Below are 112,368 nucleotides of genomic sequence, written 5' to 3' on the forward strand. Positions count from 1 at the left end.
CCATCAGCGGGTTGCCGCGCGAGATCACATTGCCGATCACGTATAGATCGGCACCGATGGAGAGCTGTTGGGGGTCGAAGCCTTCAATCAGCTCGATGCCTTGGGCTTCGAGCTGCGTGCTCATGGGGGGGTAGACGTTGGCGTCGCAGCCGGTGACGCGGTGACCGGCCTGGCGGGCGATCAGGGCAATGCCGCCCATGAAGGTGCCGCAGATTCCAAGGATGTGGATATGCATGGGAGCCATCTCAACTTCGTTGCGGCGCATTGTACCTGCTGCCTTCGGGCGGTCCGCGCGCTTCAGTAAAATAGAGCCATGTCCAAACGCCCCATCCTTGACCCCGCTCGCGTGCGGGAGGAAATCGCCGCCGTCGCCGCCCGCATGATCGCGGAGGACGGGGCCGACTACGCCACCGCCAAGCGCAAGGCCGCGCGCCAGGTGCTCGGCACGGAGTCGCGCGCCGCCGGCGAATGGCTGCCCGATAACGAGCTGGTCGAAACGGAAGTCCGCGAGTACCAGGCGCTGTTCCAGGCCGATTCCCAACCACGGGTGCTGGCACTGCTGCGCCGCATCGCGCTGGTGTTGATGGAAGGGCTGGCCGCGCACAACCCGTATCTGGCTGGCGCGGTTTTCAACGGCACTGCCAGCGAGCATTCCGACATCCACCTGCAGGTCTTTTGCGACAGCCCGAAGGACGTGGCGATCTTCCTGCTCAATGCCGGCATCGACTTCGACACCACCGAGACCGCCCATTTCGGCGGCCGCGACGAAGTGGAAACGCTCAGCTTTCTGTGGCGCGGCCAATGGCCTGCTGGGCCCGAATCACGCGACCTCGCCCGCGAGTTGCGCGCCGAAACCGGCACGCCCGTCGGTGTCCACATCGCCCTGTACGACCTGAACGATGTGCGTGGTGCGCGACGCGCCGACGCCAGCGGCCGGGCCCAGCGCGGCGATGCTGCCGCGGTGCGCGCCCTCCTCTCGCAGGGGTGACCCGCCCGACAGGAGTACAATCCGGCACGCCTCGCCGCTGTCTATATATAGAGCCCCCCCTGGAACCATGACCCGCCGTACCACCTTGATCGCCCTGCTGATCGCCGGCCTGATTGCCGCAGCGCTGGGCGTCTACGCCGGGCATCGCGCCACGGAGCCCAAGACGCCGGCCGACAATGCGGTCACCGCGTTCTACGGCAGCAAGCTGCCCGATGCCCAGGGCGCGCCACTGGATCTGGCGGCATACCGGGGCCAGACGGTGGTGATCAATTTCTGGGCACCATGGTGCGGCCCTTGCGTCGAAGAAATGCCCGAACTGTCCACGCTGGCGCAAGAGCAGCGGGGCAAGGCAAAGTTCGTCGGCATTGGCATCGATTCGGCAGCCAATATCCAGACATTTCTGAGTAAGGTCCACGTCACCTACCCGATCGCGGTGGCAGGTTTCGGCGGCACGGAGTTGGGGCGTCAGTTCGGCAACGAGGTCGGCGGCCTTCCGTTTACTGTGATCCTTAATGCACACGGCGAGATCACATTCCGAAAAATGGGCCGGGTGCATGCGGAAGAATTACGCGAAGCCCTGCAGAAGGCGTGAACATTCAAAAACGTCATATGACGTTCATGTGCACGCAACTTCCCTTCTTCTTCACCAAAAATGTGGGCTGCGCAGTCAACATCGGTGAAAACACCGATTTCTCGACAGTTTTTCAGCAAAAACTAGACAAAGCATTCTAATTTGCTGTAAATTCCGCCCAACTTCGCTCAACCGGTCAAATCGTGACTGACAAACCGATCGCCAAAGCGCTTCCCAACGTGCTCGTATTGCACGGTCCGAACCTCAATTTGCTGGGGACACGGGAACCGGAGGTCTATGGTGCGACCACGCTGGCCGACATCAATGCGGCTCTGGTCAAACGTGCCCAGTCGCGCGGCGTGACGCTGTCGCATTTCCAGTCGAACCACGAAGGTGCGCTGGTCGATCGCATTCACGCCGCCAAGAGCGAAGGCGTCGAATTCATCATCATCAACCCGGCGGCCTATACGCATACGAGTGTGGCGCTGCGCGATGCGCTGGCCGGGGTGGTGATTCCGTACATCGAAGTCCATCTGTCCAACGTGCATCGTCGTGAGCCGTTCCGCCACCATTCGTACCTGGCGGACCAGGCGGTGGGCGTGATCTGTGGGCTGGGCTGGCGTGGCTACCTGGCCGCACTGGACTATGTCGTCGACGAACATAGCGATCAACACGGCGGCTGATCTGCCGCTTTCTTCCCCTTTTATTTCAACCACTTAACCAACGCAACGACGCCAGCGCCTGGAGCGCCTGACTTTACCGATGCGCGGCTGAAGAGCCATTCGCGCGTGCATCCCCGCCCCAGATCGCCGACGCTGCAGGAGAACGTTCATGGATTTGCGCAAGCTGAAAACGCTGATCGACCTCGTGGCCGAATCGGGCATTTCGGAACTCGAAGTGACCGAAGGCGAAGGCAAGGTCCGCATCGTCAAGTCGGCACCGCAGCAAGTGATGGCCGCGCCGATGCAGTACGCACCGATGCCCGCCATGCCTGCTGCACCGGCCGTCGCCGCGACGGCTGCACCGGCTGTCGGCGCTGAGGCCGCCGCCCCGGCGCTGCCCGCCGGCCATATCGTGACCTCGCCGATGGTCGGTACGTTCTACCGCTCGCCGTCGCCGGGCGCCGCCGAGTTCGTCAAGGTGGGCGACACCGTCAAGGAAGGCCAGACGCTGTGCATCATCGAAGCGATGAAGCTGCTCAACGAGATCGAAGCGGACAAGGCCGGCGTGATCAAGGAAGTCCTGATCGACAACGGCCAGGCTGTGGAATACGGCCAGCCGCTGTTCGTGATCGGCTGATCTTCCGGCATCCGACCCTCATCGTGCGGCGCCAAGAGCGCCGCATCCGAGCGCGAGTTGACGCAACCGAGTGCCCAGGTCCGCTAAGTGCGGCCCAGCCATAGCGCCCTCGCCTCCCCTTTTTGTAGCGAGAACACGATGTTCGACAAGATCCTGATCGCGAATCGCGGCGAGATCGCTCTTCGCATCCAGCGCGCCTGCCGCGAGCTCGGCATCAAGACCGTGGTGGTCTATTCCGAGGCAGACAAGGAAGCCAAATACGTCAAGCTGGCCGACGAAGCCGTGTGTATCGGCCCGGCACCGTCGCCGCTGTCGTACCTGAACATGCCGGCGATCATCTCGGCCGCCGAGGTGACCGACGCCCAGGCCATCCACCCCGGCTACGGCTTCCTCTCGGAAAACGCCGACTTTGCCGAGCGCGTGGAGCAATCCGGCTTCACCTTCATCGGCCCGACACCCGAATCGATCCGCCTGATGGGCGACAAGGTCTCGGCCAAGCAGGCCATGATCAGGTCCGGCGTGCCGTGCGTGCCCGGCTCGGACGGCGCCCTGCCCGATGATCCGAAGGAAATCCTGGCAACGGCCAAGAAGGTCGGCTATCCGGTGATCATCAAGGCCGCCGGCGGCGGCGGTGGCCGCGGCATGCGCGTGGTGCACACCGAGGCTGCACTGATCAACGCCGTCAACATGACCCGCGAAGAAGCCGGCCGTGCCTTCGGCAACCCGGAAGTCTATATGGAGAAGTTCCTGGAGCATCCGCGCCACGTGGAGATCCAGATCCTGGCCGACCAGCACCGCAACGCCATTTGGCTGGGCGAGCGTGACTGCTCGATGCAGCGCCGCCACCAGAAGGTGATCGAAGAAGCGCCGGCACCGCACATCCCGCGCCGCCTGATCGAGCGCATCGGCGACCGCTGCGCCGAGGCCTGCAAGAAGATCGGCTACCGTGGCGCCGGCACGTTCGAGTTCCTGTACGAAAACGGCGAGTTCTACTTCATCGAGATGAACACGCGCGTGCAGGTCGAGCACCCGGTCACGGAAATGATCACCGGCGTCGATATCGTGCAAGAGCAGATCCGCGTGGCGGCCGGCGAAAAGCTGCGCTTCCGCCAGAAGGACATCACGCTCAAGGGCCACGCCATCGAGTGCCGCATCAACGCGGAAGATCCGTTCAAGTTCACGCCGTCGCCGGGGCGCATCACGTCGTGGCACGTGCCGGGTGGCCCGGGTGTTCGCGTCGATTCGCACGCCTACAACGGCTACTTCGTGCCGCCCAACTACGACTCGATGATCGGCAAGGTCATCACGTACGGCGCCACGCGTGAGCAGGCCATTGCCCGCATGCGCATCGCCCTGTCGGAAATGGTGGTGGAAGGCATCTCGACCAACGTGCCGCTGCACCGCGACCTGATGCTCGACGCCAACTTCGTCGAAGGCGGCACCGACATCCACTACCTGGAGCACCGTCTGGCGCAGCAGGAAGTGGCCAAGGGTGGCGGCAAGTGACGTACCGCGAATGCGTACTTGAGGTGTCTCGCGACGACGCTGAGGCGTTGTCCGAGGCGCTGTTCGATCTGGGCGCCCTGTCGGTGTCGGTAGAAGACGCCGATGCCGACACGCCGGAAGAACAACCGCTCTTCGGCGAGCCCGGCCACGAGCCGACCCGCCTGGCGTGGAACCGTTCGCGCGTGGTCGCGCTGCTGGCTGACGATGCCGATCCGGCACTGCTGGTGGCAGCCGCGGCCAACGAGATCAAGCTCTCGCCCATCCCTGCGTACACCGTGCGCGAAGTCGAAGAGCAGGACTGGGTGCGCGTGACGCAATCGCAGTTCGAGCCTATTCACATCGGCGAGCACATCTGGGTCGTGCCCTCGTGGCATGACGCACCGGAGCCCGATGCCGTGGTGCTGGAGCTGGACCCCGGCCTCGCTTTCGGTACCGGCAGCCACCCGACCACGCGTTTGTGCATGGAATGGCTGGAACAGCACGTGCAGCCCGGCGAGCGCACGCTCGATTACGGTTGCGGCTCGGGCATCCTGGCCATCGTCGCCAAGAAGCTCGGCGCGAGTGAAACCGTCGGCGTCGACATCGACCCGAACGCCGTGGAAGCCTCGCGCTACAACGCCGAGCGCAACCACGTCGAAGCCACCTTCGCGCTGCCCGACGATGCTCCGGAAGGCACCTTCGACCTGGTCGTGGCGAACATTCTGTCGAACCCGCTCAAGCTGATGGCGGCCATGCTGTGCGCACGCGCGCGCCCGGGCGGCCGGCTGATCCTGTCAGGGGTGCTGGAGCGCCAAGCGGAGGAAGTGGCCGCCGCCTATGCGTCGGCCATTCCGCTGACGGTGTGGCGCGCACGTGACGGCTGGGTCTGCCTGCACGGTGTGAAACCGGCTTAACAGCGCAGAAGTCGCACCAGCGTCGGCACAAAGGTCGACGCTGGCGCTGCTGTCTGCAATACTCGCGCGGTCGGCTTTTCTCTCTTCGTCTCGCATGGCAACTGCGCCACAAGCTGCGCCACGTCTGGCCGCCCGCTGCCCCAACTGCCAAACCGCGTTCCGCGTTGTCGCCGACCAACTCCGGCTGCGCGGCGGGCTTGTCCGTTGCGGGCGCTGCAACCACGTCTTTGATGGCCGCGATCATCTGATCGAACTCGGCGCCGCACCCGCACCCGCACCCGCACAGACAGCGCCAGTGGCCGAAGTGCCGCAGCCGCCGAAGCCGCAAGAACCTGCCCCCCGTACAACGCAAGCCCCGGTCGCCCCAGAACCGCCAGCGCCCTCCACGCCGCCGGCTGACGGAAACGAAAGCGAAGACGAACGCGAAGACGACCACGGCTTCGGCATGACGTTGATCTGGGAAGAAGACCTTTCCGAAGAGGGCGTCGCCGAAGTCCATTTGGGTGAAGTCGAAGGCGCGACCCCGGCACCCGACGCACAACCGACCGCGCCCGACACGCGGCCACTGCCCGGCGCGCCACCAGCTGCTCCGTCCGATGAACCGCAGCAGCCCACCCATGCCTTCCATGGTCTGCCGCCGCTGCGCGATCTCGAAGACGAGGAAGACACGTTCGCGGCAGCCCTGCCCAAGCAGCCGTCGGCTGACTTGCCAGTCGAACCCGCGCTCACACCGGCAGCCGCGTCGGCAGGACCGGTTGCATCCCCGACGCCCGTTGCCCAAGCCCACGATTCGGTCTGGATGCGCCACGATGCCGATCCGCACACGCTATTCGCGCCGGTGCCACGGCGCCATGGTCACGCTCGTCGTGCGCAAACCGAACCCGCGAGCCCGGCACCGCAACGCACACTGACCGGGGCACCGCGTCCACGCCAGGTGCGCGGGCCGAATCACGGCGTCTCCGCCGCAACGCTGGATTTCCTGCGCGCCGCGCAGGCACGCGAACAGGCACGCAAGTCGACAGGACGCCGTGCACTGGCGCGCATTGCGGTTGGTTTCCTGACCGTGCTGGCGGTGGTGCAGTTGCTGTTCCTCGCCCGCGCCGAGATCGCCCGCCGTGCACCCTCCACGCGCCCGCTGTGGGAAGCGCTGTGCCAGCCGCTGCATTGCACGGTCGCGCCGCCGCGGGATCTGGATGCCCTGCTGATCGAGTCGTCCCAACTGCAGCGCCAGGAAGGCGAGGCGTCCGACGAATACGTGCTGACCGCCACGCTGCGCAACCGTGCCGGCGGCCCCATCGCGCTGCCCGCCATCGAGCTGATCACGACCGATCTGCAGGACCAGTTGCTCTCCCGCCGCGCCCTACTGCCCAACGACTATCTGAACCCGAGCGACAGTGCATACGGCAAGTCAGGGCTGCCCGCCCGCGCCGAGTTGCCGATTCGGGTACGATTCCAGTCCCAGCGCCCGACGGCCAACTACCGGGTGCTGATTTTTTACCCCTGAATTTTCCCCAGACTCACCCCCAACACGCATCAAAGGAAGGAGCAACACCATGGCAAACGTGACCCTTGGCGGCAACCCGATCGAAGTCGGCGGCCAATTCCCGGCGGCCGGCGCGAAAGCCCCGGCATTCACGCTGGTTGGCGCAGACCTGAAAGACGTGTCGCTGGCCGACTTTGCCGGCAAGCGTAAGGTCCTGAACATCGTGCCGAGCCTGGACACCCCGGTGTGTGCCACCTCCACGCGCAAGTTCAACGAAGCCGCTGCCAAGCTCGACAACACGGTCGTGCTCTCGATCTCTGCCGACCTGCCGTTCGCCGCAGGCCGCTTCTGCACCACCGAAGGCATCAAGAACGTCGTGCCGCTGTCGACCTTCCGTGACAAGGGCTTCAAGCAAGCCTACGGCGTCGACATCACGTCGGGCCCGCTGGCCGGCGTGACCGCCCGCGCCGTGGTCGTGCTCGATGGCAACGACAACGTCCTGTATTCGCAGCTCGTGCCGGAAATCAAGGAAGAGCCGAACTACGACGCCGCACTGGCTGCACTGAAGTAAGCTGTTTCGAGACCGGTCGCCGGTCTCTCGTTCATCACACGGCCGTCCGCTTGGACGGCCGCGTTCACATTTGGAGCCCTCCCGATATGGCCAGCGTGATCTGCGGCTCGGTCGCCTACGACACCATCATGACGTTCGACGGACACTTCCGCGAACACATCCTGCCCGACAAGATCCACATCCTGAACGTCTCCTTCCTGGTGCCAAGCATGCGTCGGGAGTTCGGTGGCTGCGCAGGCAACATCGCCTACACGCTCAAGCTGCTCGGCGGCGAGCCCATCATCATGGGCACCGTTGGCCAGGATGCCGGCCCGTATCTGGACTACCTGAAGGCGCTCGGTATCTCGACCGCGCACATCACCGAGATTCCGGACACGTTCACGGCGCAGGCCATGATCACCACCGACCGCGACAACAACCAGATCACCGCGTTCCACCCGGGCGCGATGAGCCAGTCGAGCGTGAATTCGGTCAAGGATGCGCTGCCCGCCAGACTGGGCCTGGTCGGCCCCGACAGCCGCGAAGGCATGCTGCACCACGCCACCCAATTTGCCGAATCGGGCGTGCCGTTCATCTTCGACCTGGGCCAGGCGATGCCGCTGTTTGACGGCGCCGACCTGCGCCGCTTCGTTGAACTCGCCAGCTACGTGGTGGTCAATGACTACGAAGCGCAGGTCATGCTGTCACGCACGGGCTACAGTGCGACAGAACTTGCGCAGCGCGTCGAGGCGTTCATCGTCACGCGCGGGGAAGAAGGGGCGGAGATTCACACCGGCGGCAAGCAGTACACTATTCCTGTTGTGCCGGCCGAGCGTGTGGTCGACCCGACCGGTTGCGGCGACGCTTTCCGCGGCGGCCTGCTCTACGGTATCGAGAACGGGCTGGACTGGGAAACCACCGGCCGGCTCGCCAGCCTGATGGGCTCACTCAAGATCGCCTGCCAGGGGCCGCAAAATCACGGTCTGCCCGTCGACGAGATTGCCCGGCGCTTCGAATCCGCTTTCGGGTATCGGTATCAATAAGGAACAAACATGAAACCCATCTATCGCATCGGCGCTGCAGCCCTGATGGTTGCCGCTCTCGGCCTGCAAGGTTGCGCCATGGGCACCAACTCCAACAGCGCGTACACCTCGGGGCAGGCGCAGCGCGAACAGACCGTGCGCTTCGGCACCGTGGATTCCGTGCGCAACGTCGTGATCGACCGTGAGGCGACCGGCGTCGGTACCATCGCGGGCGGCGCAATCGGCGGCATCGGGTCGGCGGCAGCCATCGGGCGCGGCAACGGCTCGGTGGCGGCGGGCGTGCTCGGCGCCATCCTCGGCGGCGTGGCTGGCAGCGCGATCGAAGGTCAGGCGAACAAGCGTCCGGGTCTCGAGATCACCGTCAAGCTGGACAACGGCGAATACCGCGCCATCACGCAGGACGCCGACGAGGCATTCCGCCCGGGCGAGCGCGTGCGCCTGTTGTCGTCTGGCGGCGTGACCCGCGTGACGCACTGATCGATCTGGCCCATCGGGCCGGGCGCATCGGAAAAAACCGCAGCGGCACGATGCCGATGCGGTTTTTTTTTCGCGCATGCAACGAATGCACGAGCAAGAAAAAGCCCGCCGGGGCGTAAGCCGATCGGCGGGCGGTGCAAGACACCAGGTCTTGCGGACCGGATACGCGGTATCCGATCAGGTGGGCGCGACATGCGCGCCGCTGTGGTCCCGGAGGATCACCGTCGCAAGAATGACTTACGGACGGTTGCCAGTCGGGAACGGCCATGCCGCAGCCGGGTTCAGCGCGGTCTTGGCAGCGGGTGCAGCCGGTGCAGCGGCCGGAGCAGCAGCGGGCTTGGCAACAGCCTTCTTCGCCGGCGCCTTCTTCGCAGCAGGCTTGGCAGCAGCCTTCTTGGCAGCCGGAGCCTTCTTCGCAGCAGGCTTGGCAGCGGCCTTCTTGGCAGCCGGGGCCTTCTTGGCGGCAACCTTCTTCACTGCAGCTTTCTTGGCCGGGGCCTTCTTGGCAGCAACCTTCTTCACTGCAGCTTTCTTGGCCGGGGCCTTCTTCGCTGCAACCTTCTTCACTGCGGCTTTCTTGGCCGGGGCCTTCTTCGCTGCAACCTTCTTGGCAGCAACCTTCTTCACTGCGGCCTTCTTGGCGGCCGGTGCCTTCTTGGCGGCGACCTTCTTAACTGCAACCTTCTTTGCAGCAGCCTTCTTGGCCGGTGCCTTCTTGGCGGCCGGAGCAGCCTTCTTCACAGCAGCCTTCTTGGCGGCCGGAGCCTTCTTTGCAGCGGCCTTCTTGGCCGGGGCCTTGGCGGCCGGTTTCTTCTTAGCAGCAGTTGCCATGGGAAACTCCTTCAAGATTGGGTATCGAACTATCGAGATTGAGCAACCCGACCGGCCCGATCCCACGATGCAACGGCATCGCCAGACCAACCGAGCGAGCGATTCATCGGCGCACCACCAGACGGCAGTCGCACGCTAATGAATTCGGTAGGAAGACCTGCATCCCGCGCGGTAGACACACGCAGCAAGTTGCACGCCTCGGTCGCGCATACGCGCGTAACCGCAGCTGGCCGGACACACTGCGTCCGGCGGGTCTTCGTCAACTGAGAGGACCGGGGCATCGTGGCCACACCGGTCGAAATCTGATCTTGCGCGAATCGCTGTGTAGGTTGCAAAGCCGCTTGCAGCGTAGCTTTGCGGACAGCGGAAATCTGGAGAGCGCGCGTTTTCTTTTGGGGGTAGTACGCCCATCCCGACGGGGGGATCGCAGAGACGGCACCGAGTTCGAACAGCCCTGTCGGCGTGGCGTGCATCAAAGTGGTTACGCTCCTCGACTACCTTTCACTTGCTGCTTGCTTGGAAGTTCATCGTCGTTGATCGCGCGAAGCTTCCTTGCATCGAAGTCAACGTCTTGTCAAGGCGAATCATAATTCGTTTGCGCGGTGATGTTAAGAGATTTATGCAAAAAGCGCGGTGAGTTTTGGTGAAGGATTGCGCTGCGTCTGTGCGTCGCTGCGATTCAGATCGCGCATGCATCGCAGGCGACCTCTCGGAAGCGCATTTTCTTGCGTGGTGACATCGCGTTACGACGTTGCTCCACGGTGACACACTCTTCCCGCAAACCCAATGTTCATGCCGGTTTACAGCAGCGCGTGATTGAACTCGTGTGTGCATCGCGCAGGCGCGCGCGCGCCTCGCACACGTTCAGCATCGTCGTGTGCGATGACGCGCGAGCGGCGCGATGCGTGTCGAAAAAAAACGATGCGTGAATGCGACAACGCACGCGAATTTTTGGCACGCGCGCATTCGATCGATGCGATCGACGTGTGCGTGTCGACGTGTTGAGCGTGTCGATCGACGTCGCGAACGCGTCTCTCGCGCAGTGTTCGCACACCATCGACACACGAGGTGCCAAAGCGATGCGATCGCGATGGTCAACGACATGCACGCACGTGCCGCAAGTCGCGTGCCGCGCATCGGATGCGCGAGGCGGTCGAGATGTCGATGCGTGCACGCGTGCGAATCGCATCGATGCGTGCCGCGGATGCCGGTAGGTGACGATGTCGAACGGCCAACGCATCGCACCTCCTCATCGCGGCGCGCATCGCTGCAAGCCGATCGCCAATCGCGGGAAAACCCTGCTCAGCAACCGCTGAAAACTGCGCGCAATCGCGTTTGAAACGAGGCGGTTTTACGACGATAGAAGGATTGTTCTACGGCAATCCAAGGGGCATTTTTGCTGCGGCATACATGCACCAAGAACGGCTTGCTGAGGCGTTTTATACCGAATCCGCATCGAGAATTGCTGCAGTCGCATATCGGGGTGTCAGGTTGACGCTGATTGTCATGCCATTCGGTTTCACTCCACGATCCGCTCACCACATCAGCACGGCATCGATCGCGCGGTGTGGCACGGGCCCTGCGCGTGGCACGTGACAAGACAGGGCGGTCGTCGCCACCCCGCAACGCGGCGACGGCAAACCCGACGAGCAAAGAGCGCAAGACAGAAGGGGTCCAACAGCGTTCTGAGTAGTGGAGGCACAAGATGCGCGATCGAGCGTTCTTGTCGACATCGAATCCGCCGAGGCGCGGAAGGTTCTCGCGGTGCACGCAGTGCATGTTGGCGACGGCATCGCTCGCCGTACTGGTGGGCTGCGCGAATTCCGGCAGCGGCGACATGGGTACGTCGCTCGGCGGCGGCGGTGATTCGCAATCGAAGCCGGCGATCACGGCATCGACGTCGCCGACGTGGTCGAGCGATAGCGGCAGCAGTGCAACGGGTGGCACCAGCGCAACAGGCAGCACACCCATCGCCACACCGACCGGCCCCGTCGAGCAGGTGACGACCACCGTCGTCACGGCCATCGTGCCGCTCACCGCCACGCTGACTTCGACCACGCAAACGCTGGGCGCAGCCACCGGCCTGGGCGCGCCAGTGGGCAACGTGCTGACGACGCTGGGCGGTGCACTCGGCAGCGAGGGCCGCACGATCACGACGGCAGCCAAGGGGGATGCGCTGGTGTCGACGCTGGGCAATACGGTGAGCGCGCTCGGCACGCTCACCGACGGGTTGGCAACGGTTGTCTCGCCCGCAGCGCCATCCTCGGCAGGCAGCGCACCCGGTAGTGCATTGACCGGTGCGCTTGGCGGCGCGCTCGCACCGGTCACGTCGGCCGTCGGTTCATTGACTGCCGCCTTGCCGGGCGTGGGGGCGATCAGCAATGGCGGTACTGCGGCGACCAGTCCGCTCGGCGGGCTGGGCAGCATCGGTACAACGGTGGGCGGGTTGGTCAGCGGCGTGCTGGCGGGTGTGACATCCGGCGCGCATCGCTAGCCCTGCTCTTGAGAACTTTATTTGCATTCGACTGAAAGGGCAGACGGATGCTAACCGCCAGGCACCAGATGCGCGTTCTTCTGACCCGGCGGTGATTCAGCGGTACGGGCCGCGCTTACAAGGAGACTCATCATGAAGATTCAAAACCCGCTGCAAGCTTCTTCCGCTGTTCTGCAATCGCGCACGCTGCTGGCGGCGGCCGCATTCGCCGTGCTGACGCTGGCCGGCTGCGCTTCGGGCGGCAACCCGAACGGCGACACTCCGGCATCGACGGCGAACAACAACCCCGGCGCGGTGCCGGTGGGCAACGTGGCCAGCAACAGCGGCAACGTCGTGACGCAGACGGGCAAGACGGTCAGCGACCTTGGCACGACGATCGGCACGGCCCCGGTACCGGTGGTGGGCGGCACGGCAGCGCAGAAGGATTTGGGCGCGACGGTCACCTCCGCCGGTAATACCGTCCAGACGCTGGGCAACGGCATCAGCAACGGGCTCGGCAAGATCGGCTCGACGCCTGACCCGGTCGGCACCACGGTGCAGAGCTCGGGTGATGTGGTGCGCTCCGCCGGCGTGACCGTCGGCAATGCAGGCCAGACCGTCTCCGACCTGGGCGCGGCAGGCAGCCCGCTGGCACCGCTGAATCCGGTGACGGCGCCGGTGGGCAGCGGGGTGTCTGCGCTGGGGCAGGTGCTGCAGGGCGCGGGCGGGCTCGTCACCATCGGCACGTCGAGCGGCCCGGTGCAACAGATCACGCAGCAGACCAGCAACGCGATCGTGCCGCTGTCGGCACAGGTTGCGCAGGGCACGCAAGCGGTCGGCAGCACGACGATGCTCGGCGGCCCGCTGGCGGGTGCGCTCAACACGGTGGGCGGCGGCTTGCAGAGCGCAGGCGCGCAAGTCGGTGCGGCTGGCGGCAACCCGCTCACGCGTGACGTGGGTGGCGTGATCGGTGCCGTGGGCAGCACGGTGGCCAGCGCCGGCGGCCTCGTCAACGGTGGCAGCGGCGGCTCGACGAACCCGTTGGCGCCGATCACGAACGCACTGGGTGGCGGACTCGGCGGCGGCAGCAACCCGCTCGCTCCTGTGACCGGTGCGTTGTCGGGTGGCGGCAGCAGTCCGCTGGCGCCGGTGACGAGCGCGCTGAGCGGCGCCACCGGCAGCGGCAACCCGCTTGCCCCAATCACCAATGCGCTGGGTGGCGTCACGAACGCCACCGGCGGCTCCGGCAGCAATCCGCTGTCCCCCCTGACCGGTGCGTTGAGCGCCCATTGACCCCGCGCCAATACAACCGATCTGCCCTCACCGATTCTTTTTACGCTGACAAGGAGACTCCACAATGCAACGCACCCCCCACTCTTTCGCGCGCCTGGCCGGCGCACTGGCCTTCGCACTCGCAGCAGGCAGCGCTTTCGCGCAAGCCACGCCCGCTGGCACCTGGAAGACCATCGACGACAACACGGGTAAACAAAAAGGCGAAGTGAAGATCGTCGACAACGGCGGCACGTTCACGGGCAAGGTCAGCAAGATCCTCGTGCCGGGCGACGAGAACAAGACCTGCACCAAGTGCACGGACGACCGCAAAGACCAGCCGATCCAGGGCTTGACCATCCTGACGGGCCTCAAGGCAAACGGGAACAACAACTGGGATGGCGGCCAGATCCTGGACCCGGAAAACGGCAAGGTTTACAGCGCCAAGATGTCGCTGTCGGAAGACGGTCAGAAACTCAATGTGCGCGGCTTCATCGGCATCAGTCTGATCGGCCGCACGCAAACCTGGATCCGCGAGCAGTGATCCCCGCCTGATAACGAAACCTCCCAACGCGCGGCGGCGTTTCCTCCTCGTGAGGAAACGCCGTCTCTTCGGGCGCCGGTGCAAGCCGGCGCCTTCTTTTTGCGCTCCGCCCACACCCCGCACGCAAAGCCCTCTCCTAAAGAAGACCCACCCCTCGCCGTTACTTCGTTGGGGAGACGTCAACGATAAGTGGAGAAAACGCGACATGCGGCAGTGGACACTCAAAGCAAAACTGCGCCTGGCGCTGGCCCTGATGTGGCTGGGGCTGATTGGCGTGGGCATCTGGAGCGCGATGGAGACCCGCGCGACGATGCTCGATGAACGCAAGGTCGGCCTGCAGAACCTGGTGGACGCCGCCGAGGGCATCGCCAAGCTGTATCACGCCCGCGCGCAATCCGGCGCCATGAGCGAAGCCGACGCCAGGAAGGCTGCGCTATCGACGCTCGCCTCGATGCGCTACGGCACCACGGGTTACCTGTTCGTGGTCGACTCGCAACTCATCTTGCTGATGCATCCGACGCTGGCCGACATGGTCGGCAAGAGCACCGCCCAGTTCAAGGACCCGACCGGCAAGCTGGTCTACCCGACCATCGTCGACGCCGCCAAGGACAAGGGCTTCGGTTTTGCCGAGTACCAGGGCCGCCTGCCCGGCAGCGAAACCGCGCTGCCCAAGATCGGCTACGTAAAACGTTTTGCGCCATGGGACTGGAATATCTCGAGCGCCGTGTTCCTGCAGGAAGTGGATGCGGCGTATCGCCATTCGCTGATCGCCAATTTGATCGTGATTCTGCTGGTAGGTGGCGCGGTATCGCTAGCCATGTCGCTCATCATCCGCAACGTGCAGCGGGGGCTGGGCGGCGAGCCAAGCTACGCCACCGACGTGGCCCGCCGCATTGCCGGCGGCGACCTGGCCGTGCAGGTGCAGACGCGCTCCGGCGACCGCGACAGCATGCTGGTCGCCATGGCCCAGATGCAACAGCAGCTGACCGGCACCATCGGCCACATCAAGACGTCGGCCGATTCCATTGCCAGCGCCACCAAGCAGATCGCCGCCGGCAATGCCGACTTGTCGCAGCGCACGGAAGCGCAGGCGTCATCGCTGGAAGAAACCGCATCGAGCATGGAAGAGCTCACCAGCATCGTGCGCCAGAACGCCGATAACGCACGTCAGGCGAGCACCCTGGCCGTCAACGCGTCGGACATCGCCGTCAAGGGTGGCGAAGTGGTCGGACGCGTGATCGACACCATGGCGGGCATCAACGAGAGCAGCAAGAAGATCGCCGACATCATCGGCGTGATCGAGGGCATCTCGTTCCAGACCAACATCCTCGCGCTGAATGCCGCGGTGGAAGCCGCCCGCGCGGGTGAACAGGGCCGCGGCTTCGCGGTGGTGGCCGGCGAGGTGCGCAACCTGGCGCAGCGCTCCGCGGGTGCAGCCAAAGAGATCAAGGAACTGATCAGCGACTCGGTGGGCCGTGTGGAAAACGGCACCACCCTGGTGGCCGAGGCGGGCAGCGTGATCGACGAGGTGGTGGTCGCGGTCAAGCGCGTGACCGACATCATGGGCGAGATCAGTTCGGCGTCGGAGGAGCAAAGCTCGGGCATCGAGCAGGTCAACCAGGCCGTGAACCAGATGGACGAGGTGACGCAGCAGAACGCGGCGCTGGTCGAGCAGGCGGCCGCCGCGGCCTTGTCGCTGGAAGAACAGGCCCAGGTGCTGCGCGATGCGGTGGCGTCGTTCCGCACGGTCTGATCGGCCCGGGCCTTGCCTGGCCAATCCCCCCAACGCACGAAGGGCCGCCGCGCCGTTCTCTGGTGTGCTGCATGGTGCTATGCTGCGCGCCAGAGAAATTGACAAAACAACGTTGGAATAGCCATGCCCGAGCGCAACCGGCCGCCATTCCGGGGCCTTTTTAGCGCGATTGCCGGGTCGACCACCAGCGCCCAGGCCGCAACCGGAGACCTCCCCGGAGACATGCCCGGCGGCGCGCATGAGCCGATGTCCGGCGGCCGCTCCGATGCCGCACCTGCCCACATGCAGGCCGCCGCCCAGGATCTGGCCAGCGACACCGCACTGTGGCGCTATGCACTGGCCGCAGAGCACGGCGGCCGCGCCCCCCACCCTGACGCCGCCCTGCGCGACGATCTTTCCATCCTGCGCATCCTGCGCCGCCCCGACGGCCTGCGCCTGCTCCGGCAGGGATTGCGCAGTGCGTTCCCCGGCGCGGCCTTGCGCCTGACCACGTTCTGGCCCGACGAGCAACCGCACGCCTACGCGGCCCGCACCGAAGCCCGGCCGGCCGAATTCGGCGACATCCTCGTGCTGCTGCGCCTGCGCGGCGCTGTGCCGACGCTGGATTGCCGCGCGCTGTTCCTCACCGCCCGCCGCATCGACCTGCCCGACGACGCGCTCGACAAGCACCACGCGTTACCGCAGATCAACCTCTACGAGGGGTGGCCCGATTTCAACGTCTATGCGCGCTCGCCGATCAAGTCGCGCAACGCGACCTTCCTGGGCAAGTTCGACCTGTCGGCCGAGTTGGAACCGCTGCGCCGCATCGGCCGCGACCAGCGCCAGTGGCGCTACCTGACGCCGTGCACGGGCCTGCAGCAACACGCGCAATGGCCGGGCGTCCGGCCGGCGTCGCCGCTGCAATGGCGCTGGCCTTCGGGCCCGCAGGCCGGCGGTGCGCGCCCGGATTCCGGCTCGTTTACCGGCATGCTGCGTCAGCTCGTGCGGCCCGAGGGCCCGGGCGAGGACTGCTCCGCCGGCACCGATGTGCCGACCTGGGGCCGCCTCATCAACAAACTGCTCGACCACAGCTGGGAAGTCGCCCCGAGCCATGCACTCAAGAGCGGCAACATCAGTGCGATGGCGTTCTGGACGCGGCTGCGAGGCTTCCTGACAGCGGAATACCTGCTGGGTTCGCATTCGCTGCAGAAGGGCTTCAGCGCCTCGCTGCAGTTCGAGATGGCCAACGGCCTGCAGGACATCGCCCGCGACGACTGGACGGCCACCACCGGCTTCGACCCCGAAGACCTCGACGTGCCCGGCGTGCGCAGCACGCTGCAGCGCATCGCGGCCACCAAGCTGGCGGTCTTCGGCATGAGCGCCGAGGATCCGGGCCCGCTCGCCGCGCCGCGTCCCCAGCGCGGCGTCACCCCGCGCCCCGACGGCGAACGCGAAGGCCAGCGCGTGCTGCTGATCGACGTGATCCGCCCCAGCGCGGCAGCGCTGTAAGGTCGTCCGCAGGCGCTCCAATTCGATAAAAAGCGACGCCCGCGCCGCCGAGAACGCAACGATTTCTCGGCGGCGCGCGGCTATGCTGTGGCGTTGCTTCTTGCGCGCCGTCCATGTCTTCCGCTGCTCACGCCTCTTCCGCTTCCACGACGACGTCCCCCTGGATGCCCGTCCTTGCACTGATGGGCTCGATGGCCTCGGTGTGCCTCGGCAACTCGTTTGCCAAGACCTTGTTCCCGGCGCTGGGCGCGGCGGGCACGGTCACGTACCGCGTCACCATCGGCGCTGTGATCCTGCTGGCCGTGTGGCGGCCGTGGCGCCTGCATCTGAGCCGCGCCGATGCCGGCCGCATCGCGCTGTACGGCGTCACGCTGGCGAGCATGAACCTGCTGTTCTACCTGTCGCTGCAGCGGTTGCCGATCGGCATTGCAATCGCCATCGAATTCACCGGGCCGTTGGTGCTGGCGGTGGTGCTGTCGCGCCGGGCTCTCGATTTCGTGTGGATTGGGCTGGCGGTGGTGGGGCTGCTGATGCTGACGGTGGCCGACAAGGCGGTCGGCCAGGTCGATCACGTGGGCGCGGCGTATGCGCTGGCTGCGGGTGTGTGCTGGGCGCTCTATATCCTGACCGGCAAGAACCTCGGTGGGCTGCACGCGGGCCAGGCCACGTCGCTCGGCATGGTGGTGGGGGCGTTGTTTGCGATTCCGTTCGGGGTGGCGCAGGCCGGGTCTGCGCTGCTGTCGCCGTCGCTGATCCTGGCCGGACTCGGCATCGGGGTGCTGTCGAGCGCAATTCCGTATTCGCTGGAAATGGTGGCGCTCAAGCACCTGCCAGGGAAAACGTTCTCTGTGCTGCTGAGCCTGGAGCCGGCCATCGGCGCGCTAGCCGGGGCGATCGTGCTGCACGAGCAGCTGACGGGGCGGCAGTGGGTGGCGATCCTGGCCATCATCGCCGCGTCGGCTGGGTGCGCGCTGACGGTGCGGGCACCGAAGCCGTCGCCCGATCCGGCGGGCGTTGCTTAACGTCGCCTAGCCGGAAAACCGCGCCACGGCTTGCAATACGGCCATGCGCGTCTGCGCGTGGACCATGCCCTTCCACTCCGGCACGTCGCAATAGAACGCATCGCGCAGCGCGCGTCGGATGCTGCCCTGCTGCGTGGCACCCTGCTCCGGATGGCGATGCAGCCAATGATCGGCGCGCAGCGCCTGCAGCACCGCCAGCGGCGCGAGCGTGCCGAATTCCAGCGTCACGCAGGTCTTCTCGATGTCGGGCAGCAGTTCGTACGCCATGCCCACCAGGTCGCCCTTGACCACTGAAGACACCGAACCCGCCGCCGCAATCGGCCGCACATCCGCGCCCCAGGTGCGCATGGCGCGCTCGAGTTCGGCCGGGTCGGGGCTGTTGAAGATCTTCTCGCCGTGGCCGTAGTGGCCGAGCCCGGTGTGCAGATCGATCCACACGAGGCGGGACATGCCGGCCGCATGGCGCGGCACGATCCCGCGCATCTGTAGGGTGCTCCAGCACGGCGCGCTGCCGCCGTAGAACATGCCGTCGGGCACGCGGTATTGGCCGCTCGTTGCGGCGTCCTGCAGCGCTTTCTCGCCGCGCGTGACCATGTAGTGCTGCAACGCGGCCTGATCGGCTTGGCTGGGCGGCCACGTGCGCGGCAACAGGAGCGAATCGACCTCCAGATACGCCGGGTTGGCTCCAGCCGCCTCGGCAAAGTCGACGCTGTTGCGGTTCAAGTCAACGTTGTCTTCGTTCACGCGCCGCAGATGCGCAAACCCGTACGGGTTGACCGCATGCACCAGCAGCAGCGCAACCTTGGCCGCTGCCAGCCGCGCGAAGAGTTCGTCGTCGCCCAGCAGGCCGACCTGGCAGCCGGAGCCGCAGAACCCCTCCACGCCGTGCACGCCGGACGTGACGATCAGCAGCGTTTCCGCCGCCTCTGGCGAGAACAGCGCACTGTCGATGGAGAGCTGCTCGCCCGACGGCCCCACCACCTCCGGATGCAGATGCCGCTCGATGTTGAGGCCCCGCGCCTGCGCGGCCGCCAGAAACTTGCCGCGCGCTTCATCGTAGGTTTGGGAGAAGGAGGATTCGACGCTCATGTGGGGCCCGCAGCGGTGGGAAGACAACGGTGTGGTGCCTTCGATTATCGGGGGCCGGCCGGGCACCTACAACTCAGGCAGACCATGACTGCATCGCAATAAAAACAGGGGCCTCAGCCCCTGTCAGTTCGGTTGCAGTGCCTGCCGGCAGCATCACCCCTTGAGCGCGGCCACGTCTGCCTGTGCGCTGCGCAGGTCTTCTGTCTTTTCGTGCAGCTTGGCTTGCTTGTCGGCCAGCCGCTTCTGCGCCTTGGCGATCTTCTTGGCGTCGCCCTTCGCGCGGGCGTCATGCAGCTTGTCTTCGGCCTCGCGCACTTCCGATTGGGCCTTCTGCACGTCTTGCTCGGCGTCGCGCGCCTTGCGCTCAGCGTGCTGGAGCTGGCCGGCGTCGGTGCAGTGCGCCTTCGTGTTGGCCAGCGCGTCTTGCAGGCCGGCGACCTGATACGTGTTGCCGTGCTGCTTGGCGAAGCCGATCTGCTTCTCGATCGCGCGGATCTTGGTGGCGCAGTCCACCGTGTCAGCAAATACCGAAGAGGCGCCCAGCAAAGCGAATGGCGTAAGGGCGACGAGGAGGGTCTTTTTCATACGGGTGTCCTTCTATTCAGTCCATCGATACGACACGATAGGACGATCGTTGGCCACACCCCATCAGATTCAACTGATTCTCAACAGGCCGTGACCAATAAAAAAGGCCCGAATGGGCCTTTTCTTCAAGCTTGGGAGCGGGAATCGATCATTCCCACGACAGCGCGCCACCGGTCTGGTACTCGATCACGCGCGTCTCGAAGAAGTTGCGCTCCTTCTTCAGGTCGATCATCTCGCTCATCCACGGGAACGGGTTTTCTTCGTTCGGGAACAGCGGGTCCAGGCCGATCTGCTGGCAGCGGCGGTTGCAGATGAAGCGCAGGTAGCCCTTGAACATCGGTGCGTTCAGGCCCAGCACGCCGCGCGGCATGGTGTCTTCTGCGTAGCGGTATTCCAGGTCGACGGCCTTCTTGAACAGCTCCGTGATCTCGGCCTTGAACTCGGCCGTCCACAGGTGCGGGTTCTCGAGCTTGATCTGGTTGATCAGGTCGATACCGAAATTGCAGTGCAGCGACTCGTCGCGCAGGATGTACTGGTACTGCTCGGCAGCGCCGGTCATCTTGTTCTGACGGCCCATCGCCAGGATCTGCGTGAAGCCGACGTAGAAGAACAGGCCTTCCATGATGCAGGCGAAGACGATCAGCGACTTCAGCAGCTTCTGGTCGTTCTCGGGCGTGCCGGTCTTGAAGGACGGATCGGTCAGCGTGTCGATGAACGGGATCAGGAACTCGTCCTTGTCACGGATCGACTGCACCTCGTGGTACGCGTTGAAGATTTCGGCCTCGTTCAGGCCCAGCGATTCCACGATGTACTGGTACGCGTGCGTGTGGATCGCCTCTTCAAACGCCTGGCGCAGCAGGTACTGGCGGCATTCCGGCGCGGTGATCTGGCGGTACGTGCCCAGCACGATGTTGTTGGCGGCCAGCGAATCGGCCGTCACGAAGAAGCCGAGGTTGCGCTTGATGATGCGGCGCTCGTCTTCGGTCAGACCGTTCGGGTCCTTCCACAGGGCGATGTCGCGCGACATGTTGATTTCTTGCGGCATCCAGTGGTTCGCGCAGCCGGCGAGGTACTTTTCCCAGGCCCACTTGTACTTGAACGGCACCAGCTGGTTGACGTCGGTCGCGCCGTTGATGACGCGCTTGTCGGCGGCGTTCACGCGGCGGTTGCTCTGTGCGGCGGCAGCGTTCGGGTTGTTGCCGAGGATGCCCGTGCCCGAATTGGCAACAGCGGCAGCGGTGGCCGACGGGGGCAGCACGCCACCTTGGTCAGCGGTCGCCGTTTGCAGTTGCGGCTGCGGTTGATACACGGGCTGCGGTGCAGCGGCGGGTTGTGCGGCAGGCTTGACGTCGTCGTCCCAGCTCAGCATGTGTGTTTCTCCTGAATTCTTTGCGTGCTGCCCCCGCACATGCGGAGGCAACACCTAGGTACTGCTTAGACTTATTGGCAGGCTTCGCATTCCTCGAAACCGGGGTCGCCGGGGCGCATCGTGCACACGGCGCCTTCAGCTTCCGGCATGGCCTGCGCGGTGGCGGCAGCGGCATCCAGCGCGCTGGTGGGCGCAGCTTGCGACGCACCCGCAGCCGACACACCACCCACATCGCTACCCGACGACACCGCATTCAGCGTGCCGCGCGACACGGTCGACTTCTCGACGTGCGTGGCGCCGATCGTGCGCAGGTAGTACGTGGTCTTGAGGCCACGCAGCCAGGCCAGCTTGTAGGTGTCGTCCAGCTTCTTGCCCGACGCGCCGGCCATGTAGATGTTCAGCGACTGCGCCTGGTCGATCCACTTCTGGCGACGCGAGGCGGCTTCCACCAGCCATTGCGGTTCCACCTCGAAGGCCGTGGCGTACAGGTCGCGCAGGTCTTGCGGGATGCGGTCGATGCGGGCCAGCGAGCCGTCGAAGTACTTCAGGTCGGCGACCATCACTTCGTCCCACAGGCCGCGTGCCTTCAGGTCGCGCACCAGGTAGTCGTTGACCACCGTGAACTCGCCCGACAGGTTCGACTTGACGTACAGGTTCTGGTACGTCGGCTCAATGCAGGCCGACACGCCGATGATGTTGGAGATCGTTGCCGTCGGCGCGATCGCCACGCAGTTCGAGTTGCGCATGCCGTACTGCTTGATGCGGCCACGCAGGCTGTCCCAGTCCATCGTCGACGACATGTCGGCTTCCAGGTAGCCACCGCGCTCTTCGGCCAGCAGCTTGAGCGAGTCTTGCGGCAGGATGCCACGGTCCCACAGCGAGCCCTTGTAGCTGCTGTAGCGGCCACGCTCTTCGGCCAGCTCCGTCGACGCCCAGTAGGCGTAGTAGCACACGGCTTCCATCGAGGTGTCGGCAAACTGCACCGCTGCGTCGCTGGCGTACGGCACACGCAGCACGTGCAGCGCGTCCTGGAAGCCCATGATGCCCATGCCGACCGGACGGTGGCGCAGGTTGGAGTCACGCGCCTTCTTGACGGCGTAGTAGTTGATGTCGATCACGTTGTCGAGCATGCGCATGGCGGTGCGCACCGTCTTCTTCAGCTTTTCGTGATCGAGCACCACGCTGCCGTCAGCCTGCTTGACCAGGTGAGCGACCAGGTTGACCGAACCCAGGTTGCACACGGCGATTTCGCTGTCGTTGGTGTTCAACGTGATTTCCGTGCACAGGTTGGAGCTGTGCACCACGCCCACGTGCTGCTGCGGGCTGCGGATGTTGCACGGATCCTTGAACGTGATCCACGGGTGGCCGGTTTCGAACAGCATGCCCAGCATCTTGCGCCACAGTTGCAGCGCCGGCATCTTCTTGAAGAGCTTGATCTCGCCACGCGCGACCTTGTCTTCGTAGGCCAGATAGGCCTGCTCAAACGCCTTGCCGACCTTGTCATGCAGGTCCGGGCAGGTGGACGGCGAGAACAGCGTCCACTCGCCACCTTCCATCACGCGCTTCATGAACAGGTCCGGAATCCAGTTGGCCGTGTTCATGTCGTGCGTGCGGCGGCGGTCGTCGCCGGTGTTCTTGCGCAGCTCCAGGAATTCTTCGATATCCAGGTGCCATGTTTCCAGGTACGCGCACACCGCGCCCTTGCGCTTGCCGCCCTGGTTCACGGCCACGGCCGTGTCGTTGACCACCTTCAGGAACGGCACCACGCCTTGCGATTTGCCGTTCGTGCCTTTGATGTGCGAGCCGAGTGCGCGCACGTTGGTCCAGTCGTTGCCCAGGCCGCCTGCGAACTTGGAGAGCAGCGCGTTTTCCTTCAGCGCTTCGTAGATGCCGTCCAGATCATCCGACACGGTGGTCAGGTAGCACGACGACAGCTGCGAGCGGCGCGTGCCCGAGTTGAACAGCGTCGGCGTGCTCGACATGAAGTCGAACGACGACAGCAACTGGTAGAACTCGATGGCGCGGGCTTCGCGGTCGATTTCGTTCAGCGCCAGGCCCATCGCCACGCGCATGAAGAACGCCTGCGGCATTTCGATGCGCGTCTCGTTGACGTGCAGGAAGTAGCGGTCGTACAGCGTCTGCAGGCCGAGGTAGTTGAACTGGAAATCGCGCGAGGCGTCCAGCGCGGCGCCCAGCTTGGCCAGGTCGAACTGGGCCAGCTTGTCGTCGAGCAGCTCGGCGTTGATGCCGCGCTTGATGAACTGCGGGAAGTAGTCGACATAACGGGTCGACATCTCGGCCTGCGTGACTTCTTCGCCGAGGATTTCGCGGCGGATCGTGTGCAGCAGGATGCGCGCGGTGACCTGGCTGTACGCCGGGTCCTTTTCGATCAGGGTACGGGCGGCCAGGATGGCCGAGTCGTACACCTGCGTCATCGGCACGCCTTCATACAGGTTCTTGACCGTCTCCTTGAGGATCGGCTCCGGGTCCACCGCGTCGCCCAGGCCTTCGCAGGCCGAGACGATCACGTTGCGCAGCGCAGCCATGTCCAGCGGGCGGGTGATGCCGCCGTCGGTCACGTTCAGGCCGATGAAGGCCGGTTGCTGCTGCGTCTCGCCAGCTTGCGCGCGCTCCTGGGCGCGGCGCTCGCGGTACAGCACGTAGGCGCGGGCCACATCGTGCTCGCCCGAGCGCATCAGGGCCAGTTCGACCTGGTCCTGCACGTCTTCGATATGGAACGTGCCGCCGTTCGGACGGCTGCGCAGCAGGGCGCGCACGACGTTCTGCGTCTGTTGGTCGACCAGCTCGCGCACACGCGCGGAAGCGGCGCCCTGCCCGCCATTCACGGCGAGGAAGGCCTTGGTCATCGCCACGGCGATCTTGGAGGGCTCGAAGCTGACCACGGCGCCGTTGCGGCGGATGATCTTGTAGTCCGCGTAGCCAGTGCTGGGGGCAGCGGCCGTGCCGCCAGCGCTTTGCGCAAATTGGGAAGGATTGGCGGTGCCGGAGTGGATTTCTGGTTGGGCCGTCTGCATGTGGACTCCTGTTGAACCGTTCGTTTTATCGGCTCGCCGGCGGGTGAAACCCTTGGGCGAACCCTTGCGCCATGCGGAGAAATGAGACGGAAAAGACCCTTGCCTTTCCTCAGCCCCCAAGCGCCGGCTCGACCTGCCGTACGCCCGCCCCCGCGTGGCGCTGAAATAAGAATCCCGGAAAGCTACCACTACATCTAGTGTCTCATCCCGGGATTGGCCCTAAGTATAGTGGATCGATTCCGTTTGCCTAGTCTTGACAGATGCGGGCGACCGGGCTTTTTTGCAATCGGAATGCAGCGCCGCAAGCCCGCGATCCCAGTCTGCACAACGGGTCGCCACGGCTCGCTTGCGGCGCCGCACTGGCCCTCTCTTCAGAATAATTCTTTCTATCAAGGCCACAAGATCGATAGACGTCACCTCGTCTGTAGTAGGGACATGGGTGGCGCGCACTGCACTGGTGCGCGTGTGCGATGTCCTCTCCCCTGATCGGCCTTCCACTCGCTCAAGAAATCCGAATAGCGGCATCAGCATTCTTGCCGCGGCTGTCACTTGAGCGACAGGCCCCTTCCCTACGCTTCGGTCCCATTGCAGGAGCGCAGTCACGGCGTCCGGACGCCGGGCGCCGCACACAACGACCGAGGAAATCGACATGGCTTGGAATCAACCTGCCTGCCGCCGGCTGACGGCTGCGCTGGGCACAACCGTGGTTGCCACGCTGGCGGCCACGTTGACCGCATGTGGTGGTAGCAGCGACAGCCCCCACGTCGCTAGCCCGGGCGACACGACCGCACCGGCCGCCAGTGCCAGCCGGAAAGTGCTGGTGGTGGGCCTGGACGGCACCACCTACGCGCAGGTGCAGAGCGCGCTCCTGCAGCGCGGCCTGCCGAACCTGGGCGCGCTGGCGGTCATGCCCGCCTCGACCGGCGGCACGCTCGGCACCACCACCGCCCAGCCGCCGCTGGACACCCCCAGCTGGGCGACCGTGCTGACCGGCACCTGGCAGAACCGCCACGGCGTGACGGACGACACGGTCACCACCCTGGCCGCGCCGAGCGTCTTCAGCTACGCGCGCAGCGCCGCCAAGGCAGCCGGCACCACGCAGCGCCTGGGCGCGGCCGTCAGCTCGGCCGTGCTGCCCGCGCTGCTCAAGGCCGACCAGCAGGCCGGCAACCTCGACACGCTGGTGGACTGCGCTCAGGTCGACACCTGCGTCACGCAGAACAGCGTGAAGCTCGTGCAATCCGGCTACGACGTGGTCTTTGCTCAGTACACCGCGCCGGCCGCCGCCGCACTGGCGTCGGGTCTGCAGAGCGATGCGTACGCCGCAGCGCTGAACAGCGTCGACCAGGCCATCGGCACGCTGCAGGCCGCCATCGCCCAGCGCCGCACCGCCAACCCCAACGAAGACTGGCTCGTGGTCGTCACCACCAGCCACGGCCTGGACGCCACCGGCGCCACCACCTCGGCCCCGACACTGGAGAATCGCACTGCCTTCATCGCCCTGAACAAGGCCGTGAACCCGGTGCTGGCCAAGAATGGCGCGCCCGCCCCCACCTCGGAAGCCACGCTGGCCGCACTGCCCAGCGAGGCCGACATCGTGCCGACCGTGCTGGCGCAACTGAACGCCGCCGTGCCGGCAGCCATGCACAAGCTCGACGGTGCACCGCTCACCGCCAGTGCCGTGGGTGTGCGCAATGTCCAGAGCACGGTCGGCCAGTACAGCGCGTCACTCGTGCTGAACTGGCAGAACCCGACCATCGCCACCAGCCCGATCACCGTGCTGCGTGATGGCAAGCCAGTCGCCACGCTGCCCGCCACGGCCACGCAGTACACCGACAACAGCTTCGCCACCACCAGCGACCTCTACCGCATCAACTACACGCTGGTGCGCAACGACGTGCCGGTGTCGATGCTCGCGCAGATCAGCTACGTCGCACCGACGCCGCTAGCGACCTCGCTCACCAACAGCCTGGCGGCGTACTACAGCTTCGATCCGCTGCCGCCCACCGATCGCAAGGCCGGCTCGACAATCGGCCCGTGGGTGATCGGCACCGACGGCGGCTCGGCAGTCGCCGACCCGTTCGGCGGCACGGCGCTGGCGGTCGATTCGCGCATCGACGCCTACAAGCTCACGCAGAACGGTGCCGACATCGCCCAGAGCCCGCAGTTCACCATCGGCTTCTGGTTCAAGTCGGACTGCACGCAGGGCAATGGCACGGGCGAGCCGATCCTCTCCAACAAGAACTACACCTCGGGTGCCAACGCGGGCATCGCCCTCGGCCTGTTCGGTGGCTGCGAGGTGCGCTTCAACCTGGGCAGCGGCGGCAAGCGCGACGACATCCAGGGCATGAAGTTCAGCGCCAGCCAGTGGGCCTACCTGGCCCTGTCGGTGGACACGCAGGCCAAGCTGTTCAGCGCCTACATCCTCGACCCGGTGCTGGGCGTACAGAAGGTGGAAGACAAGGCCATCGCCAACACCGACGTCACCAAGCTGAACGGCCTGGCCACCAAGGTCTGGGGCCTGAACGACGACGCCACGCACAACTACGTGGCCAACAACCCGGGCTCGCTCAAGGGCGTGATGGCCTACGACGACCTGGCCATGTGGACGCGCCGCCTGACGCTGGACGAACTCAAGACGATCAACGGCTCGCACCAGCCGCTGTCGTCGCTCAATCCTTGATGCCCCCGATCCCCTCCCTCCAAACCCGAACGAGACTGCTCATGAAGCGCTTCTTCTCTCATCTCGCGCGGCCGCACCGGCTGGCCGCCGTGCTGCTGTGCGCGGCCACCCTGTCGCTGTCGGCCTGCGGCGGCGATTCGAACGACGGCACGCCCGGCGTGAACAACCCGGGCGACCCCGGCACCGCCCAGCCGGATCAACCCGGCAAGCCGCCGGCCAACAAGCCGAACCTGCACTGCGCTCCGTAAGCGCACGGCCAATCCATCGACTTGCGTTTGAGACCGACATGACCTCCGACACGAACCCCAACCACGGCAGCCGCCGCAACTTCCTCAAGATGGCCAGCACGGGCGCGATTTCCGCCGCCGCGCTGGCTGCGTTCCCGCCGTCGATCCGCCGTGCGCTGGCGATTCCCGCCAACAACGCCACCGGCACGATGCGCGATATCGAACACGTGGTGATCCTGATGCAGGAGAACCGCTCATTCGACAACTACTTCGGCACGCTGGCCGGCGTGCGCGGCTTTGGCGACCGCTTTCCGATCCCGCTGGCCGGCGGCCTGAATGTGTGGCAGCAGACCTACGTGCCGAGCAGCGGCCCAAGCCGCACGGTGCTGCCGTACTACCTCGACAGCAGCGCCGGCAACGCGCAGCGCGTGTCCGGCACGCCGCACAGCTACCCCGACGCACAAAACGCGTGGGACCTCGGCCGCATGAGCAAGTGGCCGACCTACAAGCAGACGCAGTCGATGGGCTACTACAAGCAGGCAGAGCTGGACTTCCAGTTCGCACTCGCCAACGCCTTCACGCTGTGCGACGCGTACCACTGCAGCTTCCACGGCGGCACCAACACCAACCGTCTGTTCCACTGGACGGGCACCAACGATCCGACGGGCGCAGCCGGCGGCCCGGTCATCGACAACAGCGGCGATCACCTCGACGCCAGCGTCACCTACAACTGGACGACCTATCCCGAGCGCCTGCAGACGGCCGGCGTGTCGTGGAAGGTCTACCAGAACATGCCGGACAACTTCACCGACAACCCGCTCGCCGGCTTCAAGGCCTACCGCGACGCCAACGCCGCGCGCGGCAACCTGAAGGACGGCAGTCCGTTCCCGCCGTATGTCGCCGCTGTTGACGAGGCGGTCAGCCCGCTCATCAAGGGCGTGGGCAACACCATGCCCGACGGCGGCTTCCTGCAGGCACTGAAAGACGACATCGCCGCAGGCCTTCTGCCCCAGGTGTCGTGGATCGTCGCGCCCGCCACCTACTCCGAGCACCCCGGCCCATCGAGCCCCGTGCAGGGCGCCTGGTACACGCAGGAAGTGCTCAACGCGCTCACCGCCAACCCGGCCGTGTGGAGCAAGACGGTGCTCTTCATCAACTTTGACGAGAACGACGGCTTCTTCGACCACGTGCCGCCGCCCGCCGCCCCCGCGTATGACAGTGGCGTGCTGGCCGGCAAGTCGACGGTGAGCACCGCCGGCGAATACCACACGGATCAACACCCGTACGGCCCCGGCCCGCGCGTGCCGATGTACATCGTCTCGCCATGGAGCCGCGGCGGCTGGGTCAACTCGCAGGCGTTCGACCACACCTCCGTGCTGCGCTTCCTGGAACTGCGCTTCAACGTCAAGGAGCCGAACATCAGCGCGTACCGCCGCGCCGTGCTGGGCGACCTGACCAGCGCGTTCAACTTCGTCAACCCGAACAACGAGACGCTGCCGACGCTGCCCAGCCGCGACAAGGCGACGGCCGATGCGATCCGCACCGCGCAAGGGTTGAAGCCGCAGGTGCCCGTGCCCTCTGTGGCGGCACAGCAGATGCCTACGCAGGCCACCGGCACGCGCCCCTCGCGCGCCCTGCCGTACGAGTTGCACGTCAGCGCCCGTGAAGACGCCACCAACCGCGCGCTGCGCCTGATTTTCAGCAACACCGGCACGGCCGCCGCCGTCTTCCACGTGTACGACCGCCTGCACCTGGACCGCGTACCGCGCCGCTACGCCGTCGAGCCCGGCAAGATGCTCGACGATACGTGGGATGTGTACACCTCAGACAAGGGCAAGTACGACCTGTGGGTGCTCGGCCCCAACGGCTTCCACCGCGCGTTCTCGGGCGATGTGAGTGCCGTGTCGTCGGCAGGCGCGAGCGCACCGGAAATCCGCGTGTGCTACGACCTGGCCAACGCCGAGGTGTACGTGACGATGATGAACACCGGCACCACCAGCTGCACGTTCACCGTCAAGCCCAACGCCTACCGCAACGACGGCCCGTGGACGTTCGACATTCCCGCCGGCAAACAGCTCGACCAGCACTGGCCGATCGCGCGTCAGGGCAACTGGTACGACTTCACGGTGACGGTGCCGCAAGGCGGCTTCACGCGGCGCTTTGCGGGCCGCATGGAAACCGGCAAGGATGGTGTGTCCGACCCGGCGATGGGGACCTGACGACGAGACGCCTGCGGGCGGCTTTGTTGGCGTTCCAAACGCCGGCGTTGAGGCAAAACGCATCAACACCGGCGCTCTGAGTGCCGACGTCGAAGCCAAAAGCATCGCGCGCGGAACCCAAAGCATCGGATTCGATACCCGTGGTATCCGTATCGAATTTTGAAAGCACCGTCGCCGCGTCAAAATGCGCGATGACGAGGCAAAAAATGGCGATATCGGAATTTTTCCGTTCGATGCGTGCTGCTTTTTTCATCACCGCTGATGCTTTTTGCATCAACGCCAAGGCTTTAAGCGCTGCGGGCGAGGCCCGGAGCCCGGGATTCGAAACCTTGAGTGTTGAAGCCGATGCTTTGCACCCCACCGTCGATGCTGCGTGCTTCGAGGCCGGAGCGCCAGGGCCGCGCGGTCGATGCTTTTTGCCCCGATGCCGGGGCTGTACGCAGCGTGCTCGGTGTATCCGGCCCGGCCCCACTGGTCGCTGACAAGAAGCAAGCGCAAAGCGCAGAACGCGGGCGGCCTTCGCAAGGGGGCCGCCCGTTTCTATTCAGAGCGTGCGCTGATACGGAAACAGCGCCGCGTTGAAGCCGCCGAGCGCACGCAGATGCGCCCAGTCGAAGCACGGCCCCGGATCGGTCTTGCGGCCGGGCGCGATATCGGAGTGCCCCGCAATCGCGGCAATCGGGTACGCCGCGCAGATCGCCCGCACGAGTGCTGCCGTGGCGGCGTACTGCTCGGGCGTAAAGGGCAAGTCATCCGTGCCCTCGATCTCGATGCCGACCGAGAAATCGTTGCAGCGCGCGCGGCCGAAGAAGTCCGATGCGCCGGCATGCCACGCGCGCGCACCGCACGGCGCGAACTGCACGCACTCGCCCGTGCGACGGATGAAGAAGTGCGCCGACACACGTACGCCGCGCAACTGGTCGAAGTACGGGTGCGCGTCGCAGTCGAGCGTGTTGGTGAAGAAATCGAGCACGTCATCGGTGCCGAAGTCGGTGGCGAACTGCGCAGGCGGCAGGCTGATGTTGTGCAGCACGATCAGGTCGATCGGCATGCCTTCGGGCCGCGCGTCGATGTTGGGCGATGGATGGCGGCGCATGCCGCGCACCCAGCCGTCGGCGTCGATGTGCATGGCGTGCGTGAGGTGCGGTTCAGACATCACCATTCAGCCCGTTGCCACCGGCTTCAGCGTCGCGCGGGTCGCGAATGCCCAACTGCTGCATGCGATAGCGCAACTGGCGGAACGACAGCCCAAGCAGCTTGGCAGCCGCGGTACGGTTGAAGCCGGTCTGATCCAGCGCCGACAGAATCACGCTGCGCTCGACCGACTCCAGATAGGCCGGCAGGTCGATCGGCAGCGCGACGTTTGGCAGCGCGGGCTGTGTGGCCGCGGCGGAAACCGGCTCGGCTGGCGGCGCCATCGAGCCTGAAGCTGGGCTCGATGGTGGTGCCGGCATGGTGATGGCATCGGGCCAGCCCGCCATCGGCGGCGGTGCCATCGGGTGATTGGCGGCGGCCTGCGCTTCGCGCGTGCGGTGGAACAGCGGCGAGCGCTCGATCTCGGCGCCGAGCGCACCCAGGTCATCCACGTCGATCGACTCGCCTTCGGCAAACGCGTAGGCGCGCTCCAGCAGGTTCTCCAGCTCGCGCACGTTGCCCGGAAACGGATACGCGCACAACTGCTGCAGCGCCGGACGCGTCAGCCGCTTGGGCCGCGGATCGCCATAGCGGTTGGCGAGCTGCTCCAGCAGCACGCCGGCCAACACGGGCACGTCTTCGGCGCGCTCGCGCAGCGTGGGCATGCGCAGCTCCAGCACGTTCAGGCGGTAGAACAAGTCTTCGCGGAAGCGTCCGGCGGCGACCAGGCGCGCGAGGTTCTGGTGGCTCGCGCACACCACGCGCACGTCGACCGGGTCTTCGCGGCTCTCGCCGATCTTGCGCACGCGGCGCTCCTGCAGCGCGCGCAGCAATTTCACCTGCATCGTCAGCGGCAGGTCGGCCACTTCATCAAGCATGAGCGTGCCGCCGTTGGCCGCCTGGAAGAAGCCCTGGCGATCGCTGTCGGCGCCGGTGAAGGCGCCCTTCACGTAGCCGAAGAACTCGGCTTCCATCAGATTCTCGGGGATCGCCCCGCAGTTGACCGCCACAAACGGCCGCGACGCGCGCGACGACAGTGCGTGAATGGCGCGCGCTGCGCGTTCCTTGCCGCTGCCCGACTCCCCGCTGATGACCACCGGCGCCATGCTGCGCGCCAGCCGCATCAACGAGCGGCGCACTTCCTGCATGGCAGCCGAGTGGCCGGGCAGCAGTTCATTGGTGCGCTCGGCCAGGTCCGAGTTGCCGGGGTCAGGATCGCGCTGCTGGCGTCCCAGCGCGTTCAGCACGAGGCTGCGCAACTGGTCGAGCGAGAGCGGCTTGGCGATGTAGTCGAACGCGCCGGCCTTGAGCGCCTCCACGGCGTTCTCGGCGCTGCCATAGGCGGTGATGACGGCTACCGGCGTGCGGTCGGCCGTGGCCGAGAGCTGGCGCACCAGTTCGATGCCCAGGCCATCACCGAGGCGCATGTCGGTCAACACGAGCGCAAAGCGCTGGCGCGACAGGGCCTCGCGCGCTTCGGCCAGGCCACCGGCGAGCACCACGTCGTGCCCCATGCGGCGCAGGGAGATTTCCAGCAGCTCGCGCAGGTCGGCTTCGTCATCGACGACGAGAATGGGTTCGCGAACGATGGCGGCTTTGGACATGGATCAGCAAAAGGTGGTGCGGTGGCTCAATCTGCCGCAGGCACAGCAGGTTGGTCAAACATCAGGGTGATGACGAAGGCGCGGCGCGGCAACGTGCCACGCGCCTCCATGGTCAACGCTCCGGTGCGATCGAGCAAGGATTCCAGCGCGATGGCGCCGTACCGGATCTGCGCATCGTTGGCGCTGCACAACTCGCGCGCCATGTAGAGGCCGAGGCCGGTGCCTTGGGCGTCATTCGTGAAGAACGGCTCGAACAGGCTGCGTTGCTGTTCGGCCGGCACTTCGGGGCCGTCGTTCCAGATGACGAGTTCGGCGTGGGTGTCGTCCAGCGCGTAGGCGGCCAGTTGGATCGAGCCCGGCACGCGGCGGCAATAGCGCAGCGCGTTGTCGAGCATGTTGCCCACCACCTGCTGCAGCTGCGCCGGGTCGAACAGCACCGGCTTGTTCAGGCCCACGGCCACGCGCACGAGGTTCGGGTTGATCTCGGTGGCCTCGCCTGCGCCGCCCGGTGCGGAGGCACCGTTACGGCGCTGCGCTTCGGCGCGCCAGCGCTCGACCACTTCGGGCAGCACCTGCGCAAGCTGCACGCGCACACGCTCACCGCGCGGGCGACGCGAGAGCATCAGCACATCGGCGACCACCTGATCAAGCCGGCGCACGTTGTCGCGAATGATGCGCAACAGGCGTGTCTCCACGCCGGAGCCCTCGGGGCGAGCCTGCTCACCAGCGTCACCGGGGTCATCCAGCAGCTCGGCCGCCTGGCTGATTGCCGCCAGCGGGTTGCGGATCTGGTGCGCAACGCTGGCCACCAGCCGCCCCATCGACGCGAGCTTTTCCTGCTGCGCCTGCTCCGCCACGCGCTCCCAGCTTTCGACGTGGACGAGCACGGTGTCGTGCAACTCGTGCCGCAGGAAGGCCTCGTCGTCGGCCGACCAGCCCTGTGTCATGGCGTCGGCCAATGGAATGCGCGAGCGTGTCTCGCTACCCTCGCCCGGCAAACCCAGGCCGATCCCGCTGAGCAGGCTGTCCAGATAGACACCACGCAGGTTGGCGAGGCTCGGCAGGATGAAACGCAGCCGCAGGCGCGCGCTCAATGTTGCCCGCCCGGCGCGGCCGTGCGGCGCGATCGGCAGCAGATCAAGAATGCGCGGCGCATCGTCGTCGCCGGTGCCGTCGGCGGGGCGGGCCTTGCGGCGCAGCCACTGGCGCAGCATCTCGAGCAGCGGGCGCAGGTGCGGCACGTCCTTCAGGTCGAACAGCATCGCGCCGCTGCCGACAAACGCGTTTTGCGGCACCCCGAGCAGCACGGCCGCCGCCGGGTTGGCGGCCACGACACGGCCATCGGCGCGCACCAGCATCACGCCGTCCTGCATGTCGTAGACCATCAGCCGATTGACGAGCTGCTGCAGGCGCAACTCGCGCTCGCGCGCCATCGTCAGACGCTCCTGCGCGATCTGGCGGTGCGACAGGCCATACATCATCGACGCGGCCATCATGTAGATCAGGCCGTACAGCCCGGCAGACGCCAGCCCCGGCGCGATCACGCCGTCGCCCAGCATCTGCAGGAACGGATCGGCAAGCACCACGATCGACGCGACTGCCGCCGTGAACAGCGCAAACAACAGGCTGGTGAGTGCGCCGGCAGCCAGCACCGGCATCAGCAGCACCATCGCCACGCTGGCCGACATGCGCGAGAGCGTGGCATACGCCAACCCCAGGAACAGCAGATCGAGCATCACATCGAGCCGCACGCGGAACTGGAACCGCGAGCGCCACCAGCCCGACGCCGCCAGAATCAGCACGGCCAGCGCCAGGTACGGCAGCGCCAGGCTGAGCAGTGCTTCGGCATTGGGCAGGCCTGCGCCACCGCTGGACTCGCGCGGCACCATCACGAACAACAGCAGCACCAGCGCCACGGCCGCACGGCTGAAGGCGAAATAGCGCAGCAGGCGCCATTGGAATTCGGGAGGATCGGGCTCCAGCCAGACCGAGCGCAGCGCGCGCCAGGCGTTCAGGCGCGACAACAGACTACGCAAACCGGAGGGCTGGGCCGGTGCGGCATCGTCCGCGCCTGCCGGTTTGGTGTCAGCGGCGCTCGACGCCTCGGGCGTCATGAGGTGCCCCGGTCAGCGTGCTCCGGGCAACGGTAGCGGCCGCCAGCCAACGCAACCATGCCGGTGCGTGGCGCATGCACGCCGCACACCGCACATTGCTCGATGGGCTGGGATGCGCCCACCTCGGGCGCACGCGTGGCCGGCCCTTGACCGCGGGAAGACGTCTGCGCCTGCCCCGAAGACCGGGATGGACGCGCGCCCAGGCGACTCAACCACCACCAGCCGGCGAGCAGCATCAGGATCAGCAGGACAGGACGGGACATGAAAGACAGACAGGTAATGGCGCTGGCGCCGGAAACGCGCTACGCGCGATGCAGGATGACTTCAAGCACGAAGCGGCTGCCCACATACGCCAGCAGCAGAATCGCAAAGGCCGCCATCACCCAGCGCAGCGCCACGCGGCCACGCCAGCCACGAAAACGGCGGCCAATCAGGATGCCGCCGAACATCAGCCACGACAGCACCGCAAAGACGTTCTTGTGATCGAACTGGAAGGCACGATGAAACAGCTGCTCGGAAAACAGCGCGCCCGACGCAATGGTGAGCGTGAGCAGCACGAAGCCCGCACCGATCAGGCGGAACAACAGCTTCTCCAGCGTGAGCAGCGGCGGCAGCAGGTCGAGCCAGCGGCCGAGCCAGCCCGATTCGGCCGGGCGGTTGATGGTATGCAGGCGGCGCTCGGCGGCCAGCATCAGGATCGCGTGGAAGGCTGCCAGCGTGAACAGCCCGTAGGCCACGTTGGCGATGGCGAAGTGCAGCTTGAACAGCGGGCTGGCCGCATAGCCGAGAATCTGCGCGCCCGGAAAGGCCAGCGGCAGCAAGCTGCCGATGAGCGCCACCGGCATCACCAGCAGGCCCAGGCCCGCGAGCGAGAAGAACAGGCTCTCGATCCAGAAGATGCCCACGCCCAGCCACAGCATCGACGACAGCGCATAGGCAAAGCCGAACACCATGGCGCTGGCCGGGAAGATGGTCTCGTGCAGCAGAAGGCCATGGACCCCGAGCGCGACCAGCAACGCCCAGCGCCACCAGGCCGGAGCGGAATCGGCGGAGGCTGGAGGCGGCGGCACCAGCACCGCCGCGCCCGCGGGCTGTCCGCCCGCCATGGCTCCAGCAGCGGCCGGGGCGCCGAGCCCACCGCGTCGCGCCCACGCCGCCCAGGCGAGGGTGCCGTAGAGAAGCGCCGTCAGCGCATACAGTACAATCACCATTTGCACAGTTTACCGCAGCGCACCCGGGTTTTGGCCGGGGCGCCCCCCGCCGAAACCCTCGCCGGGCGGCAACGCAACATGCGCGCATTCAGCACATTCCAGCCGGCGCCAGCCCCATCCGCGCCGGCCAGCTTCTTCCCAATACTGTCCCCAATTCCGGATCCCTCACACTGTCATGCTGGATAACCTGACCCAACGGCTTGCGCGCGTGGTCAAGACCATGCGCGGCGAAGCGCGCCTGACCGAAGCCAACACCGCCGAGATGCTGCGCGAAGTCCGCCTGGCGCTGCTCGAAGCCGACGTAGCGCTGCCGGTCGTGCGCGAGTTCATTGCCCGCGTCAAGGAAAAGGCGCTCGGCGAAGAAGTCATCACGAGCCTCTCGCCCGGCCAGGCGCTGGTCGGCATCGTGCAGCGCGAGCTGACCGCCATCATCGGCGGCCAGGAGGCGCTCGAAGGCGCTGGCAACAACATCATGGGCGGCCGCGCGGCGGAGCTGAACCTCAACGTCACGCCGCCCGCGATCATCCTGATGGCCGGTCTGCAGGGCGCGGGCAAGACCACCACCGTCGGCAAGCTGGCCAAGTGGCTCAAAGAAAACAAGAAGAAGAAAGTGCTGACGGTGTCGTGCGACGTGTATCGCCCCGCCGCCATCGCACAGCTGAAGACCGTCTCCGAACAGGTCGGCGCTGACTTCTTCCCCTCGCAGCCGGACCAGAAGCCGGTCGACATCGCCGCCGCCGCGCTGGACTGGGCCAAGAAGCACTACCACGACGTGCTGATCGTCGATACGGCCGGCCGCCTCGGTATCGACGAGGCGATGATGCAGGAGATCGCCGCGCTGCACGCCACGCTCAAGCCGGCCGAAACGCTGTTCGTGGTCGACGCGATGCTGGGCCAGGATGCGGTGAATACCGCCAAGGCGTTCAACGACACCCTGCCGCTCACGGGCGTGGTACTGACCAAGCTCGACGGCGATGCGCGCGGCGGCGCGGCGCTGTCGGTACGTCACATCACGGGCAAGCCGATCAAGTTCGTCGGCGTGGCCGAAAAGCTCGACGGGCTGGAGCCGTTCTACCCCGACCGCATGGCCCAGCGCATTCTGGGCATGGGCGACATCCTTGCGCTGGTGGAAGAGGCGCAGCGCGGTGTCGACATGGAAGAGGCCCAGAAGCTCGCGGCCAAGATCAAGAAGACCGGCGGCTTCGACCTGGAAGACTTCAAGGCCCAGATCGGCCAGATGAAGAAGATGGGCGGCCTGGGCAGCCTGATCGACAAGCTGCCAGCGCAGATGGCCCAGCAGGCGCAGGGCGCCAACATGGACCAGGCCGAAAAGCAGGTCCGCCGCATGGAAGGCATCATCAATAGCATGACGCCGGCCGAGCGCGCCAAGCCCGAGCTGATCAAGGCAAGCCGCAAGCGCCGCATTGCCGCCGGTGCTGGCGTGCAGGTGCAGGAGGTCAACCGCCTGCTCAACCAGTTCGACCAGATGCAAGGCATGATGAAGAAGCTCAAGGGCGGCGGCATGATGAAGATGATGCGCGCCATGGGCGGCATGAAAGGTGGCATGAAGGGTCTCCTCGGCCGGTAATCTGCCCACACCACACCCCAACGTTTACCAGACCACACGATGCTGAACGCAGAACAGGCCCGCGAACTCTGGGCCAACTCCGAAGAAATCGTCAGCGAAGACGCCGTGCGCGGCTCGCTGGACCGCATGGCGGCCGAGATCACCGAGAAAATCGGCGACACCTTCCCGATGGTGCTGTCGGTGATGGGTGGCGCGTGCGTGTTCACCGGCATGCTGCTGCCCAAGCTGGCGTTCCCGCTGGAGTTCGATTACATCCACCTCTCGCGCTACAACAACCAGACCGTCGGCAGCAAAGAAATGCAATGGCGCGTGGCGCCACGCGAGTCGGTCAAGGGCCGCACGGTGCTGGTGCTCGACGACATCCTCGACGAAGGCGAAACGATGGCCGCCATCCGCTCGCGCATCATCGACATGGGCGCCGCCGAGTTCTACTCCGCCGTGCTGTGCGAGAAGACGCTCGCGAAGGACAAACCGCTGTACCCCGATTTCTGCGGCTTCTCGGTGCCCGACCGCTACGTGTTCGGCTGCGGCATGGATGCCAAGGGCTACTGGCGCAACCTGCCGGCCATCCGCGCGCTCAAAAACACCTGAGGCGGCGCAGGCGCAACAAAAAAAGGGCGACCGTCGAGTCGCCCTTTTTTGTTGTCCGAGGGATTCTGCTCAAAGCTGGTGCGCAAAGATGCGGATGCCTTTAAGCAGCATCTCGACCGAGATCGCCACCAGGATCAGCCCCATCAACCGCTCGAACGCCATGACCGTGCGCTCGCCCACCAGGCGCTGAATGCGCGTGGCACTGAGCAGCACCACGGTGCTCACCGCCATCGTCACGCACAGCGAGCCGACCCACGTCCACATGCGCCCCGGCGCCTGCGACACCAGCAGCATCACCGTGGCCATGGCCGACGGCCCGGCGATGGCGGGAATCGCCAGCGGCACGATGAAGGGCTCGGCGGTAGGCTGCGATTCGGCGGTGCCCTCGCGCGGAAAGATCATGCGCAGCGCGATCAGGAACAGCACGATGCCGCCCGCGATCTGCAGTGACATGTCGGTCAGGCTCATCATGCGCAGGAAGCTCTCGCCGAAGAACATGAAGACGAGCAGCAGCACGAATGCGATGCCCACCTCGCGCAGCACAACGCGGTTGCGGCGCTCGGGCGCCACTGGCCGCAGCGCCGAGATGAAGATGGGAATATTGCCGAGCGGATCGGTGATCAGCACCAGCAGGACGGTCGCTGAGACGAACGTGTATTCCATCGTCGGGCGTCAATCAGGCGCCGCGTCGGTATGGCCGCTCGCGCAGCCATTTGGTGGCGATCCACTTCTCGCCGCGCTCGACCGGCAGGCCGGCATGCAGCGTGGCTTCATCCAGCGTGCCATCGGGGCGCTTGTAGACGAAGAAGACGGCGTTGCCCTTGACCGGCGCCACTTCCAGCCCGAGCTTCGGAAAGCCCGTCGCACCGCCCGCCTGCACGCTGTTCAGATAGATGACCATGGTGGCCACGCGCTGGCCGCCGACTTCAAGCTGGCGCGCCTCGCCGGTACGGCCCGGGTTGAAGAAATCGAAATGCGGCTGGTATTCGCCGCCGGGCTGGTAGTTCAGCACCTGGAAACCTTCACCGTGTTCGACCGGCACGCCCACGGCCTGCGCGATACGTGCCTCGATCCGGGCGATCAGCGGATGCTCCCCCACCTGGAACATCGCGCCCTGGCTGGTGCGGGCCGAGATCAGGTTTTCCTCGCCCGTCTCGGGATTCACCACGGGCGAGCGCTTGAGCCGGCTGCGCCCGATGGCGATCAGCTGGTCACACTCGTCGTCCGAAAGAAAGTGCTGGAACAGCACGATACGCGGCGTCTCGATCGCAAACAGGATGGGAATCTCGCCATCGGCGGTACGGACCGCGTTGCTGTTCTCGACCGGTTCGTCGGCAGCGGGCGCGGGCACCGGGGCCACGGCGGGGGCCGGTGCGCGGGCAGCAAGCGCCTCGTCCACGACGCGGCGCGCGAAGGCGCGGTCATAGCCGGATTGCACCATCGAGGCCACCAGCGAGTCGGCCTCGAAACCTTCGGTCACGTGACGCTGCAGCCAGTCGCGCAGCGCGTCAGACATGGTCGCGTACGGTTGAGTGGTGGTCATGCGCAGTAGGAGAGGCGGGCAGCGAAAGATGGCCCTATTGTAGGCCGACCGCCCGCCGGCAGCGGATCAGGAACCGCCAGCAATACGCAGCGGCGAGAACGGATTGCGCGCCGGCACTTCCGGCAGCGCCTTGGCGCGCGGGGCAGGTGCGGCGGGCTCGGCCGGAACCGGCGCCGACACCGTTATCGCGCTCGACGCCTGGTACTGCCAGCGCTTCCACGCCGCCAGCACGGCATTCGGATACTGCGGCTGGCCGCGGCTGCCGTTATAGCGGCCCAGCGCCAGGTACAGATTGCCGCCTTCCATATCGAGGTAATGGCGCAGGATCGTGCAGCCGTAGCGCAGGTTGCTCTGCAGGTGGAAGAGCTTGCGCGCGTCGTTGTCGCCGATGCTGCGCGTCCAGAACGGCATCACCTGCATCAGACCCATCGCGCCCGCGCTGCTGATGGCGTACTTGCGGAAGCCGCTTTCCACCTGGATGAGGCCGAGCACCAGCGCCGGGTCGAGCCCCGCGCGCTTGGCCTCGTAATACGCGGTTTCGATCAGCTCGACGCGCACCGACGCCTGCGGGATCTTGCCCGACATGCGCACCGACATCTCGGCCAGCCAGCGCAGGTAGCCGAGCTGCTCGTCATTGCTGGCGAACACCGGGCGCAGCGGCCGGCTGTCGGCCACGGCGGCGGACAGCGCGCTGCGCACGGAGTCCGCCAGATATTCCTCTTTCTGAGCACCCGCCCACGCCGCCTGCGTGCCAGCCAGCAGCGCCCCCGCGCACAGCGCAGCGGCAATCAGGCGGACGGCGAGGAGGCGACGCATGCGAGGCTGTCCTTTTATTGCGCGAGGCGCGCCTTCAGCGTGGCCAGCACATCGGCCGGGGCCACGGCGGTGGCGGCTTCGTCGCGGCGGCCCTGGAATTCCAGCTTGCCTTCCTTCAGGCCGCGATCGCCCACCACCACACGGAACGGCACGCCGATCAGCTCCCAGTCGGCGAACATCGCGCCGGGGCGCTCGCCGCGGTCGTCCAGGATCACGTCGAAGCCGGCCGCGACCAGCTCAGCGTGCAGGCGATCGGCTTCTTCGCGCACCGCGTCGGAGCGGTCGTAGCCCACCGGGCAGATCACCATCTGGAACGGCGCGATCGCCGCCGGCCAGATGATCCCGCGCGCATCGTAGTTCTGCTCGATCGCCGCGCCCAGAATACGCGTGACGCCGATGCCGTAGCAGCCCATCACCATCGGCTGGGTCTTGCCGTTTTCATCGAGGAACGTGGCGTTCATCGCTTCCGAATACTTCGTGCCGAGCATGAAGACGTGGCCGACTTCAATGCCGCGGCAGACCGCCAGCGTGCCCTTGCCGTCGGGCGAGGCATCGCCCACCACGACGTTGCGCAGGTCATGGACTTCGGGCTCGGGCAGGTCGCGGCCCCAGTTCACGCCGGTGTAGTGGTAATCCTCTTCGTTGGCGCCGATGACAAAGTCGCTCATGGCCGCCACGGTGCGGTCCGCCACCACCTTGACCGGCTGCTTGGTGCCGATCGGGCCCAGGTAGCCCGGGGGCGTACCGAACGTGCGCAGGATCTCGCCTTCGGTCGCAAAGCGGAAACCGGCCAGGCCCGGCACCTTCGATGCCTTGATCTCGTTGAGTTCGTGATCGGCGCGCAGCAGCAGCAGCCAGATCTGCGGCTCGCTACCCTCGACATCCGTGGCCAGCACGATGGACTTGACGTTGCGCTCCAGCGCAATGCCCAGCTGCTCGGCAACGGCCTCGCACTTGGTGCGGCCCGGCGTGTGCGTCTTGGTCAGCGCCTCGCTGGCGGCAGCGCGCGGCGTGCTCGGCGCCACGGCCTCGGCGGCCTCGATGTTGGCGGCGTAGTCTGACGTCGGGCAGTAGACGATGGCGTCTTCGCCCGTGTCGGCAATCACGTGAAATTCCTGCGAGCCCGAACCGCCGATGGCACCGTTGTCCGCCGCCACCGCGCGGAATTCCAGCCCGAAGCGCTGGAAGATGCGCATGTAAGCGTCGAACATCTTCTGGTACGAGACCTTCAGGCCTTCCGCATCGCGATCGAAGGAGTATGCGTCCTTCATGGTGAATTCGCGGCCGCGCATGATGCCGAAGCGCGGGCGGCGCTCGTCGCGGAACTTAGTCTGGATCTGGTAGAAGTTGACCGGCAACTGCTTGTACGAGCGGATTTCGGTGCGGGCGATGTCCGTCACCACTTCTTCCGAGGTCGGCTGGATAACGAAGTCGCGCTGGTGGCGATCCTTGAAGCGCAGCAGTTCGTCGCCCATCTTGTCCCAGCGGCCGGTCTCCTGCCACAGCTCGCCCGGCTGCACCACCGGCATCAGCACTTCCACCGCGCCGGCGGCGTTCATCTCCTCGCGCACGATCTGCTCGACCTTGCGGATCACGCGCAGACCCACGGGCATGTACGTATAGAGGCCCGCGCCGAGCTTCTTGATCATGCCGGCACGCATCATCAACTTGTGCGACACGATCTCCGCGTCGGAGGGCGCTTCCTTGAGCGTGGAAATGAAGAATTGGGACGCTTTCATGCGACTGACAATAAGGGATGGCGCGGCGAGGCAAAGCCGCGAAAACAAGGGCAAAAGCCACCGGAATCAGGAGATGGAACGAGGCGCCTGACGCACTTTCATGTGATCGGCACCCTCCCCCAGGAGGCGCGAGTGAGCGGCAACATTCGGCTTGTGTGACAGCCGGACGACGGGCCGCTCTATAATCGGCGTAATTCTAAAGTATTCGAGGTGCAGTCATGCTCGATCGTGAAGGCTTCCGCCCGAACGTCGGCATCATCCTCATCAACGCAAGAAACGAGGTGTTCTGGGGCAAGCGCATCGGCGAGCACTCCTGGCAGTTTCCACAAGGCGGCATCAAGTACGGTGAGACACCCGAACAGGCGATGTTCCGCGAACTGCACGAAGAAGTCGGCCTGTTGCCAGAACACGTCCGGATCGTCGGTCGCACGCGCGACTGGCTGCGGTATGAGGTGCCGGACAAGTTCATCCGCCGCGAGATACGCGGCCACTACCGGGGCCAGAAACAGATCTGGTTCCTGCTGCGCATGGTCGGTCGCGATTGCGACATCCAGTTGCGCGCCACTGAGCATCCGGAATTCGATGCTTGGCGGTGGAGCCAGTACTGGGTGCCGCTCGAGGCCGTGATCGAGTTCAAGCGCGAGGTGTATCAACTGGCGCTGTCGGAGCTGTCGCGCTTCGTGCAGCGGCAGAGTCGCGCGCCGCTCTCGCCGTATGGGCGCGGTGGGCAGCACCGAGAGCGCGATGGGCGTGACCATCGCGATGGCCGCGAACGTTCCGCCAGCCAAGGCGAGCGCCCCGACCACAACGCTCGCGAACAACGCACGCAACCGGCATTGACCGTCACCACCACAACCACGGTGATCGTCGAAACGGTGAGCGTGTCCGCGCCAGCCTCCTCTTCCAACCCCGACGACACACCGTCCAAGGACAATTCGTGACTCTGATGACGACGACACGTGGAGCGCACCGCGCTCTCGTGCCGCTCGCGCTGGCGGCTGCGCTGGCGTTGACGGCATGTGGCCACAACCGCACCGGCGACCTCGAAGACAAGCTGTTGATGGACCCGTTCAACGACAAGCCCTTCAAGGAAGACGCTGTCACCTTCCCCGCCCCGCCGGTCGATCGTGATGCCGTGCCGTTCGACGTGGGCGGCCGCAATGATTCGCCGTTGCGCTTCGCCATCGACCCGAAGTCTGTATCGATCGGCACAGACAACGTGGTGCGCTACACCGTGCTGATCACCAGCAAGACCGGCGCGCGCAACGTCAACTACGAAGGCCTGCGTTGCGATACGGCCGAGCGCCGCATCTACGCCACGCTGCGCAACGATACCAACCAGTGGATCGGCAACCGCGCAGTGGACATGAACGAAACCGCCAATACCGAATCCGCCAGCATGAACGCCTACAAGGCCGCCACCGATTGGCAGCGTGTCGGCAATGGCGGGCCGACGGACTATGCCTCGGCACTGATGCGCTCGTACTTCTGCGACGTCCGGGCGGTGGCGGGAGACGGGAAAGCCTCCACGCTGGTGCGGCGGTTGGGCGAGGCCGGGCGCTATTACGGCCCGTAACCGCAAGGCTTGAGACGGGCATTGTCCCGGTCAAACAAAAAAGGCCAACCTCGCGAGGGGTTGGCCTTTGTTTTTGGCGCGTAGCCCGATCAGAGCAGCACCAGGTTGTCCCGGTGCACCAGCTCAGCGGCACTCACATAGCCCAGCACCGCTTCGATCTCCGAAGATGCCTTGCGCGCAATCAACCGGGCCTCGGCGGATGAGTAGTTCGTCAGCCCGCGCGCCACTTCGCGCCCGGCAGCGTCCACGCAGGAAATCACCTCGCCGCGTGCAAACTCGCCCTGCACTTCCGTCACGCCGATCGGCAGCAACGACTTGCCGCCGGCGGTGAGCTTCTCCACCGCGCCGGCATCGAGCACCACGCGGCCACGCAACTGCAGGTGATCGATCATCCATTGCTTGCGTGCGGCCATGCGTCCGGTCGGCGCGCGCAGTTGCGTGCCGATGGCCTCGCCGCTGGCCAGCCGCGCCAGCACATCGGTTTCGCGGCCCGAAGCAATGATGGTGTGGGCGCCGGACTTGGCCGCGCGCTTGGCCGCCAGGATCTTCGTCAGCATGCCGCCCTTGCCGATGCTCGAACCGGCACCGCCGGCCATCTGCTCCAGATCGGGCGTGCCGGCCTGGGCTTCGTCAACGAAGCGGGCGTTTGGGTCCTTGCGCGGGTCGGCCGTGTACAGGCCGCGCTGGTCGGTCAGGATGATCAGCGCATCGCCTTCGATCAGGTTGGTGACGAGCGCGCCCAGCGTGTCGTTGTCGCCGAACTTGATTTCGTCGGTGACGACCGTGTCGTTCTCGTTGATGATCGGCACCACGCCCAGGCTCAGCAGCGTGAGCAGCGTGGAGCGCGCGTTGAGATAGCGCTCGCGGTCGGCCAGGTCGCCATGCGTGAGCAGCACCTGCGCGGTGCGGATGCTGTGTCGCGCGAACTCCGATTCATATACCTGCGCCAGGCCCATCTGCCCGACAGCGGCAGCCGCCTGCAACTCGTGGATTTCCTTCGGGCGCTTGGCCCAGCCCAACCGCTGCATGCCCTCGGCGATGGCGCCGGAGCTGACCAGCACGACTTCCTTGCCGGCCGCCCGTAGCGCCGCGATCTGCGCGGCCCAGCGGGCGATGGCAGCTTGGTCCAGACCGCGACCATCGTTGGTGACCAGGCTGGAACCGACCTTGACGACAAGGCGGCGCGCATCGGCAATCAGCGAATGCAGGGCCATGGTGGGCGTGTCTCCGAATGGTGTTGTGTGTGGTGTTCAGGCTTGATCGTCGTGATCGACGTTGTGCAGCGTCGGATCCAGGCGCAGGTCGGGCGCAGCCGCGGCGGCGTCCTCTTCGGCGCGCAGCTCGTCGAGGTATTCCTGGATCGCATGAACCAGCGCCTGCGTGCCTTCGTGCGTCAGCGCAGAAATGCGGTGCACCGGGCCCTTCCACTTGAAGCGCTTCACGAAGTCCTTCACGCGCGCTTCGCGTTCGTCCTCGGGCACCATGTCGAGCTTGTTGAGCACCAGCCAGCGCGGCTTGTCATACAGCTCGGGGTCGTACTTCTTCAGCTCGCCAACGATGGCCTTGGCTTCGGCGACCGGGTCGACGCTCTCGTCAAACGGGGCGAGATCCACCACGTGCAGCAGCACACGCGTGCGCTGCAGGTGGCGCAGGAACTGGTGGCCGAGGCCCGCGCCCTCTGCCGCACCTTCGATCAGGCCAGGAATGTCGGCCACCACGAACGACTTCGACGGGCCCGTGCGCACCACACCCAGGTTTGGGTGCAGCGTCGTGAACGGGTAATCGGCAATCTTCGGGCGCGCGTTGGAGATGGCCGTGATCAGCGTGGACTTGCCGGCATTCGGCATGCCGAGCAGACCCACATCGGCGAGCACCTTCAGCTCCAGGCGCAGGTTGCGACGCTCGCCCGGCTTGCCGTCGGTCTTCTGGCGCGGCGCGCGGTTGGTACTCGACTTGAAGTGGATATTGCCCCACCCACCCTCGCCGCCGCGCGCCAGGCACAGGCGCTGCCCGTCGACCGTCAGGTCGGCGATCAACTCTTCCGTGTCGGCATCGTAGATGGCAGTGCCGACGGGCAAGCGCAGGGTGATGTCCTCACCGGCGGCGCCGTAACAATCGGCGCCACGGCCGTTTTCGCCGTTGCGCGCCAGGTGCTTCTTGGCGAAACGGTAGTCGATCAGGGTGTTGATGTTGCGGTCGGCCACGGCCCATACGCTGCCGCCGCGCCCACCGTCGCCACCGTCGGGGCCACCGAACGGGACGAATTTCTCGCGGCGCATCGAGGCGCTGCCGTTGCCGCCGTCACCAGCGATCACTTCAATCCGGGCTTCGTCGATGAACTTCATGGAGGTCTCCGCCCGTGCGGCATCGCACGGCAGGTAAGAAAAGGAGAATGGTGCTAGCAGAACGCGCCTGGCGATATCGTACCGTTCAGGACACGGGCTTACGTTGTGTTAGCACCAGAAACAAAAAAGCCCCGCACGTATGCGGGGCCTTTTGACTACAAGGCTGAATCAGGCCGCCGGAACAACGTCGACGAACTGCTTCTTGCCTTCGCCGCGGGTGGCGAACTTCACGTGGCCATCGACCAGCGCGAAGAGGGTGTGGTCCTTGCCCATGCCCACGTTCACGCCAGCGTGCGTGCGGGTACCGCGTTGGCGAATGATGATGCCGCCAGCGTTGATCGCTTGGCCGCCAAACACCTTCACGCCCAGGCGCTTCGACTCGGAATCGCGGCCGTTCCGGGTGGAACCGCCGCCTTTTTTCTGTGCCATGACTGAACTCCTATCCGGTTACGTAATTGCCGTAAATGCGCGACGCAGCCTTAGGCCACGATCGAGTCGATACGCAACTCGGTGTAATTTTGACGATGCCCTTGGCGCTTTTGATAGTGCTTACGACGGCGCATCTTGAAGATGTGCACTTTGTCGTGACGACCGTGGGAGATGACGGTGGCTTTGACGGCAGCCCCGCTCACCAGCGGCGCACCAACCTTGAGTTGGTCGCCGGCGCCCACTGCGAGCACCTGGTCAAGCGTGATTTCTGCGCCAACGTCCGCCGGTATCTGTTCTACTTTCAGTTTTTCGCCAGCAGCAACCTTGTATTGCTTACCGCCGGTTTTTACGACCGCGTACATTGTCGGACCTCGATAAAAGAACTAAAACGTGACTCTTGTGCCACTCGCCATCTGCCTGCGCAGACAGCGGACACAGAGAACTCGCAACTATACAAGAAAAACCCAAGTAAATCAAAGACTAAAGCGTGCCCGCCGCACAACGGCCTGCGGTGGCGCTCCGCAGCGCCAGGCACGTCGGGCAGCGCCCAGGCTTGCTCTATAATCTCGCGGTTTTTGCGCCGCACCGATCGCGCGCAAGTTGATCATCCGCCACACCGCCCTCCGCCGGAATTCGCCTTGACCCAGACCTCCGCCTCCGTCCTGCTCGCCCCCGTCGCTGAAGACATGCGTGCCGTCGATGCCGTGATCCGGCGCCGCCTCGGCTCGGAGGTGGTCCTGATCAACCAGATCGGCGAATACATCATCAGCGCCGGCGGCAAGCGCTTGCGTCCGGTGATTCTGCTGCTGGTGGCAAACGCGCTCGGCTACAAGGGTGAGCACCACCACGAGCTGGCGGCCGTGGTCGAGTTCATCCACACGGCCACGCTGCTGCACGACGACGTGGTCGATGAATCGGACCTGCGCCGCGGCCGCAAAACGGCCAACGCCGTGTTCGGCAACGCGGCCAGCGTGCTGGTGGGTGACTTCCTGTATTCGCGCGCCTTCCAGATGATGGTGCAGGCCAACAGCATGCGCATCATGCAGATCCTGGCCGATGCAACGAACATCATTTCCGAAGGCGAGGTCCTGCAGCTGCTGAACATGCACGACCCGGACGTCACGGAAGAACGCTACCTGCAAGTCATCCGCTACAAGACCGCCAAGCTGTTCGAGGCGGCTGCGCAGATCGGCGCGGTGCTCTCGGGCGCGGATGCCGCCACCGAAGAGGCCGCCGCTGAGTACGGCCGCCGCATCGGCACCGCGTTCCAGATCGTCGACGACCTGCTCGACTACACCGCCACCGCCGACCAGATGGGCAAGAACGCCGGCGACGACCTGCGCGAAGGCAAACCAACGCTGCCGCTCATCCACCTGCTGCGCAACGGCACGGAAGAGCAACGCGCGCTGGTGCGCCAGGCCGTCGAGCAAGGCGGCACGGAACATTTCGATGCAATCTTCGCGGCCATTCAGGCTTCCGGCGCGCTGGAGTACACGCGCCAGGCGGCCGAGCGCGAGGCCGCTGCAGCCGAAACCGCAGCAAATGCATTACCCCCTTCCCTTTTCCGCCAGACGCTGATAGACTTGTGTGCTTTCTCGCTGCAACGTCAGTCCTGACGCAGCAATGAGATTTCGGGGTGTAGCTTAGCCTGGTAGAGCGCTACGTTCGGGACGTAGAGGCCGGAGGTTCGAATCCTCTCACCCCGACCAAATACCATCGCCCGGAATGCCGCGACGGTCCTCATCAAGAGGTCGTCAAGGTGTTCCGGGCGATTTCATTTGGGGTGCTGCCTTTGCACTGCGTCGATCCCAGCTTTCGACTCTGCGGCGCCCTTCCTGACCCACTCCGCCCATCAGCCATCGTCATCCTGCCTGGCGGTCAGTTCACTACGCCACTCCTCGGTCACTTGTGCGAGGAGCGCGAGGAAGCGGTCGAGCGCAGGCAGCGCGTCATCCCGGCGGATCGTGGCGTAGAGGTCGGCGCTCAACGATGGCGCCTTGATAGGCACGAAGGCGACGTTCTCGCGCGGCGTGGTCGACAGCGACTGCGGCAGAACGCTCACGCCAACCCCCGCCCCCACCAGACTCAACACGGTTTCCGGATCAATGGATTCGTGCAGCACGCGCGGATGGAAACCATCGCGCATGCACGCCGACAGTACATCGCGCATGACCGGACTTTGCGTATTCAGCAAGACAAACGATTCGTCGGCCAGCGCGCTCAGGCTGAGGCTGGAACGTTTGGAGGCCAACGGATGCTGCGCGCTCAACGCGACCACCAGCGGTTGCGGATAGACCAGGATCGACTTCAACTCGTCGCGTGAGGACGCATTGCATGCGAAGCCGACATCGATCTGGCCACGCACAAGGGCATCCGCCTGCCGGTCGGGCAGCAGTTCGTGCAGCGTCCACTCCACAGCGGGATGGTGCTTCTGAAACGCGTGCATGGTTCGCGGCAGCGGGCCGTACATGACCGAGTTGATGATGCCGATCCGCAGATAACCCTCCAGCCCATCGGCGACGCGGCGCACGAATTTCTCAACCGAATCGCAATCGCTGACGATGCTGCGTGCGCGCACGAGCAGCGCCTCGCCTGCGCGCGTCAGGCGTGCGCCATGTCGCCCACGCACGAACAACGTGACGCGCAGCGACGCCTCCAGCGCCTTGATCTGTTGGCTCAGCGGCGGTTGCGAGATATGCAGCCGTTCGGCGGCGCGGCTGAAATTGCCCTCTTCCGCCACGGAAATGAAGTAACGCAGTTGCCGGATGTCCATAGAGATCTCTGGCGCGTGGATATCGCAATAGTGCCGGAAAGCCCCGGCACGCAATCGGGCGGCCTGCCGCGAGCGCGTTCCGTAGTCGAGAGCACCGCCGAAAGCGGCGGAGGGCCCATCGACGCCACCGACGGCACGCCAACCATGAGCAATCTCCCGTTGAACGCTCGCGGCATTGCACCGCTGCTGTTCAATCGACCGCTTCTACCCACACGGCGATGATGCGGTTCGCAGAAATCGGCTGTCAACGCAGGGCATCCCCCGGTGGGCATCCATATGCATTTCATATCGATAGCAGACCAAAATCATATTTATCAGAATGCATCGACGTACATATGCTTGTCCGTGCTTATTCGTCCACCGGTAGACCGGCAGCGACGGAGCACCCGGCCTGAATCATGCGTTGCCGCACCAGACGGCGACCTTGGAGACAAGATGACAACCCTCAAAGTGAACGGTGTGGAGCACCGCGTCGATCTGCCGGACGACACGCCGCTGCTATGGGTCCTGCGCGACGAGATGGAGCTGACTGGCACCAAGTTCGGTTGCGGCATGGGTCTGTGCGGTGCGTGCACCGTGCATGTCGACGGCGCGCCCATGCGTGCTTGCCAGTTGCCGCTCAGCGCGGTGGACAACAAGAACGTGACCACGATCGAAGGGCTGGGTAAGCCTGCCGAAATGCACGTCGTCCAGCTTGCCTGGCAGAAGGAAAGCGTGCCGCAGTGCGGCTATTGCCAGTCGGGCCAGATCATGTCGGCGGCCGCACTGCTGCGCAACAAGCACAACCCGAGCGATGCCGACATCGACGCGGCCATGTCGGGCAACATCTGCCGTTGCGGCACGTACGACCGCATCCGGCAGGCCATCCACACCGCCGCTGCCATGCTGCGCACCGGGGAGAAAGCATGATGCGCCATCCGAACGCACGTCCCGATGGCGCTGCGAGCCCCACGCGCCCCGACAGCACCGCGCGCCGCCGTTTCCTGCAGACGGGCGCAGCACTGCTCGGCGGCATGCTGCTGGAACTCCATGCGAACGGCATCGGCATCGTGCGGGCAGACGCGGCCCTCACGGCCGGTGGCTTCACCCCGAACGCGTGGGTCCGCATTGCGCCAGACGGCGAGATCTGGCTCGTGTCGCACAAGTTCGACAGCGGCACCGGGGTGAAGAACGCGTTGGGGTTGATCCTCGCGGAAGAGCTCGACGCGGATTGGAGCCAGGTCAAGGTGATCGCGCCGAACGATCCGCTCGCCAAGGCCTACCTCCACCCGCTATGGGGCATGCACGCAACCGGCGGCAGCACGAGCGTGTCCCTCGAATGGGACAAGCTCCGCCATGCCGGCGCGACTGCCCGCGCGATGCTGGTGGCAGAAGCCGCCAAGCGCTGGGATGTGGCGGCCGCCACGTGCACCGCATCCAACAGCCGCGTGTCGCATCCGGCCACCGGGCGCTCGATCTCGTACGGCGAACTGGCCGAAGGCGCCGCTGCACAACCGGTACCAACCAACGTCAAGCTCAAAGACCCGAAGGATTTCGTCCTCGTCGGCAAGCCTCGCCCGAGCTACCGCATCGTCGACAAGGTCACGGGGCGCGCCGAATACGCGATCGACGTGAAGGTGCCCGGCATGCTGACCGCCATCGTCGTCCACCCGCCGGTGGTCAATGCGAAGGTGGTGTCGTTCAACGCGGCCGACGTGAAGGCGATGCCGGGCGTGCGCGATGTGTTCGCACTGGAGATCCCCGAGTCCATCGCGCACTTCCGTCCTGACCGCCCGCCGAGCACGGTGGACAATGGCGCCTGCCAGGCAGGCGTGGCGATCGTGGCGGACACGTTCTGGGCGGCACAGCGCGCACGCAAGACGCTGAAGGTCCAATGGTCGGACAGCGCCATGGCGCGCTTCAACTCCGACGACGTGATCACCGACATGAAGGCCCATGCGGATGATGCAGGGCTCAAGTCGAAGACCAAGGGCGATGCGGCGGGCCTGCTGCAGTCGCCCGGCAATCACGTGATGGAAGCCACGTACACCATGCCGTACAAGGCCCACGCGCAGATGGAACCGCTCAGCGTGGTGGCCTGGGTAAAGCCGGACGAGGTGGAGTACTGGGGCGGGATCCAGGTGCCGTCTCGCTGCGCGCAGGCGGCGCAGACCATCGCGGGCGTGCCGCGTTCGCGCGTGCGCATTCATCTGACGGAGGCCGGCGGCAGCTTTGGGGCCCGCGAAGGGCTGCACCAGATCCTGGAAGCAACGTTCATTTCGAAGCGTGTGGGCAAGCCAGTCAAGCTGCTGTACAGCCGTGAGGACGACATCCAGGCACTGTTCTATCACGCGGCCACCGTGCACAAGGCGCGTGCGGCGCTCGATGCTTCCGGCCAGATTCAGGCGATGAGCTTGCGCGCCGTGGTGCCGTCGATCAAGGAGCCCGACGATCCCGGTTTCCTCGCCAAATTCCCCGTCGACCCAAGCTGCACCGAGGGCATGCGCGACGACTTCTATTACGACCTGCCCGCGCTTGACCTGGCCTGGGTGCGCCACGAACCGGGCTTCCCGATCTGGTGGTGGCGCGCGGTGAGCTACGTGCCGAACATCTTCGCCATCGAGAGCATCGTCGATGAAGCCGCCCACGCGGCCAAGCGGGACCCGGTGGCGTATCGGCTTGCCATGCTGCAGAGCCGGCCCGGCTTGCAAGCCGTGCTCGAACGCGCGGCAAAGCTGTCCGGTTGGGGCAAGCGCAAGGCCGAGGGGCATGGGCTCGGGGTGGCCGTCTACGAGGGCTACAAGAGCGACATCGCCATCGTGGCGGACGTGCGCGTGCACGGTTCCGACATCGCCGTTGAGCACGTGACCTGCGTGGTTGACTGCGGCATTGCCGTGGACCCCGACTCCGTGAGGCAACAGCTGGCCGGTGGCATCCACTGGGGCGTATCGACTGCGCTGTTCAACGCCGTGCACATCAAGGACGGAACAGTGCAGGAGAGCAACTTCCACGACTACCGTGTGGTGCGGATCAACGAGGCGCCCAAGGTGACCATCGAGCTGATGCCGTCCGGGCGCGCACCGGCCGGTGTCGGCGAGCTATCCAACCCGCCGGTGGTGCCGGCCATCGGCAACGCCATCTTCTCGGCCACGGGTCACCGTCTGCGCGCAACGCCCTTCACGCTTTAGGTTCAAGACCCCGCCCACCCCGGGGCGGAGGATCGGGGAAGGCACGCCCGCCTTCCCAACCCTAGCCGGTGCAACACCGAAGACACCGGCAGAGACAAGCAAGGAGACAAACGATGACTGCAACGCACGATCCCGTGCACCGCGAGGTCGCGCCCGTCGACCGGGTGCCCCAGCCGGGCATGTTGCTCATGCTGGGGTTTCAGCACGTTCTGGTGATGTACGTGGGTGCGATCGCGGTGCCGATGATCATCGCCAGCGCGCTCAAGCTGCCCAAGGAAGCGATCGCCGTGCTGATCAACGCTGACCTGTTCACCTGCGGACTCGCCACCATCCTGCAGTCGGCCGGACTCTGGCGCTTCGGCGTGCGCATGCCGATCATGCAGGGCGTTGCGTTCAGCGCGATTCCGCCGATCCTGGTCATCGCGACCAATCCGTCGCTAGGCCTGCCCGCCGTCATCGGGGCCGTCATGGCGGGCGGCGCCGTGACGGTGTTGATTTCGCCCGTGTTCGGCAAGCTCGTCAGGTTCTTCCCGCCCATCGTCGGCGGATCCATCGTGATGGTCGTCGGCCTGTCGCTGTTTCCGATCGGCGTGAACTGGGTGGGCGGCGGCAAGGGCGCGCCCAATTTCGGCGCTCCGGAAAACCTGGCCCTGGCCGCGTTTGTCTTTGTGCTGATCCTGGTCATCAACCGCTGGCTCAAAGGCTTCTGGTCCAACGTGTCGGTCTTGCTGGCGCTGGCTGCGGGCATGCTGGTGGCGATTCCGCTGGGCATGGTCGATTTCCACGGCGTGGCGCAAGCGCCCATGGTCGACATGATCCGTCCGTTCTATTTCGGCGTGCCGGTCTTTGATGTCACCGCAATCCTGACCATCGTGGTCGTGATGGTGATCATCATGATCGAGTCGATGGGCCTGTTCCTGGCCACGAGCGACATCGTCAACAAGCCGCTGACCACGCGCGACATGTCGGACGGCCTGCGTGCCAACGGCCTGGCCAGCGTGATCGGCGGCATCTTCAACGGCTTCCCGTACACGATCTACAGCCAGAACATCGGCCTGCTGGTCGTCACCGGCGTGAAGAGCCGGTGGGTGGCCGTGGCAGCGGGCGTCATCCTCTGCGGGCTGGGCCTGCTGCCGAAGCTGGCCACCATTGTGGCGTCGGTGCCGCTGGCGGCGCTGGGCGGTGCGGGGCTCTTCATGTTCGGGGTCGTGACGGCCGCAGGCGTACGCACGCTGTCGCGGGTCGACTTCGATACGAGCCGGCGCAATGTCTACATCGTTGCGGCCACCCTGGCGATCTCGTTGCTGCCAACCTACTCGCCGGCCCTCTTCAAGGCGCTGCCTGGCTGGGTACAGCCCCTGCTCCACAGCAGCATTCTGCTGTCGTGCATCACCTCGGTCGGGTTGAACCTGCTCTTCAACGGTATCCCGCGTGAAGACGCACACGGGGCACACGGGGCACACGAGGCGCACGGCCAGGCCGAAGCGCAAAGCATGGCCGCACGGCCCGTCAGCCCGTAAGGAATAGCGCGGCTCGCCCGCACGGGCAAGAAAGCAGGCGAGCCACTGACCGGTGTCTCCTGTGCTCTAGCGCTGTATCCGGTGAGCACATTCCGGCCCTCCTTGGCGGGGGCTCTTTTCAAACCTTCCAATTCGAGCACATCAGCGTGAGCAAACGAACCCGACTCGGCATGTTGACGCCGTCATCCAATACGGCACTTGAACCCATCACCAGCGCCATGGTGGCTGCGCTGCCCAACGTCAGCGCCCACTTTGCGAGATTCACCGTGACGGAGATCTCACTGCGCGATCAGGCGCTGGGCCAATTCGACACGAGCAAGATCATCGCGGCCGCCAAGCTTCTGGCCGATGCGCGTGTCGACGTGATCGCCTGGAACGGCACGTCCGCCGGCTGGCTGGGCTTCGAGAATGACGAGGCCCTGTGCCGGCAGATCACCGAGGCCACCGGCATTCCGGCGACCACCTCCGTACTTGCACTCAACGAGATCCTCGACAGGACCGACGCCCGCCGCTTTGCCCTGGCCACACCGTACCTGAGTGACGTACAGGAACGCATTGTTCGCAATTACGCCCGCAGCGGCTTCGATTGCTTCGCAGAGCGCCACCTTGAACTCCATGAGAACTTCGCTTTCGCGGAGGTGAACGAAGAGGTGATCCGCAAGATGGTGCGTGAGCTTGCCGCCGCGGCGCCGCAAGCAATCACCACGTTCTGCACGAACCTGCACGCGGCTCCGCTGGTAGAACAGCTGGAAGCCGAGACCGGGATTCCGATCTACGACACGATCTCCACCGTGGTGTGGAAATCCCTGCGCATGGCAGACGTGGATACCAGCGGAATGCGCGGCTGGGGGCGCCTGTTTCGGGAGCTGGACTGAGCCGAAAAAAGTGACCCGTGCGGCACAAAATTCCAGTGGCGCCGCACAGCCTTTTCGGCGGACCTCTTCACCGGCTGGCAGCGCGGAGGCGACAAACCCCTCTGTTATAGTGGGTGCTTCGTCGCCCTTCCTTTCCTGCCTTGGACTCTTGGCCGCTCTGGGCACAAATCGGCGCCGTCGTGCTGCTGTTGTGCTCCTCCGCCTTCTTCTCGATTTCCGAAACCGCGATGATGGCACTCAACCGCCATCGCCTGCGCCATCTCGCCAAGTCCAACGTCTCGGGCGCACGCAATACGCAGCAACTGCTCGGCCAGACCGACAAGCTGCTCTCGCTCATCCTGATCGGCAACAACCTCATCAACACTGCCGTACCGGTGCTGATCACCACCCTGGCGATCCACTACTTCGGCAACAACGGCACCACGCTGTCGATCGCCACGGCCATCGTCGCGTTTCTCATCATCGTGTTCGCCGAGATCGCCCCGAAGATCGTGGGTGCGACGTACCCCGAGCGCGTCGCCTTTCCGGCCAGCTTCATCATCAAGCCGTTGATGAAGATCTCGACGCCGCTGGTGGTGGTGGTCAACGCCTTTGCCATGGGGGTGCTACGGCTGGTGCGCATCAATACGAAGGCGGCGCCGGAGCAGCGCATGTCCACCGAAGAGCTCCGCACGCTGGTGCTGGAATCGGGCAACTTCATCCCGCACAAGCACCGCAGCATCCTGCTCAACCTGTTCGACCTGGACGCCATCACCGTGGACGACGTGATGACGCCGCGCGCACGGGTGGAATCACTCGACCTGTCGCGTCCGATTGACGAGGTGATCCAGCAGTTGGAGACCTGCTATCACAACAAGCTGCCCGTGTTCGAGCAGGACAGCGACCAGGTGCTTGGCATCCTGCACGTGCGCAAGGTGCTGTCGCTGCTGGGCGACACCGAGCTCACCCACGACGACTTTCGTGGCCTGCTGGTCGAACCGTATTTCGTACCGAGCGGCACGCCGGTCTTCCGGCAGCTACAGTACTTTCAGGAAAACCGCCGCCGCATCGGCCTGATCGTCAACGAATACGGCGACATGCTGGGCCTGGTGACGCTCGAAGACATCATCGAGGAGATGATCGGCGAGTTCACCACCACGCTGCCCAACGCCGGCAAGCTGGCCTGGGATGCCGAGGGCACCTATCTTGCGGATGCGGGGATGTCGCTGCGCGACCTGAACCGGCGCCTGGGCCTGAGCCTGCCGACCGACGGCCCCAAAACGCTCAACGGGCTGGTCCTCGAAGTGCTGGAAGAGATTCCCGAAGCGACGGTCAGCGTGAAGATCGCCGGGTGCGTGATGGACATTGTGCAGATGGATAACCAGTCGATCCGTACTGTCCGGCTGCATCGGCCGGCGTCAGGCAAGCGCAGCTGACGACACTCCTCGCGCAAAGCGCTTCAGCCGCGGGCATTTTTTGCCGATGTGGCACAAATGCAAGTTGCACGTTGGCGTGCGCTTTACAAAACGAGGGGCGGTCGGCAAACTGCCCCGGTTCCGGGCACCACCCCCCACGAATGGGTGGGGTACCGGCTGCAGAACATAAAACAACTCGCCTTGGGGGGCGGGCGCGCGTCAAGGCCGTGGGGCCTGGCACGCGCTGAACATGGTCAGCTTCTGCCTGACGGACTGGACTCATGACTCTCGGACTCGCTCTAGCGCAGAGCCGGCGGATCGCGCCGACGTTGCTCACCCAGCTCGAACAGAGCGCGCGCGAAAAGCGCACGCAGCTGATCGACGAGCTGGTGAGCAGCGGGATCATGAGTGCGCACGACCTGGCCGTGTTCGTGGCCGGCAAATACCAGATGCCGCTGCTGGACCTGGCGCAGTACAAGCTCGATACCGTCCCTGCCGTCCTGTCGGCCAACAAGCACTTCGCCCAGTTGCGCCTGCTGCCGCTGGGCCGCCGCGACAACCGCCTGATCCTGGCCACGTCAGACCCGAGCGACCCCAAGCCAATCGAAGAACTGCGCCAGAAGATGAACGTGGCGATCGAAACGGTCGTCGTGGAGCATGACAAGCTGGTGCGCCAGCTCAGCCTCGCGAACGAGGCGCCGGCCGAGATCAAATCGCTCTTCCCCAAGCAGGAAGCCACGCAGATCGAGTACGACCCAGGCGCTGCCGCCGCCACGCGCCGCACCACCCCGGACGGCATCGACGATGCCCCCGTGGTGCGCTTCCTGCAGAAGCTCTTTACCGAAGCCCTGCTGCGCGGCGCGTCCGACCTGCACTTCGAGCCATTTGAAACGTTTTACCGCGTGCGTTTCCGCATCGACGGCATCCTGGCGCAGGTCGCGCAGCCGCCGCTCGATATCCGCGACAAGATCGCCACCCGCATCAAGGTGCTTTCGCGCCTGGACATCTCTGAGAAGCGCGTGCCTCAGGACGGCCGCATGAAGCTGCTCATCACCGTCCCGAAAGACAAGAAGGACAAGGACAACAAGGAGATGGTCGAGCGCGCCATCGACTTCCGGGTGTCGACGCTGCCCACGCTGTTCGGCGAGAAGATCGTGATCCGGATCCTGGAGTCGTCCACCGAGCGCCTGGACATCGACCAGCTCGGCTACGAGCCCGAGCAGAAGCAATTGCTGCTCGACGTGATCAAGCGCCCGTACGGCATGGTGCTGGTCACGGGCCCGACCGGCTCGGGCAAGACGGTGTCGCTGTACACCTTCCTGAACAAGCTGAACCAGGGCGACATCAACATCTCCACGGCCGAAGACCCGGCGGAAATCCAGTTGCCCGGCATCAACCAGGTCAACGTGAACGACAAGGCGGGGCTGACCTTCGCGGCGGCGCTCAAGTCGTTCCTGCGGCAGGATCCGGACATCATCATGGTGGGCGAAATCCGGGATCTGGAAACGGCCGACATCTCGATCAAGGCCGCGCAGACCGGGCACCTGGTGTTCTCCACGCTGCACACCAACGATGCACCGACCACCCTCACCCGACTGATGAACATGGGGGTGGCACCGTTCAACATTGCGTCATCGGTGCTGATGATCACGGCACAGCGTCTGGCGCGCCGGCTGTGCAAGGACTGCAAGAAGCCGGGCCCGCTGCCCAAGGAAGCGCTGCTCGACGCCGGCTTCACCGAGGCCGACCTCGACGGCTCCTGGCAGCCGTATCACCCGGTCGGCTGCGAGACCTGCAACGGCAGCGGCTACAAGGGCCGGGTCGGCATCTACCAGGTCATGCCGATCACCGAAGCGATCCAGGAGATCATCCTCACGCACGGCACGGCGCTGCAGATTGCCGAGCAGGCGCGCCGCGAAGGCGTGCTGTCGCTGCGCGAATCGGGCCTGAAGAAAGTGAAGCAAGGGCTGACTTCCCTAGAGGAAGTGCTGGCCACAACGAACCAGTAATTTTCTCGAACATCGTTCCCGTACCGGGGGGTAGGAACCGACCATGGCTACACGAGCACCCGCCGCGCGACCGGCCTCAAAAAGCGCGGCCGCGCCCGATCGCAGGACCGGCAAGACCGCCGCCAAGAAGGCACCCACGCAGTACATCTTCGAGTGGGAGGGCAAGGACCGCAAGGGCAAGATCTTCAAGGGTGAGATGCGCGCGGAAAGCATCACCGAGGTCAACGCCGTCCTGCGCAAGCAGGGATTGTCGATTACTAAGTCCAAGCGCCGCCGCGCGGCCCGCGGCAAGAAGATCACGCCGAAGGACGTGGCGTACTTCACGCGCCAGCTCTCGACCATGCTCAAGGCCGGCGTGCCGCTGCTGCAGTCGATCGACATCATCGCGAAGGGCCATGCCAACCCGAACTTCACGCAACTGCTGACGGAAATCCGTGTCGACATCGAGTCGGGCAGCAGCATGGCAACCGCATTCCGCCGGCATCCGCAGTACTTCGACACGCTGTACTGCAACCTGATCGACGCAGGTGAACAGGGCGGTATTCTCGATGCCCTGCTCGAGCGCCTGTCGCTGTACATGGAAAAGTCGATCGCGCTGAAGGCGCAGATCAAGTCGGCCATGATCTACCCGATCTCGGTGCTGACGGTGGCCTTCCTGGTGACCGTGGTGCTGATGGTCTTCGTGGTGCCCTCGTTCAAGAGCGTGTTCTCCAGCTTCGGCGCCACGCTTCCGGCGCCCACGCTGGTCGTGATGGGCATCTCCGACTTCTTCGTGCAGTGGTGGTACATCATCGTCTTCGCACCGATGATCGCCATCATCCTGTTTGTGCGGGCGTTCAAACGGTCGCAGAACGTGCAGCGCTCCACGCATCGGTTCATCCTCAAGATGCCGATCTTCGGCGAGATCATCCGCAAGGCCACCATTGCCCGCTGGACGCGTACGCTGGCCACGATGTTCGCCGCCGGTACGCCGCTGGTGGAATCAATGGAATCGGTGGCGGGCGCAGCCGGCAACTGGGTCTACCACGATGCCACGCTGGAGATCCAGCAGGCCGTGCGCATCGGCACCAGCCTGACCAACGCCATGCAGGCCACGCACGTGTTCGACAACATGGTCCTGCAGATGACGCAGATCGGTGAAGAATCCGGCGCGCTGGACAACATGCTGCTCAAAGTGGCCGAATTCTACGAACGCGAAGTGGACGACGCCGTGGCCAATATCTCCACCCTGATCGAGCCGATCATCATCGTGATCTTGGGCGTGCTGATCGGGGGCATGGTGGTGGCGATGTATCTGCCGATCTTCAAGCTGGGTCAGGTGGTTTGATGCCGGAGCTGTTTGTGATTCCCACGCTGGCGCAACTGCCGGCGTGGTTTGTGATCGGGGCGGCGGGGCTGTTTGGCCTGCTGATCGGCAGCTTCCTCAACGTGGTGATCCACCGACTGCCGCGCATGATCGAGCGCGAGGAAGCCAACTACATCGCCGAGCTGCGCGAAGAGCCCCTGCCGCACCCCGACGCCTATAACCTGGTCGTGCCGCGCTCCGCATGCCCGTCGTGCGGCCACCAGATCAAGGCGATCGAGAACGTCCCCCTACTGAGCTGGCTGGCGCTGCGCGGGCGCTGCAGTGCCTGCAGAACGCCGATCTCCTGGCGCTACCCCGCCGTAGAACTGGTCACCGGCCTGCTGACCGCCGCGTGCCTGTGGCACTTCGGCCCGACCTGGGTGGCGGTGGCCTCAGCCGTGCTGCTGTGGTTCCTGATCGCCGGCACGATGATCGACGCCGACACCCAACTGCTGCCCGATGCCATCACCCAGCCGCTGCTCTGGCTTGGCCTGGGTGTGAACCTGTTCGGCATGTTCGCGCATCTGCACGACGCGGTGATCGGCGCGATGGGCGGCTACCTCTTCCTGTGGTCGATCTACTGGGCCTACAAGCTCCTGCGCGGCCGCGAAGGCATGGGCTACGGCGACTTCAAGCTGATGGCCGCGCTCGGTGCGTGGTTCGGCTGGCAGGCCCTGCCGCTGCTGGTGCTGCTGTCCTCGGTGGTCGGGCTGGTGTTCGGGCTCGTGCGCATCGCGCGCGGTGCCAAGAGCGAATCGCCGTTCTCGTTCGGTCCGTTCATTGCGGGCGCTGGCGTGATCGCCCTGCTGGCGGGCCCGCAGTTGGTCATGCTGACGGGGCTCGGGCCCATGGTCGCGCCATAAAGGATTTGCCAGCATGCGCGTGATCGGCCTGACCGGCGGCATCGGCAGCGGCAAAAGCTACGTGGCGGACCGCCTCGCCGAGCGCGGGGCGGCCGTCGTCGATACCGACGCCATCGCCCACGAAATCACCGCGCCGGGCGGCGCGGCCATCCCCAAGCTGGTCGAAACCTTCGGCGCCGGCATCCTGCGCCCCGACGGCGCCATGGACCGCGACGCCATGCGCGCCCTCGCCTTCTCCGACGCCACCGCCAAGACGCGGCTTGAGCAGATCACGCACCCGCTCATCCGCGAGATTGCGTTGTCGCGCGGCGCCGCAGCGCAGGCGTCGGGCATGCACGCGTACCTCGTCTACGTCGTCCCGTTGCTGGTGGAATCGCTCGGCGGCCACCAGAGCTGGCGCAACCTGGTCGACCGCATCTTGGTGGTGGACTGCCCGGTCGAGACGCAGATCGCGCGCGTGATGGCCCGCAACGGCCTGCCGCGCGCGCAGGTGGAGGCCATCATCGCGCGCCAGGCCTCGCGCGAGGCGCGCCTCGCCGCCGCCGACGACGTGATCGACAACAGCGGCACGCTGGCCGAACTCACGTCCCAGATCGACCGTCTGGACCCAACCTACCGGTCGAACTGAAACCCACTGAAAGCGACCGTCACAGCCCTTTGCATTGTGATGAGCGAGGGTCTCGCATAGAATGCGGGCAGATGTGCGACACGGCGCGCTCCGTGAAGAGGGTCAGGCCCTCTTAAAACAACCTGTTCGCCGGTCCAGGATGATGCCTCAGTTCTGGATGTTGGACGGCAGCGAGGCAATAAGACATGTAATGAAGCGACGGTTGGTGGGGTACTCCCACTCGCCATCGCACTGCAATGACCTGGTTACCATCAGGTCCCGCCCAGTCAGCGGCTTCACCTCCGCTGACTGCGGAGAGGAATGTTTGCAAGTTTCAGCGCCTCCCGGCGCTGCAACGCATTGCAACTGAGCAAAACCCGGAGCTCAAAGCTCTGCGCGTTATTGTTCAATCGGCCGCGCCCTCCCGGGCGTGCGCCGACAGCGAACCTGTCATACGACTGACAGTAGCCTAGGGAGACATGCGTCACTGGTAACGGTGGGGTATGAAGCTCTCCTGACAATGTAGCCCCCGCAAGGGTGTCATCGCGCCGTGAGGCGGGATGGCAGAGATCCCGAGCAGCAACGGGGTCGAGGAGCTAGGCTGGCTGGCATGAGCAACGTATGTGAACTACTGATAAACGCCGTCAGCATTAAGGTGCCAAAGCTGCTGTTAGGCATTAACCAAAATGGTGTGCGGTTGGCTATCCCGGTATCTGCTCGGGGTACGTCGTCAACGAACCGCCGGTGAAGAGGTAGGCTCTAACCCAGTCGTGTAACGCGCAGGGAACGTGGTAAGCCCGTATGGCTGCCCGAGCGCTGTTGGCTCGGGCAGGCGAACCGCAAGGAACGCTGTTGGCTGTGCGGGTATGGGAGGTTGGAAAAAGCGAATGCCGGACTGTAATGGTCCGGATAGGGGTTGGAACATCACCCCACGCGAAAGCGGGCAGACTTCCAACTGGTCTTTCGTCGCAAGACGGCTGACAGAAACTCGTGAATTGAAATTTCTTCCCTTGAGGGGCAACTCGTCCCTCAGGGGGCATGTTGTCTCTTGCTGTCGGGGAAGGTCCTCAACATAGGAGAGCAGCATGGAAGAATTGATCTGCGAAGATCAATCTGCGCTTTCCGGCGCACCGCAAAGCTGGACGACCATTCAATGGCGTCGAGTCGAGCGAAACGTTCGGGCAATGCAGATACGAATTGCGAAGGCAACACAGGAAGAGGATTGGCGCCGGGTGAAAGCCTTGCAACGGTCCTTGACCCGCTCGTTTAGCGCGAAAGCGCTGGCAGTACGACGAGTGACGGAGAACCAAGGCAAGCGAACGGCAGGCGTCGATCGCGAACTGTGGGACTCGCCTGAAGTCCGGTGGAAAGCCATCGGGCGGTTGAAACGCCGAGGGTATCGGCCCCTGCCGTTGCGGCGGGTCTATATCCCCAAGGCCAATGGGAAGGAGCGCCCACTAGGCATTCCGACCATGTTGGACCGAGCCATGCAGGCCCTGTACCTGCTGGCGCTGGAACCGGTGTCCGAAAGCACGAGCGATCCGAACTCATATGGGTTCCGGATCAATCGCTCCACAGCGGATGCCATGTCACAGCTGTTCGTCTCCTTGTCCAAAAAGGCTTCGTCCCAATGGGTGCTGGAGGCGGATATCAAAGGCTGTTTTGACCATATCAGCCATGACTGGCTGGAGCGCAATGTCCCGATGGACAAAGCAATCTTGCGGAAGTGGCTGAAGGCTGGCGTGGTATTTCAGGGCCAGTTTCAGGCGACCGAGGCTGGAACGCCGCAAGGGGGCATCATTTCCCCGACATTGGCGAACGTGGCATTGAACGGTTTGGAAAACCAACTGCTTGCGCATCTAAAGGCGACGCTGGGGGTGGTACGAACCAAGAAGCTGAAAGTGAATGTCGTGCGGTACGCGGACGATTTCGTGATCACCGGCAGTACGCCGGAGCTATTGGAAAACGAGATCAAACCGTGGGTGGAACAATTCCTTGCTGTACGAGGGTTGTCCCTATCCACGGAGAAAACGCGGATCGTCAACATTGCGGAAGGCTTCGACTTCCTCGGGTGGAATTTCCGGAAGTACTCGGGAAAACTGCTTATCAAACCAAGCAAAAAGAACGTGCGAACGTTCTACCGCAAGGTGAAGGAAGAAATCAGTGCCCATAAGCAGGTAAGGCAGGAGGACCTGATCCGACTGTTGAACCCGATACTACGAGGCTGGGCGCGGTATCACAGCCCCGTGGTAGCCAAGGCGACGTTCAACCGCCTGGAGCACGATATTTTCTGGGCTCTGTGGCAGTGGGCCAAGCGCCGCCACCCAAACAAATCCGCAGAATGGGTACGGAAAAAGTACTTCCCCCCGACGGTCGGACGAGGTTGGGTATTCGGAACCATGGTCGCGAACAGCGATAGCAAGCGGTGGATGGAGTTGTACTCGCTCGCGAGGACACCCATTGAACGCCACAAGAAGATCAAGGGAGATTACAACCCCTTCGACCCAGCGCAGGAGATGTATGGCGAGACCTTGCGTCAGGAGCGACTGCTGCAAAGCATGTCACACCGGAAGCAGTGGGTCAGGCTCTACGTCGACCAGCGGGGCTTGTGTGCGTTGTGTCGGTGCAAGATGACCAAGGAAACGGGGTGGCACGACCACCATATCGAGTACCGTGTACACGGTGGCTCAGACGTCCTAGGAAATCGCGTGCTGTTGCACCCGAACTGCCATGCCCAAGTGCATGCCAGCGGTATCAATGTTGTGAAACCGGCCCTATAATCGGGGCTTTGTAACGGCTTGAGCCGTATGCGGGGAAACTCGCACGTACGGTTCTTAGGGGGGGATGGGTCAGTGATGACCTGTCCCTACCCTCCCGAGGCCAAACGGGCCTCGTGCCAGCGAACCGGGCACCACGTTTTGATCCTGTACGAATATCCCTTCAACGAACGCATTCGGACGCTGCTGCGCCTTGAAGATCTGTTCGAGCGGCTGGATTTCTTTCTTGTGCAGGAACACCCGCTGCAGCATCACGTAGCGCTGACCACGCTGTTCGAGATCGTCGACGTGGCCGGCCGCGCCGACCTCAAATCCGACCTGCTGAAGGAACTCGATCGCCAGCGCCAGACGCTCACCGCGCTGCGCGCCAACCCGCAGATCGACCAGGACGCGCTCGACGCCGTCATCAGCGAGCTGGAAACCGCTTCGGGCAACCTCACCGCCACGCACGGCAAGGCCGGCCAGCTCATCGCCGACAACGAGTGGCTGACGAGCATCCGCAGCCGCGCCATCATCCCGGGCGGTACGTGTGAATTCGATCTGCCGGCGTATTTTGCATGGCAGCATCATCCGGCCGAGCGCCGCCGCGCCGACATCATCAAGTGGGCCCAGCCGCTCGTGCCGCTGCGCGATGCGACGATGATCGTGCTGCGCCTGCTGCGGGAGTCGGGCCAGAGTGGCAAGGTGATTGCTAACGCCGGTAGCTATCAGCAGATGCTGTCGGGCCGCGTCTACCAGCTCATGCAGGTGCGCCTGGATGAGTCGGCGCTCGGGTTCATCCCCGAGATCAGCGCCAACAAGTACATGCTCTGGGTGCGCTTCACCCAGCAGGATGGCGACCTGCGACCCAAGCCGGTTGATGCGGACATCCCGTTCCAGCTGAAGCTCTGCAACTTCTGAGCCTCACCATGACTGCAAAGACTGTCAAATGCCCGACCTGCGGCAAGCCGGTGCCTTGGGTACCGGAGAGCCGCTACCGACCGTTCTGCTCCGAGCGCTGCAAGCAGATCGACCTCGGCGCCTGGGCCGCCGAGCAGTACACCATCCCCGTGGTGGAAGACGACGACCTGCCTGACGCGCCGGGCAACGACACGAGCGGCAAGCTCAACTAGCCGTCGCTTCCTCGCGCATCCATTCGAACACCGGCAGCGTCGCCGGCAGCACCGGGTCGACGCTGATCGGCAGCGTCTGCCAGGCGAAGTCCTGGCCCTCCAGCGCACGCAACGTCCCGTCCCAGGCCGTGACCTTGCAGAAGTGCAGGCGCACGTAGGCGTGCGGGTAGTCGTGCTCGATGGTGTGCCACGGCACGCAGGTGCGCAACGTGACATCCAGCTCTTCCTTCAGTTCACGCTTGAGCGCAGCTTCCACCGATTCGCCCGCCTCCAGCTTGCCGCCGGGGAATTCCCAGAAGCCTGCATACGGCTTGCCCTCAGGGCGTTGCGCGAGCAGGAACTGGCCGTCCGGTTGCACCAGCACGCCCACGGCTACCTCGGTGATCTTGCGGCCGTCCGGCGTGTGCGTGGGAGGCACCTGCGTCAGGTTGTCAGTCGACATGCTGCCGCCCATGCTTGCCGCCCCAATCGCGGGCAAACTGCCACGCCACGCGCCCCGAACGCGAGCCGCGCTCCAGCGCCCAGACCAGCGCATCACCGCGTGCGGCGGCGATGTCCTCGTCGCTGCAGCCGAAGTGCTTGAGCCAGTGGCCGACGATGGTCAGGTATTCGTCCTGCTTGGGCGGGTAGAACGACAGCCACAGCCCAAAGCGCTCCGACAGCGAGATCTTCTCCTCCACCACTTCGCCCGGATGGATTTCGCCGTCCGAGGTGTGCTGGTAGGTCTCGTTGTCCTTCATGTATTCGGGCAGCAGGTGGCGCCGGTTGGACGTGGCATAGATCAACACGTTGTCCGACTGCGTCGCGACCGAGCCATCGAGGGCCGACTTCAGCGCCTTGTAGCCCGACTCGCCCTCTTCGAACGACAGGTCGTCGCAGAAGATCGCAAAGCGCTCGGGGCGCTGCGAGAGTTGCTCGACGATGTCGCCCAGGTCCGCCAGGTCATCCTTGTCAACTTCGACCAGGCGCAGGCCGTCCTTCACGAATGCGTTCAGGCAGGCCTTGATGAGCGACGACTTGCCGGTGCCGCGCGCGCCCGTGAGCAGCACGTTGTTGGCCGGCAGCTTGTTCACGAACTGGCGCGTGTTGGCGACGATGGCGTCTTTTTGGCGCTCGATGTTGTGCAGGTCGCTCAGATGAATCGGCGGCAGCTGGCGGATCGGCGCGAGATAGCCGATGTTGCCGAACAGGCTCTGGCGCTTGCGCCAGCGGAAGGCAACGGCCTCGTTCCAGTCGGCTTCGGTCAGCTCAGAGGGCAACCACTGCTCAAGCCGCCCCAGGAAACGGTCGAGCCGTGCGGAAAGATCGGATGACATGGCAGCCGGTTCCCGATTACGAGCGGTAATCCGCGTTGATCGACACGTAGTCGTGCGAGAAGTCGCACGTCCACACGGTAGCGGTGGCGTCGCCACGGCCCAGCGCAATGCGTACGGTGATCTCGGCCTGCTTCATCACGCGCTGGCCGTCTTCTTCGCGGTAATCGGGGTTGCGGCCGCCATCGCGCGCGACCCACACATCGTCGAGCCACAGGTTGACGCCGCTCACGTCGAGGTCCGTCACGCCGGCATAGCCGACGGCGGCCAGGATACGGCCCAGGTTGGGGTCCGATGCGTAGAACGCGGTCTTGACCAGCGGCGAGTGCGCGACCGCATAGGCGATCTGGCGGCACTCCTCCACGTTGCGGCCGCCTTCCACTTGGATGGCCATGAACTTGGTCGCGCCCTCGCCGTCTCGCACGATCTTCTGTGCGAGGTCTTGTGCGAGGCCGGTCAACGCATCGCGCAGTGCGGCGTAGTCCGGGTGCGACTCGGAATCGATGCGCGGCGTACCGGCGCGGCCGGTGGCGATGACGACGAACGAGTCGTTGGTCGACGTATCGCCGTCGACCGTCACGCTGTTGAACGAGTGGTCGGCCGCGTAGCGCACGAGGCCTTGCAGCACCGCTTCGTCCACGTTGGCATCCGTGGCGATGAAGCCGAGCATCGTCGCCATATTCGGGCGGATCATGCCCGCGCCCTTGCTGATGCCGGACATGCGCACGGTCTTGCCCGACAGCGTGCACGTGGCCGATGCGGCCTTGGGCACGGTGTCGGTGGTCATAATGGCTTCGGCGGCGGCCAGCCAGTTGTCCGGCTTGGCGTTGGCCTGCGCAGCCGGCAGCCCGGCGATGATGCGGTCGACCGGCAGCGGTTCCAGAATCACGCCCGTGGAGAACGGCAGCACCTGCTCCGCCGACACGCCCAGCAGCTTGGCCACTGCATCGCAAGTCTGGCGTGCGTGTGCGAGGCCCGGTGCGCCCGTGCCTGCATTGGCGTTGCCCGTGTTCACGATGATGGCGCGTGCGCCTTTACCGCTCGCCAGATGCTCGCGGCACACCTGCACCGGTGCGGCGCAGAAGCGGTTCTGCGTAAACACGCCGGCCACGCTCGAACCCTCGGCGATGCGGACCAGCAGCACGTCCTTGCGATTGGCCTTGCGGACACCGGCCTCGGCCCAGCCAAGATCCACGCCGTCGATCGGCAACAGGGAGTCAGCGGCGGGCGCGACGAGATTCACAGCCATGGAGCACACCTTTCAAATGAGGATGCCCGCAGTGCGGGCATCGTGAATCAACAGAAAACGAGACGAAGCAGCGTCAGGCCAGCTTGCCGTGGCACTGCTTGTACTTCTTGCCCGAGCCGCACGGGCACGGGTCATTGCGGCCGACCTTGGGCACTTCGCCGGCCAGCGCCGCCGCAGCAGCCGATGCCGCCGAACGGTGGGCCGGCATACCCGGTTCTGCCCCGTGAATCTCGGCATCGCCCGCGGCCACTTCCGCCAGTTCGTTGAACTCGTCGTGCTTGTACTGCACGTTGCTCAGTGCAGACAGATCCTCTTCGATCTGCTCGGAAGCCTGTTCCAACTCTTCCTGCGACTGGATACGCACGGTGAAGACGATACGCGTGACTTCGTTGCGGATCGTATCGAGCAGGCGACCGAACAGTTCGAACGATTCGCGCTTGTATTCCTGCTTCGGGTCCTTCTGCGCATAGCCGCGCAGGTGGATGCCCTGACGCAGCATGTCGAGCGCGGCCAGGTGTTCGCGCCAGTGCGTATCGAGGCTCTGCAGCATCACCGAACGCTCGAAGCCGGCAAACGACTCGCGGCCGACCTGTGCGACCTTGCCTTCGTACACAGCTTCAGCGGCGTCCAGCACCATCTTCAGCAGCTCCTCGTCCTCGATGGACTCGGCGGACTCGAGCGTCTTCACCAGCGGCTGGTCGACACCCCAGTCGTCGCGCAGCGTCTTCTCCAGACCGGCGACGTCCCACTGCTCTTCCATGGTCTCGGCCGGCACGTAGGTGCGGAACAGCTCGGTGAACACGGATTCGCGCAGGTTCTTGACCAGATCGCCCACGTCCTGCGCTTCGAGAATCTCGTTACGCAGCTTGTAGAGCTCCTTGCGCTGATCGTTGGAGACGTCGTCGTACTGCAGCAGTTGCTTGCGGATGTCGAAGTTGCGACCTTCGACCTTGCGCTGGGCCGACTCAATCGAACGCGTGACAATACCGGCTTCGATCGGCTCGCCTTCGGGCATCTTCAGGCGGTCCATGATGGCGCGCACGCGATCGCCCGCGAAGATGCGCAGCAACTGGTCGTCCAGCGACAGGTAGAAGCGCGACGAACCCGGGTCACCCTGACGACCGGCACGGCCACGCAGTTGGTTGTCGATCCGGCGCGACTCATGGCGCTCGGTGCCGACGATATGCAGACCGCCTGCGGCCTTCACCTGCTCGTGCAGCGACTGCCATTCGTCCTGCAGTTGCTTCACGCGCGTCGCCTTCTCTTCATCCGAGAGCGACTCGTCGGCCATCACGAAACCGGCCTGCTTCTCCACATTGCCGCCCAGCACGATGTCGGTACCGCGACCGGCCATGTTGGTGGCGATGGTGATCGCCTTGGGCCGGCCCGCTTCCGCGATGATGGCGGCTTCGCGCTCGTGCTGCTTGGCGTTGAGCACCTGGTGCGGCAGTTTGGCCTGGTTCAGCAGGTTCGACAGCAGCTCGGAGTTTTCGATGGACGTCGTACCCACCAGCACCGGCTGGCCGCGCTCGTAGCAATCGCGAATGTCGCGAATGACCGCGTCGTAGCGCTCCTTGCCGGTCTTGTAGATCTGATCCTGCAAGTCCTTGCGCTGGGGCGGCCGGTTGGTCGGGATCACCACGGTTTCCAGCCCGTAGATTTCCTGGAATTCGTACGCTTCCGTATCCGCCGTGCCGGTCATGCCCGACAGCTTGTTGTACATGCGGAAGTAGTTCTGGAACGTGATGGTCGCCAGCGTCTGGTTTTCCTGCTGGATCTGCACGCCTTCCTTGGCTTCCACGGCCTGGTGCAGGCCATCGGACCAACGGCGGCCCGACATCAGGCGGCCGGTGAATTCATCGACGATCACCACTTCGCCGTTCTGCACCACGTAGTGCTGATCGCGGAAGAACAGGCTGTGCGCGCGCAGGGCGGCGTACAGGTGGTGCATCAGCGTGATGTTCTGCGGCGCGTAGAGCGATTCGCCCTCGCCGATCAGGCCCGCTTGCAGCAGGATCTGCTCGGCCTTCTCGTGGCCCGATTCGGTCAGGTAGACCTGGTGCGATTTCTCGTCGACATAGTAGTCGCCCGGCTTCTCGACGCCCGTGCCGTCGGACTTCTCTTCGCCGATCTGGCGCGTGAGCTGCGCCGGAATGCCGTTCATGCGGCGGTACAGATCGGTGTGGTCTTCGGCCTGGCCGGAGATGATCAGCGGCGTGCGTGCTTCGTCGATCAGGATCGAGTCCACCTCGTCGACGATGGCGTAGTTCAGCGGACGCTGCACGCGCTGGCCGGCGTCGTACACCATGTTGTCGCGCAGGTAGTCGAAGCCGAACTCGTTGTTGGTCCCGTAGGTGATGTCCGACGCGTAAGCAGTCTGCTTCTGGTCGTGATCCATGGTGGTCAGGTTGACCCCCACCGACAGGCCCAGCCAGTTGTAGAGCTTGCCCATCCACTCGGCATCGCGCTGCGCGAGGTAGTCGTTGACCGTCACCACGTGCACGCCCTGGCCGGAGATGGCGTTCAGGTAGACCGCCAGCGTAGCGGTCAGCGTCTTGCCTTCACCGGTGCGCATTTCGGCGATCTTGCCGTCGTGCAGCACCATGCCGCCGATGAGCTGCACATCGAAATGCCGCATCTTCATCACGCGCTTGCTGGCCTCGCGGCACACGGCAAACGCTTCGGGCAGCAGCGCGTCGAGCGTCTCGCCATTGGCAAAGCGTTGGCGGAATTCTTCGGTCTTGGCCTGCAGCTCGGCATCGGACAGCGCTTCGAACTTCGGTTCGAGCGCGTTGATCTGCGCCACCTTGCGGCGGTACTGTTTGATCAGCCGTTCATTACGGCTGCCGAAAATCTTCTTGAGAAGGCCCGTGATCATCGATGGCTAGGGCCGGCGAGCCACCCGGAAAACGCTTCGCAAAAAACAGCGAAACACAGGCGGCGCAATGGCCCAGAAATAGGTTGGCGCAGGGTCGGCGCAAAGGCGGGAGTTTAGCATGTGCAAAACACCCGCTTGATGGCAGCGGCCCCGCCGGATGTGGCAGGAACGCTGCACTCTGGGCCGCAACAGGGCAGCCCGCACTCACGCCCAACTGGGGACGAGCGCCCCCGATTGCAACCCGGGCCGGTCAGTGGCCGGCAGCCGCCATGCCCTTGCCAAGATCAGCGGCCGCAACCTGCGGAGCGGCCGCCGTGTTAGCCGCCATCTTCGGCTGGCCGGCGCTCTCCAGGAAAGCCACCGGATTCTGCGGCACGTCGTTGACGTGCACCTCGAAGTGCAGATGCGGCCCCGTGGCGCGGCCGGTGCGGCCGATCAGCGCGATCCGCTGGCCCGCCTTGACGATGTCACCGATCTTCACGAACACCTTGGACGCGTGGGCATACCGCGTCTTCAGGCCGTTACCGTGGTCGATGTCGACCATGTTGCCGTAATCGCTGCGGTACTCGCTGGCCACCACTACGCCGCCTGCGGCCGCCACGATGGGCGTGCCAACCGGGCCGACGAAGTCCACGCCGTCATGCTGCGTGCGCCGGCCGGTGAACGGATCGATCCGCGCGCCGAAGCCCGACGAGTCGTAGCCCGTGGCGACCGGGCGCACGGTTGGCATCATCTTGGCGTGGATCTGGCGGTCCATCAGGGTGCTCTCGAGCACGCTGAGGTAGTCGTTGCGCTGGTCGGCCGAGCGCGTCAGACGGTTCAGTTCGGACTGGATCTCCGGCATCGACATGGGCCGCGAGAACGCACCCTCCGGCCCCCCGCGACCAGGCTGCGCCTTGAAGTCGAACTCGCGCGGCGACACGCCAGCAAGACCCGACACACGGGCACCGAGCGCGTCCAGGCGCACCATCTGCGCCTGCATTTCGCCGATGCGCGCGGCCATCAGGTTGAGGTTTTCGCGCGTAACACGCGGGTCTGTGCCGGCGGCTGCCGACGCGCTGGCGCCAGGCAGCAGCCCTTGCTTGGCCGCCAGCCACGTCCCGCCGACAGACAGGGCCGCCACAGCCAGCAGCGCTGCACCGATGCTGGCGAAAACGCCGCGCCGCGACAGGTGCACCGCGCCGGCCTTGCGCGGATGAATCAGGATGATCTGCATCGCTCTTTTCCGGACAAAAAAGCCGCCCGACGGCACGAAAGCGCAGTCAAGCGCCCTACAATGCCGGCATGCGAATCTTTGTTCATCCCGCTCTCAAGACGCCTGTGGCAAAACCCGTCCAAGACTGGCTCTCGGGTGCCGGCTCGGTCGGCCCGCTGATGCAGGCGGCCAGGCAATTGGCGTCGTTAGAAGCGGAGGTGTTGTCGCTGTTGCCGCCCGGCTTGGGCGGCGGCGTGGCCATCGGCGGCATCAAAAACGATGCGCGGGACAGCCGGGAAGCGACTCTGGTGTTGCTCGCCGCACATAGTGCGGCTGCGGCGCGCCTACGGCAGGTGGTACCCACCTTGCTAGAGCGTCTGCAGCGCCGGGGATCGCAGATTACCGCAATTCGTGTACGGGTACAACCGCAGGGCGGGAACGACAGTTTGTGGCCACAAGAGACCGAAAAGCCGCCTAAACGCGCCAAGATGACGGCAGTTGGACTCAACAGTCTGGCGGCGCTCGCCAACGAACTGCCCGATTCGCCACTCCGCCAGGCCTTGGCGGAGATGGTCGGGCGGCATATCGCACCCAAATGAAAAGCGCCCCACGGGGCGCTTTTTTCATGCGGACAACCGCGTCAGTCGATCACGAAAACGCCGGCTGGAGCTGCGGCAGAAACGCGCGCGGCGCCTCTTCCTGCTTGTCGAACGTCACAACCTCGTACGCCGTTTCGTCGGCCAACAGCGCGCGCAGCAGCGCGTTATTCAGGCCGTGCCCCGACTTGTGCGCCGTGTACGCGGCGATCAGCGGATGACCGACCACATACAGATCGCCGATCGCATCGAGGATCTTGTGGCGGACAAACTCATCGCCGTAGCGGAGTTCGTCGTTGTTCAGCATGCGGTGCTCGTCCAGCACGATGGCATTGTCGAGGCTGCCGCCGCGTGCCAGACCCACCTCACGCAGCATTTCGACTTCGTGCGCAAACCCGAAGGTACGCGCGCGGGCGATCTCGCGCGTGTAGCTGGTGTCGGCAAAGTCGATCTCGAACGTCTGGCCGGTCTTGTCGACAGCCGGATGGCGGAACTCGATCGTGAACGACAGCTTGAAGCCGAAGTACGGATCCAGGCGAGCGAGCTTGTCACCCTCGCGAATCTCCACCGGCTTGATCACGCGGATGAAGCGCTTGGCCGCGCCCTGCTCTTCGATACCCGCCGATTGCAGCAGAAACACGAACGAGGCAGCGCTGCCATCCATGATGGGGATTTCTTCGGCGTCGACATCCACATACAGGTTGTCGATACCGAGGCCCGCGCAAGCGGACATCAGGTGCTCGACAGTCGACACGCGAGCACCGTCCTTTTGCAGCACGGACGCCAGGCGGGTGTCGCCGATGGCGCTGGCGGTGGCGGGAATCTCGACGGCCGGGTCGAGGTCGACACGCGTGAAGACGATGCCGGTGCCTGCAGCAGCCGGGCGCAACGTCAACGTCACCTTGCGGCCCGAGTGCAACCCGATGCCGACGGTCTTGACGAGGGACTTGATGGTGCGTTGTTTCAACATGGCCGCCCTCAACTCACGAAATTTCTATGATTGTTTTTATCTATGCGGTCTGCATAGGTGATAACCCTAAGCATACCATTTTCACCCCCCTGCCTTCAAAACGACTTTTGTATCGGGATGTTAGGGGTGCACACACTCCGCTCAACCTTAACGCACGCAGATTCGGCGCCAGCGTCTCATCAGCCTAGAGGCGGGGCGGGATGGTGGGCGGTACTCCGCCATTTGGGGGATTTTCTGGCGTGCCGTCAAAGGCTCGCCAGAATCGATTCGGCACCGCTGACGACGAATTGCCCAGGCGCTTCCACCTGTAGCGCTGTTACCACACCGTCTTTCACGACCATGGCGTAGCGCTGCGAGCGCACACCCATGCCGCGCTTGGAAAGATCCTGCTCGAGCCCGAGCTTCGTCGTGAATTCCGCGCTGCCGTCGGCCAGCATGCGGACCTTGCCGTCGCTGCCCTGCGTGCGGGCCCAGGCACCCATCACAAAGGCGTCGTTGACGGACACGCACCAGATCTCGTCGACACCCTTGGCGCGCAGGTCGTCGTAGTGCGCGACGTAGCCGGGCACATGGCGCGCCGAGCAGGTCGGCGTGAACGCGCCTGGCAGGCCGAAAATGACGATTGTTTTGCCCTCGGCCAGATGCTGGACCGAGAAGGCGTTGGGGCCGAGCGCGCAGCCGTCCTTCTCCACTTCAAAGAACTCGTAGAGCGTCGCGTCGGGAAGCGGTTGACCAGGCTGGATCATGATCGTCAGGAAGCGTGTATGTGGATATCGCGATCATAGAACCTGCCGAACGACCTCGCAGCAGGTTCCGCAAAACGAGACCGCCCGCGTGAAGCAATCACGCGGGCGGTCTTGGGAGACAACCACATCAGGCCGCATTGGACGCAAGGCTCGCGCGCGGCACGACGAACGGACACACCCGCCGGGCGGGGTGAACCCTTCCGGGGAGGCGGCCAGAGGCCAACCTGCCCGGCGGCAACGACTGAGTCCGGTTCATCGTGCGCTGTCGACTGGCGAGCGGCGGGCCATCACACAACGGCGGTCACGGGAGGGGAGCCGTGAACCACGCGCGGCGTGCGGTGCCGCAGGCAGCCGGACGTGCGCAGCCCTTATCGAGCCAACGCGAGCCCGATCAGTCCGCCTGCTTGCGCAGGAATGCCGGAATGTCGTACGTGTCGACGCCCTTCTCTTGCAGCGCCGCCACGTGAGCCGATGCCGACTCACGCGAGCTGCGCCACACGGCCGGGGTGTCGAAGTTGCTGTAGTCCGGTGCAGCGGCCATCGAATGGCTGGCGCCACCGCCAAAGGCCACAGGCTGGTTGTCGGTACCGGTCTTCAGCAGCGTCATCGTCTGCTGCTGTTGTTGCTTGTTGCGGGCAGCGCGGCCCAGGCCCGTGGCCACCACGGTCACGCGCAGTGCGTCGCCCATGGCGTCGTCGTAGACCGTACCGAAGATGACGGTGGCATCTTCCGCGGCATAGCTGCGGATGGTGTTCATCACTTCCTTGGTCTCGGACAGCTTGAGCGAGCGGCTGGCCGTGATGTTGACCAGCACGCCGCGTGCGCCCGACAGATCCACGCCTTCCAGCAGCGGGCTTGCCACGGCTTGCTCGGCGGCCAGGCGTGCACGGTCGACGCCGGACACGGTGGCCGTACCCATCATCGCCTTGCCCTGTTCGCCCATCACGGTCTTCACGTCTTCAAAGTCGACGTTCACCAGACCGTCGACGTTGATGATTTCCGCGATGCCGGCCACGGCGTTGTGCAGCACGTCGTCGGCGCACTGGAAGCACTTGTCCATCTCGGCGTCGTCGCCCATGACTTCGAAGAGCTTCTCGTTGAGCACGACGATCAGCGAATCGACGTTGCCTTCCAGGTCATTTGCGCCATGCTCGCCGACCTTCGAGCGACGTGCGCCCTCGAAGTCGAACGGCTTGGAGACCACGCCCACGGTCAGGATGCCCATTTCCTTGGCGACCTGTGCGACCACCGGTGCGGCGCCCGTACCCGTGCCGCCGCCCATGCCGGCGGTGATGAAGACCATGTGCGCGCCGCGCAGTGCGTCGGCGATCTGCTCACGGGCTTCTTCTGCGCAGTGCTTGCCCACCTCAGGCTTGGCACCCGCGCCCAGGCCCGTGCTGCCCAGTTGCAGCACGCGCGAGGCGGTCGAGCGCTTGAGCGCCTGCGCATCGGTGTTCATGCAGATGAATTCCACGCCTTGTACGCCGCGGTTGATCATGTGCTGCACGGCGTTGCCGCCTGCACCACCGACGCCCACCACCTTGATGATGGTGCCGTCCTGCATTTCCGTTTCAATCATGTCGAAGTCCATCATTGCCTCCAGAAGTGATCAGTCCCAGACGATGCAGCCTCCCCGCCGCAACTCCTGGTTCCTGAACGAAAAACATCAAAACAAGAAACTCAACTTGCTCCCCCCAGGGAGCACATCGTCAACGTCCTGCACACGCGTGCTCAGAAGTTGCCGATGAACCATTCCTTCATGCGCGTCCAGATCTGCTTGGCGGATCCGGACTGCACAACCACCTTGCGACCGCGCATGCGTTGCACGCGACCTTCCTGCAGCAAGCCCATCACCGTCGCGTAACGCGGGCTCTTCACCACCTCGTGCAGGTTGCCGCGGTACTCGGGCACGCCCACACGCACGGGCTTGAGGAACATGTCTTCACCCAGTTCGACCATGCCCGGCATCATCGCGGTACCGCCAGTGAGGACCACGCCGCTACTGAGCAGTTCCTCATAACCGGATTCGCGCACCACCTGGTGCACGAGCGAGAACAGCTCTTCCACGCGCGGCTCGATCACGGCGGCCAGCGCCTGACGCGAAAGCGTGCGCGGACCGCGGTCGCCCACGCCCGGCACGTCGATCATCTCGTCCGGATCAGCCAGCACCTGCTTGGCGATGCCGTACTGAATCTTGATGTCTTCGGCGTCCGGCGTCGGCGTGCGCAGGGCCATGGCGACGTCGTTGGTGATCTGGTCGCCGGCGATGGGGATCACGGCCGTATGGCGGATCGCGCCTTCGCTGAAGATGGCGATGTCAGTCGTGCCGCTGCCGATGTCGACCAGCACCACGCCGAGTTCCTTTTCGTCTTCGGTCAGCACGGCCAGGCTCGATGCCAGCGGCTGCAGAATCAGGTCGTGCACTTCCAGCCCGCAGCGGCGCACGCACTTGACGATGTTCTGCGCCGCGCTCACCGCACCCGTCACGATGTGCACTTTCACCTCGAGGCGGATGCCGCTCATGCCGATCGGCTCGCGCACGTCTTCCTGGCCGTCGATGATGAATTCCTGCGTGAGGATGTGCAGGATCTGCTGATCGGTCGGAATGTTGACGGCCTTGGCGGTTTCGATCACGCGGGCCACATCGGTGGAAGTGACTTCCTTGTCCTTGATCGCCACCATGCCGCTCGAATTGAAGCTGCGGATATGGCTGCCCGCGATGCCCGTGAAGACCTCGCTGATCTTGCAGTCGGCCATCAGCTCCGCTTCTTCGAGCGCTTTCTGGATCGACTGGACGGTCGCCTCGATGTTGACGACCACGCCCTTCTTCAGCCCCTTCGATTCGGTCTGGCCCATGCCGATGACCTCGTAGGCGCCGTCAGGACGCAGCTCGGCCACCACCGCCACCACCTTGGAGGTGCCGATATCCAGCCCGACCAGAAGATCCTTGTATTCCTTGCTCATCGCGTTTTCTCTGTGCTTCGCGTTGCTTTGTTGTTGGCCACCGGCTTACCCCCCAGCGTGGCTTTCGGCTTTGCAGCACTGCTGGTGCCATTCGTGGTGCTTGGCAGCTTGCCCCCCTTGGCCAGCACCGCAGCCTGCGCATCGGTCAGGAAGCGCACACCCGCCGCACGAACCGCGAACCCGTTGGGGTAACGCAGATCGGCGTATTCAATTTGACCGCCCCAGCGCTTCGTCACCTCGGGCCACGCGCGTACAAAGCGGCGGGCACGCGCGGCCAGCGCGGTGCGGTCATCGTCATTCAGTTCGCGGCCCAGCTCGATGACCGTGCCGTTGGACAACCGCGCGCGCCAGGCGTAACGGTCGGTGAGTGTCACGCTCAGGGGCTCGGCATTCAACGGCTTGAACCACTCGGTCATGGTTTCCAGCTTGTCGACCACGTCCTGTTCGGTACCTTCGGGGCCGGCCAGCGCCACGAGATCGGTGTCGTCCTCCGCTTCCGCCAGATTGGCCACGAAGACCTCACCGTAGGTGTTGACCAACTTGCCGGAGTCGTTGCCGCCCCACGTGCCGAGCGCTTCATGTTCCTGCACTTCGACCAGCAACCCGTTGGGCCACACGCGGCGCACACTCGCACGCCGCACCCACGGCACCGACTCGAACGCGGCACGCGCATCATCCAGGTTCAGCGTGAAGAAGTTGCCGCGCAGCTTGACCAATGCGTTGGCTCGCAGGCTCGGCACATTCACGTGACGCAGTTCGCTGCCGGCCATCGGCATCACACGCACCTGCTGCAGCTGGAACATCGGTCGCTGCATCAGCCACATCGCCCCGACGCCCAGGCCGCCGAGCGCGAGCAGTGCATACAGCGCACTCGCGATGACGTTGAGGAGACGGGTGTTGTGCCACATAACGTTGTGCTATCCGGTTTCGCTTACTCGGGTTTCCAATCGGCGCTCGCGTGCAACTCCAGCGACGCGGACGCCGCCAGTTGCAACACGAAATCCTCGTAGCTGATGCCGGCGGCGCGCGCACCCATCGGGACCAGCGAATGGCCGGTCATGCCCGGCGACGTGTTCATCTCCAGCAGGAACGGCGAGTTGTCGGACTTGCGCAGCATGATGTCGGCGCGGCCCCAGCCACGGCAGCCCAGCCCGCGATACGCCTGCACCACCAGCGCCTGCACGCGCGCGGCCACGTCGGCGGGAATCGGTGCCGGGCACTCGTAGCGCGTGTCGTCGGTGAAGTACTTGTGCTGGTAGTCGTAATTGGCCTGCGGCGCGACGATGCGGATGAGCGGCAGCGCGGTGGCGGTCTCACCTTCGCCGATGATCGGGCAGGTCAGCTCATCGCCGTCGATGAACTGTTCGGCCATCACGTCGCGGTCCAGGCGCGCGGCCTTCTCGTAGGCGGCGGGCAGCTCGGCCACGTTCGTCACCTTGGTCAGGCCGATCGACGAGCCCTCGCGCGCCGGCTTGACGATCAGCGGCAGGCCCAGGCGGTCGACCACGGCCTGCCAGTCGGCATCGGCGTGCAGCATGACGAAGTCGGGGGTCGGCAGACCGTGCGTTTGCCATTGGCGCTTGGTGGCTTCCTTGTCCATCGCCAGCGCAGACGCGAGTACGCCGCTGCCGGTGTACGGAATGCCGAACTGCTCCAGCAAGCCCTGGATCGTGCCGTCTTCGCCAAAGCGGCCGTGCAGCGAGATCACCACGCGGTCGAAACCCTGCTTGGCGAGGTCGGCCACCGGCTGCAGGCCCGGATCAAACGGATGCGCATCCACGCCGCGTGAACGCAGCGCCGCCAGCACGCCATTGCCCGACAGCAGCGAGATTTCGCGCTCGGCCGATCGGCCACCGAGCAGCACGCCAACCTTGCCGAGGGACTTCGGATCGATGGTCGGATGCGCAACGAACGGACCGGTACTCATGCTGCCGCTCCTTCCGAACGCGCATCAGCCTGCAACGCGACGACTTGACCAGGCACTTGCCCGATCGAACCGGCACCCATGGTGATGACCACGTCGCCGTCCTGCGCCGCATTGAGAATCGCTTGCGGCATGTCTTCAATCTGTTCCACGAATACAGGCTCGATCTTGTTGGCCACGCGCAGTGCGCGCGTGAGCGCTCGGCCGTCGGCGGCGACGATGGGCGGCTCGCCGGCGGCGTACACCTCAGCCAGCAGCAGTGCATCGACCGTGCCGAGCACCTTCACGAAATCTTCAAAGCAATCGCGCGTGCGCGTAAAGCGATGCGGCTGGAAAGCCAGCACGAGGCGGCGATCCGGGAATGCACCGCGCGCGGCGGCCAGCGTGGCGGCCATCTCGACCGGGTGATGGCCGTAGTCGTCGATGAGCGTGAAGTGGCCCTTGCCGTCAGCCGTCGGCACTTCGCCGTAGCGCTGGAAGCGCCGGCCCACCCCGTTGAACTCGGCCAGCGCCTTGACGATCGCCTCGTCCGGCACTTCCAGCTCGGTGGCGATGGCGATGGCGGCCAGCGCGTTCTGCACGTTGTGCAGGCCCGGCAGGTTCAGCGTGATCGACAGCGGCGGCTCCGCATGGCCGTTGAGCTGACGGATCACCGTAAATTCCATGCGGCCATCCACGGCGCGCGGGTTGACGGCACGAATCTGCGCGTCTTCGGCAAAGCCGTAGCGCACCACCGGCTTGGACACGAACGGCAGGATCTCGCGCACGTTCGGATCATCCACGCACAACACGGCGATGCCGTAGAACGGCAGGCGCTGCGTGAACTCGATAAAGGCCTGCTTCAGACGCGAGAAATCGTGCCCGTAGGTCTCCATGTGATCGGCATCGATGTTGGTGATGACTTCGATCACGGGGAACAGGTTGAGGAACGACGCGTCGGATTCGTCCGCCTCGGCGACGATGAAGTCGCCCGTGCCCAGCCGTGCGTTGGCGCCGGCAGAGTTCAGGCGACCACCGATCACGAAGGTCGGGTCGAGCCCACCCTCGGCGAGTACGGAGGCGACCAGGCTGGTGGTCGTCGTCTTGCCGTGCGTGCCGGCAATGGCGATGCCCTGCTTCAGACGCATCAGCTCGGCCAGCATCACCGCGCGCGGCACGATGGGGATGCGCTTGGCACGCGCGGCCAGCACTTCCGGGTTGTCGCCGCGCACAGCCGTGGACACCACCACGGCGTTCGCCCCGACGATGTGCTCGGGCGCATGGCCCTGCATGATGGTCGCGCCAAGCGATGCCAGGCGCTGCGTGGTCGCGCTTTGCCCCAAGTCCGAGCCCGTTACGCGATAACCGAGGTTCAGCAGCACCTCCGCGATGCCGCTCATGCCGGCGCCGCCGATACCTACAAAATGGATGTTCTTGACGATGTGCTTCATAAATCTTCCCTATGCCCTTGCCACCGAAACACAAACGTCGGCGACACGCTCGGCCGCTTCGGGCCGCGCCTGCTCGCGTGCTTTAGCCGCCATATCGGCCAATTGAGCACGCGTCAGGTGCGCGAGTGTATCCGCCAGCGATGCCGGACTCAGTTCCGGCTGGGGCACCAGCAAGGCCGCGCCGCGATCAGAGAGGAAGCGCGCGTTGGTGGTCTGGTGGTCGTCCACCGCATGCGGGAACGGCACGAACAATGCAGCGACACCCGCGGCGGCCACCTCGGAAACCGTCATGGCACCCGCGCGGCAGATCACGAGATCGGCATGCGCATAGGCAGCGGCCATGTCGTCAATGAAGGGCACGGCCTGCGCATGCGCGTCATCGATGCCGGCGGCAGCGTAGTTGGCGCGCAGCGTGTCGATCTGCTTGGCGCCCGCCTGGTGGATGACGATCGGGCGCGTGTTGGCCGGCAGCAGCGCCAGCGCCTTCGGTACTGTGTCGTTGAGCGCCGCGGCGCCCAGGCTGCCGCCCACGACCAGCACGCGCAGCGGGCCGGTGCGCTCGGCGTAGCGCGCCTGCGGCGACGGCAGCGTTGCCAGATCGGCGCGGATCGGGTTGCCGACCCACTCGGCGCCGGACAGCGCGTTCGGAAACGCGCACAGCACGCGATCGGCCACGCGTGCGAGCACCCGATTGGCAAGACCGGCAATCGAATTCTGTTCGTGCAGCACCAGCGGGCGGCCCAGCAGTACGCTCATCATGCCGCCCGGGAAGGTGATATAGCCGCCCATGCCCAGCACCACGTTCGGACGCACGCGACGCACGACGCCGAGGCTCTGCCAAAACGCGCGCAGCAGATTGAGCGGCAGCAGGAACTTGGTGACGAGGCCCTTGCCGCGCAGCCCACCAAACTGTACCGACTCCAGCGGGAAGCCATGCTTGGGCACCAGTTGCCCTTCCATGCCGTTCGCATTGCCCAGCCACACGACCTTCCAGCCGCGCGCGGCCAACAGCTTGGCCACCGACAGCGCGGGGAAGATGTGGCCGCCCGTACCACCGGCCATGACGAGAAGGGTGCGCGGTGACGAACCTGCCGTCATACCTTGCCCCCACGCATCATGACGCGGTTTTCATAGTCGATACGCAGCAACAGCGCGACCGCCACGCAGTTCATCAAGATGCCCGAACCACCGTAGCTCACCATCGGCAGCGTCAGGCCCTTGGTCGGCAGCAGGCCGAGGTTCACGCCCATGTTGATAAACGCCTGCCAGCCGATCCAGATACCCAGACCCTTGGCAACCAGCCCAGCGAACGTGCGATCAAGCTGCAGTGCGGTACGGCCGATTTCGAACGAGCGGCGCACCATCCAGTAAAACAGCAGGATCACGATCAGCACGCCGATGAAGCCAAGCTCCTCGCCGATCACAGCGAGGATGAAGTCGGTGTGCGCTTCCGGCAGGTAATGCAGCTTTTCGATGCTGCCGCCCAGGCCAACGCCGGTCCACTCGCCGCGGCCGAAGGCGATGAGCGAATGCGTCAATTGGTATGCCTTGCCCTGCGCGTATTCCTCTTGCCACGGATTCAGGTAGGCAAAGATCCGCTCGCGCCGCCACGGCGACAGCAGAACCAGCAGCGAGAACGTCGACACCGCCGTCAGGACCAGCCCGCCGAACAGCTTGCCGTTCACGCCGCCCAGGAACAGGATGCCCATCGCCACGGCCGCGATCACCAGGAACGCGCCCATGTCGGGCTCCAGCAGCAGCAGCGCACCCACGAAGGCCACCGCCACGCCCATCGGCAAAAAGCCCTTGCGCACGCTCTGCATCCAGTCCTGTTTGCGCACCGTGTAGTTGGCGGCATACAGCACCACCGCCAGCTTCATCAGCTCTGACGGCTGGAAGTTCATGACGCCCAGCGGCAGCCAGCGGCGGGCACCGTTCACGCCCTTGCCCACGTGCGGCACCAGCACCACGATCAGCAACACCAGCGCGATGATGAACAGCTTGGGCGCGTACTTGTCCCAGAACTTGACCGGAATCTGGAACGCCACGACGGCACCCACCACGCCGATCACCAGCGAGAAGATGTGGCGAGTCAGAAAGTGGCCGTTGCTGTAATTCGCGTACTTGGGCGAATCCGGCAGCGCGATCGACGCCGAATACACCATCACCAGGCCGAGACCCAGCAGCACGATCGCCACCCACATCAACGGCTGGTCGTACTCCATCATCTTGGAGCGCGTCGGCTTGACGCCCGAGACGGCATCGCGCAGGCCGCCCCACGCGTTGCCGATGGTCGCGCCGATGAAGCCGCTGCGCTTGATCTGGGCGTCGCTCATAGCATCACTCCCCGGTCTGCGGCCAGCGCGGCCACGGCTTCGTGGAACACCTGGGCGCGATGTTCGTAATTGCGGAACATGTCGAAGCTTGCGCACGCCGGCGACAGCAATACGGCATCGCCCGGTTGGGCGAGTGCGGCCGCTTCCTGCACGGCGGCCTCCAGCGTCGGGGCATCGAGCAACGTGACACCGGTATTGGCCAGCGCCTCGCGGATCAGCGGCGCATCGCGACCGATCAGCACCACGGCGCGCGCGTACTGCGCGACCGGCGCGGCCAGGGGCGAGAAGTCCTGGCCCTTGCCATCGCCGCCCGCAATCAGCACCACGTGCTTGGACAGGCCCGAGAGCGCCGCCACCGTCGCTCCGACGTTGGTGCCCTTGCTGTCGTCAAAGAATTCGAGATCGTCAAACGCGGCGATCAGCTCGACCCGATGCGGCTCGCCGGCGTAATCGCGCAAGCCGTGCAACAGCGCGCTGATCGGCAGACCAATTGCGCGGCACAGCGCAAGTGCGGCCATCGCGTTGGTGGCGTTGTGCAGGCCGCGGATGCGCAGCGCGTCGGCTGGCATCAGGCGCTTGAGGCGCACCGGCACGGGCGCGGGGGGGGGCGTGTCGCCCTTTTTGCGGCGCGTCGGTTTCGGCAGATCGTCCTGGTCGGCTTCGGCCAGCACGATCCACGGCATGCCGCCTTCGCGTAGCAGGCCGAGTGCATCGGGCGTGGCGGGCTCGTCGGTCCCGAAGGTGACGTCGCCACCGGTCTTGCTGGCGAAAGCCATCACGCCCGCGTCCTGGCGGTTCAGCACGCGCGCGGTGTTGGCGCCGAAGATGCGGCCCTTGGCGGCGGCATAGGCGTCCATCGTGCCGTGCCAGTCGAGGTGATCCTGCGTGATGTTCAGGATGGTCGCGGCGTCGGCGTCGAGCGTGTGCGTGGTTTCCAACTGGAAGCTGGAGAGCTCCAGCACCCACACGTCGGGCAGCGTGCCGGCGTCGACACACTCGGTGAGCTTGTCCAGCGCCGACGGGCTGATGTTGCCCGCTACGCCGACGGTCTTGCCGGCGCGCTCGACCAGGGCGCCCGTGAGCGCGGTAGTGGTCGTCTTGCCGTTGGTACCGGTGATGGCCAGCACGCGCGGCGCGTAACCCTGTGCGGACTCGAGCCCCGCCAGCGCGCGCGCAAACAATTCGATCTCGCCCCACACCGGCACGGTCCATGCATTGGCGTCAGCCAGCAGCGCGGCGACATTGGCATCCAGCGGCGACAGGCCGGGGCTGATCGCCACCAGCGTCACGCCTTCCAGCAGCGACACGGCAAACGGGCCGCTCACGAACTCGGCGTCCGGCACATGGGCGCGCAGCGTCGGCAGGTTGGCCGGTGCTTCGCGGGTGTCGGCCACGCGCACCCGTGCGCCATGGCGAGCACACCAGCGCGCCATCGCCAGGCCGGATTCGCCCAGGCCGAGCACCAGCACGAACGGCGCGTCGAACTCGCCGAACATGCGCGGCGACTGCGCGGTCTCGGCAGCGGGCATCGGCTCGGCGGAGTCGAACGTGGCGGTCACGGCCTCCACTGCCGCTTCCGGCGGGGGGGCCATGTCGTCGTCCTCGGGTGCGGTGGGCTCGATCATGTCTACCATGTCCGTCACCGCAGCTTCAGGGTCGACAGGCCGATCAGCACCAGCATCATGGTGATGACCCAGAAGCGCACGACCACCTGCGTCTCTTTCCAGCCGGACAGCTCGAAATGGTGGTGCAGCGGCGCCATGCGGAACAGGCGCCGGCCCTCGCCGTAGCGCTTCTTGGTGAACTTGAACCACATCACCTGCAGCATCACTGAGACAGTCTCGGCCACGAAGATGCCGCCCATGATGAACAGCACGATCTCCTGGCGCACGATCACGGCGATGGTGCCGAGCGCGCCGCCCAGTGCCAGTGCGCCGACGTCACCCATGAACACCTGCGCCGGATGCGCGTTGAACCACAGGAACGCCAGGCCGGCGCCGGCCATCGCCGAGCAAAAAATCAGCAGTTCGCCCGCGCCCGGGATGTGCGGGAACAGCAGGTACTTGCTGTAGACGGCGCTGCCCATCACGTAGGCGAACACGCCCAGCGCGCTACCCACCAGCACGACCGGCATGATGACGAGGCCGTCCAGTCCGTCCGTCAGGTTCACCGCATTGCTGGAGCCGACGATGACGAGGTACGTCAGGATGATGAATCCGAACACGCCCAGCGGGTAGCTGATCTCCTTGAAGAACGGCACGATCAGGTGCGACTTGGCCGGCAGGTTCAGCGACAGGCCGCTGCGCACCCAGTCCATGAACAGCTCGAGCACGCGCATGTTGCTGGTCTCGGACACCGAGAACGCCAGGTACGCCGCGGCAAACAGGCCGATCACGGTCTGCCAGAAGAACTTCTCGCGCGAGGACATGCCCTTCGGGTCGCGGTACACCACCTTGCGGTAGTCATCCACCCAACCGATCGCGCCGTAGCCCAGCGTGACCAGCAGCACGATCCAGATGAAGCGGTTGCCCCAATCGGCCCACAGCAGCGTGGACACGGCAATGCCGATGAGCACCAGCACACCGCCCATGGTGGGCGTACCGGCCTTGACCAGGTGGGTCTGCGGGCCGTCCGTACGCACAGCTTGGCCGACCTTCAATGCGGTCAGCCGACGGATCACCAGCGGCCCGAACCCGAGGCCGATCACCAGCGCCGTGAGGGATGCCATCACGGCCCGGAACGTCAGATAGTTGAAGACGCGCAGGAAGCCGTAGTCGTTCTGCAGCCATTGCGCCAATGCCAATAACATGGGTTCTTGCTTCCCTTAATGCTTCTGTTGTGTGGAAGATCCGGTCGCTGCTCGTGTTTCAACTTGTGCAGCCGGGTCTTTCAAGACCAGCGCTTCGACAATGCGTTCCATTCGCATGAAGCGCGAGCCCTTCACCAATACTGTCGCGGCCGGTGCAATGCCCGGCACGCCGTGTTCAATCAGGTCTTCGGCAGACGCGAAATGCCGTGCGCCCGCGCCAAAGGCATCCACCGTGTGGCGCGCCAGTTCGCCGGTCGCCAGCACCGCATCGATGCCGCGCTCGCGCGCATACGCGCCGATCTCCTCGTGGAATGCCGGACCCTGCGTGCCCACTTCGCCCATGTCGCCGAGCACCAGCCAGCGCGGCGCCGGCAGCGTGACGAGCGCGTCGATGGCTGCACGCACGGAATCCGGATTCGCGTTGTAGGTGTCGTCGATGACGAGGCCACCGTGCGCGCCCGGCTTGCGCTGCAGCCGGCCCTTGACCGGCGCGAAGTTGCCCAGCGCCTGCGCAATCACGTCGGGTGCCACACCGGCGGCCAGCGCGCAGGCCGTCGCCGCCAAGGCGTTGCGCGCGTTGTGCAAACCCAGCAGCGGCAGCGTGATGACGAAGCGCTGGCCCGGGGCCTGCACGTCGATGCGCTGGCCGTCGGCGGTGTCCGCTACGGTGCCGCGCACGGCGCCGGCATCGATACCAAAATCGAGCACACGGCGCGAGCCCGCGGCCGCTTGCCACACCGGCGCGTATTCACCACCGTTGGCGGCATCGCGCGGATACACCGCCACGCCGTCGGTCGGCAGCGCGGCCAGCACGGCGGCGTGTTCTTCGGCCACCGCTTGCACGCTGACCATGAATTCCTGGTGCTCGCGCTGCGCGTTGTTGATCATCGCCACCGTCGGCTGGGCGATGGCGGCCAGCGCGGCCGTTTCGCCCGGATGGTTCATGCCAAGTTCAAGCACCGCCAGCTTGTGCTGCGCATTCAGGCGGAACAGCGTGAGCGGTAAGCCAATGTCGTTGTTGAAGTTGCCGGCGGTCGCCAGACGGGCGTCCTCGCCCACGGCCTGCGCGAAGATCGCGGAGATCATCTCCTTGACCGTGGTCTTGCCGTTGCTGCCCGTCACCGCCACGACCGGAATCGGGAACTGGCGGCGCCAGCCGGCGGCGAGCTGGCCCAGACCCGCGCGCGTGTCAGCCACGGTGAGCACCGCCACGTTGGACATATCCAGCGTGGCCGCCGGCGCGCGCGATACCAACACGGCCGCCGCGCCTCGCGCCACTACCTCGGGCAGGAAGTCGTGCGCGTCAAAGCGCTCGCCGATCAGCGCGACGAACAGATCGCCGGGCTGCACGGCGCGGCTGTCGGTCGTCACACGCAGGATGGCGGCGTCGGGGCCGGCCAGGTGCGCGCCGGACATCCTGGCCGCGGCATCGGCAGCGCGCATCATCACGGGGCTCATGCGTTCACCCCCCGTGCTGCGAGCGCCAGGCGCACATGTTCCTGATCAGAGAACGGCCGCTTGCGACCAGCAATTTCCTGCGTCGATTCATGCCCCTTGCCGGCCACGACAATCACGTCATGCGCGTCGGCGTGGCGCACCGCGTGCAGGATGGCGGCGGCGCGATCTTCGATCTGCGCGGCGGCATGGGGGTTGTCCATGCCATCAGCGATCTCGTCGAGGATGTGTTGCGGATCTTCGCTGCGCGGATTGTCGGAAGTAAGCACCACGTGCTGCGCCAGACGCTCGGCGATGGCGCCCATCTGCGGGCGCTTACCGGGGTCGCGATCGCCGCCGCAGCCGAACACGGCCCAGAGCTTGCCGCCGCGCGTTTCGGTAATCGGCGCGAGTGCGCGCAGCGTCTGCTCCAGCGCATCGGGCGTGTGGGCGTAGTCGACCACCACCAGGGGGCCATCTTCGCCGCCGAAGCGTTCCATGCGGCCGCTCACAGGCGTGAGCTTTTCCAGGCGAGCGATGGCGTCCTGCCACGGCACACCGGCCGCCAGCAGCGCGCCGAGCACGCCCAGCAAGTTGGATACGTTGAACAAGCCGACCGTCGGCGCATGCACCGTCGCGTGACCAAAGCTGCCGTCCACATCGAACGTCGTGCCGGTGCGGTGTGCGCGCACGTTGGTGGCACGCAGCCATTGCCTGGCACCGTTCTGCGCGGCAGCGTCGCCGTCAATGCCGTATTCGATGGTGTCGATCTCTGCACGCGCGCTCTGCAGCAGCCGCACGCCGGCCGCGTCGTCACGGTTGATGACAGCCGCACGCAAGCCCGGCCAGCCAAACAGGCGTGCCTTGGCGAGCTCGTACTCGGCCATGGTGCCGTGATAGTCCAGGTGATCCTGCGTGAGGTTCGTGAACACCGCGATGTCGAAGCGGGTACCGTCCACGCGGCCTTGCTCCAGGCCGTGCGACGACACTTCCATGGCGATGGCGCGGGCGCCCGCGCGGTGCAGGTCGGCGAGGCTGTGCTGCAGCTGGATGGCATCCGGCGTGGTGAAGCCCGTGGCTACCAGCGCGTCGACAAACCCCGTGCCGAGCGTACCCACCACTGCGCAACGCTCGCCCTGCTTGGTGAGCGCCTGCGCGATCCACTGCGAACACGACGTCTTGCCGTTGGTGCCGGTCACGCCAATCACACGCAGCGCCTCAGGCCCCGGCACGCCGTACCACTGCGCGGCCAGCGGGCCAGCCAGCTCGGCCAGGCCGTCCACGGGAAGGATGCGCACGGGTGTGTCGGCGGGCATGGCATAGCCGTGGGCTTCAGCCAGCACGGCGGAAGCGCCGGCCTCGATGGCCAGGGGAATGTGCGGACGGCCATCGCCATGCTGGCGCACGTTACCGAGCACATAGGCGACGAACACATCGCCCGTCTTGAGCTTGCGCGTGTCACTGGTGATGTCGGCGCCGGCGGGCACTTGCGTACGCAGCCAGTCGAGCACGGGCGCCAGACGCACGGCGATGGGCGTGCGATCGGACGTCAAGGTGCTGGTGGATCGGCTGGTCATTGCAGCCCTCCCACGGGTTCTTCCGGCACCTCCGGGGTCATCACGAGCTGGCGCACGGGCGAATCCGGCGGCACGTTCAGCGCGCGCAGGGTGCCGCCCACGATCTGCGAGAACACCGGCCCGGCCGCGCCGCCGCCATAGCGGTTGCCCACGGTGGGCTCGTCCACGCTCACCGCCACGATGATGCGCGGGTTCGACATCGGCGCCAGGCCAATGAACGAGGCACGATACTTGGAGCGGTCATAGCCGCGCCCGGTGTGCTTCCAGGCCGTGCCGGTCTTGCCACCCACGCGGTAGCCCATCACCTGGGCCTGGGGCGCGGTGCCGCCGGGCGCCGTCACCGTTTCCAGCATCTGACGGACCTGCCGTGCCACCTCTGGCGAGATCACACGCTCGCCCTGCGGCGGCTGGCCGTTGGTGCGGTACATCGTGATCGGGATCAGCTCGCCGTCGTGCGCGAAGATGGTGTAGGCATGCGCGATCTGGAACAGCGATACCGACAGGCCGTAGCCATACGACATGGTCGCCTGCTCGATGCGGCGCCACTTGTTGGCCGGCCGCAGCCGCCCCGCCACCGCGCCTGGGAAGCCGATCTTGGGCGCCTGCCCCAAGCCGACGCTGGTAAACATGTCCCACATTTCCTGCGGCTTGAGCGTCATCGCGATCTTGGTCGTACCGATGTTGCTCGAGTGCTGGATGACCTGCGCGACCGTCAGCGTGCCGTAGTTGCTCGTGTCCGAAATGGTGGCGCCTTCGAAGCTGAATTTGCCATTGGTCTGCACCAGCGTGTTGGGCGTCACGCGCTTGAGTTGCAGCGCCAGGCTGATGGTGATCGGCTTCATCATCGAGCCGGGCTCGAAGGTGTCGGTCAGCACGCGGTTGCGCAGCTGCTCGCCCGACAGGCGGCTGCGGTCGTTCGGGTTGTACGTGGGGTAGTTGGCCAGTGCCAGTACCTCGCCGGTCTGGGCATCCAGCACGATGGCGCTGGCCGCCTTGGCGTGCGTGCGCTCAATGGCGGCCTTCAGTTCGTTGAAGGTCAGGTACTGGATCTTGGCGTCGATCGACAGGGTCTGGTCATGCCCGTCGCGCGGGGCCTTGAGCACGCCCACATCTTCCACCACGCGGCCCAGGCGGTCCTTGATCACCTGGCGCTGACCGGCGGCACCCGCAAGGTCCGACTCGCGCGCCAGCTCCATGCCTTCCTGACCCTTGTCCTCGACGTTGGTGAAGCCGACGATGTGCGCCATCGCCTCCCCTTCCGGGTAGAAGCGCTTGTACTCGCGCGTCTGATAAACACCGTCGATCTTGAGCGCGGCAATCTGGTCGGCCACGTCGGGCAACACCTGGCGCTTGAGGTAGACGAAGCCCTTGTCTTCGCCCAGCTTGGCGGCCAGCTCCTTGTTGCTCATGCCGAGCAGCTTGGCCAGTTTCTGCATGTCGGCGCCCGGCACGTCGTTCGGAACGTCTTCCGGCACAGCCCAGATGGCCTTCACCGGCAGGCTGGTCGCCAACACCAGACCGTTGCGATCGAGAATCTTGCCGCGCGTGGCCGGCAGCTCCAGCGTGCGCTGGAAGCGCTTCTTGCCCTCGGCTTCATAGAAGCGGTTGCCTGGCCCCTGAATCCACAGTGCGCGGCCGATGAGCGCCACGAACGCCGCGAACATCAGGAACACGACCAGCTTCGAGCGCCACATCGGCAAGCGCAGCCCGAGCACCGGGCTGGCGGAGAACTGGCCCAGGCGCGCGCGCGCCGTGGTGCCGTTGGTTTTGCGTGCGCCGCTCATGGCTGGACTCCTGAAGCCGTGGGCGCGCTGGCCGTGGTGGAGGCACTGGCCCCAGCCGCCGGCACATCGGCAAACCCCTGCAGATACTGCGTGCGGCCCGCCTGGGCGGGCGCCATCTTCAATTGCTTGCTCGCGATGTCGGCAATGCGAGCACTCTTGCCCAGCGCGCTCTGCTCATATTGCAGGCGCGACCAGTCAATATTCAGTTGCTTCTCTTCCGCCTGCGCGCGATCCAGCGCGACAAACAGTTGCCGCGCCTGATGCTGTGCGTTGACCAGCGACAGCGCGCACAGCACCAGCGCGGTCAGCAGGAACATGTTCAGGCGGTTCATATCAGGCGGCCTCGTCGATCAGCAACGCTCTGCCACGCGCATGATGGCCGAGCGCGCACGCGGGTTGGCCGACACCTCGGCCTCCGACGGCTTTACGCGGCCAAGCAGGCGCAACTGCGGCGCCGGCAGCTCATGCGCACGCAGCGGCGCCCGACGCATTTCCGGCGCGGCGGATTGCTCCGGGCGCGCCAGGGCCTGCATGAAGCGCTTGACGATGCGGTCTTCCAGCGAATGGAAGCTGATCACGACGAGACGTCCCCCCTGTTCCAGGCGATCAAAGGCGGCCTTCAGACCGGTTTCGAGGTCCGCAAGCTCTTGATTGACGTGAATCCGTAAAGCTTGAAAGGTGCGGGTCGCAGGGTCTTGACCCTTCTCGCGTGTTTTGACGGCTTGCGCCACGAGCGCGGCAAGCTCGGATGTGCGATCGAGAGGACCTCGATCCCCGGATTGGCTCCGGCGAGCAACAATCGCCTTTGCAATCTGTACAGCAAACCGTTCTTCCCCATAGTCCCGTATCACCCTCGCAATGTCGCGCTCGTCAGCCTCGGCCAGCCATTGGGCTGCGGTGATGCCGCGCGTGGTGTCCATCCGCATGTCGAGCGGGCCGTCCATCCGGAACGAGAAGCCACGTGCGCCTTCGTCGATCTGCGGCGAGCTGATGCCCAGATCGAGCAGCACGCCGGCCACCCGTTCAATGCCGCGCACGTCCAGGCACTGGGCCATCTGCGCGAAGCTGTCATGCTCAATAGCGAAGCGGGCATCCTCTACGGTGCCCGCTTCGGTGATTGCTGCCGGGTCCTTGTCGAAGGCGACGAGTCTGCCGCCGGGCCCCAGCCGCTCCAGGATGCGCCGGCTGTGCCCGCCCCTCCCGAAAGTTCCATCGATATAGATGCCGTCGTCGCGCCAGATCAGCGCATCGACCGCTTCGTCTAAAAGCACCGTTTGATGGCGCAGTCCCGTACTGGCTTGGGTAGTCATCTCGCGTCATCAAAAGGAGAAATTCTTGAGGGCGTCGGGCATGCCTTGCGCCATGGCGGCCTGCTCCTTCGCGGTGTACGTGGCGGCGTCCCAGACTTCGAAGTGACTGCCCATGCCGAGCAGCATCACGTCGCGTTCCAGGCCAGCCGCCGTGCGCAGTTCAGGGGTGATGAGAACGCGGCCGGCGGTATCGAGTTCCACGTCGGCGGCACTGCCCAGGAAGATCCGTTTCCACCAGTGGGCTTCCATCGGCAGCGCGGCAATGCGCTCGCGAAAGCGTTCCCACTCGGGGCGCGGAAACAGCATGAGGCAACCGTCCGGGTGCTTAGTCACAGTCACCCGGCCTTCGGCCTGCAGCTGAAGCGCTTCGCGGTGCCGCGACGGAATGGACATCCGCCCCTTGGCATCCAGCGTCAGCGCCGACGCACCCTGGAACACGTTGGATTCTCTCTCCGTAACCGCTTGGAAATGGCCCGCAAAACGACCTGTTCAAACCACAAAACTACACTTTCTGACACTGTTTCCCACTTTAGAGGAACGACTTTAGGCGGTCAAGGCTTGCGGAGCCTTGCGAGAGGGAAAATTTGCAATCAGAACAATGACTTAGCGCGCACCGCACTGCAGCGCCAAACAGTTTTCCCAATCAAATGAAGGAGATAGCGCGGTTTATGTAGAAACCACGTGAGAGAACCGCACGCAGTAACACCCGCAATTCGAGCGAATCGACCGCAGACGAGAGCGCTCGGGCGAATGGAGGAGCGCGATGTGCCGCCGGGCGGCGGCACGGGCGTCAGATGCGGTAAGCGGTGGTGGTCATGATGCGTGACGCGGCACGCATGGCTTGGCGGATGGGCGCAGGAAGGTCGATACCACCGGCCTGGCGCGCGTGATCGCCGTGACGGATTTCGTCATCGCGCATCTGGGCCACGATGGCGCGCGAGCGGGTGTCCTGTTCGGGCAATGTGTCGAGATGGCCATCGAGATGGTGCTCGACCTGGCGCTCGGTCTCGGCGACGAAGCCGAGGCTGATCTTGTCGCCCAGGCGCCCCGCCACCGCGCCGATGGTGAATGCGCCGGCGTACCACAGCGGGTTGAGCAGGCTCGGGCGGTCGTTCAATTCCTGCAGGCGCTGGGCGCACCAGGCGAGGTGGTCTTCTTCTTCGCGTGCGGCTTCGTCGAGCTGGGCTCGGATGGCCGGGTCTCGCGCGAAGAGCGCCTGGCCCTGATACAGCGCCTGGGCGCAGACCTCGCCCACGTGGTTCACCCGCATCAGACCGGCGGCGTGGCGGCGGTCGGCCTCGGAGAGCTTGGCCGCATCGTCTGCGGAGGTGAGAGCCGCGATGACGGCATCAGCGGGGTTCGGTCGGCTGGCGCGGGTGATGCCGGCCACCGCGCGCAAGGCACGGTCGAATTCGGGAATGAAGCGGTCGAGCATGAGTGCAGGCGCCGCCGGCAATGGCGTGCGGCGCAATCGCCATTGTAAGGCCGGCGCCAGCCAAGACCTTGCTTGCGGTCAGAACCGGATCGTCCAAACACAACTGTACGGGATAACCCTGCAGGCGCGCGGATCGCATCGAAAATCGCAAGAAATGGCGGGCGCACATCGGTGATCTATTCCGAATTCGGAAACAGCCTGTTGCCGGGATCAGACAGCAAACGCGCGTTTACGAACATTCGTTCGCAAATTTCGACCAAGCCCTGTAACGCGTTGATACATTAGTCAGCGACTTCGTTTGAAAGTCATGGGGCGGGGAGACGGAAACGGAGGGTCTGCCCGCCACCCAACTCAATAAATAAGGATCTGGAGACCGACCGATGAAGAAATCGCTGCTGGCAGTGGCAGTGCTGGGCACGTTTGCGGGTGTTGCGCAGGCTCAGTCGAGTGTGACGCTGTATGGCGTGGTCGACGCGAACGTCGAATACGTCAACCATGAGCAGGCCGTTACGGCGGCCGGTGTCGCCATTCCGGGCAGCAGCGGATCGCGCGTCGCCATGCAGGCCGGTGGCCTGTCTTCCAACCGTTGGGGCTTGCGCGGCGTCGAAGATATCGGCGGCGGCCTCAAGGGTCTGTTCGTGCTGGAATCCGGCTTCGGCATGGACACCGGCACGCTGCAGCAAGGCGGTCGCCTGTTCGGCCGGCAAGCCTTCGTGGGCCTGCAGGGCAACTGGGGCAAGATCACGCTGGGCCGCCAGTACACGACGATCTTCGACATGATGGCGAACTTCTCACCGAGCGGTTACGCCACGCAGTGGGAACCGGTCGTGGGTCTGCTGGGCGCGAACTTCCGTGAAGACAACGTGGTCAAGTACGGCGCCGCCTTCGGTCCGGTGACGGTCGAGGCGCACTGGATGTTCGGCGAGCGTGCAGGCAGCAACACGGCCAACTCGGGCTACGGCGCCGGCGCGAACTACTTTGCCGGTCCGTTCGGTTTGGGCGTGGCGTATGACGAGGTGAAGGTGCTGACGGCGGCGGAAGCGCTGGGCCTGTCGGGTGGCAACGAATACGCCCGCGACAAGCGGGCGGCTGTTGCAGCCAGCTACACCATGGGCCCGGTCAAGCTGATGGGCGGCTACCGCTATGGCAACACCGCAGCGCCGTCGAGCGGCGCCGCAGCAGCCCTGACGCCGCACCGCGACGATCTCTACTGGCTGGGCGTGAACTACCAGGCCACCCCGGCGCTGGGCCTGACGCTGTCGTACTACTACGACAACATCAAGGAAGCGACCATCGGCGGCGCCACGGTCAACCCGCGCAACCCGCAGCAATGGAACTTCATTGCCGACTACGCCCTGTCCAAGCGTACGGACGTGTACTTCACGGCCGCATACGCACGCAACGCTTCGCTCAACTGGGATTCGATCGGCTACGTGACCAACCCGGCAACGGGTGCGCAGACGTCGGTGGGCTACCTGCCGGCCGCATCGCAGACGTACTTCATCACGCCGGACTCGACCAACCAGCTGGGCGCGGCCGTCGGTATTCGTCACAAGTTCTGACGCGCAGTTTCGCTTTTGCCCGCCGCCCCTCTCCTTGGCGGGCGCAGGAAGGCACCTTCGGGTGCCTTTTTGCATGGTCGGCCATCCGCCCAGAATTGAGCCCTCTGGCAGCACAGCGCACAATGAGCGGCCTTTCATAACCACAACAACGCGACCCCCTACGGGAGACCTGCATGTCCTCTTCCACTTCCCCCGCCATGGCGCCCTCCGCACCCGGCACGGCCGCCGAAACCAGCCGCTCACGCATCGTCTTTGCGAGCTTCATCGGCACGGCCATCGAGTTCTACGATTTCTACGTCTACGCCACGGCCGCAGCGCTGGTGATCGGGCCGGTGTTCTTTCCGCATGGCTCGGCCACGGCGCAGGCGCTGTCGGCGTTCGTCACATTCGGGATCGCCTTTATTGCGCGGCCGATCGGCTCGTTCCTGTTCGGCCACTTCGGCGATCGCATCGGGCGCAAATCCACCTTGGTCGCTTCACTTCTGGTGATGGGCGTATCGACCACGCTGATCGGGCTCGTGCCGGGGTATGACAGCATCGGCACGCTGGCGCCAATCCTGCTGTGCGTGCTGCGCTTCGGCCAGGGTATCGGCCTGGGCGGTGAATGGGGCGGCGCGGCGCTGCTGGCGACCGAGAACGCGCCGGCAGGCAAGCGCGCATGGTTCGGCATGTTTCCGCAGTTGGGGCCGTCAGTGGGCTTCCTGGCCTCGAACGGGCTGTTCTTCGGGCTGGCGATCGCGCTGTCGGACGAGCAGTTCCGCAGCTGGGGCTGGCGCGTGCCGTTCCTGGTGAGCGCAGTGCTGGTGGCGCTGGGCCTGTATGTGCGATTGAAGATCGCCGAGACGCCCGCCTTCCAGGCTGCCATCGACCGCCAGGAACGCGTGAAGGTGCCGGTCGCCACGCTGCTCGCGCACCACTGGTGGCCGACGCTGCTGGGCGCGCTCGCCATGGTGGTCTGCTACACGCTGTTCTATATCTCGACGGTGTTCTCCCTGTCGTACGGCGTGAGCACGCTGCACTTCTCGCGCCCGAGCTTCCTGGGGCTGCTGTGCCTGGCGGTGGTGTTCATGGGGCTGGCAACGCCGCTGTCGGCGTGGGCGTCCGACCGCTTTGGGCGCAAGCCGGTGCTGATCGTCGGCATCATCGCGGCCATCCTGTCGGGCTTTACGATGGCGCCGCTGCTGGGTAGCGGGCAAACGCCGCTGGTGGCGCTGTTCCTCATCATCGAGCTGTTCCTGATGGGCGTGACCTTCGCGCCGATGGGCGCGCTGCTGCCGGAGCTGTTCCCGACCAACGTGCGCTACACGGGCGCAGGCGTGTCGTACAACCTGGGCGGCATTCTGGGTGCGTCGATTGCGCCGTACATCGCGCAGGTGCTTGCGGCGCAGGGGGGCTTGAGCTGGGTGGGGATGTATGTGTCGACGGCGGCTGCCGTCAGCCTGATCGGCGTGCTGTGCATGCGCGAGACGCGCGACGCGAGCTTGATGTAAGCCGCGTTAGTCCCACGAACTACCGCCGGAGCGCCCGCGCTTGATGTCGCTACGCGCGCGCTTGCCCTCCAAACGGCGGATCTTGGAAGCGCGCGTGGGCTTGGTGGCAATGCGCGACTTGGGCACCGAGAGCCCAGTCGCGATGAACGCTGCCAACCGCTCACGGGCATCCTGGCGGTTGCGGTCTTGAGTCCGGAAGCGCTGCGCGTCGATCACGAAGACGCCCTGGTCGGTCAAACGGCGGTCGCGCTTTGCCAACAGGCGAGCGCGCACCGCGTCCGGCAACGCGGGCGATTGGGCGATATCAAAGCGCAGCTCCACGGCCGTCGATACCTTGTTAATGTTCTGCCCACCGGCCCCGCTCGCGCGCACGAAGCGCTCCACCAGTTCCGATTCCGGAATGGACAAATGGGACGTGATTTTGAGGTCGGTGCCGGGCATGGCGGGATTGTAGTTCGCCAGAATGCGCATCAACCGAGTTCGCCTGGAGAGTTCAACGCATGTATCACGGAGAACGTTTCAACGGCTTCAGCCACTTGGCCGGCGCCATCCTTGCTGCCGCTGGCATGGCGGTGCTGGTGACATCCTCGGCGCTGCACCACGATGCCTGGAAAGTGGTCAGCTCCGTGGTCTACGGCACCACGCTGGTCTTGCTCTACACCATCTCGACGCTGTATCACAGCCTGCGCGGGCCGGCCAAGGGCATCTTCCAGCGGCTGGACTATTGCGCCATCTACCTGCTGATTGCCGGCAGCTATACGCCGTTTGCGCTGGTGACGCTGCGCGGTCCGTGGGGCTGGACGCTGTTCGGCATCATCTGGGCGCTGGCGGCCATCGGCATCGCGCAGGAACTCTGGATCGGCCGCCGCACACGCGTTTTCTCGCTGCTGATCTATGTGGTGATGGGTTGGCTGGTGCTGATTGCGATGGGCCCGCTGGCGGCCGCGCTGCCCGCGCCGGGCCTGTGGTGGCTGGTGGCAGGCGGTGCGCTCTATACCGCGGGCATCGGTTTCTTCGTCTTTGACGAGCGCGTGCGGCACTTTCACGGCATCTGGCATGTGTTTGTGCTGGCAGGGAGTGCGTGCCAGTTCGTCAGCATCCTGCTGTACGTCGGTTAGCCAGCCCCGACAAATAGAAAAGCCGCGAATCCTCGCGGCTTTTTCTTTGCGCTGACGCAGACTCAGGCCCGCTTCTTCACCGCCTCATCGCGCAGCTCACGCCGCAGGATCTTACCAACGTTCGTCTTCGGCAGCTCGTTGCGGAACTCGATGAACTTCGGACGCTTGTAGCCGGTGAGCTGATCCTTGCAGAACTCCTGCAGCTTGGCTTCGGTGAGCGTCGGGTCGCGGCGCACCACGAACAGCTTCACCACCTCGCCCGAGTGCACGTCGGGCACGCCCACGGCGGCCACTTCCAGCACGCCCGGGCACATCGCCACCACGCCTTCGATCTCGTTCGGATACACGTTGAAGCCCGACACCAGGATCATGTCCTTCTTGCGATCGACGATCTTGGTAAAGCCGCGCTCGTCCATCACGCCTACGTCGCCGGTCTTGAAGAAGCCATCGGCGTACATGACCTTGGCGGTCTCATCCGGGCGCTTCCAGTAGCCGGCCATGACCTGAGGGCCGCGAATGCAGATTTCGCCAGGCTGGCCGATCGGCTGATCGTGGCCTTCGTCATCGCGGATGGCGATTTCGGTGGACGGGATCGGCAGGCCGACGGTGCCCGAGAACTTGTCGGTATTGGTCGGGTTGCAGATGGCCGACGGCGAGGTTTCCGACAAGCCATAGCCTTCGATGATCGGGCAGCCCGTCACCTCGAGCCACTTCTTGGCCACGGCCTCCTGCACCGCCATGCCGCCGCCGTTGGCCACACGCAGGTTGGAGCAGTCGACGTCCTTGAACTCGGGGTTGTTCAGCAGCGCGTTGTACAGCGTGTTCACGGCCGGGAACATGTGGAAGCGATACTCCTTGAGCACCTTGATGAAGCCCGGGATGTCGCGCGGGTTCGGGATCAGCACCGCCAGCCCGCCCTTGCGCATCGACAGCAGGCAGCACACCGTCAGCGCAAAGATGTGATACATCGGCAGCGCGGTGATGGTGATGATTTCTTCGTCGGCAGCCAGCATGCGGCCGTCGCGACCGGGCTTGGTGAGCGCCGGGTTCATCCATGCCTCGGACTGCAGCACGTTGGCGACGATGTTCCGGTGCAGCAGCGTCGCGCCCTTCGACACGCCGGTCGTGCCGCCCGTGTACTGAAGGAAGGCCACGTCATCCGGCCCGACGGAAGTCGGCTTGAGCGTCTGCTTGGCGCCCTCTTCCAGCGCGGTGTTGAAGCGGATGCAGTTGGGCAACTCCCACGCCGGCACCATCTTCTTGACGTTGCGCACGACAAAGTTGACCAGCATGCCCTTGAGGCCGCCGAGCAGGTCGCCCATGCTGGCCACCACGATGTGCTTGACCGGCGTGTTGGGCAGCACCTGCTGCAGCGTCGTCGCGAAGTTCTCCAGGATGATGATGGCTTCAGCGCCGCTGTCCTTGAGCTGGTGTTCCAGTTCGCGCGGGGTGTAGAGCGGGTTGACGTTGACGACCACGTAACCGGCGCGCAGCACGGCGGCCAGCGCCACGGGGTACTGCAGCACGTTCGGCATCATCAGCGCAACGCGGGCGCCCGGCGCCAGGCCGCGCGATTGCAGCCATGCCGCCAGCTGGCGCGAGAGCGTATCGAGCTCGCCGTAGGTCAGCACCTTGCCCATGCATTCAAACGCACGGCGGTTGCGGTTCTTCTGGAAAGAATCCTCAAGCAGATGGGCCAGCGATCGATACTGCGAGGCATCGATCTCGGCCGGCACCCCGGCGGGGTACTGCTTCAGCCACGGTTTATCCATGGGTGTGTCTCCTGGGCGATTGTCGATTTTTTTTCGAATGGTCGTTCGATTTTTTCCGCATCGTACGCGGATGTTTGTGTCAAAACAATAACTTAGACAGTTCCCTCAGACGCGCCTTGAACACCCCGGCATGCTTGAAACTGGTGCAGAAACTGTCGCTGGCATCACTTTTGCGTCGCTGTGCCGTCCGTCAGTGCGGGCGGTGCGAGCCGCCGCAACGCCGCCTCGCGCTCCGGTTTGGGCTCGCGTGCCATGGCCTTGACGTCGGCGTAGAAGCGCGCCCAGTCGCCGCCATCTCGGCGGTACAGTGCCGTGAATGCCGGCACCCACTCCAGGTAGCTCGCCACCGCGCCCAGATGCGCGTTCGACAGCGGCTGCGCAAACCAGCGGTCGTAGCCGGTATAGCCGCCCCAGCTTGCCTTGAGCTTGGCGTAGTCGGCCTGCAGGCTCGCGAAGATGGTGCGCTTGCCCGCACGCTTTTCATCGTCGGACACTGGGCTCGCGTACAGCCTTTCCAACCGATTGCGGTAGTCCAGCAACAGGGCGCGGAATTGTACGCGGCGGGCATCGTATGTGGCGTATTCGGCGCGGATGTCCGGCGTGGCGGCATCGGCCAGCCAGCGTTCGACGCCGATCGTCTCGACCGTGGTGGCGAACGATTCGTTGAACGCCGTATCGCCCTTGGCATAGACCACCTGGTGCGCGAGCTCATGAAAAATCAGCCGCGCGAGTTCGCCCTCGGGCAGGCCGACGAAGGTGTTGAGCAGCGGGTCGTCGAAATAACCCAGTGTGGAATACGCAGGAATGCCGGCCACGTCCACGTCCAGTCCCTGGGCGCGCAGGGTGTCGGCGTAGGCTGTGGCGGCGTTGCGGTCGTAGTAGCCGCGATACGTCACGCAACCGACAACGAGGAAACACCACTCCTTGAGCTTGACCGACAGCTCCGGCGCGGCAAACACGTTCCACACCGCGAACGGGCGCTTGAGGTTGGCATACACGCGATAACTGCCGTTGTCTGGCAGGCCCAGCTCGCGCGAGGCATAGATGCGGATGCTGCGGGCATCCTCCAGGCGCTTGGCGAGCGTGTCGTTGTGCGTGGCGCGTGCGTCTTCGATAGCCTGGTCGATCGACTCGCGCTGCGCCATCAGCGAGAGATGCCCGGTGACCGACTGGTAGTAATAGCCGACGGTGTCACAGCCGGCCAGCAGCACCGAACCGGCCAGCGACAACGCGAGGCACAGCGCGCGTGCGGCACGCATGATCGCCTCGTCAGGCAGGCTGCGCGACCGGGGCGACCTCCACCAGGCAATCGTAGAAGGTGGGTGCGCGGCCCATGTCGGTCAGGCGCTGGCTGGTCAGCTCGTTGGCGTTGGTGCCGTCAGGCGCGAGCTTCTTCCACCAGATCGACAGGCCGACCACCACCCCGCGCCGGGCGCGATCCGTCACGCGGGCGCGCGCCTGCATCGTGCCGCGGTCGTTGAAGATGCGAACGAGTTCGCCGTCGACCACACCGCGCGGCAGTGCATCGTCAGGGTGGATGTCGAGATGCGGCTCGCCCTCGGTGCTGCGCAGGCTGTCAACGTTGACGAACGTGGAGTTCAAGAAATTGCGCGCCGGCGGCGAGATCATCGACAGCGGATAGCGCTTGGCCAGTTCCGGCGTGCTAACGGCCGATTCGTGCGGCGGCACATAGCCGGGCAGCGGGTCGAGCCCGTCTTTCGCCATCCGCTCGGAATAGAACTCGCAGCGGCCGGACGGCGTGCGATAGCCGCCACGCGCAAGCGGCGCGGCGGGGTGCGCCAACTTTTGCCAGCCCTCGCGCTTGAGCGTTTCCCAGTCGATGTGCGCGGCGGCGGGGTCGTCGCGGCGCACCGCCTGGGCGGCGATGTCGTCATCGGAATCGGCGAAACAGGCATCGGCAAAACCCATGCGCTGCGCGAGTCGGCGGAAGATCTCGGTGTTCGGCAACGACTGCCCCATCGGCGCGATGGCCGCGTTATTGGCCAGCACGTAAGTGTGGCCGTAGGCCTTGTGCACATCCACGTGTTCGAGCTGCGTGGTGGCGGGCAACAGGATGTCGGCGTAGTCGGCGGTGTCGGTCTGGAAGTGCTCCAGCACCACGGTGAAGAGGTCTTCGCGCGCAAAGCCGGCTGCCACCTTGCGCGAGTCCGGTGCCACGGCCACGGGGTTGCTGTTGTAGACGACCACCGCTTCCACCTTCGGGCCGAACGACGCATCGCCCGTATGCAGGAGCGCATCGCCGATGGTGCTCATGTTGATCGTGCGCGGAAGCCCATGGGGCAGCAGGTCCGGGCGCTGCAGCTTGGCGTTGTCGATGGGAAAAAAGCCCGACGTCGACAGTTGCAACCCACCCGCCGCATCGCGCCATGCCCCCACCAGCGACGGCAAGCACGCCACCGCGCGCACACCCTGCCCGCCGCCGTGAGCGCGCTGCATGCCGTAGTTCAGGCGGATGGCGGCCGGCTGCCTGTCGCGCACGACCGTCGTGCCGTACAGCTTGGCGAGCCACTCGATATCCGCCGCCTCGATGCCGCACAGCGTGGCCGCATATTCAGGCGTGTATTGCTGTGCACGCTCGCGCAGCGCATCGAAGCCGAGCGTCTGGTTGGCGATGTAATCGTGGTCAAGCAAGTCATCGCGGATCAGCACGTGGATCATTGCCAGCGCCAGCGCCGCATCGGTGCCGGGGCGCACGGCCAGATGGCGATGGCACTTCTCGGCCGTCAGCGAGCGGTACGGATCAATCGCGACCAGCGTGGCGCCGCGCCGCTTGGCTTCCTGCGCGCGCGTCCAGAAGTGCAGGTTCGAGGCGATCGGGTTGGCGCCCCAGATCAGGATCAGCTTGGCATCCTGCACGTGTTCGATGTCCATGCCGAGGCTCGCGCCGTACGTGTAGCGCAGCGCCGTCGCGCCGGCCGACGCGCAGATGGTGCGATCGAGCAGCGATGCCCCCAGCTTGTGGAAAAAGCGCGCGGCCATGCTCTCGCCTTGCACCAGCCCCATGGTGCCGGCGTAGCTGTACGGGAGGATGCCTTCCGGGTTGCGCGCTGCAATGTCGCCCAGGCGCGCGGCGATGGTGTCGAGCGCCTCGTCCCAGGTGATGGGCGTGAACTTGCCCTCGCCCTTCGCGCCCACGCGCTTCATCGGCGTGAGCAGACGGTTCGGGTGATACGTGCGTTCGGTGTAGCGGTTGACCTTGGTGCAGAGCACGCCGGCCGTGGTCGGGTGTTCCGGGTCGCCTTGCACGCGGGTGGCGCGGCCGTCTTCCACGGTGACGAGCAAGGCGCAGGTGTCGGGGCAATCGTGCGGGCAGGCGGCACGGATGACTTGGGTGGACATCGGAGGCTCCGGAATGGGGTGGCGGCCAGACAACATACGCGGCCGCGTTGATCCGGAAATTGTAATCGCGCGCTATGCCCCACGCATCCGCATGGTCTCCCCACCCAGCGACATGGTCGCCCCACGTAGTGGCGTCGAACCCCGTGTCACCAGTCGGCCGGTCAACAAGACACGCCGGGCCGGCAATGCCGGCTGCGCAAGCCGGTCCTGCAGCATCGCCATCGCCATGCGGCCGATGTCGTACACCGGCTGCTCGATCACGGTGATGCCGGGGCCGGTGAGTTCGGTCCAAGGTTCGTTGTCAAAACCGGCGACGGCAATGTCCTGCGGCACGTCCAGCGACAGGCGGCGCAACGCGCGCAGCACCCCGAGCAGCGATTGCGCGTTGCTCGCGACCAGCGCCTCGGGCCGATCGTCGGCCGACAGCCACGCGAGCGCCTCGGCCTCAGCGGCCTCGGCCGTCGGCAGGATGAAGCGCGCTTCGGCGCTCAGGCCATGGCGCGCCAGCGCGGCGGCAAAGCCGGCCTGGCGTTCGGCGCCCGTGCTGCTGGTACGCCCGAAGAGGCCGCCGATGCGACGATAGCCCTGCGCGACCAAGTGCTCGGCCAGCGCCTGCGCAGCCTGCTGGTTGTCGAGCACGACGGCATCGGTGCCGCACGCCGGACCGGCACGGTCGATAAGCACCACCGGATAGCCCGGGTCCACCGCCCGCTGCGCCTCGGCAATGCCGCGCGTGGGCGAGAGAATCACCCCCGTCACCCGCTCCTCCTCCATCAGGCGCAGGTACATCGCCTCCTTGTCCGGGTCTTCGTCGGAATTGCACAAGATCACGCGCAACCCCGCGGCATAGGCGGCGTCTTCCACCGCGCGGCTGACACTGGTGAAGAAGGGATTGCGGATGTCCGACACGATCAGCCCGACGGTCTGCGCCTGCTGCGAGCGCAGCCGCCGCGCCGACAGGTTCGGCCGATACCCCGACGCCGCCACCGCTGCATCGACGCGCCGGCGCAGTTCCGCGCTCACCGGGCCACCGGCCAGCGCGCGCGACACCGTTGCCACCGACACGCCCGCTGCTGCCGCCACGTCCTTGATTCGCACCGTCATGCTGAAATCGTTTCCAAATAAAGTGCCATGATAGCCAAAGCCGACGCCGCCACCAACGCCGCGCTTTCTCAGGGAAAACCCCGTGAACAGCGGAATATCAGTCACTTGGCGCCGCATCGCACATTGACACTCGAACTGTAATCGATTTCAATTTGACCACATCAACGACACGCAAAGCCGCGCCTTCGAGTCCGAGCGCGGCCACCCGCAGGAGACTCCGCCGCATGGCTTCCGCCCTCATCTGCGCCGAACGCATCCGTCTACAACAACGCGCCACCGACAAGGAAAGCGCCATCCGCGCTGCCGGCCAACTGCTGGCCGATTCAGGCTGCATCGACACCGCTTACATCGACAGCCTGCTGCGTCGCGAAACCGTGGCCAACACCTTCCTTGGGCACGGCGTCGCCATTCCGCATGGCATGGGCGAAGACCGCCACCTGATCCGCCAGACGGGCATCGCGGTGCTGCAGTTTCCCGAGGGGCTGGAATGGCATCCCGGGCAGACCACGCACCTCGTCTTCGCCATTGCCGCGCAATCGGACGAGCACATCACGCTGCTGCGCCGGCTCACCCGGCTGCTGAACGACGATGTGCGGCTGCGCGAGCTTTTCGCCACGCAAGACGCCGAGGACATCGTCACCGCACTGTCGGGCGATGCCGCCGCCCCGGCCGCAAGCACGCCCGGCACCGATCTGGCCGAGCAGCGCGCGCTCACGCTGGACTACCCGAGCGGCCTGCACGCCCGCCCCGCTGCACAGTGGGTCGAGGCGGCGCGCCGGTTTGCTGCACGCATCCAGGTGCGTCATGGGGACGAAACGGCCGATGCGAAGAACCTCGTTGCGCTGCTGCAGTTGGGGCTAGCGGCGGGCGCCAAGCTGACGCTGTCGGCGGACGGGCCTGATGCCGCCGCCGCGCTGGACGCCCTGCAGCAGACCATTCGCGGCCTGACGGCGCAGGAGCGCGCCCAGGCGACGCGCGATGCGCAGGCCGCCCGCACGCGCCAGAGCACACACGGCTGGCAAGCCGACGCCGCATTGCCCGCTATCGGCGGCATCGGCGCGAGCCCCGGGCTGGCCATCGGCCCCATCCACGTGCTGCAGCATGGCGCGGCAGCCGTGCCCGATCACCCGGTTGCGCTGACCACCGGCGGGGATCTGCTGGACAAGGCACTCGCCGATACGCGTGCCGAGCTGGCCGCGCTCGCACAGGACACCGCGGCGCGTCTGGGCGACGCAGAAGCCGGCATCTTCAAGGCGCAGGCCGAACTGCTGGGCGATACCGATCTCATGACGCTCACCTGCCAGGCGATGGTCGAAGGGCACGGCGTGGCTTGGTCGTGGCATCAGGCGGTGGAACGTCTGGCCGAGCGTCTCGCCGCGCTGGGCAACCCGCTGCTGGCCGCGCGCGCGGCTGACCTGCGCGACGTGGGCCGGCGCGTGCTGGGGCACCTCGACCCATCGCTGCGCGGTGCGGCCCAGGCGCTGCCGGACACGCCGTGCATTCTCGTGGCGGCAGACCTGTCGCCCTCGGACACGGCCACGTTGGACGCACGGCGCATCCTCGGCATCGTCACGGCGCAGGGCGGGCCGACTTCGCATACCGCCATCCTGACGCGCACGCTGGGCATTCCGGCCGTGGTGGCCGCGGGCCCCGCGGTGCTGGATGTGGCGCCCGGCACGCAGGCCATCGTCGATGGCACGGGCGGCCGGCTGGTGCTCGATCCGGATGCGGCGAGCATCAAGAGCGCCCGCGCCTGGCTGCAGGATGAAACCGCCCGCGCCCAGCGTGAACAGGCGGAACGCAACCTGCCGGCACGCACGCGTGATGGCCATACCGTCGAGATCGCCGCCAACGTCAACCTGCCTGCGCAGGCCACCGAAGCGATCTCGCTCGGCGCGGAAGGCGTCGGCCTCATGCGCACCGAGTTCCTCTTCCTCGAGCGCGACCACGCACCCGACGAAGACGCGCAATACACCGTCTACGCCGACATGCTCCAGGCATTGAATGGCCGTCCGCTGATCGTGCGTACGCTCGACATCGGTGGCGACAAGCAGGTGCCGCACCTGAACCTGCCCACGGAAGAGAACCCCTTCCTCGGCGTGCGCGGCGCGCGCCTGCTGCTGCGCCGGCCCGACCTCATTGAGCCGCAGCTGCGCGCGCTCTATCGCGCAGCGCGTGATGCCGGCAACGCTGGCAACGGCAGCGCACTGTCGATCATGTTCCCGATGATCACATCGGTGGACGAGGTGACCGCCCTGCGCGCCGCCTGCGAGCGTATCCGCGTGGAGGTCGGTGCGCCTGCGGTACCGCTGGGCATCATGGTTGAGGTACCGGCCGCCGCGCTGCTGGCTGATCGCCTGGCCGAGCATGTGGACTTCTTTTCCGTCGGCACCAACGACCTCACGCAATACACGCTGGCGATCGACCGTCAGCATCCCGATCTCGCCGCCGAGGCCGACAGCCTGCACCCGGCGGTGCTGCGCCTGATCCAGCAGACGGTGCAAGGCGCCGCGCGCCATGGCCGCTGGGTGGGCGTGTGCGGTGGCCTGGCGGGCGATCCGCTGGGCGCGCTGCTTCTCACGGGGCTGGGGGTGAACGAGCTCTCGATGAGCCCGCGTGACATTCCCGCCGTCAAGGCGAGGCTCCGTGCGGTCGAACAGTCCGCCCTGTCTGCACTGGCAAGCCGTGCGCTGGCGTGCGCGTCGGCGCAGGACGTCCGCACGCTCGAAACTGCCCTGCCCCTGATGGCGGATGGCAAGGAAATGGCGACAGCATGAGCACGCGCATCGTTACCGTCACACTGAACCCGGCCATCGACATGACGATCGGGCTGGACCGCCTCGAACCCGGCCGCGTCAACCTCGGCCGCGGCGTCGCGCACCAAGCGGGCGGAAAAGGCGTCAACGTGGCCAGCTGCCTGGCCGACTGGCAGGTGCCCGTCGTAGCCACGGGCCTGCTCGGCAACGCCAACGCCGAACTGTTCGAGGCGCTGTTTGCACGCAAGGGCGTGGTCGACGCCTTCTGCCGCGTACCCGGCAGCAACCGCACGAACATCAAGATCAGCGACGCCGCCAATGGTCAGACCACCGACATCAATCTGCCCGGCATCTCCGCCACACCGGCGGACGTGCAGGCGTTGTCCAAGCGCATCGATGCAGTCCCCGATGTGGCCGGCGTCGCGTTATGCGGAAGCCTGCCCGGCGGACTGCCCGTCGATACCTACGTCGACCTGCTCGCGGGATTGAACCGGCGCGGCGTGCGCACCGTGCTCGACACCAGTGGGGCACCACTCGCCAAAGCACTGGCGGCCCCACGGGAGGCACTGCCCACCGCCATCAAGCCGAACCGGCATGAGCTTGAGCTGTGGGCCGGCGCGCCCCTCCCCACGCTGCTGGATGTTGTGGAAGCGGCACGCATGATCCACGCGGGCGGCGTCGCGCAGGTCGTCGTCTCGTTGGGTGAAGACGGCGCGCTGTTCGTCACTGCCGAAGGCACGTGGCAGGCCTGTCTTCCGCCAGTGCGTGCCGCCAGCACGGTCGGCGCGGGCGACGCCATGGTGGCGGGCTTGCTGGCCGGCTGGCATGCCGGCGCGAGCGCCGAAGACACGGCGCGCCTGTCGGTGGCCTTTGCCGCCTGCAAGCTCCAGCGCCTCGGGCCGCATCTACCGCCGGCCGCGCAAGTCCGCGAGCGGGCCGCTGCCGTACGCATGCAACGCGTGGCGTAAGACCGCGCAGTCACCCTCATCAAGGAGCCGATCATGGCAAACCTGTTGGCAATTCTCGGCGCTGACGGCCGCACGACGCGGGCTATGCTGGCTGGCGCAGCCCTGCGCCACGCCGCGCGTGAATCCGGCTGCAAGCTTGACGTGGACGTGCGCGCGCCGGACACCGCCTCCGTCGTCAACACGTCCGTGCTGGCCACGGCAGATGCCGTCGTGTGGGCAGGGGTCGCTCCGGACGACGCCGCACGCCAGGCCAATCCGCGCACGATTGAAGTCTCGCTCGACGAGGTGCTCGACAACGCCCGCGCCGTGCTCGAACGCATGATGCGCAGCACGCCGGCCGCACCTGCGGCGCACCCGCAGCCCAAGCGCATCGTCGCCATCACCTCGTGCCCGACCGGCATCGCGCACACCTTCATGGCCGCCGAAGCGCTGACGCAGGCGGCCGCCGAGCTCGGCCACGCCATCCATGTCGAAACGCAAGGCTCCGTCGGTGCGCAGAACACGCTGGCGGCCGATGCCATCGCGAACGCAGATCTGGTGCTCATCGCCGCCGACACGCAGGTCGACCTGTCGCGCTTTGCCGGCAAACGGCTCTTCCGCGCTGGCACCAAGGCGGCCATCCACGATGGGCAAGGGCTGATCCGCCGGGCACTGGCCGACGCGACGGTCGAGGCACCTGCCGCGCATGCTGCCGAGACTGCTGCCCCGCCCACCGAGCGCACGGGCCCCTACAAGCATCTGATGACCGGTGTGTCGTTCATGCTGCCGTTCGTGGTGGCGGGCGGCATCTTGATTGCGCTGGCCTTTGCGCTGGGCGGCATCTACGTGACGGACGATGCGGCACGCGGCACGCTGGGCGGCGCACTGTTCCAGATTGGCGCGAAATCCGCCTTTGCGCTGATGGTGCCGGTACTGGCCGGCTACATCGCCTATTCGATTGCCAGCCGTCCCGGCATTGCGCCGGGCATGGTCGGCGGCATGCTGGCGGCCAGCCTGGGAGCGGGTTTCCTGGGCGGCATCGCGGCGGGGTTCGTGGCCGGCTACGGCACGCAAGCCCTCAACCGGTGGCTCAAACTGCCGCGCAACCTCGAAGGCCTCAAGCCCGTGCTGATCCTGCCGGTGCTGGGTTGCCTGCTCACAGGCCTGGTGATGCTGTATGTGGTGGGCGCGCCAGTGGCGGCAGTGCTGAGCGCGCTCACCACCTGGCTGCGCGGCATGCAGGGCGCCAACGCGGTGCCGCTGGGCGCGCTGCTGGGCGGCATGATGGCCTTTGACATGGGCGGCCCGATCAACAAGGCCGCATATGCCTTCAGCACCGGCCTGATCGGCGCACAGGTCTATACGCCAATGGCCGCCACCATGGCCGCGGGCATGACGCCGCCGCTCGGCATTGCACTGGCGGCGTGGCTATTCCCCTCCCGTTTTACCGTCGACGAACGTCAGGCGGCGCGCGCCACGGCCGTGCTGGGCCTCGCGTTCATCAGCGAAGGGGCGATCCCGTACGCCGCACGCGACCCGCTGCGCGTGATCCCGGCCCTGGTGGCGGGGTCGGCATGCGCGGGGGCGCTGTCGATGTGGTTCGGGGTGGAGCTGCGCGTGCCGCACGGCGGTGCGTTCGTCCTGCCGATTCCGAATGCCGTCACGCATCTGGGCGGCTACGTCGTGGCGCTGGCCGTCGGCACGGTGCTCACTGCGGCCCTGCTCGCCGTGCTCAAGCGCCGCGCCCAGGCTGGGGCATAAACCGGCCGCCCCGGCATCGCGCATCAACGGCGTTCCTGTCTCAAAAACGATCAAAAGCGCGGCATTTTCCCTGGCGCTGTTTGCCAGCCCGGCCCGTTTGGCTATGATGCCGGGCAGACCAATCTCTTCGGGGGGAGAGCATGCAGGTACGCAGAATCACGGGGCTGCTGGCAACGTTCGCGGCGGGCGTCATCGGGCTGGCCGCCGGCGGTGCATACGCCGAAACAGGCGTCACCAACGACACCATCCTCATCGGCCAGTCCGCGGCGATGAGCGGCCCGGCCGCGCAGCTCGGCCAGCAGATGAACCTGGGCGCCAAGCTGTACTTCAACGCGGTCAACGCAGCGGGCGGCGTCAACGGCCGCAAGATCGAACTCAAGGTGCTCGACGATTTCTACGAGCCCGACGCCGCCGCACGCAACACCAAGACGCTGGTCGACGACACCAAGGTCTTCGCCCTCTTCGGCTATGTCGGGACACCGACCAGCCTGGCCGCACTCAAGATCGCCAACCCGTCGGGCGTGCCGTTCTTTGCGCCCTACTCTGGCGCGATGGCCCTGCGTGAGCCGTTTGCCCGCAACGTCTTCCACGTGCGCGCCAGCTACAACGACGAAACCGCGGCGATCGTGCAGCAGATCCAGACGACCGGGCTCAAGCGCATCGCCGTGCTCTACAACGACGATGCCTATGGCAAGGCCGGTCTGGACGGCGTGCAACGCGCCCTCAAGCTGCCCGCCGGCCAGGGTGTGTCGCTCGTCGCGCAGGCCAGCATGGTGCGCAACACGACGGACGTGAAAGGCGCGATCGGCACCGTGCTCGCGCAAAAGCCCGACGCCATCGTCGTCATCAGCGCCTACCAGACCGTGGCCGCGCTCGTGAAGCTTGCGCAGGACCAGGGCTTCGGCGGCCAGTTCTACAACGTCTCGTTCGTCGGCACCAAGGCGCTGGCCAACGCGCTGGGCAAGGCCGGCGGCGGCGTGATCATCTCGCAGGTGATGCCGTATCCGTCCAGTGGTGCGTCGCCGCTGGTGCGCGACTACCAGAAGCTGCTCAAGTCCGACGGCATCACCGATTTCGACTACGGCAGCATCGAAGGCTACGTGGCCGCCCGCGTGTTTGTCGAAGGACTCAGACGCGCCGGCCGCGACCTCACGCGCGAGAAGCTGATCACCGCGCTCGAGTCGATGGGCAACTATGACCTGGGCGGCTTCAACGTCAATTTCTCGCCGTCCAACCATGTCGGCTCGAAGTTCGTCGAAATGACGATCATCAACTCGCACGGCCAGGTGATCCGCTGAGCAGGAATCGCCATCGCCAAAAAGAAACCGGGCCATATGCCCGGTTTTTTGTTGCGCTCAGATCGGCTGCAGCTGGGGCTGCCCCTGAGCGAGCCGCCGCATGAAAGCCTCGCATTGCGCGATCTGCGCCAGTTCGATGTACTCGTTGGGCTTGTGGGCCTGCTCGATATTGCCCGGGCCGCACACCACCGTCGGGATGCCCGCGCGCGAGAAGAGCCCAGCCTCGGTACCGTAGTCCACCTTGCCGACTGTGCCGCGGCTGTCGGCCAATGCCTGGGCCAGCGCGACCAGTTCGTGCGCGGGCGAGATCGACAGCCCCGGCGTGTTGGCCTCCAGCGCGAAGCGGATGTCCGCGGTGTCGGAAATCTCACGCATCTGGGGCAGCAGCGTGTGCTGTGCATAGCGTTCGACTTCACTGAAGAGCCAATCCGGATCGGTGCCCGGCAGATAGCGGAAGTCGAAGGTGAACTCGCAATCGCGCGGCACCACGTTGGTCGCAATGCCGCCCTGGATGGTGCCGGTGTTGAGCGTGGTGTGCGGCACGACGAAGGCCGTATCGCGCGCCTCTTCCGCCGTCAGCCGCGCGGCCAGCGAGCGGATATGCGCGATCAGCAGCGCCGCAAATTCGATAGCGTTCACGCCCTGCGGCGTCAACGCGGAATGCGCCTCCTTGCCGCGCACGCAGCAACGATACGCGCGCTTGCCCTTGTGCGCGATGATGGCGCGCATCGAAGTCGGCTCGCCGACAATGCACCCCGCTGGCTGGATGCCGTTGGCCTCCAGGTCACGCAGCAGGCTGCGCACGCCCACGCAACCGATCTCTTCGTCGTACGACAGCGAGAGATGAAAGCCCGCGTCGCCCTCGGCGGCCATGAACGCTGGCACGTGCGCGAGCGCCACGGCGATGAAGCTCTTCATGTCCGCCGAGCCCCGCCCATACAGACGGCCATCACGGATCTGCGCCTCGAACGGGTTGGTGTCCCATGCCTGGCCGTCCACCGGTACCACGTCGGTGTGCCCTGACAGCACCATCCCCGGCTTGCGTCCTGGCGACAGCGTGGCAAACAGGTTGGCTTTTCCGCCGGCAGCGTTATACGTGAGGCGGCACTCCGCACCCTGCGCCTTGAGGCGGTCGCGCACCCATTCGATCAGGCCTAGGTTGGAGTTGCGGCTGACGGTGTCGAAAGCCACGAGCGTGTGGATCAGCTGCAGGACTTCGTCGGAAGGTTGCGATGCGGCGGAGATGGCGTCGGCGGACATGATCGGGCTCGGGTGGTGCTCGTGGTGCTCATCAGGCCGCGGGAGCGACATCGCTTGTTGGCGCGGCCAGCGAGCAGACCTTCAGTGTAGGCGTTTCGGCCAGTCTTCCACCCTGTAAGCAGAAGCGCACAAGCCAGTGCGTAAAGAATCCATACGAAACCGAGCCGTGGGGACGTGCAATCGGGGGATGGCGGGTCGGATATCGCCCGGGGGCGTATCATCGAACGTGATTCCGAACTTTCAGCCAGAACACGAGCAACCCATGAAGCTGATTCCAGAAATCCAAGCCGCGCACGCCGAGATCCAGGCGCTGCGACGCGACATCCACGCGCATCCCGAACTGTGCTTTGAAGAGCAGCGCACATCCGATCTGGTGGCGGCCAAGCTCACCGAATGGGGCATCGAGGTGCATCGCGGCCTCGGCAAGACCGGGCTGGTTGGGGTCATTCGCAACGGCGAGGGCAAGAGCATCGGGTTGCGCGCCGACATGGACGCCCTGCCGCTGGCCGAGGCCAACCAGTTCGAGCATCGTTCCCAACACGAAGGCAAGATGCACGCGTGCGGCCACGACGGCCACACGGCCATGCTGCTCGGTGCTGCCCACTACCTGGCCAAGCACCGCAACTTCAGCGGCACCGTCAACCTCATCTTTCAGCCGGCCGAAGAAGGCGGCGGCGGCGCGCGCGAAATGATCAAGGACGGCCTCTTCGAACGTTTCCCATGCGACGCGGTATTCGGCATGCACAACTGGCCGGGCGTGCCGGTCGGCGCATTCGGCACGCGTGTCGGTGCGCTCATGGCATCGAGCAACGAGTTCCGTATCACCATCAAGGGAAAGGGTGCGCACGCCGCGCTTCCGCACAACGGCAACGATCCGGTGTTTGTCGGCGCGCAGGTGGTCTCGGCGCTGCAGGGCATCATCACGCGCAACAAGCGCCCGATCGACACGGCAGTGCTGTCCGTCACGCAGTTCCATGCTGGCGACGCGACCAACATCATCCCGAATGAGGCATGGATCGGCGGCACGGTGCGGACGTTTTCGACCGAGGTTCTCGACCTCATCGAGCGTCGCATGGAAGAAGTCTCTAAAGGTATCGCCGCCGCATACGATTGCACGATCGATTTCGTCTTCCATCGCAACTATCCGCCGACCGTCAATACGGAAGCGGAAACGCAGTTCGCAGCGGCAGTCATGCGCGAGCTTGTCGGCGCCGACAACGTAGACGCCAATATCGACCCGACCATGGGCGCCGAAGATTTCTCGTTCATGCTGATCGAGAAGCCCGGCTGTTTCGCCTTCATCGGCAACGGAGAGGGGGATCACCGAGAGAGTGGGCATGGGCTGGGGCCGTGCATGCTGCACAACCCGAGTTACGACTTCAACGACGCGCTGCTGCCGTTGGGGGCGACGTACTGGGTGAGGCTGGTGGAGCGGTACCTGGGGCGATCCTGAGGGGCGGG

General features: G+C 65.4%; 95 protein-coding genes and 1 tRNA gene (1 of these 96 cut by a window edge). 46 read left to right on the forward strand and 50 right to left on the reverse strand.

Annotated elements, in window-relative coordinates; translation table 11 throughout:
* On the reverse strand, positions 1-235 hold the beginning of the coding sequence (gene mpl / locus NG900_RS18085) for a UDP-N-acetylmuramate:L-alanyl-gamma-D-glutamyl-meso-diaminopimelate ligase (RefSeq protein WP_252682739.1). 1,148 nt of this gene lie to the left of the window's left edge; the window shows 235 of its 1,383 coding nt (coding positions 1-235); it begins with the start codon at positions 233-235; the stop codon falls past the left edge of the window.
* 78 nt (positions 236-313) lie between these two features.
* Here mpl and NG900_RS18090 point away from each other — a divergent pair, with 78 nt between their 5' ends.
* From NG900_RS18090 to NG900_RS18135, 10 genes are all read left to right on the forward strand, one after another.
* Complete coding sequence (locus NG900_RS18090; RefSeq protein ID WP_252682740.1) at positions 314-988, forward strand: UDP-N-acetylmuramate--alanine ligase; 675 nt, start codon at positions 314-316, stop codon at positions 986-988.
* Positions 989-1,055: 67 nt separating this feature from the next.
* The gene (locus NG900_RS18095; RefSeq protein ID WP_252682741.1) at positions 1,056-1,580 is read left to right on the forward strand and encodes a TlpA family protein disulfide reductase; all 525 of its coding nucleotides are present in this window, start codon (positions 1,056-1,058) and stop codon (positions 1,578-1,580) included.
* Between the two features lie 182 nt (positions 1,581-1,762).
* Positions 1,763-2,242, forward strand: a complete 480-nt coding sequence (aroQ, locus tag NG900_RS18100; RefSeq protein WP_252682742.1) for a type II 3-dehydroquinate dehydratase — start codon at positions 1,763-1,765, stop codon at positions 2,240-2,242.
* A 148-nt stretch (positions 2,243-2,390) separates the two neighbouring features.
* On the forward strand, positions 2,391-2,858 hold the full coding sequence (gene accB, locus NG900_RS18105) for an acetyl-CoA carboxylase biotin carboxyl carrier protein (RefSeq protein WP_252682743.1): 468 nt from the start codon (positions 2,391-2,393) through the stop codon (positions 2,856-2,858).
* A gap of 138 nt (positions 2,859-2,996) precedes the next feature.
* Positions 2,997-4,364, forward strand: coding sequence for an acetyl-CoA carboxylase biotin carboxylase subunit (gene accC / locus NG900_RS18110; protein ID WP_252682744.1), 1,368 nt, complete (start codon positions 2,997-2,999; stop codon positions 4,362-4,364).
* Entirely contained in the window at positions 4,361-5,257 is an 897-nt protein-coding gene (gene prmA / locus NG900_RS18115) for a 50S ribosomal protein L11 methyltransferase (RefSeq protein ID WP_252682745.1), read from the forward strand. Before accC ends, prmA begins: the two co-directional genes overlap by 4 nt.
* A 94-nt stretch (positions 5,258-5,351) precedes the next feature.
* Complete coding sequence (locus NG900_RS18120) at positions 5,352-6,761, forward strand: DUF3426 domain-containing protein (protein ID WP_252682746.1); 1,410 nt, start codon at positions 5,352-5,354, stop codon at positions 6,759-6,761.
* Positions 6,762-6,810: 49 nt separating this feature from the next.
* Positions 6,811-7,311, forward strand: coding sequence for a thiol peroxidase (gene tpx, locus NG900_RS18125; RefSeq protein WP_252682747.1), 501 nt, complete (start codon positions 6,811-6,813; stop codon positions 7,309-7,311).
* Positions 7,312-7,397: 86 nt separating this feature from the next.
* Positions 7,398-8,333, forward strand: coding sequence for a carbohydrate kinase family protein (locus NG900_RS18130; RefSeq protein WP_252682748.1), 936 nt, complete (start codon positions 7,398-7,400; stop codon positions 8,331-8,333).
* Between the two features lie 9 nt (positions 8,334-8,342).
* Positions 8,343-8,810, forward strand: coding sequence for an outer membrane lipoprotein (locus NG900_RS18135; protein WP_252682749.1), 468 nt, complete (start codon positions 8,343-8,345; stop codon positions 8,808-8,810).
* Between the two features lie 237 nt (positions 8,811-9,047).
* Here NG900_RS18135 and NG900_RS18140 read toward each other — a convergent pair whose 3' ends face one another.
* Positions 9,048-9,641: a histone H1-like DNA-binding protein gene (locus tag NG900_RS18140; protein WP_252682750.1), complete on the reverse strand. Its 594-nt coding sequence runs from the start codon at positions 9,639-9,641 to the stop codon at positions 9,048-9,050.
* A gap of 1,705 nt (positions 9,642-11,346) precedes the next feature.
* On the opposite strand from NG900_RS18140, the gene NG900_RS18145 reads away from it, so the two are divergent.
* The 6 genes from NG900_RS18145 to NG900_RS18170 all read left to right on the forward strand — a co-directional run bounded on the left by NG900_RS18145 (position 11,347) and on the right by NG900_RS18170 (position 18,190).
* The gene (locus tag NG900_RS18145; protein WP_252682751.1) at positions 11,347-12,135 is read left to right on the forward strand and encodes a collagen-like triple helix repeat-containing protein; all 789 of its coding nucleotides are present in this window, start codon (positions 11,347-11,349) and stop codon (positions 12,133-12,135) included.
* Between the two features lie 132 nt (positions 12,136-12,267).
* Positions 12,268-13,407: a collagen-like triple helix repeat-containing protein gene (locus NG900_RS18150; protein ID WP_252682752.1), complete on the forward strand. Its 1,140-nt coding sequence runs from the start codon at positions 12,268-12,270 to the stop codon at positions 13,405-13,407.
* A gap of 64 nt (positions 13,408-13,471) precedes the next feature.
* Positions 13,472-13,927, forward strand: a complete 456-nt coding sequence (locus NG900_RS18155; protein WP_252682753.1) for a DUF2147 domain-containing protein — start codon at positions 13,472-13,474, stop codon at positions 13,925-13,927.
* Between the two features lie 205 nt (positions 13,928-14,132).
* A complete protein-coding gene (locus tag NG900_RS18160) occupies positions 14,133-15,680 on the forward strand; it encodes a methyl-accepting chemotaxis protein (protein WP_252682754.1) in 1,548 nt (515 codons plus the stop codon).
* A gap of 123 nt (positions 15,681-15,803) precedes the next feature.
* Entirely contained in the window at positions 15,804-17,168 is a 1,365-nt protein-coding gene (locus NG900_RS18165; protein ID WP_252682755.1) for a peroxidase, read from the forward strand.
* Positions 17,169-17,281: 113 nt separating this feature from the next.
* Positions 17,282-18,190, forward strand: coding sequence for an EamA family transporter (locus tag NG900_RS18170; RefSeq protein WP_252682756.1), 909 nt, complete (start codon positions 17,282-17,284; stop codon positions 18,188-18,190).
* A gap of 6 nt (positions 18,191-18,196) precedes the next feature.
* Here NG900_RS18170 and NG900_RS18175 read toward each other — a convergent pair whose 3' ends face one another.
* From NG900_RS18175 to NG900_RS18190, 4 genes are all read right to left on the reverse strand, one after another.
* On the reverse strand, positions 18,197-19,279 hold the full coding sequence (locus tag NG900_RS18175; RefSeq protein WP_252682757.1) for a M14 family metallopeptidase: 1,083 nt from the start codon (positions 19,277-19,279) through the stop codon (positions 18,197-18,199).
* Positions 19,280-19,432: 153 nt separating this feature from the next.
* A complete protein-coding gene (locus NG900_RS18180; protein ID WP_252682758.1) occupies positions 19,433-19,864 on the reverse strand; it encodes a DUF1090 domain-containing protein in 432 nt (143 codons plus the stop codon).
* A 148-nt stretch (positions 19,865-20,012) separates the two neighbouring features.
* Positions 20,013-21,233, reverse strand: a complete 1,221-nt coding sequence (locus NG900_RS18185; protein ID WP_252682759.1) for a ribonucleotide-diphosphate reductase subunit beta — start codon at positions 21,231-21,233, stop codon at positions 20,013-20,015.
* A gap of 71 nt (positions 21,234-21,304) precedes the next feature.
* Entirely contained in the window at positions 21,305-24,268 is a 2,964-nt protein-coding gene (locus tag NG900_RS18190; RefSeq protein ID WP_252682760.1) for a ribonucleoside-diphosphate reductase subunit alpha, read from the reverse strand.
* 649 nt (positions 24,269-24,917) lie between these two features.
* Between NG900_RS18190 and NG900_RS18195 the strand changes: the two genes are divergently transcribed.
* The 3 genes from NG900_RS18195 to NG900_RS18205 are packed head-to-tail and all read left to right on the forward strand — an operon-like array spanning position 24,918 to position 29,397.
* Positions 24,918-26,951 (forward strand): alkaline phosphatase family protein, encoded by a 2,034-nt coding sequence (locus NG900_RS18195; protein WP_252682761.1) that lies wholly within the window; start codon positions 24,918-24,920, stop codon positions 26,949-26,951.
* Between the two features lie 41 nt (positions 26,952-26,992).
* Complete coding sequence (locus tag NG900_RS18200; RefSeq protein WP_252682762.1) at positions 26,993-27,199, forward strand: hypothetical protein; 207 nt, start codon at positions 26,993-26,995, stop codon at positions 27,197-27,199.
* A gap of 38 nt (positions 27,200-27,237) precedes the next feature.
* On the forward strand, positions 27,238-29,397 hold the full coding sequence (locus NG900_RS18205) for a phosphocholine-specific phospholipase C (protein WP_252682763.1): 2,160 nt from the start codon (positions 27,238-27,240) through the stop codon (positions 29,395-29,397).
* Here the strand turns inward: NG900_RS18205 and NG900_RS18210 are convergent.
* The 6 genes from NG900_RS18210 to NG900_RS18235 all read right to left on the reverse strand — a co-directional run bounded on the left by NG900_RS18210 (position 29,327) and on the right by NG900_RS18235 (position 35,460).
* Positions 29,327-29,680, reverse strand: a complete 354-nt coding sequence (locus NG900_RS18210) for a hypothetical protein (RefSeq protein WP_252682764.1) — start codon at positions 29,678-29,680, stop codon at positions 29,327-29,329. The genes NG900_RS18205 and NG900_RS18210 overlap by 71 nt on opposite strands.
* A 261-nt stretch (positions 29,681-29,941) precedes the next feature.
* Positions 29,942-30,553: a 1,6-anhydro-N-acetylmuramyl-L-alanine amidase AmpD gene (ampD, locus tag NG900_RS18215; protein ID WP_252682765.1), complete on the reverse strand. Its 612-nt coding sequence runs from the start codon at positions 30,551-30,553 to the stop codon at positions 29,942-29,944.
* Complete coding sequence (locus NG900_RS18220) at positions 30,546-32,135, reverse strand: sigma-54-dependent transcriptional regulator (protein WP_252682766.1); 1,590 nt, start codon at positions 32,133-32,135, stop codon at positions 30,546-30,548. Before NG900_RS18220 ends, ampD begins: the two co-directional genes overlap by 8 nt.
* Before the next feature lie 26 nt (positions 32,136-32,161).
* Positions 32,162-34,249, reverse strand: coding sequence for a sensor histidine kinase (locus NG900_RS18225; protein ID WP_252682767.1), 2,088 nt, complete (start codon positions 34,247-34,249; stop codon positions 32,162-32,164).
* Positions 34,246-34,512 (reverse strand): hypothetical protein, encoded by a 267-nt coding sequence (locus NG900_RS18230; protein WP_252682768.1) that lies wholly within the window; start codon positions 34,510-34,512, stop codon positions 34,246-34,248. The genes NG900_RS18225 and NG900_RS18230 overlap by 4 nt, the downstream gene beginning before the upstream one ends.
* 39 nt (positions 34,513-34,551) lie before the next feature.
* Positions 34,552-35,460 carry a cytochrome C assembly family protein gene (locus NG900_RS18235; protein ID WP_252682769.1) on the reverse strand — a complete coding sequence of 303 codons (909 nt, stop codon included), beginning with the start codon at positions 35,458-35,460 and terminating at the stop codon, positions 34,552-34,554.
* 175 nt (positions 35,461-35,635) lie between these two features.
* On the opposite strand from NG900_RS18235, the gene ffh reads away from it, so the two are divergent.
* Both ffh and NG900_RS18245 read left to right on the forward strand, forming a co-directional pair.
* The gene (gene ffh, locus NG900_RS18240; RefSeq protein ID WP_252682770.1) at positions 35,636-37,048 is read left to right on the forward strand and encodes a signal recognition particle protein; all 1,413 of its coding nucleotides are present in this window, start codon (positions 35,636-35,638) and stop codon (positions 37,046-37,048) included.
* 39 nt (positions 37,049-37,087) lie between these two features.
* The gene (locus NG900_RS18245; protein ID WP_252682771.1) at positions 37,088-37,639 is read left to right on the forward strand and encodes a hypoxanthine-guanine phosphoribosyltransferase; all 552 of its coding nucleotides are present in this window, start codon (positions 37,088-37,090) and stop codon (positions 37,637-37,639) included.
* Positions 37,640-37,708: 69 nt separating this feature from the next.
* On the opposite strand, the gene NG900_RS18250 is transcribed toward NG900_RS18245, so the two are convergent.
* The 4 genes from NG900_RS18250 to NG900_RS18265 all read right to left on the reverse strand — a co-directional run bounded on the left by NG900_RS18250 (position 37,709) and on the right by NG900_RS18265 (position 41,737).
* Complete coding sequence (locus NG900_RS18250) at positions 37,709-38,302, reverse strand: MarC family protein (protein WP_252682772.1); 594 nt, start codon at positions 38,300-38,302, stop codon at positions 37,709-37,711.
* Between the two features lie 13 nt (positions 38,303-38,315).
* Entirely contained in the window at positions 38,316-39,182 is an 867-nt protein-coding gene (locus NG900_RS18255) for a 2OG-Fe(II) oxygenase (RefSeq protein WP_252682773.1), read from the reverse strand.
* Positions 39,183-39,248: 66 nt separating this feature from the next.
* A complete protein-coding gene (locus tag NG900_RS18260) occupies positions 39,249-39,998 on the reverse strand; it encodes a lytic transglycosylase domain-containing protein (RefSeq protein ID WP_252682774.1) in 750 nt (249 codons plus the stop codon).
* 14 nt (positions 39,999-40,012) lie between these two features.
* Positions 40,013-41,737 carry a proline--tRNA ligase gene (locus NG900_RS18265; protein WP_252682775.1) on the reverse strand — a complete coding sequence of 575 codons (1,725 nt, stop codon included), beginning with the start codon at positions 41,735-41,737 and terminating at the stop codon, positions 40,013-40,015.
* A gap of 218 nt (positions 41,738-41,955) precedes the next feature.
* Here NG900_RS18265 and NG900_RS18270 point away from each other — a divergent pair, with 218 nt between their 5' ends.
* The gene (locus NG900_RS18270) at positions 41,956-42,678 is read left to right on the forward strand and encodes an RNA pyrophosphohydrolase (RefSeq protein WP_252682776.1); all 723 of its coding nucleotides are present in this window, start codon (positions 41,956-41,958) and stop codon (positions 42,676-42,678) included.
* 5 nt (positions 42,679-42,683) lie between these two features.
* On the forward strand, positions 42,684-43,313 hold the full coding sequence (locus NG900_RS18275) for a CNP1-like family protein (protein ID WP_252682777.1): 630 nt from the start codon (positions 42,684-42,686) through the stop codon (positions 43,311-43,313).
* Positions 43,314-43,402: 89 nt separating this feature from the next.
* Here the strand turns inward: NG900_RS18275 and proB are convergent, their stop codons facing one another.
* From proB to rplU, 4 genes are all read right to left on the reverse strand, one after another.
* Positions 43,403-44,527, reverse strand: coding sequence for a glutamate 5-kinase (gene proB / locus NG900_RS18280; protein ID WP_252682778.1), 1,125 nt, complete (start codon positions 44,525-44,527; stop codon positions 43,403-43,405).
* 36 nt (positions 44,528-44,563) lie between these two features.
* On the reverse strand, positions 44,564-45,658 hold the full coding sequence (gene obgE, locus NG900_RS18285) for a GTPase ObgE (protein WP_252682779.1): 1,095 nt from the start codon (positions 45,656-45,658) through the stop codon (positions 44,564-44,566).
* A gap of 168 nt (positions 45,659-45,826) precedes the next feature.
* The gene (gene rpmA / locus NG900_RS18290) at positions 45,827-46,087 is read right to left on the reverse strand and encodes a 50S ribosomal protein L27 (RefSeq protein WP_252682780.1); all 261 of its coding nucleotides are present in this window, start codon (positions 46,085-46,087) and stop codon (positions 45,827-45,829) included.
* Between the two features lie 50 nt (positions 46,088-46,137).
* Complete coding sequence (gene rplU, locus NG900_RS18295) at positions 46,138-46,449, reverse strand: 50S ribosomal protein L21 (protein ID WP_004633023.1); 312 nt, start codon at positions 46,447-46,449, stop codon at positions 46,138-46,140.
* Between the two features lie 324 nt (positions 46,450-46,773).
* Between rplU and ispB the strand changes: the two genes are divergently transcribed.
* Positions 46,774-47,703 carry an octaprenyl diphosphate synthase gene (gene ispB, locus NG900_RS18300; protein WP_252682842.1) on the forward strand — a complete coding sequence of 310 codons (930 nt, stop codon included), beginning with the start codon at positions 46,774-46,776 and terminating at the stop codon, positions 47,701-47,703.
* A gap of 16 nt (positions 47,704-47,719) precedes the next feature.
* Positions 47,720-47,796, forward strand: a tRNA-Pro gene (locus NG900_RS18305).
* Positions 47,797-47,939: 143 nt separating this feature from the next.
* Here NG900_RS18305 and NG900_RS18310 read toward each other — a convergent pair.
* Positions 47,940-48,860 (reverse strand): LysR substrate-binding domain-containing protein, encoded by a 921-nt coding sequence (locus NG900_RS18310; RefSeq protein WP_252682781.1) that lies wholly within the window; start codon positions 48,858-48,860, stop codon positions 47,940-47,942.
* Between the two features lie 435 nt (positions 48,861-49,295).
* On the opposite strand from NG900_RS18310, the gene NG900_RS18315 reads away from it, so the two are divergent.
* The 12 genes from NG900_RS18315 to yacG all read left to right on the forward strand — a co-directional run bounded on the left by NG900_RS18315 (position 49,296) and on the right by yacG (position 64,529).
* On the forward strand, positions 49,296-49,769 hold the full coding sequence (locus NG900_RS18315; RefSeq protein WP_252682782.1) for a (2Fe-2S)-binding protein: 474 nt from the start codon (positions 49,296-49,298) through the stop codon (positions 49,767-49,769).
* Complete coding sequence (locus NG900_RS18320) at positions 49,766-52,027, forward strand: xanthine dehydrogenase family protein molybdopterin-binding subunit (RefSeq protein ID WP_252682783.1); 2,262 nt, start codon at positions 49,766-49,768, stop codon at positions 52,025-52,027. The genes NG900_RS18315 and NG900_RS18320 overlap by 4 nt, the downstream gene beginning before the upstream one ends.
* Before the next feature lie 113 nt (positions 52,028-52,140).
* Positions 52,141-53,547, forward strand: a complete 1,407-nt coding sequence (locus NG900_RS18325; protein WP_252682784.1) for a nucleobase:cation symporter-2 family protein — start codon at positions 52,141-52,143, stop codon at positions 53,545-53,547.
* 146 nt (positions 53,548-53,693) lie between these two features.
* Positions 53,694-54,422, forward strand: coding sequence for a maleate cis-trans isomerase family protein (locus tag NG900_RS18330; protein ID WP_252682785.1), 729 nt, complete (start codon positions 53,694-53,696; stop codon positions 54,420-54,422).
* A gap of 140 nt (positions 54,423-54,562) precedes the next feature.
* Positions 54,563-55,837, forward strand: a complete 1,275-nt coding sequence (locus tag NG900_RS18335; protein WP_252682786.1) for an HlyC/CorC family transporter — start codon at positions 54,563-54,565, stop codon at positions 55,835-55,837.
* A gap of 260 nt (positions 55,838-56,097) precedes the next feature.
* Positions 56,098-57,825: a type IV-A pilus assembly ATPase PilB gene (gene pilB, locus NG900_RS18340; protein WP_252682787.1), complete on the forward strand. Its 1,728-nt coding sequence runs from the start codon at positions 56,098-56,100 to the stop codon at positions 57,823-57,825.
* Positions 57,826-57,868: 43 nt separating this feature from the next.
* Entirely contained in the window at positions 57,869-59,152 is a 1,284-nt protein-coding gene (locus tag NG900_RS18345; RefSeq protein WP_252682788.1) for a type II secretion system F family protein, read from the forward strand.
* Positions 59,152-60,033: a prepilin peptidase gene (locus tag NG900_RS18350; RefSeq protein ID WP_252682789.1), complete on the forward strand. Its 882-nt coding sequence runs from the start codon at positions 59,152-59,154 to the stop codon at positions 60,031-60,033. Before NG900_RS18345 ends, NG900_RS18350 begins: the two co-directional genes overlap by 1 nt.
* A 13-nt stretch (positions 60,034-60,046) precedes the next feature.
* Positions 60,047-60,661, forward strand: coding sequence for a dephospho-CoA kinase (gene coaE, locus NG900_RS18355; protein WP_252682790.1), 615 nt, complete (start codon positions 60,047-60,049; stop codon positions 60,659-60,661).
* Between the two features lie 1,064 nt (positions 60,662-61,725).
* Entirely contained in the window at positions 61,726-63,420 is a 1,695-nt protein-coding gene (gene ltrA / locus NG900_RS18360) for a group II intron reverse transcriptase/maturase (RefSeq protein ID WP_252682791.1), read from the forward strand.
* A gap of 138 nt (positions 63,421-63,558) precedes the next feature.
* Entirely contained in the window at positions 63,559-64,317 is a 759-nt protein-coding gene (gene zapD / locus NG900_RS18365) for a cell division protein ZapD (RefSeq protein ID WP_252682792.1), read from the forward strand.
* A gap of 8 nt (positions 64,318-64,325) precedes the next feature.
* Positions 64,326-64,529: a DNA gyrase inhibitor YacG gene (yacG, locus tag NG900_RS18370; RefSeq protein ID WP_252682793.1), complete on the forward strand. Its 204-nt coding sequence runs from the start codon at positions 64,326-64,328 to the stop codon at positions 64,527-64,529.
* On the opposite strand, the gene NG900_RS18375 is transcribed toward yacG, so the two are convergent.
* The 5 genes from NG900_RS18375 to NG900_RS18395 all read right to left on the reverse strand — a co-directional run bounded on the left by NG900_RS18375 (position 64,522) and on the right by NG900_RS18395 (position 71,185).
* Positions 64,522-64,971, reverse strand: coding sequence for an NUDIX domain-containing protein (locus tag NG900_RS18375; protein ID WP_252682794.1), 450 nt, complete (start codon positions 64,969-64,971; stop codon positions 64,522-64,524). The two genes, yacG and NG900_RS18375, sit on opposite strands and share 8 nt — an antisense overlap.
* Entirely contained in the window at positions 64,961-65,845 is an 885-nt protein-coding gene (locus NG900_RS18380) for an ATP-binding protein (RefSeq protein WP_252682795.1), read from the reverse strand. Before NG900_RS18380 ends, NG900_RS18375 begins: the two co-directional genes overlap by 11 nt.
* A gap of 16 nt (positions 65,846-65,861) precedes the next feature.
* Positions 65,862-67,091, reverse strand: coding sequence for a bifunctional glutamate N-acetyltransferase/amino-acid acetyltransferase ArgJ (argJ, locus tag NG900_RS18385; protein WP_252682796.1), 1,230 nt, complete (start codon positions 67,089-67,091; stop codon positions 65,862-65,864).
* 73 nt (positions 67,092-67,164) lie between these two features.
* Complete coding sequence (secA, locus tag NG900_RS18390; RefSeq protein ID WP_252682797.1) at positions 67,165-69,969, reverse strand: preprotein translocase subunit SecA; 2,805 nt, start codon at positions 69,967-69,969, stop codon at positions 67,165-67,167.
* 250 nt (positions 69,970-70,219) lie between these two features.
* Positions 70,220-71,185: a M23 family metallopeptidase gene (locus NG900_RS18395; protein ID WP_252682798.1), complete on the reverse strand. Its 966-nt coding sequence runs from the start codon at positions 71,183-71,185 to the stop codon at positions 70,220-70,222.
* A gap of 68 nt (positions 71,186-71,253) precedes the next feature.
* Between NG900_RS18395 and NG900_RS18400 the strand changes: the two genes are divergently transcribed.
* On the forward strand, positions 71,254-71,763 hold the full coding sequence (locus NG900_RS18400) for a DciA family protein (protein WP_252682799.1): 510 nt from the start codon (positions 71,254-71,256) through the stop codon (positions 71,761-71,763).
* Positions 71,764-71,812: 49 nt separating this feature from the next.
* Here NG900_RS18400 and lpxC read toward each other — a convergent pair whose 3' ends face one another.
* The 18 genes from lpxC to coq7 form a co-directional block, all read right to left on the reverse strand.
* Entirely contained in the window at positions 71,813-72,730 is a 918-nt protein-coding gene (lpxC, locus tag NG900_RS18405; RefSeq protein ID WP_252682800.1) for a UDP-3-O-acyl-N-acetylglucosamine deacetylase, read from the reverse strand.
* 245 nt (positions 72,731-72,975) lie between these two features.
* Positions 72,976-73,476 (reverse strand): peroxiredoxin, encoded by a 501-nt coding sequence (locus NG900_RS18410; protein ID WP_252682801.1) that lies wholly within the window; start codon positions 73,474-73,476, stop codon positions 72,976-72,978.
* 391 nt (positions 73,477-73,867) lie between these two features.
* Positions 73,868-75,067: a cell division protein FtsZ gene (gene ftsZ, locus NG900_RS18415; protein ID WP_124383891.1), complete on the reverse strand. Its 1,200-nt coding sequence runs from the start codon at positions 75,065-75,067 to the stop codon at positions 73,868-73,870.
* A 140-nt stretch (positions 75,068-75,207) separates the two neighbouring features.
* On the reverse strand, positions 75,208-76,440 hold the full coding sequence (ftsA, locus tag NG900_RS18420; RefSeq protein ID WP_252682802.1) for a cell division protein FtsA: 1,233 nt from the start codon (positions 76,438-76,440) through the stop codon (positions 75,208-75,210).
* Complete coding sequence (locus NG900_RS18425; protein ID WP_252682803.1) at positions 76,437-77,348, reverse strand: cell division protein FtsQ/DivIB; 912 nt, start codon at positions 77,346-77,348, stop codon at positions 76,437-76,439. The genes ftsA and NG900_RS18425 overlap by 4 nt, the downstream gene beginning before the upstream one ends.
* Positions 77,349-77,371: 23 nt before the next feature.
* Positions 77,372-78,367: a D-alanine--D-alanine ligase gene (locus NG900_RS18430; RefSeq protein ID WP_252682804.1), complete on the reverse strand. Its 996-nt coding sequence runs from the start codon at positions 78,365-78,367 to the stop codon at positions 77,372-77,374.
* Entirely contained in the window at positions 78,364-79,794 is a 1,431-nt protein-coding gene (gene murC / locus NG900_RS18435; RefSeq protein WP_252682805.1) for a UDP-N-acetylmuramate--L-alanine ligase, read from the reverse strand. Before murC ends, NG900_RS18430 begins: the two co-directional genes overlap by 4 nt.
* A 9-nt stretch (positions 79,795-79,803) precedes the next feature.
* The gene (murG, locus tag NG900_RS18440; RefSeq protein ID WP_252682806.1) at positions 79,804-80,892 is read right to left on the reverse strand and encodes an undecaprenyldiphospho-muramoylpentapeptide beta-N-acetylglucosaminyltransferase; all 1,089 of its coding nucleotides are present in this window, start codon (positions 80,890-80,892) and stop codon (positions 79,804-79,806) included.
* The gene (gene ftsW, locus NG900_RS18445) at positions 80,889-82,130 is read right to left on the reverse strand and encodes a putative lipid II flippase FtsW (protein WP_252682807.1); all 1,242 of its coding nucleotides are present in this window, start codon (positions 82,128-82,130) and stop codon (positions 80,889-80,891) included. Before ftsW ends, murG begins: the two co-directional genes overlap by 4 nt.
* Entirely contained in the window at positions 82,127-83,626 is a 1,500-nt protein-coding gene (gene murD, locus NG900_RS18450) for a UDP-N-acetylmuramoyl-L-alanine--D-glutamate ligase (RefSeq protein ID WP_252682843.1), read from the reverse strand. The genes ftsW and murD overlap by 4 nt, the downstream gene beginning before the upstream one ends.
* 143 nt (positions 83,627-83,769) lie before the next feature.
* Positions 83,770-84,939 carry a phospho-N-acetylmuramoyl-pentapeptide-transferase gene (gene mraY, locus NG900_RS18455; protein WP_252682808.1) on the reverse strand — a complete coding sequence of 390 codons (1,170 nt, stop codon included), beginning with the start codon at positions 84,937-84,939 and terminating at the stop codon, positions 83,770-83,772.
* Positions 84,940-84,954: 15 nt separating this feature from the next.
* Entirely contained in the window at positions 84,955-86,397 is a 1,443-nt protein-coding gene (locus tag NG900_RS18460; protein ID WP_252682809.1) for a UDP-N-acetylmuramoyl-tripeptide--D-alanyl-D-alanine ligase, read from the reverse strand.
* Complete coding sequence (locus NG900_RS18465; protein WP_252682810.1) at positions 86,394-87,950, reverse strand: UDP-N-acetylmuramoyl-L-alanyl-D-glutamate--2,6-diaminopimelate ligase; 1,557 nt, start codon at positions 87,948-87,950, stop codon at positions 86,394-86,396. Before NG900_RS18465 ends, NG900_RS18460 begins: the two co-directional genes overlap by 4 nt.
* Entirely contained in the window at positions 87,947-89,734 is a 1,788-nt protein-coding gene (locus tag NG900_RS18470) for a peptidoglycan D,D-transpeptidase FtsI family protein (RefSeq protein WP_252682811.1), read from the reverse strand. Before NG900_RS18470 ends, NG900_RS18465 begins: the two co-directional genes overlap by 4 nt.
* Positions 89,731-90,066: a cell division protein FtsL gene (gene ftsL, locus NG900_RS18475; protein WP_252682812.1), complete on the reverse strand. Its 336-nt coding sequence runs from the start codon at positions 90,064-90,066 to the stop codon at positions 89,731-89,733. The genes NG900_RS18470 and ftsL overlap by 4 nt, the downstream gene beginning before the upstream one ends.
* 18 nt (positions 90,067-90,084) lie before the next feature.
* A complete protein-coding gene (gene rsmH, locus NG900_RS18480) occupies positions 90,085-91,044 on the reverse strand; it encodes a 16S rRNA (cytosine(1402)-N(4))-methyltransferase RsmH (RefSeq protein ID WP_252682813.1) in 960 nt (319 codons plus the stop codon).
* 9 nt (positions 91,045-91,053) lie between these two features.
* Entirely contained in the window at positions 91,054-91,482 is a 429-nt protein-coding gene (gene mraZ, locus NG900_RS18485; RefSeq protein ID WP_104657203.1) for a division/cell wall cluster transcriptional repressor MraZ, read from the reverse strand.
* Between the two features lie 352 nt (positions 91,483-91,834).
* Positions 91,835-92,479 (reverse strand): 2-polyprenyl-3-methyl-6-methoxy-1,4-benzoquinone monooxygenase, encoded by a 645-nt coding sequence (gene coq7 / locus NG900_RS18490; RefSeq protein WP_252682814.1) that lies wholly within the window; start codon positions 92,477-92,479, stop codon positions 91,835-91,837.
* A gap of 380 nt (positions 92,480-92,859) precedes the next feature.
* Between coq7 and NG900_RS18495 the strand changes: the two genes are divergently transcribed.
* Complete coding sequence (locus NG900_RS18495) at positions 92,860-94,041, forward strand: porin (RefSeq protein ID WP_252682815.1); 1,182 nt, start codon at positions 92,860-92,862, stop codon at positions 94,039-94,041.
* A gap of 173 nt (positions 94,042-94,214) precedes the next feature.
* On the forward strand, positions 94,215-95,531 hold the full coding sequence (locus NG900_RS18500; protein ID WP_252682816.1) for an MFS transporter: 1,317 nt from the start codon (positions 94,215-94,217) through the stop codon (positions 95,529-95,531).
* Positions 95,532-95,537: 6 nt separating this feature from the next.
* On the opposite strand, the gene arfB is transcribed toward NG900_RS18500, so the two are convergent.
* Positions 95,538-95,972 (reverse strand): alternative ribosome rescue aminoacyl-tRNA hydrolase ArfB, encoded by a 435-nt coding sequence (gene arfB, locus NG900_RS18505; RefSeq protein ID WP_252682844.1) that lies wholly within the window; start codon positions 95,970-95,972, stop codon positions 95,538-95,540.
* A gap of 59 nt (positions 95,973-96,031) precedes the next feature.
* Here arfB and trhA point away from each other — a divergent pair, with 59 nt between their 5' ends.
* Positions 96,032-96,649: a PAQR family membrane homeostasis protein TrhA gene (gene trhA / locus NG900_RS18510; protein ID WP_252682817.1), complete on the forward strand. Its 618-nt coding sequence runs from the start codon at positions 96,032-96,034 to the stop codon at positions 96,647-96,649.
* A 62-nt stretch (positions 96,650-96,711) separates the two neighbouring features.
* Here the strand turns inward: trhA and NG900_RS18515 are convergent, their stop codons facing one another.
* The 4 genes from NG900_RS18515 to NG900_RS18530 form a co-directional block, all read right to left on the reverse strand.
* On the reverse strand, positions 96,712-98,421 hold the full coding sequence (locus NG900_RS18515; RefSeq protein WP_252682818.1) for a long-chain fatty acid--CoA ligase: 1,710 nt from the start codon (positions 98,419-98,421) through the stop codon (positions 96,712-96,714).
* Positions 98,422-98,585: 164 nt separating this feature from the next.
* Positions 98,586-99,680 (reverse strand): aminopeptidase, encoded by a 1,095-nt coding sequence (locus NG900_RS18520; RefSeq protein WP_252682819.1) that lies wholly within the window; start codon positions 99,678-99,680, stop codon positions 98,586-98,588.
* Positions 99,681-99,690: 10 nt separating this feature from the next.
* Positions 99,691-101,781, reverse strand: a complete 2,091-nt coding sequence (locus tag NG900_RS18525; RefSeq protein WP_252682820.1) for a molybdopterin-containing oxidoreductase family protein — start codon at positions 101,779-101,781, stop codon at positions 99,691-99,693.
* A gap of 72 nt (positions 101,782-101,853) precedes the next feature.
* Positions 101,854-102,885, reverse strand: coding sequence for a LacI family DNA-binding transcriptional regulator (locus NG900_RS18530; RefSeq protein WP_252682821.1), 1,032 nt, complete (start codon positions 102,883-102,885; stop codon positions 101,854-101,856).
* Positions 102,886-103,109: 224 nt separating this feature from the next.
* On the opposite strand from NG900_RS18530, the gene ptsP reads away from it, so the two are divergent.
* The 4 genes from ptsP (at position 103,110) to NG900_RS18550 (ending at position 109,647) form a co-directional block, all read left to right on the forward strand.
* A complete protein-coding gene (gene ptsP / locus NG900_RS18535; RefSeq protein WP_252682822.1) occupies positions 103,110-105,662 on the forward strand; it encodes a phosphoenolpyruvate--protein phosphotransferase in 2,553 nt (850 codons plus the stop codon).
* A complete protein-coding gene (gene pfkB / locus NG900_RS18540; protein WP_252682823.1) occupies positions 105,659-106,609 on the forward strand; it encodes a 1-phosphofructokinase in 951 nt (316 codons plus the stop codon). Before ptsP ends, pfkB begins: the two co-directional genes overlap by 4 nt.
* 33 nt (positions 106,610-106,642) lie before the next feature.
* Positions 106,643-108,349, forward strand: a complete 1,707-nt coding sequence (locus tag NG900_RS18545) for a PTS fructose transporter subunit IIC (protein WP_252682824.1) — start codon at positions 106,643-106,645, stop codon at positions 108,347-108,349.
* A 140-nt stretch (positions 108,350-108,489) separates the two neighbouring features.
* Entirely contained in the window at positions 108,490-109,647 is a 1,158-nt protein-coding gene (locus NG900_RS18550; RefSeq protein WP_252682825.1) for an ABC transporter substrate-binding protein, read from the forward strand.
* 57 nt (positions 109,648-109,704) lie between these two features.
* Here the strand turns inward: NG900_RS18550 and argE are convergent, their stop codons facing one another.
* Positions 109,705-110,907, reverse strand: a complete 1,203-nt coding sequence (gene argE / locus NG900_RS18555) for an acetylornithine deacetylase (protein ID WP_252682826.1) — start codon at positions 110,905-110,907, stop codon at positions 109,705-109,707.
* A 262-nt stretch (positions 110,908-111,169) separates the two neighbouring features.
* Between argE and NG900_RS18560 the strand changes: the two genes are divergently transcribed.
* Positions 111,170-112,360, forward strand: a complete 1,191-nt coding sequence (locus tag NG900_RS18560) for a M20 aminoacylase family protein (RefSeq protein WP_252682827.1) — start codon at positions 111,170-111,172, stop codon at positions 112,358-112,360.
* Positions 112,361-112,368: the final 8 nt, after the last annotated feature.

The sequence above is a fragment of the Ralstonia soli genome, from assembly GCF_023955655.1.
Lineage (GTDB): Bacteria > Pseudomonadota > Gammaproteobacteria > Burkholderiales > Burkholderiaceae > Ralstonia > Ralstonia soli.

Bases quoted from the DNA above. Each gene is read 5' to 3' on its own strand.
- NG900_RS18345 (WP_252682788.1), top strand. From the start codon at position 57,869: ATGGCTACACGAGCACCCGCCGCGCGACCGGCCTCAAAAAGCGCGGCC.
- accB (WP_252682743.1), top strand. From the start codon at position 2,391: ATGGATTTGCGCAAGCTGAAAACGCTGATCGACCTCGTGGCCGAATCG.
- NG900_RS18145 (WP_252682751.1), top strand. From the start codon at position 11,347: ATGCGCGATCGAGCGTTCTTGTCGACATCGAATCCGCCGAGGCGCGGA.
- NG900_RS18260 (WP_252682774.1), bottom strand. From the start codon at position 39,998: ATGCGTCGCCTCCTCGCCGTCCGCCTGATTGCCGCTGCGCTGTGCGCG.
- obgE (WP_252682779.1), bottom strand. From the start codon at position 45,658: ATGAAGTTCATCGACGAAGCCCGGATTGAAGTGATCGCTGGTGACGGC.
- pilB (WP_252682787.1), top strand. From the start codon at position 56,098: ATGACTCTCGGACTCGCTCTAGCGCAGAGCCGGCGGATCGCGCCGACG.
- NG900_RS18090 (WP_252682740.1), top strand. From the start codon at position 314: ATGTCCAAACGCCCCATCCTTGACCCCGCTCGCGTGCGGGAGGAAATC.
- NG900_RS18245 (WP_252682771.1), top strand. From the start codon at position 37,088: ATGCTGAACGCAGAACAGGCCCGCGAACTCTGGGCCAACTCCGAAGAA.
- NG900_RS18200 (WP_252682762.1), top strand. From the start codon at position 26,993: ATGAAGCGCTTCTTCTCTCATCTCGCGCGGCCGCACCGGCTGGCCGCC.
- NG900_RS18195 (WP_252682761.1), top strand. From the start codon at position 24,918: ATGGCTTGGAATCAACCTGCCTGCCGCCGGCTGACGGCTGCGCTGGGC.
- ftsW (WP_252682807.1), bottom strand. From the start codon at position 82,130: ATGAGCGACGCCCAGATCAAGCGCAGCGGCTTCATCGGCGCGACCATC.
- yacG (WP_252682793.1), top strand. From the start codon at position 64,326: ATGACTGCAAAGACTGTCAAATGCCCGACCTGCGGCAAGCCGGTGCCT.
- NG900_RS18380 (WP_252682795.1), bottom strand. From the start codon at position 65,845: ATGTCATCCGATCTTTCCGCACGGCTCGACCGTTTCCTGGGGCGGCTT.
- proB (WP_252682778.1), bottom strand. From the start codon at position 44,527: ATGGCCCTGCATTCGCTGATTGCCGATGCGCGCCGCCTTGTCGTCAAG.
- NG900_RS18560 (WP_252682827.1), top strand. From the start codon at position 111,170: ATGAAGCTGATTCCAGAAATCCAAGCCGCGCACGCCGAGATCCAGGCG.
- rpmA (WP_252682780.1), bottom strand. From the start codon at position 46,087: ATGGCACAGAAAAAAGGCGGCGGTTCCACCCGGAACGGCCGCGATTCC.
- ffh (WP_252682770.1), top strand. From the start codon at position 35,636: ATGCTGGATAACCTGACCCAACGGCTTGCGCGCGTGGTCAAGACCATG.
- lpxC (WP_252682800.1), bottom strand. From the start codon at position 72,730: ATGTTGAAACAACGCACCATCAAGTCCCTCGTCAAGACCGTCGGCATC.
- NG900_RS18180 (WP_252682758.1), bottom strand. From the start codon at position 19,864: ATGAAAAAGACCCTCCTCGTCGCCCTTACGCCATTCGCTTTGCTGGGC.
- NG900_RS18120 (WP_252682746.1), top strand. From the start codon at position 5,352: ATGGCAACTGCGCCACAAGCTGCGCCACGTCTGGCCGCCCGCTGCCCC.
- NG900_RS18140 (WP_252682750.1), bottom strand. From the start codon at position 9,641: ATGGCAACTGCTGCTAAGAAGAAACCGGCCGCCAAGGCCCCGGCCAAG.
- NG900_RS18150 (WP_252682752.1), top strand. From the start codon at position 12,268: ATGAAGATTCAAAACCCGCTGCAAGCTTCTTCCGCTGTTCTGCAATCG.
- NG900_RS18350 (WP_252682789.1), top strand. From the start codon at position 59,152: ATGCCGGAGCTGTTTGTGATTCCCACGCTGGCGCAACTGCCGGCGTGG.
- rplU (WP_004633023.1), bottom strand. From the start codon at position 46,449: ATGTACGCGGTCGTAAAAACCGGCGGTAAGCAATACAAGGTTGCTGCT.
- NG900_RS18165 (WP_252682755.1), top strand. From the start codon at position 15,804: ATGCCCGAGCGCAACCGGCCGCCATTCCGGGGCCTTTTTAGCGCGATT.
- NG900_RS18320 (WP_252682783.1), top strand. From the start codon at position 49,766: ATGATGCGCCATCCGAACGCACGTCCCGATGGCGCTGCGAGCCCCACG.
- NG900_RS18255 (WP_252682773.1), bottom strand. From the start codon at position 39,182: ATGACCACCACTCAACCGTACGCGACCATGTCTGACGCGCTGCGCGAC.
- NG900_RS18220 (WP_252682766.1), bottom strand. From the start codon at position 32,135: ATGTCCAAAGCCGCCATCGTTCGCGAACCCATTCTCGTCGTCGATGAC.
- NG900_RS18470 (WP_252682811.1), bottom strand. From the start codon at position 89,734: ATGAGCGGCGCACGCAAAACCAACGGCACCACGGCGCGCGCGCGCCTG.
- coaE (WP_252682790.1), top strand. From the start codon at position 60,047: ATGCGCGTGATCGGCCTGACCGGCGGCATCGGCAGCGGCAAAAGCTAC.
- ltrA (WP_252682791.1), top strand. From the start codon at position 61,726: ATGGAAGAATTGATCTGCGAAGATCAATCTGCGCTTTCCGGCGCACCG.
- NG900_RS18495 (WP_252682815.1), top strand. From the start codon at position 92,860: ATGAAGAAATCGCTGCTGGCAGTGGCAGTGCTGGGCACGTTTGCGGGT.
- NG900_RS18515 (WP_252682818.1), bottom strand. From the start codon at position 98,421: ATGGATAAACCGTGGCTGAAGCAGTACCCCGCCGGGGTGCCGGCCGAG.
- ftsA (WP_252682802.1), bottom strand. From the start codon at position 76,440: ATGAGCAAGGAATACAAGGATCTTCTGGTCGGGCTGGATATCGGCACC.
- NG900_RS18460 (WP_252682809.1), bottom strand. From the start codon at position 86,397: ATGAGCCCCGTGATGATGCGCGCTGCCGATGCCGCGGCCAGGATGTCC.
- NG900_RS18545 (WP_252682824.1), top strand. From the start codon at position 106,643: ATGGCAAACCTGTTGGCAATTCTCGGCGCTGACGGCCGCACGACGCGG.
- NG900_RS18270 (WP_252682776.1), top strand. From the start codon at position 41,956: ATGCTCGATCGTGAAGGCTTCCGCCCGAACGTCGGCATCATCCTCATC.
- NG900_RS18185 (WP_252682759.1), bottom strand. From the start codon at position 21,233: ATGCTGAGCTGGGACGACGACGTCAAGCCTGCCGCACAACCCGCCGCT.
- NG900_RS18520 (WP_252682819.1), bottom strand. From the start codon at position 99,680: ATGCGTGCCGCACGCGCGCTGTGCCTCGCGTTGTCGCTGGCCGGTTCG.
- NG900_RS18315 (WP_252682782.1), top strand. From the start codon at position 49,296: ATGACAACCCTCAAAGTGAACGGTGTGGAGCACCGCGTCGATCTGCCG.
- secA (WP_252682797.1), bottom strand. From the start codon at position 69,969: ATGATCACGGGCCTTCTCAAGAAGATTTTCGGCAGCCGTAATGAACGG.
- coq7 (WP_252682814.1), bottom strand. From the start codon at position 92,479: ATGCTCGACCGCTTCATTCCCGAATTCGACCGTGCCTTGCGCGCGGTG.
- argE (WP_252682826.1), bottom strand. From the start codon at position 110,907: ATGTCCGCCGACGCCATCTCCGCCGCATCGCAACCTTCCGACGAAGTC.
- NG900_RS18190 (WP_252682760.1), bottom strand. From the start codon at position 24,268: ATGCAGACGGCCCAACCAGAAATCCACTCCGGCACCGCCAATCCTTCC.
- NG900_RS18130 (WP_252682748.1), top strand. From the start codon at position 7,398: ATGGCCAGCGTGATCTGCGGCTCGGTCGCCTACGACACCATCATGACG.
- ispB (WP_252682842.1), top strand. From the start codon at position 46,774: ATGCGTGCCGTCGATGCCGTGATCCGGCGCCGCCTCGGCTCGGAGGTG.
- NG900_RS18465 (WP_252682810.1), bottom strand. From the start codon at position 87,950: ATGACCAGCCGATCCACCAGCACCTTGACGTCCGATCGCACGCCCATC.
- ftsZ (WP_124383891.1), bottom strand. From the start codon at position 75,067: ATGGACTTCGACATGATTGAAACGGAAATGCAGGACGGCACCATCATC.
- NG900_RS18430 (WP_252682804.1), bottom strand. From the start codon at position 78,367: ATGAGTACCGGTCCGTTCGTTGCGCATCCGACCATCGATCCGAAGTCC.
- arfB (WP_252682844.1), bottom strand. From the start codon at position 95,972: ATGCCCGGCACCGACCTCAAAATCACGTCCCATTTGTCCATTCCGGAA.
- NG900_RS18175 (WP_252682757.1), bottom strand. From the start codon at position 19,279: ATGAGCGTCGAATCCTCCTTCTCCCAAACCTACGATGAAGCGCGCGGC.
- NG900_RS18170 (WP_252682756.1), top strand. From the start codon at position 17,282: ATGTCTTCCGCTGCTCACGCCTCTTCCGCTTCCACGACGACGTCCCCC.
- NG900_RS18530 (WP_252682821.1), bottom strand. From the start codon at position 102,885: ATGACGGTGCGAATCAAGGACGTGGCGGCAGCAGCGGGCGTGTCGGTG.
- NG900_RS18410 (WP_252682801.1), bottom strand. From the start codon at position 73,476: ATGATCCAGCCTGGTCAACCGCTTCCCGACGCGACGCTCTACGAGTTC.
- NG900_RS18275 (WP_252682777.1), top strand. From the start codon at position 42,684: ATGACGACGACACGTGGAGCGCACCGCGCTCTCGTGCCGCTCGCGCTG.
- argJ (WP_252682796.1), bottom strand. From the start codon at position 67,091: ATGGCTGTGAATCTCGTCGCGCCCGCCGCTGACTCCCTGTTGCCGATC.
- NG900_RS18250 (WP_252682772.1), bottom strand. From the start codon at position 38,302: ATGGAATACACGTTCGTCTCAGCGACCGTCCTGCTGGTGCTGATCACC.
- NG900_RS18325 (WP_252682784.1), top strand. From the start codon at position 52,141: ATGACTGCAACGCACGATCCCGTGCACCGCGAGGTCGCGCCCGTCGAC.
- murG (WP_252682806.1), bottom strand. From the start codon at position 80,892: ATGACGGCAGGTTCGTCACCGCGCACCCTTCTCGTCATGGCCGGTGGT.
- NG900_RS18400 (WP_252682799.1), top strand. From the start codon at position 71,254: ATGCGAATCTTTGTTCATCCCGCTCTCAAGACGCCTGTGGCAAAACCC.
- murC (WP_252682805.1), bottom strand. From the start codon at position 79,794: ATGAAGCACATCGTCAAGAACATCCATTTTGTAGGTATCGGCGGCGCC.
- mraY (WP_252682808.1), bottom strand. From the start codon at position 84,939: ATGTTATTGGCATTGGCGCAATGGCTGCAGAACGACTACGGCTTCCTG.
- NG900_RS18155 (WP_252682753.1), top strand. From the start codon at position 13,472: ATGCAACGCACCCCCCACTCTTTCGCGCGCCTGGCCGGCGCACTGGCC.
- NG900_RS18395 (WP_252682798.1), bottom strand. From the start codon at position 71,185: ATGCAGATCATCCTGATTCATCCGCGCAAGGCCGGCGCGGTGCACCTG.
- NG900_RS18230 (WP_252682768.1), bottom strand. From the start codon at position 34,512: ATGTCCCGTCCTGTCCTGCTGATCCTGATGCTGCTCGCCGGCTGGTGG.
- rsmH (WP_252682813.1), bottom strand. From the start codon at position 91,044: ATGACTACCCAAGCCAGTACGGGACTGCGCCATCAAACGGTGCTTTTA.
- NG900_RS18310 (WP_252682781.1), bottom strand. From the start codon at position 48,860: ATGGACATCCGGCAACTGCGTTACTTCATTTCCGTGGCGGAAGAGGGC.
- murD (WP_252682843.1), bottom strand. From the start codon at position 83,626: ATGTTCGGCGAGTTCGACGCGCCGTTCGTGCTGGTGCTCGGCCTGGGC.
- accC (WP_252682744.1), top strand. From the start codon at position 2,997: ATGTTCGACAAGATCCTGATCGCGAATCGCGGCGAGATCGCTCTTCGC.
- NG900_RS18160 (WP_252682754.1), top strand. From the start codon at position 14,133: ATGCGGCAGTGGACACTCAAAGCAAAACTGCGCCTGGCGCTGGCCCTG.
- NG900_RS18205 (WP_252682763.1), top strand. From the start codon at position 27,238: ATGACCTCCGACACGAACCCCAACCACGGCAGCCGCCGCAACTTCCTC.
- NG900_RS18375 (WP_252682794.1), bottom strand. From the start codon at position 64,971: ATGTCGACTGACAACCTGACGCAGGTGCCTCCCACGCACACGCCGGAC.
- ptsP (WP_252682822.1), top strand. From the start codon at position 103,110: ATGGCTTCCGCCCTCATCTGCGCCGAACGCATCCGTCTACAACAACGC.
- NG900_RS18500 (WP_252682816.1), top strand. From the start codon at position 94,215: ATGTCCTCTTCCACTTCCCCCGCCATGGCGCCCTCCGCACCCGGCACG.
- NG900_RS18425 (WP_252682803.1), bottom strand. From the start codon at position 77,348: ATGTGGCACAACACCCGTCTCCTCAACGTCATCGCGAGTGCGCTGTAT.
- NG900_RS18225 (WP_252682767.1), bottom strand. From the start codon at position 34,249: ATGACGCCCGAGGCGTCGAGCGCCGCTGACACCAAACCGGCAGGCGCG.
- trhA (WP_252682817.1), top strand. From the start codon at position 96,032: ATGTATCACGGAGAACGTTTCAACGGCTTCAGCCACTTGGCCGGCGCC.
- NG900_RS18265 (WP_252682775.1), bottom strand. From the start codon at position 41,737: ATGAAAGCGTCCCAATTCTTCATTTCCACGCTCAAGGAAGCGCCCTCC.
- ftsL (WP_252682812.1), bottom strand. From the start codon at position 90,066: ATGAACCGCCTGAACATGTTCCTGCTGACCGCGCTGGTGCTGTGCGCG.
- ampD (WP_252682765.1), bottom strand. From the start codon at position 30,553: ATGTCTGAACCGCACCTCACGCACGCCATGCACATCGACGCCGACGGC.
- NG900_RS18095 (WP_252682741.1), top strand. From the start codon at position 1,056: ATGACCCGCCGTACCACCTTGATCGCCCTGCTGATCGCCGGCCTGATT.
- NG900_RS18235 (WP_252682769.1), bottom strand. From the start codon at position 35,460: ATGGTGATTGTACTGTATGCGCTGACGGCGCTTCTCTACGGCACCCTC.
- NG900_RS18135 (WP_252682749.1), top strand. From the start codon at position 8,343: ATGAAACCCATCTATCGCATCGGCGCTGCAGCCCTGATGGTTGCCGCT.
- pfkB (WP_252682823.1), top strand. From the start codon at position 105,659: ATGAGCACGCGCATCGTTACCGTCACACTGAACCCGGCCATCGACATG.
- tpx (WP_252682747.1), top strand. From the start codon at position 6,811: ATGGCAAACGTGACCCTTGGCGGCAACCCGATCGAAGTCGGCGGCCAA.
- NG900_RS18525 (WP_252682820.1), bottom strand. From the start codon at position 101,781: ATGTCCACCCAAGTCATCCGTGCCGCCTGCCCGCACGATTGCCCCGAC.
- NG900_RS18550 (WP_252682825.1), top strand. From the start codon at position 108,490: ATGCAGGTACGCAGAATCACGGGGCTGCTGGCAACGTTCGCGGCGGGC.